The 114,173-nt window shown below is 70.7% G+C and carries 98 protein-coding genes and 5 pseudogenes; 50 read left to right on the top strand and 53 right to left on the bottom strand.

All coding sequences use genetic code 11. The annotated features are described in order from the left end of the window. The first annotated feature begins 282 nt into the window (after positions 1-282). On the top strand, positions 283-2,253 hold the full coding sequence (locus ABZT04_RS10500; protein WP_356055170.1) for a peptidoglycan recognition family protein: 1,971 nt from the start codon (positions 283-285) through the stop codon (positions 2,251-2,253). A 7-nt stretch (positions 2,254-2,260) separates the two neighbouring features. Here the strand turns inward: ABZT04_RS10500 and ABZT04_RS10505 are convergent, their stop codons facing one another. From ABZT04_RS10505 to ABZT04_RS10540, 8 genes and pseudogenes are all read right to left on the bottom strand, one after another. Further along, on the bottom strand, positions 2,261-2,758 hold the full coding sequence (locus ABZT04_RS10505) for a hypothetical protein (protein ID WP_355902664.1): 498 nt from the start codon (positions 2,756-2,758) through the stop codon (positions 2,261-2,263). A 172-nt stretch (positions 2,759-2,930) separates the two neighbouring features. Beyond that, positions 2,931-5,657 (bottom strand): AAA family ATPase, encoded by a 2,727-nt coding sequence (locus tag ABZT04_RS10510; RefSeq protein ID WP_356055171.1) that lies wholly within the window; start codon positions 5,655-5,657, stop codon positions 2,931-2,933. A 234-nt stretch (positions 5,658-5,891) separates the two neighbouring features. Next, a pseudogene (locus tag ABZT04_RS10515) lies at positions 5,892-6,600 on the bottom strand (universal stress protein); the annotation flags it as partial. A 115-nt stretch (positions 6,601-6,715) separates the two neighbouring features. Beyond that, the gene (locus tag ABZT04_RS10520) at positions 6,716-6,958 is read right to left on the bottom strand and encodes a DUF397 domain-containing protein (protein ID WP_019057879.1); all 243 of its coding nucleotides are present in this window, start codon (positions 6,956-6,958) and stop codon (positions 6,716-6,718) included. 82 nt (positions 6,959-7,040) lie between these two features. Beyond that, complete coding sequence (locus tag ABZT04_RS10525) at positions 7,041-8,207, bottom strand: thiolase domain-containing protein (protein ID WP_356055172.1); 1,167 nt, start codon at positions 8,205-8,207, stop codon at positions 7,041-7,043. Beyond that, entirely contained in the window at positions 8,204-9,250 is a 1,047-nt protein-coding gene (locus ABZT04_RS10530; protein ID WP_356055173.1) for a thiolase domain-containing protein, read from the bottom strand. Before ABZT04_RS10530 ends, ABZT04_RS10525 begins: the two co-directional genes overlap by 4 nt. Beyond that, entirely contained in the window at positions 9,250-10,194 is a 945-nt protein-coding gene (locus ABZT04_RS10535) for an OB-fold domain-containing protein (RefSeq protein WP_356055174.1), read from the bottom strand. The genes ABZT04_RS10530 and ABZT04_RS10535 overlap by 1 nt, the downstream gene beginning before the upstream one ends. Positions 10,195-10,217: 23 nt before the next feature. Further along, positions 10,218-11,018, bottom strand: a complete 801-nt coding sequence (locus ABZT04_RS10540) for a crotonase/enoyl-CoA hydratase family protein (RefSeq protein ID WP_356055175.1) — start codon at positions 11,016-11,018, stop codon at positions 10,218-10,220. A gap of 167 nt (positions 11,019-11,185) precedes the next feature. On the opposite strand from ABZT04_RS10540, the gene ABZT04_RS10545 reads away from it, so the two are divergent. Together ABZT04_RS10545 and ABZT04_RS10550 are read left to right on the top strand one after the other, a co-directional pair. After that, entirely contained in the window at positions 11,186-12,805 is a 1,620-nt protein-coding gene (locus ABZT04_RS10545; protein WP_356055176.1) for an acyl-CoA synthetase, read from the top strand. A 1,254-nt stretch (positions 12,806-14,059) separates the two neighbouring features. After that, positions 14,060-15,634, top strand: a complete 1,575-nt coding sequence (locus ABZT04_RS10550; protein WP_356055178.1) for a sulfatase — start codon at positions 14,060-14,062, stop codon at positions 15,632-15,634. On the opposite strand, the gene ABZT04_RS10555 is transcribed toward ABZT04_RS10550, so the two are convergent. Both ABZT04_RS10555 and ABZT04_RS10560 read right to left on the bottom strand, forming a co-directional pair. Further along, entirely contained in the window at positions 15,603-16,466 is an 864-nt protein-coding gene (locus tag ABZT04_RS10555) for an alpha/beta hydrolase (RefSeq protein WP_356055180.1), read from the bottom strand. The genes ABZT04_RS10550 and ABZT04_RS10555 overlap by 32 nt on opposite strands. A gap of 122 nt (positions 16,467-16,588) precedes the next feature. Continuing rightward, positions 16,589-17,374: an amidohydrolase family protein gene (locus tag ABZT04_RS10560; RefSeq protein WP_356055182.1), complete on the bottom strand. Its 786-nt coding sequence runs from the start codon at positions 17,372-17,374 to the stop codon at positions 16,589-16,591. 105 nt (positions 17,375-17,479) lie between these two features. On the opposite strand from ABZT04_RS10560, the gene ABZT04_RS10565 reads away from it, so the two are divergent. After that, positions 17,480-17,872, top strand: coding sequence for a MerR family transcriptional regulator (locus ABZT04_RS10565; RefSeq protein ID WP_356055699.1), 393 nt, complete (start codon positions 17,480-17,482; stop codon positions 17,870-17,872). A gap of 6 nt (positions 17,873-17,878) precedes the next feature. On the opposite strand, the gene ABZT04_RS10570 is transcribed toward ABZT04_RS10565, so the two are convergent. From ABZT04_RS10570 to ABZT04_RS10605, 8 genes and pseudogenes are all read right to left on the bottom strand, one after another. Next, positions 17,879-19,375: an acyl-CoA synthetase gene (locus tag ABZT04_RS10570; protein ID WP_356055184.1), complete on the bottom strand. Its 1,497-nt coding sequence runs from the start codon at positions 19,373-19,375 to the stop codon at positions 17,879-17,881. 92 nt (positions 19,376-19,467) lie between these two features. After that, positions 19,468-21,093: an acyl-CoA synthetase gene (locus ABZT04_RS10575; RefSeq protein WP_356055186.1), complete on the bottom strand. Its 1,626-nt coding sequence runs from the start codon at positions 21,091-21,093 to the stop codon at positions 19,468-19,470. Then, positions 21,090-22,199: a nitronate monooxygenase family protein gene (locus ABZT04_RS10580; RefSeq protein ID WP_356055188.1), complete on the bottom strand. Its 1,110-nt coding sequence runs from the start codon at positions 22,197-22,199 to the stop codon at positions 21,090-21,092. The genes ABZT04_RS10575 and ABZT04_RS10580 overlap by 4 nt, the downstream gene beginning before the upstream one ends. Positions 22,200-22,263: 64 nt before the next feature. Beyond that, a pseudogene (locus ABZT04_RS10585) lies at positions 22,264-22,883 on the bottom strand (class I SAM-dependent methyltransferase). Between the two features lie 60 nt (positions 22,884-22,943). Then, complete coding sequence (locus ABZT04_RS10590) at positions 22,944-23,327, bottom strand: hypothetical protein (protein ID WP_355902696.1); 384 nt, start codon at positions 23,325-23,327, stop codon at positions 22,944-22,946. Between the two features lie 63 nt (positions 23,328-23,390). Further along, the gene (locus ABZT04_RS10595; protein ID WP_356055190.1) at positions 23,391-24,977 is read right to left on the bottom strand and encodes an NAD(P)/FAD-dependent oxidoreductase; all 1,587 of its coding nucleotides are present in this window, start codon (positions 24,975-24,977) and stop codon (positions 23,391-23,393) included. A 54-nt stretch (positions 24,978-25,031) separates the two neighbouring features. Then, the gene (locus tag ABZT04_RS10600) at positions 25,032-27,269 is read right to left on the bottom strand and encodes a serine/threonine-protein kinase (RefSeq protein ID WP_356055192.1); all 2,238 of its coding nucleotides are present in this window, start codon (positions 27,267-27,269) and stop codon (positions 25,032-25,034) included. Continuing rightward, positions 27,221-27,412 (bottom strand): annotated as a pseudogene (locus tag ABZT04_RS10605) (hypothetical protein); the annotation flags it as partial. The gene ABZT04_RS10600 and the pseudogene ABZT04_RS10605, both read right to left, overlap by 49 nt. A 113-nt stretch (positions 27,413-27,525) precedes the next feature. Between ABZT04_RS10605 and ABZT04_RS10610 the strand changes: the two are divergent. Beyond that, positions 27,526-27,747 carry a hypothetical protein gene (locus ABZT04_RS10610; protein WP_356055195.1) on the top strand — a complete coding sequence of 74 codons (222 nt, stop codon included), beginning with the start codon at positions 27,526-27,528 and terminating at the stop codon, positions 27,745-27,747. 100 nt (positions 27,748-27,847) lie between these two features. Here ABZT04_RS10610 and ABZT04_RS10615 read toward each other — a convergent pair whose 3' ends face one another. Together ABZT04_RS10615 and ABZT04_RS10620 are read right to left on the bottom strand one after the other, a co-directional pair. Next, entirely contained in the window at positions 27,848-29,026 is a 1,179-nt protein-coding gene (locus ABZT04_RS10615; RefSeq protein ID WP_356055197.1) for an acyl-CoA dehydrogenase family protein, read from the bottom strand. A gap of 110 nt (positions 29,027-29,136) precedes the next feature. After that, positions 29,137-29,502, bottom strand: a complete 366-nt coding sequence (locus tag ABZT04_RS10620) for a ferredoxin (protein ID WP_356055701.1) — start codon at positions 29,500-29,502, stop codon at positions 29,137-29,139. A 156-nt stretch (positions 29,503-29,658) separates the two neighbouring features. Between ABZT04_RS10620 and ppk2 the strand changes: the two genes are divergently transcribed. After that, positions 29,659-30,462 (top strand): polyphosphate kinase 2, encoded by an 804-nt coding sequence (gene ppk2, locus ABZT04_RS10625; protein WP_356055199.1) that lies wholly within the window; start codon positions 29,659-29,661, stop codon positions 30,460-30,462. Between the two features lie 184 nt (positions 30,463-30,646). Then, positions 30,647-31,102, top strand: coding sequence for an RpiB/LacA/LacB family sugar-phosphate isomerase (locus ABZT04_RS10630; RefSeq protein ID WP_356055201.1), 456 nt, complete (start codon positions 30,647-30,649; stop codon positions 31,100-31,102). A 682-nt stretch (positions 31,103-31,784) separates the two neighbouring features. On the opposite strand, the gene ABZT04_RS10635 is transcribed toward ABZT04_RS10630, so the two are convergent. Continuing rightward, positions 31,785-32,708, bottom strand: coding sequence for a LysR substrate-binding domain-containing protein (locus tag ABZT04_RS10635; protein ID WP_356055202.1), 924 nt, complete (start codon positions 32,706-32,708; stop codon positions 31,785-31,787). Positions 32,709-32,796: 88 nt separating this feature from the next. On the opposite strand from ABZT04_RS10635, the gene ABZT04_RS10640 reads away from it, so the two are divergent. After that, on the top strand, positions 32,797-33,933 hold the full coding sequence (locus ABZT04_RS10640; RefSeq protein WP_356055204.1) for a diaminopropionate ammonia-lyase: 1,137 nt from the start codon (positions 32,797-32,799) through the stop codon (positions 33,931-33,933). 157 nt (positions 33,934-34,090) lie between these two features. Next, positions 34,091-35,020, top strand: a complete 930-nt coding sequence (locus tag ABZT04_RS10645; RefSeq protein ID WP_356055206.1) for an anti-sigma factor RsbA family regulatory protein — start codon at positions 34,091-34,093, stop codon at positions 35,018-35,020. A gap of 11 nt (positions 35,021-35,031) precedes the next feature. Here the strand turns inward: ABZT04_RS10645 and ABZT04_RS10650 are convergent, their stop codons facing one another. From ABZT04_RS10650 to ABZT04_RS10660, 3 genes are all read right to left on the bottom strand, one after another. Continuing rightward, on the bottom strand, positions 35,032-35,463 hold the full coding sequence (locus ABZT04_RS10650) for a hypothetical protein (RefSeq protein WP_356055208.1): 432 nt from the start codon (positions 35,461-35,463) through the stop codon (positions 35,032-35,034). Positions 35,464-35,506: 43 nt separating this feature from the next. Further along, the gene (locus ABZT04_RS10655; RefSeq protein WP_356055703.1) at positions 35,507-36,367 is read right to left on the bottom strand and encodes a SigB/SigF/SigG family RNA polymerase sigma factor; all 861 of its coding nucleotides are present in this window, start codon (positions 36,365-36,367) and stop codon (positions 35,507-35,509) included. A 124-nt stretch (positions 36,368-36,491) separates the two neighbouring features. Continuing rightward, positions 36,492-37,346: a DUF1206 domain-containing protein gene (locus tag ABZT04_RS10660; RefSeq protein WP_356055210.1), complete on the bottom strand. Its 855-nt coding sequence runs from the start codon at positions 37,344-37,346 to the stop codon at positions 36,492-36,494. A gap of 304 nt (positions 37,347-37,650) precedes the next feature. On the opposite strand from ABZT04_RS10660, the gene ABZT04_RS10665 reads away from it, so the two are divergent. Then, positions 37,651-37,941 carry a DUF6355 family natural product biosynthesis protein gene (locus tag ABZT04_RS10665; protein ID WP_356055212.1) on the top strand — a complete coding sequence of 97 codons (291 nt, stop codon included), beginning with the start codon at positions 37,651-37,653 and terminating at the stop codon, positions 37,939-37,941. Between the two features lie 82 nt (positions 37,942-38,023). Here the strand turns inward: ABZT04_RS10665 and ABZT04_RS10670 are convergent, their stop codons facing one another. Further along, positions 38,024-38,959, bottom strand: coding sequence for a L,D-transpeptidase (locus ABZT04_RS10670; RefSeq protein ID WP_356055705.1), 936 nt, complete (start codon positions 38,957-38,959; stop codon positions 38,024-38,026). 313 nt (positions 38,960-39,272) lie between these two features. Here ABZT04_RS10670 and ABZT04_RS10675 point away from each other — a divergent pair, with 313 nt between their 5' ends. The 9 genes from ABZT04_RS10675 (at position 39,273) to ABZT04_RS10715 (ending at position 48,159) form a co-directional block, all read left to right on the top strand. Then, positions 39,273-40,724: an amidase gene (locus tag ABZT04_RS10675; protein ID WP_356055214.1), complete on the top strand. Its 1,452-nt coding sequence runs from the start codon at positions 39,273-39,275 to the stop codon at positions 40,722-40,724. A gap of 449 nt (positions 40,725-41,173) precedes the next feature. Next, positions 41,174-41,641, top strand: coding sequence for a DinB family protein (locus tag ABZT04_RS10680; protein ID WP_356055216.1), 468 nt, complete (start codon positions 41,174-41,176; stop codon positions 41,639-41,641). Beyond that, positions 41,638-42,831: an aminotransferase class I/II-fold pyridoxal phosphate-dependent enzyme gene (locus ABZT04_RS10685; RefSeq protein WP_356055218.1), complete on the top strand. Its 1,194-nt coding sequence runs from the start codon at positions 41,638-41,640 to the stop codon at positions 42,829-42,831. Before ABZT04_RS10680 ends, ABZT04_RS10685 begins: the two co-directional genes overlap by 4 nt. A gap of 43 nt (positions 42,832-42,874) precedes the next feature. Then, positions 42,875-43,441, top strand: a complete 567-nt coding sequence (locus ABZT04_RS10690; protein WP_356055220.1) for a TetR/AcrR family transcriptional regulator — start codon at positions 42,875-42,877, stop codon at positions 43,439-43,441. A gap of 109 nt (positions 43,442-43,550) precedes the next feature. Continuing rightward, the gene (locus tag ABZT04_RS10695) at positions 43,551-45,011 is read left to right on the top strand and encodes a DHA2 family efflux MFS transporter permease subunit (RefSeq protein WP_356055221.1); all 1,461 of its coding nucleotides are present in this window, start codon (positions 43,551-43,553) and stop codon (positions 45,009-45,011) included. 51 nt (positions 45,012-45,062) lie between these two features. After that, positions 45,063-45,503, top strand: coding sequence for an SRPBCC family protein (locus ABZT04_RS10700; protein WP_356055223.1), 441 nt, complete (start codon positions 45,063-45,065; stop codon positions 45,501-45,503). A 44-nt stretch (positions 45,504-45,547) separates the two neighbouring features. Continuing rightward, positions 45,548-46,936, top strand: a complete 1,389-nt coding sequence (locus ABZT04_RS10705) for a carotenoid oxygenase family protein (protein WP_356055225.1) — start codon at positions 45,548-45,550, stop codon at positions 46,934-46,936. A gap of 129 nt (positions 46,937-47,065) precedes the next feature. Beyond that, a complete protein-coding gene (locus ABZT04_RS10710) occupies positions 47,066-47,353 on the top strand; it encodes a hypothetical protein (protein ID WP_356055227.1) in 288 nt (95 codons plus the stop codon). 215 nt (positions 47,354-47,568) lie between these two features. Next, positions 47,569-48,159 (top strand): TetR/AcrR family transcriptional regulator, encoded by a 591-nt coding sequence (locus tag ABZT04_RS10715; RefSeq protein WP_356055229.1) that lies wholly within the window; start codon positions 47,569-47,571, stop codon positions 48,157-48,159. A 25-nt stretch (positions 48,160-48,184) separates the two neighbouring features. Here ABZT04_RS10715 and ABZT04_RS10720 read toward each other — a convergent pair whose 3' ends face one another. Beyond that, positions 48,185-48,760 carry an ABATE domain-containing protein gene (locus ABZT04_RS10720; RefSeq protein ID WP_356055232.1) on the bottom strand — a complete coding sequence of 192 codons (576 nt, stop codon included), beginning with the start codon at positions 48,758-48,760 and terminating at the stop codon, positions 48,185-48,187. 182 nt (positions 48,761-48,942) lie between these two features. Further along, entirely contained in the window at positions 48,943-49,464 is a 522-nt protein-coding gene (locus ABZT04_RS10725; RefSeq protein WP_356055234.1) for an N-acetyltransferase family protein, read from the bottom strand. Between ABZT04_RS10725 and ABZT04_RS10730 the strand changes: the two genes are divergently transcribed. Together ABZT04_RS10730 and ABZT04_RS10735 are read left to right on the top strand one after the other, a co-directional pair. Further along, on the top strand, positions 49,463-50,077 hold the full coding sequence (locus ABZT04_RS10730) for an XRE family transcriptional regulator (protein WP_356055236.1): 615 nt from the start codon (positions 49,463-49,465) through the stop codon (positions 50,075-50,077). The genes ABZT04_RS10725 and ABZT04_RS10730 overlap by 2 nt on opposite strands. Next, on the top strand, positions 50,074-51,240 hold the full coding sequence (locus tag ABZT04_RS10735; RefSeq protein ID WP_356055238.1) for an MFS transporter: 1,167 nt from the start codon (positions 50,074-50,076) through the stop codon (positions 51,238-51,240). The genes ABZT04_RS10730 and ABZT04_RS10735 overlap by 4 nt, the downstream gene beginning before the upstream one ends. 120 nt (positions 51,241-51,360) lie before the next feature. Here ABZT04_RS10735 and ABZT04_RS10740 read toward each other — a convergent pair whose 3' ends face one another. Then, complete coding sequence (locus ABZT04_RS10740) at positions 51,361-52,851, bottom strand: alginate lyase family protein (RefSeq protein WP_356055240.1); 1,491 nt, start codon at positions 52,849-52,851, stop codon at positions 51,361-51,363. Positions 52,852-53,018: 167 nt separating this feature from the next. Here ABZT04_RS10740 and ABZT04_RS10745 point away from each other — a divergent pair, with 167 nt between their 5' ends. Next, entirely contained in the window at positions 53,019-54,572 is a 1,554-nt protein-coding gene (locus tag ABZT04_RS10745) for a sigma-70 family RNA polymerase sigma factor (protein ID WP_356055242.1), read from the top strand. Between the two features lie 67 nt (positions 54,573-54,639). On the opposite strand, the gene ABZT04_RS10750 is transcribed toward ABZT04_RS10745, so the two are convergent. Both ABZT04_RS10750 and ABZT04_RS10755 read right to left on the bottom strand, forming a co-directional pair. After that, positions 54,640-55,011: a hypothetical protein gene (locus tag ABZT04_RS10750; protein WP_356055244.1), complete on the bottom strand. Its 372-nt coding sequence runs from the start codon at positions 55,009-55,011 to the stop codon at positions 54,640-54,642. 24 nt (positions 55,012-55,035) lie between these two features. Next, positions 55,036-55,806 (bottom strand): SDR family oxidoreductase, encoded by a 771-nt coding sequence (locus tag ABZT04_RS10755; protein ID WP_356055246.1) that lies wholly within the window; start codon positions 55,804-55,806, stop codon positions 55,036-55,038. A gap of 120 nt (positions 55,807-55,926) precedes the next feature. Here ABZT04_RS10755 and ABZT04_RS10760 point away from each other — a divergent pair, with 120 nt between their 5' ends. Beyond that, on the top strand, positions 55,927-56,538 hold the full coding sequence (locus ABZT04_RS10760; RefSeq protein WP_356055248.1) for a TetR family transcriptional regulator: 612 nt from the start codon (positions 55,927-55,929) through the stop codon (positions 56,536-56,538). Between the two features lie 52 nt (positions 56,539-56,590). Here ABZT04_RS10760 and ABZT04_RS10765 read toward each other — a convergent pair whose 3' ends face one another. The 4 genes from ABZT04_RS10765 to ABZT04_RS10780 all read right to left on the bottom strand — a co-directional run bounded on the left by ABZT04_RS10765 (position 56,591) and on the right by ABZT04_RS10780 (position 61,263). Further along, entirely contained in the window at positions 56,591-58,729 is a 2,139-nt protein-coding gene (locus tag ABZT04_RS10765) for a SpoIIE family protein phosphatase (protein ID WP_356055250.1), read from the bottom strand. A 378-nt stretch (positions 58,730-59,107) separates the two neighbouring features. After that, positions 59,108-59,788 carry a TetR/AcrR family transcriptional regulator gene (locus ABZT04_RS10770; protein ID WP_356055252.1) on the bottom strand — a complete coding sequence of 227 codons (681 nt, stop codon included), beginning with the start codon at positions 59,786-59,788 and terminating at the stop codon, positions 59,108-59,110. A 582-nt stretch (positions 59,789-60,370) separates the two neighbouring features. Then, entirely contained in the window at positions 60,371-60,832 is a 462-nt protein-coding gene (locus ABZT04_RS10775; RefSeq protein ID WP_356055254.1) for a helix-turn-helix domain-containing protein, read from the bottom strand. A 62-nt stretch (positions 60,833-60,894) separates the two neighbouring features. Further along, positions 60,895-61,263, bottom strand: coding sequence for a hypothetical protein (locus tag ABZT04_RS10780; protein ID WP_356055256.1), 369 nt, complete (start codon positions 61,261-61,263; stop codon positions 60,895-60,897). Positions 61,264-61,431: 168 nt separating this feature from the next. Between ABZT04_RS10780 and ABZT04_RS10785 the strand changes: the two genes are divergently transcribed. Then, complete coding sequence (locus ABZT04_RS10785; RefSeq protein WP_356055258.1) at positions 61,432-62,376, top strand: NADP-dependent oxidoreductase; 945 nt, start codon at positions 61,432-61,434, stop codon at positions 62,374-62,376. Between the two features lie 35 nt (positions 62,377-62,411). Further along, positions 62,412-62,639, top strand: a pseudogene (locus ABZT04_RS10790) (cupin domain-containing protein); the annotation flags it as partial. 410 nt (positions 62,640-63,049) lie between these two features. Here ABZT04_RS10790 and ABZT04_RS10795 read toward each other — a convergent pair. The 7 genes from ABZT04_RS10795 to ABZT04_RS10825 are packed head-to-tail and all read right to left on the bottom strand — an operon-like array spanning position 63,050 to position 70,016. Further along, positions 63,050-63,715, bottom strand: coding sequence for an O-methyltransferase (locus ABZT04_RS10795; protein ID WP_356055260.1), 666 nt, complete (start codon positions 63,713-63,715; stop codon positions 63,050-63,052). Further along, positions 63,715-64,548 carry a hypothetical protein gene (locus ABZT04_RS10800; protein ID WP_356055262.1) on the bottom strand — a complete coding sequence of 278 codons (834 nt, stop codon included), beginning with the start codon at positions 64,546-64,548 and terminating at the stop codon, positions 63,715-63,717. The genes ABZT04_RS10795 and ABZT04_RS10800 overlap by 1 nt, the downstream gene beginning before the upstream one ends. Next, complete coding sequence (locus ABZT04_RS10805) at positions 64,545-66,059, bottom strand: aromatic amino acid ammonia-lyase (protein ID WP_356055264.1); 1,515 nt, start codon at positions 66,057-66,059, stop codon at positions 64,545-64,547. The genes ABZT04_RS10800 and ABZT04_RS10805 overlap by 4 nt, the downstream gene beginning before the upstream one ends. Positions 66,060-66,119: 60 nt before the next feature. Then, positions 66,120-67,355 carry a beta-ketoacyl-[acyl-carrier-protein] synthase family protein gene (locus ABZT04_RS10810; RefSeq protein ID WP_356055266.1) on the bottom strand — a complete coding sequence of 412 codons (1,236 nt, stop codon included), beginning with the start codon at positions 67,353-67,355 and terminating at the stop codon, positions 66,120-66,122. Further along, positions 67,352-67,603 (bottom strand): acyl carrier protein, encoded by a 252-nt coding sequence (locus tag ABZT04_RS10815; protein ID WP_356055268.1) that lies wholly within the window; start codon positions 67,601-67,603, stop codon positions 67,352-67,354. The genes ABZT04_RS10810 and ABZT04_RS10815 overlap by 4 nt, the downstream gene beginning before the upstream one ends. 11 nt (positions 67,604-67,614) lie before the next feature. Beyond that, a complete protein-coding gene (locus tag ABZT04_RS10820; RefSeq protein ID WP_356055270.1) occupies positions 67,615-68,775 on the bottom strand; it encodes an SDR family oxidoreductase in 1,161 nt (386 codons plus the stop codon). Further along, positions 68,769-70,016, bottom strand: a complete 1,248-nt coding sequence (locus ABZT04_RS10825) for a wax ester/triacylglycerol synthase domain-containing protein (protein WP_356055272.1) — start codon at positions 70,014-70,016, stop codon at positions 68,769-68,771. The genes ABZT04_RS10820 and ABZT04_RS10825 overlap by 7 nt, the downstream gene beginning before the upstream one ends. 121 nt (positions 70,017-70,137) lie before the next feature. On the opposite strand from ABZT04_RS10825, the gene ABZT04_RS10830 reads away from it, so the two are divergent. Next, positions 70,138-72,387: an MMPL family transporter gene (locus tag ABZT04_RS10830; protein ID WP_356055274.1), complete on the top strand. Its 2,250-nt coding sequence runs from the start codon at positions 70,138-70,140 to the stop codon at positions 72,385-72,387. Positions 72,388-72,510: 123 nt separating this feature from the next. On the opposite strand, the gene ABZT04_RS10835 is transcribed toward ABZT04_RS10830, so the two are convergent. Further along, positions 72,511-73,197 (bottom strand): haloacid dehalogenase type II, encoded by a 687-nt coding sequence (locus ABZT04_RS10835; RefSeq protein WP_356055276.1) that lies wholly within the window; start codon positions 73,195-73,197, stop codon positions 72,511-72,513. 364 nt (positions 73,198-73,561) lie between these two features. On the opposite strand from ABZT04_RS10835, the gene ABZT04_RS10840 reads away from it, so the two are divergent. From ABZT04_RS10840 to ABZT04_RS10875, 8 genes are all read left to right on the top strand, one after another. Then, the gene (locus ABZT04_RS10840; protein ID WP_356055278.1) at positions 73,562-74,593 is read left to right on the top strand and encodes a zinc-binding dehydrogenase; all 1,032 of its coding nucleotides are present in this window, start codon (positions 73,562-73,564) and stop codon (positions 74,591-74,593) included. Beyond that, complete coding sequence (locus ABZT04_RS10845) at positions 74,553-75,293, top strand: RNA polymerase subunit sigma-70 (protein ID WP_356055280.1); 741 nt, start codon at positions 74,553-74,555, stop codon at positions 75,291-75,293. Before ABZT04_RS10840 ends, ABZT04_RS10845 begins: the two co-directional genes overlap by 41 nt. Before the next feature lie 576 nt (positions 75,294-75,869). Then, positions 75,870-77,714 carry a 1-deoxy-D-xylulose-5-phosphate synthase gene (locus ABZT04_RS10850; RefSeq protein WP_356055283.1) on the top strand — a complete coding sequence of 615 codons (1,845 nt, stop codon included), beginning with the start codon at positions 75,870-75,872 and terminating at the stop codon, positions 77,712-77,714. Then, a complete protein-coding gene (gene ispG / locus ABZT04_RS10855; protein WP_356055285.1) occupies positions 77,711-78,853 on the top strand; it encodes a flavodoxin-dependent (E)-4-hydroxy-3-methylbut-2-enyl-diphosphate synthase in 1,143 nt (380 codons plus the stop codon). Before ABZT04_RS10850 ends, ispG begins: the two co-directional genes overlap by 4 nt. After that, on the top strand, positions 78,850-79,914 hold the full coding sequence (locus tag ABZT04_RS10860; protein WP_356055287.1) for a polyprenyl synthetase family protein: 1,065 nt from the start codon (positions 78,850-78,852) through the stop codon (positions 79,912-79,914). Before ispG ends, ABZT04_RS10860 begins: the two co-directional genes overlap by 4 nt. Further along, the gene (locus ABZT04_RS10865) at positions 79,911-80,870 is read left to right on the top strand and encodes a 4-hydroxy-3-methylbut-2-enyl diphosphate reductase (protein ID WP_356055289.1); all 960 of its coding nucleotides are present in this window, start codon (positions 79,911-79,913) and stop codon (positions 80,868-80,870) included. The genes ABZT04_RS10860 and ABZT04_RS10865 overlap by 4 nt, the downstream gene beginning before the upstream one ends. Positions 80,871-81,428: 558 nt before the next feature. Further along, on the top strand, positions 81,429-82,430 hold the full coding sequence (locus ABZT04_RS10870) for a prenyltransferase/squalene oxidase repeat-containing protein (RefSeq protein WP_356055291.1): 1,002 nt from the start codon (positions 81,429-81,431) through the stop codon (positions 82,428-82,430). Between the two features lie 25 nt (positions 82,431-82,455). Then, positions 82,456-84,231 carry a hypothetical protein gene (locus tag ABZT04_RS10875; protein WP_356055293.1) on the top strand — a complete coding sequence of 592 codons (1,776 nt, stop codon included), beginning with the start codon at positions 82,456-82,458 and terminating at the stop codon, positions 84,229-84,231. Between the two features lie 2,006 nt (positions 84,232-86,237). Here the strand turns inward: ABZT04_RS10875 and ABZT04_RS10880 are convergent. The 3 genes from ABZT04_RS10880 to ABZT04_RS10890 all read right to left on the bottom strand — a co-directional run bounded on the left by ABZT04_RS10880 (position 86,238) and on the right by ABZT04_RS10890 (position 88,299). Further along, positions 86,238-86,402, bottom strand: a complete 165-nt coding sequence (locus ABZT04_RS10880) for a hypothetical protein (protein ID WP_356055295.1) — start codon at positions 86,400-86,402, stop codon at positions 86,238-86,240. Positions 86,403-86,465: 63 nt separating this feature from the next. After that, the gene (locus tag ABZT04_RS10885; RefSeq protein WP_356055297.1) at positions 86,466-88,013 is read right to left on the bottom strand and encodes an AarF/UbiB family protein; all 1,548 of its coding nucleotides are present in this window, start codon (positions 88,011-88,013) and stop codon (positions 86,466-86,468) included. A 43-nt stretch (positions 88,014-88,056) separates the two neighbouring features. Further along, a complete protein-coding gene (locus ABZT04_RS10890; protein WP_356055299.1) occupies positions 88,057-88,299 on the bottom strand; it encodes a hypothetical protein in 243 nt (80 codons plus the stop codon). 2,561 nt (positions 88,300-90,860) lie between these two features. On the opposite strand from ABZT04_RS10890, the gene ABZT04_RS10895 reads away from it, so the two are divergent. From ABZT04_RS10895 to ABZT04_RS10910, 4 genes are all read left to right on the top strand, one after another. Beyond that, positions 90,861-92,201, top strand: a complete 1,341-nt coding sequence (locus ABZT04_RS10895; protein WP_356055300.1) for a hypothetical protein — start codon at positions 90,861-90,863, stop codon at positions 92,199-92,201. 239 nt (positions 92,202-92,440) lie between these two features. Then, a complete protein-coding gene (gene dhaK, locus ABZT04_RS10900) occupies positions 92,441-93,433 on the top strand; it encodes a dihydroxyacetone kinase subunit DhaK (protein WP_356055302.1) in 993 nt (330 codons plus the stop codon). A 46-nt stretch (positions 93,434-93,479) separates the two neighbouring features. Then, the gene (dhaL, locus tag ABZT04_RS10905) at positions 93,480-94,088 is read left to right on the top strand and encodes a dihydroxyacetone kinase subunit DhaL (protein WP_356055304.1); all 609 of its coding nucleotides are present in this window, start codon (positions 93,480-93,482) and stop codon (positions 94,086-94,088) included. Further along, entirely contained in the window at positions 94,081-94,491 is a 411-nt protein-coding gene (locus ABZT04_RS10910; RefSeq protein WP_356055306.1) for a PTS fructose transporter subunit IIA, read from the top strand. The genes dhaL and ABZT04_RS10910 overlap by 8 nt, the downstream gene beginning before the upstream one ends. Positions 94,492-94,923: 432 nt before the next feature. On the opposite strand, the gene ABZT04_RS10915 is transcribed toward ABZT04_RS10910, so the two are convergent. Further along, a complete protein-coding gene (locus ABZT04_RS10915) occupies positions 94,924-95,574 on the bottom strand; it encodes a helix-turn-helix domain-containing protein (RefSeq protein WP_356055308.1) in 651 nt (216 codons plus the stop codon). 181 nt (positions 95,575-95,755) lie between these two features. On the opposite strand from ABZT04_RS10915, the gene ABZT04_RS10920 reads away from it, so the two are divergent. Continuing rightward, positions 95,756-96,517: a glucose 1-dehydrogenase gene (locus ABZT04_RS10920; protein ID WP_356055310.1), complete on the top strand. Its 762-nt coding sequence runs from the start codon at positions 95,756-95,758 to the stop codon at positions 96,515-96,517. A gap of 33 nt (positions 96,518-96,550) precedes the next feature. On the opposite strand, the gene ABZT04_RS10925 is transcribed toward ABZT04_RS10920, so the two are convergent. Then, the gene (locus ABZT04_RS10925) at positions 96,551-97,273 is read right to left on the bottom strand and encodes a glycoside hydrolase family 75 protein (RefSeq protein ID WP_356055312.1); all 723 of its coding nucleotides are present in this window, start codon (positions 97,271-97,273) and stop codon (positions 96,551-96,553) included. A gap of 426 nt (positions 97,274-97,699) precedes the next feature. On the opposite strand from ABZT04_RS10925, the gene ABZT04_RS10930 reads away from it, so the two are divergent. From ABZT04_RS10930 to ABZT04_RS10940, 3 genes and pseudogenes are all read left to right on the top strand, one after another. Next, positions 97,700-98,701 carry a fibronectin type III domain-containing protein gene (locus ABZT04_RS10930; protein ID WP_356055315.1) on the top strand — a complete coding sequence of 334 codons (1,002 nt, stop codon included), beginning with the start codon at positions 97,700-97,702 and terminating at the stop codon, positions 98,699-98,701. Between the two features lie 21 nt (positions 98,702-98,722). Beyond that, positions 98,723-99,689: pseudogene (locus tag ABZT04_RS10935) on the top strand (LysR family transcriptional regulator). Between the two features lie 186 nt (positions 99,690-99,875). After that, positions 99,876-100,445 carry a hypothetical protein gene (locus ABZT04_RS10940; RefSeq protein ID WP_356055317.1) on the top strand — a complete coding sequence of 190 codons (570 nt, stop codon included), beginning with the start codon at positions 99,876-99,878 and terminating at the stop codon, positions 100,443-100,445. Positions 100,446-100,498: 53 nt separating this feature from the next. Here ABZT04_RS10940 and ABZT04_RS10945 read toward each other — a convergent pair whose 3' ends face one another. Beyond that, positions 100,499-101,035 carry a PadR family transcriptional regulator gene (locus ABZT04_RS10945; RefSeq protein WP_356055319.1) on the bottom strand — a complete coding sequence of 179 codons (537 nt, stop codon included), beginning with the start codon at positions 101,033-101,035 and terminating at the stop codon, positions 100,499-100,501. A gap of 22 nt (positions 101,036-101,057) precedes the next feature. Beyond that, a complete protein-coding gene (locus ABZT04_RS10950; RefSeq protein ID WP_356055321.1) occupies positions 101,058-103,073 on the bottom strand; it encodes an NADPH-dependent 2,4-dienoyl-CoA reductase in 2,016 nt (671 codons plus the stop codon). A 196-nt stretch (positions 103,074-103,269) separates the two neighbouring features. Between ABZT04_RS10950 and ABZT04_RS10955 the strand changes: the two genes are divergently transcribed. Then, positions 103,270-103,995, top strand: coding sequence for a hypothetical protein (locus ABZT04_RS10955; protein ID WP_356055323.1), 726 nt, complete (start codon positions 103,270-103,272; stop codon positions 103,993-103,995). On the opposite strand, the gene ABZT04_RS10960 is transcribed toward ABZT04_RS10955, so the two are convergent. Further along, positions 103,985-104,779, bottom strand: coding sequence for a putative protein N(5)-glutamine methyltransferase (locus ABZT04_RS10960; RefSeq protein WP_356055325.1), 795 nt, complete (start codon positions 104,777-104,779; stop codon positions 103,985-103,987). The genes ABZT04_RS10955 and ABZT04_RS10960 overlap by 11 nt on opposite strands. A 245-nt stretch (positions 104,780-105,024) precedes the next feature. Here ABZT04_RS10960 and ABZT04_RS10965 point away from each other — a divergent pair, with 245 nt between their 5' ends. After that, on the top strand, positions 105,025-105,468 hold the full coding sequence (locus tag ABZT04_RS10965; protein WP_356055327.1) for a MarR family winged helix-turn-helix transcriptional regulator: 444 nt from the start codon (positions 105,025-105,027) through the stop codon (positions 105,466-105,468). Between the two features lie 16 nt (positions 105,469-105,484). On the opposite strand, the gene ABZT04_RS10970 is transcribed toward ABZT04_RS10965, so the two are convergent. Together ABZT04_RS10970 and ABZT04_RS10975 are read right to left on the bottom strand one after the other, a co-directional pair. After that, complete coding sequence (locus ABZT04_RS10970) at positions 105,485-106,207, bottom strand: GNAT family N-acetyltransferase (protein WP_356055329.1); 723 nt, start codon at positions 106,205-106,207, stop codon at positions 105,485-105,487. Beyond that, the gene (locus ABZT04_RS10975; RefSeq protein WP_356055331.1) at positions 106,204-107,130 is read right to left on the bottom strand and encodes an NADP-dependent oxidoreductase; all 927 of its coding nucleotides are present in this window, start codon (positions 107,128-107,130) and stop codon (positions 106,204-106,206) included. Before ABZT04_RS10975 ends, ABZT04_RS10970 begins: the two co-directional genes overlap by 4 nt. A gap of 226 nt (positions 107,131-107,356) precedes the next feature. Between ABZT04_RS10975 and ABZT04_RS10980 the strand changes: the two genes are divergently transcribed. From ABZT04_RS10980 to ABZT04_RS10990, 3 genes are all read left to right on the top strand, one after another. Further along, positions 107,357-107,962, top strand: a complete 606-nt coding sequence (locus ABZT04_RS10980) for a sulfite oxidase-like oxidoreductase (protein ID WP_356055333.1) — start codon at positions 107,357-107,359, stop codon at positions 107,960-107,962. Then, positions 107,955-108,710 carry a ferredoxin reductase gene (locus tag ABZT04_RS10985; protein WP_356055335.1) on the top strand — a complete coding sequence of 252 codons (756 nt, stop codon included), beginning with the start codon at positions 107,955-107,957 and terminating at the stop codon, positions 108,708-108,710. Before ABZT04_RS10980 ends, ABZT04_RS10985 begins: the two co-directional genes overlap by 8 nt. Before the next feature lie 110 nt (positions 108,711-108,820). Then, on the top strand, positions 108,821-109,480 hold the full coding sequence (locus ABZT04_RS10990; RefSeq protein ID WP_356055337.1) for a hypothetical protein: 660 nt from the start codon (positions 108,821-108,823) through the stop codon (positions 109,478-109,480). Between the two features lie 456 nt (positions 109,481-109,936). On the opposite strand, the gene ABZT04_RS10995 is transcribed toward ABZT04_RS10990, so the two are convergent. Next, positions 109,937-111,295, bottom strand: a complete 1,359-nt coding sequence (locus tag ABZT04_RS10995; RefSeq protein WP_356055339.1) for an 8-oxoguanine deaminase — start codon at positions 111,293-111,295, stop codon at positions 109,937-109,939. 103 nt (positions 111,296-111,398) lie between these two features. Here ABZT04_RS10995 and ABZT04_RS11000 point away from each other — a divergent pair, with 103 nt between their 5' ends. The 3 genes from ABZT04_RS11000 to ABZT04_RS11010 all read left to right on the top strand — a co-directional run bounded on the left by ABZT04_RS11000 (position 111,399) and on the right by ABZT04_RS11010 (position 114,047). Then, the gene (locus ABZT04_RS11000) at positions 111,399-112,367 is read left to right on the top strand and encodes an acetylxylan esterase (protein WP_356055341.1); all 969 of its coding nucleotides are present in this window, start codon (positions 111,399-111,401) and stop codon (positions 112,365-112,367) included. Positions 112,368-112,377: 10 nt separating this feature from the next. Next, positions 112,378-112,782: a nuclear transport factor 2 family protein gene (locus tag ABZT04_RS11005; protein WP_356055343.1), complete on the top strand. Its 405-nt coding sequence runs from the start codon at positions 112,378-112,380 to the stop codon at positions 112,780-112,782. 98 nt (positions 112,783-112,880) lie between these two features. After that, positions 112,881-114,047 (top strand): serine hydrolase domain-containing protein, encoded by a 1,167-nt coding sequence (locus tag ABZT04_RS11010; protein WP_356055345.1) that lies wholly within the window; start codon positions 112,881-112,883, stop codon positions 114,045-114,047. Positions 114,048-114,173 lie beyond the last annotated feature (126 nt).

Raw genomic sequence — 114,173 nt, forward strand, 5'->3', positions numbered from 1 at the left:
GCCAGTACCGCCGTAAATTTGAGCCTGCGCCCCCGCGTCTGCATCCGATCATTTTGTGTGTCGCGGCCACATGTGGCTCTCCCCTATATGGCTCGCTCATTGGTGTACTCCACTGACGCCCCGCAGGCCCGAAAGCCGCCGCCACGAAACTCCTCGTATCCCCTGTTGACATGGGAAATCGCCCCCCTCTGGGCATGATTGACGGATCGTCGGCCAGCCGGTACCACTGACGCACGCCCGGCCCCGTACGGCTCATCACCCCACCCGTCCCTGGAGGCTGCATTGCGAGGATCCTCGACCGACCCCAACCGCTCTCCCGGACACAGACGCGCGCGAAGATCCGCCGGTGCGCTCGCCACCGCCGCCCTGCTGCTGCCCCTGCTGGGCGCCGCCCCGTCGCAGAGCGCCGGCGATGCCCCCGCCTCCACCCTCCAGCAGGCGTTCACATCCGCGGCCGCCGAGTACCACGTACCGCAGACCGTGCTGCTGGCCGTCTCCTACCTCCAGTCCCGCTGGGACAGCCATGGCGGAGCGCCCAGTGTGTCCGGCGGCTACGGCCCGATGCACCTCACGGACGCCCGCACCGCTCTCGCCACCACGGAGCACCTGAGCGAGGGCACCGAGGACGCCCGCGGCGACAGCGCCCGCCCGGCCCTGCACCCCACCGCGCAGATCCCGGCGAACTCCCAACTCCCCGCCCGTCTGCGCACGTTGACGAAGGCGGCCGAGCTGACCGGTCTTCCGGCGGCCGACCTCCGTACCGACGAGGCGGCGAACGTGGCCGGCGGCGCGGCGCTGCTCGCGGACGCGCAGAAGAGCCTCGGCGAGCCGCTCAGCGCGGACCCGGCCGAGTGGTACGCCGCGATCGCCCGCTTCTCGGGCGCCGACGACACGGCGACCGCGGCCTCCTTCGCCAACGATGTCTACGACGTCATCCACACCGGCGAAGCGCGCACCACGGACTCCGGTGAGCGCGTCGCCCTGGCCGCCCGGCCGGGCCTCGCGCCCGACACGGCGCAACTGCGGGAGGCCGGGCTGCGGACGGTGTCCGCCGACGGCACGGAGTGCCCGAAGAAGGTGTCCTGCGAGTGGATCCCGGCGCCGTACTCCCAGTTCGGGAACAACGACTACGGCAACCACGACCTGGGCGACCGGCCCGCGTCGCAGAGCATCAAGTACATCGTCATCCATGACACGGAGGGCCAGTGGGACGGTGTCCTGAACCTGGTCCAGGACCCCACCTATGTGTCGTGGAACTACACGATCCGCTCCACTGATGGGTTGATCGCCCAGCATGTGAAGGCCAAGGACGTGGCCTGGCACGCGGGCAACTGGTACATCAACGCCAAGTCGATCGGCATCGAGCACGAGGGCTTCCTGGCCGCGCCGGACGCCTGGTACACGGAGGCGATGTACCGCTCGTCGGCGCGCCTGGTGAAGTACCTGACGAGGAAGTACGGCATCCCGCTGGACCGGCAGCACATCCTCGGCCACGACAACGTGCCGGGTCCGACCACCTCCACCATCCCCGGGATGCACACGGACCCGGGTCCGTACTGGGACTGGGCGCACTACTTCACCCTGCTGGGACACCCCTTCCAGCAGACCGCGAAGAAGGGCGCCGGCCTGGTGACCATCCGCCCCGACTACGCCGGCAACCAGCCGGTGTACACGGGCTGCGTCACCGCGGGCCAGCCGTGCGCGGCGCACGGGTCGAGCGAGGTCCGGCTGTACTCCGGGCCCGGTGAGACCTATCCGCTGATCAAGGACATCGGCCTCGGGAAGGCGCCGACCACGGGGGTCAACGACCTGTCGTCGCGGGTGTCCACCGGCCAGCAGTACGCGGTGGCCGACCGCTCCGGCGACTGGACGGCGATCTGGTATCTGGGCCAGGAGGCCTGGTTCAAGAACCCGAAGAAGCACCCCACTGCCGTGAAGGCGGCCGGCCTGGTGGTGACTCCGAAGGCCGGTCTGGACAGCGTCCCGGTGTACGGCCGCGCCTACCCGGAGGCCTCGGCCTACCCGACGGGAGTGCCCGCCCAGGCGGTGTCCCCGCTGCCGTACACCCTGCTCAAGGGCCAGAAGTACGTGGTCGGTGACAAGGTGCCCGGCGAGTACTACTACGCGGTCACCTTCACCACCGACTCGCACAAGGTCGTCGTAGGAAATGATCTCTACTACGAGATCCAGTACGGCCACCGCGTGGAGTTCGTCCGGGCCGCCGATGTGACGCTGACGCGGTCGGGCCGGTAGCCGGGCCTCAGCCCTGCTGGAACAGTTCCGCCGGGAGCGGTTTCAGCAGGGCGTAGAGGTCGTCCGTGATGGGGCGGTCCCAGGCTGCGATGGTGACCAGGACATTGTCGCTGCGGTCGAACTGGACGCAGGAGATCCGGCTCTCCGAGAGCTTGAGGCGGCGCACGATCAGCAGGTTGTCGCCCTGCATCACCGGCATGTCCTCGGTGCCCACGACCGTCACCTCCTCGTCGTTCTCCAGCGCGAGGAGCAGTTGGGCGACCTCGAAGGGGACCTCGTCCTCGGCGATGTCACGGGCCGGGGAGCCCTCCGGCAGATTGCCGATGACCATCGCGGGACCGCGACCGCCGAAGAGGTCGTAGCGCAGGAACACACCCTGGCAACTGCCGTCGGGCGCGGGCAGCAGACCGGCACCGAGGTTGCCGGGCCAGTCGCCCGGGTCCATGGCCAGGACGTCGAATTCGGGCCCGGCGGGGGTGGCGCTGCGGCGGCGGAGGAACGACATGAAGCCATGGTACGGGGTGCCGTCCGGCGGTGGGGCCGTGGTAGGCGCGGGTGCGTGGTCTGGTGCGGGTGTGTGAAAGCTAGGTGCGCAGTTCCCCGCGCCCCTTGGGGGGTTTGGCCCCACGTCGCTTTGATCAGTGCTCTTTCCAGGCCTGGGCGGTCCGTGTGGAGTTCTACGGCTGTCTCGGGGTTGGTGTGTGGAGGCGGCGGGGGCGTAGGCCTGCTGCGGCGAGTTCGGTGCGGGCCGTTTCGGTGAGGCCGTCCGCGCCGCACTGTACGGCCGTGTCGAGGCCGCGGTAGAGATGTTCGGCGGCTTCCTCGGGGCGGCCGGTGCGGCGGAGTTCGGTGCCGAGGGCGACCAGGGCACAGGCGAGTTCGTAGGCGGCCGGGGAGCTTTCCAGGTGGGCGATGGACTCCTCCAGGAGCTTCGCGCGCGCTGAGCCGGAGGTGACCTCGGCGGCGATGCGCAGGGCCTGGCCGATGGCGGACGGGGTGCCGAACTGGCGGGCTCGGGCTACCGCTTCGTGGGCGGTGGCGACGGCGCGCTCGGGGGTGTCGTGGCTCTCGGCGCGGGCGAGGTGGAGCTGCCAGGGGCACCACGCGGGGTTGCGGATTCCGCGCGGGTCCAGGCGGCGGCCGGCGGCGGCCAGTTCTTCGGCCGCGTCCTTGGTGAGGCCGCGCGCCAGCAGCAGTTCGCCGTACACGGTCTGCGCGTCCGGGAAGACGACGGCGGCCGGGAAGGGCGCCGCGAAGGCGTGGTCCTCGGCGAGCCGGGCGGCCTCCGCCACCCGGCCGCGGGCCAGCAGGACCTCGATGAGGATGCCGGTGCCGTACCAGTAGACGGGGGTGCCGGGTCCGACCCGCTCGGCGAGGCGCAGGCCCGCGCGGGCGGAGTCCTCGGCCTCGACGAGCCGGCCGCTCCGGTAGCGGAGGTAGCCGAGGAGCGTGTAGCCGAAGGCCAGGTGTGCGCCGCGCCAGCCCTGTTGCTCGAAGTCGGCGATGCCGGTGGCGAACAGTTCCTCCGCTCGGCCGGGCCGGTCGCAGTACATGTGGGCGAGGGCCACCAGCACCGGCACCTCGAAGCCGCGATCGGCCTCCGCCCAGCCGAGGCCACCATTGAGTGCGCGCTCGGCATGGTGGAGGGCCACATGTGCGGGTTCACCACGGAGTACGGCGTCCCAGCTGCGCAGGCCGATGATGTACCGCTCGGTGAGGTCGCGGCCCTTGAGGCGGTCGGCGAGTTTGGTGAGCCGGCGGGAGCGTGAGGGGTGGTCGGGTTCGTCGGCGCGGAAGGCGTCCCACATGAACTGCTCGGAGAGCATGCGGAGTCTGACCCGGGCGTCGCCGGTGACGCGGATCTCGCGGGCGAGCGTGTCGGAGGCCTCGGCGAGGCGGTCGCTGTGGGCGAGGACCTGGGAGAGGCGGTAGACGATGTTCTGCCGCAGGACCGCGTCGCTGATCGGCTCTTCGAGGGCGGCCCGCAGATGGTTGACGGTGGTCGCCGGTTCGGTGAGCAGGGAGGCGCTGCCCAGTTCGTAGAGGACGGCGGCCCGGTCGTCGAAGGGCGGCGGTTCGCGCAGGGCCCGCGCGAGATAGCTGCGGGCCGTGTCGGGGGCGCCCGCGCGCAGGGTTTCGCCGGCTGCCGCGCGGAGTTGCTGGACGACCCAGTTGTCGCCGTCGGGGTGGGTCTCCATGAGGTGGCGGGCGGCGGCGGAGGGGCCCTGGCCGTCGTTGATGACGCACCAGGCGGCCTGGCCGTGCAGAGCGACCCGGACGCCCGCCGGGATGGCCCGGTAGACGGCGGTGGCGATGAGCGGGTGGACGAATTCGAGGGTGCCCGCGTCGGTCGGTGTGCCGGTGAGGATCCGGGCGCCGCGCAGCGCGTCGGCGGCGTCGGCGGCTTCCTCGTGGCCGAGTCCGGCGACGGCGGCGGCGAGCGCCGGGTGCGTCGTGGTGCCGAGGACCGCGCAGGCCCAGGCGAAGCGGACGGTCGAGGTGCCGAGGCGTTCGAGGCGGGTGACGAGGCCGCTGCCCCTGACCGCGGCGGCGAGGTCGCGCAGCAGGTACGCCCCGGCCCCGGTCGGTGTCAGACCCCGGTCGTGGATCTTGGCGGTGAGTTCGACGGTCTCGAAGGGGTTCCCGGCGGTGACGGCCCAGCACTCGTGGCAGAACGCGTCGTCGGCGTGCTCACCGAGGGTCTCCCGCACCAGGTCGGCGACGGCCATGGCGCTGAGTGGTTCGAGGTCGAGGGGGCGTCCGCCGGCCCTGCCCGGCAGTCCCCTGAACGACTCGGCGTGACCGGGGAGTTCATCGGGCCGATAGGCGACGACGACCAGGAGCGGGAGTTGCTCGGCTCGGGGTGCGAACGCAGCCAGCCAGCCAAGGGATTCGGGGTCGGCCCAGTGCGCGTCGTCGAGGACGAGAACCATCGGGGCCCGCGTCACCGCGAGGTGGGTGAGCACCCAGTCGAGGCCGTCGCGCAGACCCTGCTGGTCGGGCGGGGAGCCTTCGGTGGGGGCGCACAGTCCGAGTGCCGGTCCGACGATGCCGTACCAACTCCCCAGCGCGTTACGGAGATCGGCGTCGGCCGACGCCGCGAACTGTGGTTGCAGCAGTTGGCGGGCGACGTGGAAGGCGACGCGCTGTTCCTGGTCGCCGCCCCGTGCGGACAGCACGGTGCAGCCCCGGGCTGCGGCGCGGCGGCGCACCTCGCCGAGGAGGGTGGTCTTGCCGAGGCCGGCTCGTCCCGCGAAGGCGAGCAGGGCACCGCGAGGCCTGGCCTCCCGCTCCGCTCCGTCCGTGCGCAGCCCGGTGAGCTCGCCCAACACCTCGTCCACAGCGGTGAGTTCACTCTCCCGTTCGAAGAGTGTCCCTCTGCTGCGCGCGCTCCACTGCCCCATCCCAAACCCCCCGCCACGGTGGCGCGCCCGCACGGGAGCGAACGCACACCGTGAGCTACAGGGACCTCAGCGTACGCTTTCCGAGGGTGCCGCGGCCCGCTTGTCGGGGAAGGCGTACCGGCCGGTACTCCTGAGTCGTCGGGGGCGGTGGGGGACGGATGACCTACGGCAACTGCAGTTGCTCTGGCCGTGAGCGACAACCCGCTCAGGGAAGTCGCCCGGTGCGATGCACGGCTCGGTGCGGACGTCCGGGTGGTCCTTGTGGTGCGGGGCGAGGAGGGCCTCGGTGAGGACGCGGGTCTCGTTCTCGACGGCGTCCTGGTCGACGACCGGCGGGACGAGTTCACCGGCGGACGCCCAGGCATGCGGCGGTCTCGGGTAGGCGGCGACGACCTGGAGGCGGGCCCCGCGCAGGGCGGCCTCGGCGAAGGCGAGGGTGGTCTCGTCGGGGCTGTCCACGCGCAGGCCGATGACCACTCGGGTGCCCGGCTCGGCCGGGGCATCGCCGTGCACCTCGCGTCCGGGCCGGGGCACCACGACGACGGGGCAGCCGGCGTCACGCGCGGCGGCCATGCCGTTGGAGCCGAGGAGCAGGCCAGCGAAGCCGCCGCGACCGCGGGAACCGAGCACCAACAACTGTGCGGTGGCGCCCAGTTCGGGCAGTACGGCGGCCGGCGTGCCCTGCAGTCCGAGGTACTCCATGACCGGTCGGTCGGCGCGGTCTTCGAGATACGTACGGACCTGGTCGAGCACCTCGTCCTCGCCCGGGTCCGGCGGCCCGGCGACCTGGACACCAGGCAGTGTCCAGGCGGCGGCGTACTGCCACACATGGACCACGCGCAGCGGCGCCCCGCGGCCACGGGCCGCGTCGAGGGCCCGGTCCAGGGCACGCAGGCTGTCGTTCCGAACCGTCGACCGCCGCGATGAGCGGCAGCGTGCTCATGGGTTGCTCACCTCCGGACGGCGGGGCCTTTCCCCTCTGGGGCCGGCCTGGCTCAGGCGTCGGCTCCAGAAGGGTTCTCAAGGTCGCGTGTCCGGAAAAACGGGCGAAACACCCTTCACGTCAGGTCGAACTCCCCTTCCCGCGCCCCCGACACGAACGCGCCCCATTCCGCGGGCGTGAAGATCAAGGAAGGGCTCTCCGGGCGGCCGCTGTTGCGCATAGCGATGAATCCCTCGACAAAAGCGATCTGGACATCTCCCAGTCCACGGCTGCCTGAGTGCCAATCGGCGTCACTGAGGTCCAGCTCCGGCTTGTCCCAGCCCGCGAGCGGGTGCTGCTGGATGGTGCTCTCGGCCACGTCCGTGCTCCTCCCGATTCGTCGTCCGCGGCCAGCCTAGCGATCGGTTTCTGATGCCAACAGGCCATGTGAGGGGGACCTTTCAGGAGTCGGGCGGTTCGCTGCCCACGAGCCACATCGAGAAGAACTGGGATCCGCCGCCATAGGCGTGTCCAAGAACCCGCCGGGCCCCTTCCACCTGGTGTTCTCCGGCCTGGCCGCGGACCTGGAGGGCGGCCTCCGCGAAGCGGATCATGCCCGAGGCGCCGATCGGATTGGTCGAGAGCACTCCCCCTGACATGTTCACGGGAAGGTCGCCGTCCAGCTCGGTCACCCCCGATTCCGTGAGCTTCCAGCCCTCCCCCTCGTCGGCGAACCCGAGGTTCTCCAGCCACATGGGCTCGTACCACGAGAACGGCACGTACATCTCCACGGCGTCGATGTCCCGGCGCGGATCGGCGATTCCCGCCTGCCGGTACACATCGGCCGCGCAGTCCTTGCCTGCCTGCGGCGACACACAGTCCTTTCCTGCGAACAGTGTGGGTTCGCTACGCATGGCGCCGCCATGCATCCAGGCCGCCGGACGTGGGGCGCGGGCCGCTCCCGCCCGGTCGGTGAGGACCATCGCGCAGGCGCCGTCCGAGGAGGGGCAGGTCTCGGAGTAGCGGATCGGGTCCCACAGCATCGGTGAGGCCTGGACCTTCTCCAGGGTGATGTCGTGCTCGTGGAGATGCGCGTACGGGTTCTTCAGCGCGTTGCGCCGGTCCTTGTACGCCACCAGGGAGCCGACCGTGTCGGGCGCCCCAGTGCGCCGCATGTACGCGCGCACATGGGGGGCGAAGAAGCCGCCCGCGCCGGCGAGGAGCGGCTGCTGGAAGGGGATCGGCAGGGACAGTCCCCACATGGCGTTCGACTCGGACTGCTTCTCGAAGGCGAGGGTGAGGACCGTGCCGTGCGCGCGGGCCGCGACGAGATTGGCGGCGACCAGGGCCGTCGAGCCGCCCACCGAGCCGGCGGTGTGCACCCGGAGCATGGGTTTGCCCACGGCGCCCAGCGCGTCGGCGAGGTACAGCTCGGGCATCATGACGCCTTCGAAGAAGTCGGGCGCCTTGCCGATGACGACGGCGTCGATGTCGGCCCACGTCAACTCGGCGTCGTCCAGGGCCCGTCGGGCCGCCTCGCGGACGAGCCCCGCGATGGACACGTCCCGGCGCGCGGCGACGTGCTTGGTCTGGCCGATGCCTACGACGGCCACGGGCTCCTTGCTCATCGCGGATCCCCTTCGAGTACGGCGACCAGGTTCTGTTGCAGACAGGGGCCGGAGGTGGCGTGGGCGAGGGCTCGGTCGGACTCACCCCGGTGGATGCGGGCGGCGGCCTCGCCGATGCGGATCAGGCCGGCGGCCATGACCGGGTTCGCGGCGAGGGCGCCGCCGGACGGGTTGACGCGTACGTCTTCCCCGAGGCGCAGCGCCTTGCGCAGGACGACCTCCTGCGCGGTGAACGGTGCGTGCAACTCGGCGGTGTCGACGGGCCGTTCGAAGGCACCCGCCTTCTCGGCGGCCAGCCGCGCGGACGGTGAGTCGGTCAACTCGCGTACGCCGAGGCTGTGCGCCTCGATGCGGTGGTCGATCCCCCTGATCCAGGCGGGCCGTTCGCACAGTTCGCGGGCCCGGTCCCCGGCCGCGAGGATCACGGCGGCGGCCCCGTCGCCGATCGGCGGGCAGTCGCCGGTGCGCAGCGGGCGTACGGCGTAGTCGCCCTGCGGGACCGAACCACGTACCTGTGCATGGGAGTTGGCGCTCGCGTCGGTGCGGCTGCGGGCCGCCACGGCGGCGAGCGCGGGTTCGTCGGTGTCGCCCGCGTCGATGAGCGCCTGCGCCTGGAGGGCGGCCAGCGCCACGGAGTCCGGCCACAGGGGGGCGACGTAGTAGGGGTCGAGCTGTCGGGTGAGGACGTCGCGTACGGAGCCGGGGGACGACTTGCCGTACGAGTAGACGAGCGCGGTGTCGGCGTCGCCGGTGAGGAGTTTGGTCCATGCCTCGTAGAGCGCCCAGGCGCCGTCCATCTCGACGTGCGACTCGGAGATCGGCGGCCAGGCGCCGACGCCGTCGAGGGCGAGGGTGAAGGAGAAGGCGCGGCCGGCGAGGTAGTCGCTGGAGCCGGAGCAGGTGAAGTCGATGTCGGCGGTCTTGAGGCCGGTCTGTTCGAGGACGCCGTGCAACACCGGCATCAGCATCTCCACCTCGGAGAGCTCCTCGGTGGTGCGCCGGTGGTCGGTCTGCGCGAAGGCGACGACGGCGATCTCACGCATCACAGCAGCTCCTTGTAGGCGTCGTAGTCCGCGTCGGGCTCACCGGTCGGCCGGTAGTGGTCGGGATAGCGGCCGCCCTCGGTCCACACTGCCTCGACGCGCAGCCCCATGCGCACCTGGTCGTACGGGATGCCGCCGATGCGTCCGTGCAGTGCGAGGTCGGCTCCGTCGAGGGCGATGTGCGCGTAGACGTACGGCACCTCGATGTCGAGGTTCTTCGCCTTGATGTTGACGATGCAGAACGTGGTGACGGTGCCGCGCGGACCCACTTCGACATGTTCCGCTGTGGCGACACCACATGTGGGACACGCACCCCTCGGGGGGACGTACACCTTGCGGCAGGAGGGGCAGCGTTCGCCGACGGTGCGCTGTTCGGACAGCGCGTGGATGTAGTCGGTCTGGGCACGGCCGGGCGAGTAGACGTAGTCGAGGCGCGCGGGGGCGACGATGCCGGTGACCATGTTCTCGAACCCACCGGTGTGGTCGGCGAGTTGGCGCGTCTCATCACCCTCGTACGGTTCGAAGCAGGCGATGTCCGTGATGGCTCCGGCGCGTTCCCCGGCCCAGCGGACGCGGACGCGCATGCCGGTGCGGACGGCGTCGGGGCCGGGGGCGTCGAGGGCGTGCAGGAGGGCGGTGTCGGCGCCGTCGAGGCGGACCAGGACCCAGGCGAAGGGGGTGTCGAGGGGCTGGCCGCGGCGGGGTTCGTGGTTCCAGGCCCAGGTGGTGACCGTGCCGACGGTGGCGACCTCGACGAGATCGCGGATCTCCTCGGCGGTGACGGGGTCGTACTCGACGGGCGGCACGAGGACGCGGCCGTCGCCGGTCCGCACCCCGAGGACGACCCGTTCACGCAGCCCGGTGAGGAAGGCGCTCTGGACGGGGCCGAGGGAGCGGGTGAAGGGGAATGCGAGGGTCAGGGGAGCTTTGAGGACTTCGGGCATGAGGGGCTGCCTCCTTGCGAGGGTCAGGCTCGCTTGTAGACGGGCGGTCGCTTCTCGGCGAAGGCACGGGCCCCCTCCTTCGCGTCGGCGGTGTCGAAGATCGGCCAGCCGCGCTTGAGTTCGGAGGCGAGACCGTCGGTCTCGGTCAGCTCGGCGGTCTCGTACACCGACGCCTTGACCGCCTCGACGGCCAACGGCCCGCAGGCGTTGACGAGTTCGGCGATCTCCAGGGCCTTGTCTAGGGCCGTGCCGTCGGGCACGACATGTCCGACCAGGCCGATGTCCGCCGCTTCCCGTGCGCCGTACGGGCGGCCGGTGAGCAGCATCTCCAGGGCATGGGTGCGCGGAATCTGCCGCTGGAGGCGGACAGTTGAGCCGCCGATCGGGAAGAGGCCGCGCTTGACCTCGAACAGGCCGAAGGTCGCGGACTCCCCCGCGACGCGGATGTCGGTGCCCTGGAGGATCTCGGTGCCGCCGGCTACGCAGTAGCCCTCGACGGCGGCAATCACCGGTTTGCGGGGGCGGTGATGGCGCAGCATCGCCTTCCAGTGCAGGTCGGGGTCGGCCTTGAGCCGGTCGCGGTACTGCTGGCCCTCCATGCCCTTGCCCGCGAGGGCCTTGAGGTCCATGCCCGCGCAGAACGCGCCGCCCGCGCCGGTCAGCACGATCGAGCGGATCGCGTCGTCCGCATCGGCCTCGATCCAGCCGTCGTACAGGCCGACCAGCATCGGCAGTGAGAGCGCGTTCTTCGCCTCGGGCCTGTTGAGCGTGAGCACCAGTGTGGCGCCTTCGCGCCGCACGGTCAGGTGTTCCGTACCGCCCATCGCCGTCCTCCCGTCGCCGTACCGCCTCCGGAACGAGAACAGGTTGCAGGAGGTGCCCTGCCAGTACAAGAGGTTTCTGACACTCAGTCAGATTTCTTCTGCGCGGACCCTTCACAGTTGTCGCGCCCTTTGCTCTGATGACCGGCGAACCGACGTCAGGAGGAGTGGTGGAGTACAACATTGCCGACCTGTTCGAGTCGGTCGTCGACGTGGTCCCCGACCGCGAGGCGCTCGTGTACATCGACCACCCGGGCACGGGCGCGGAACGCCGCCTGGCCTACGCGGAGTTGGACGCGGCCGCAAACCGTGTCGCCCATCACCTGATCGACAGCGGGATACGTCCGGGTGAGCACCTGGGGCTCCATCTCTACAACGGCATTGAGTACTTGCAGACGGTGCTGGGCTGTCTCAAGGCGCGGGTCGTACCGGTCAACGTCAACTACCGGTACGTGGAAGAGGAGTTGGTGTACCTCTACCGGGACGCCGATCTCGTGGCGCTGGTCTTCGACACGGAGTTCACCGAGCGGGTGGCGGCCGCGCTGCCGCGGACGGAGAAGCTTCGGCACCTGGTGCGGGTGGGGGCACCGGCACCAGCCGCGCCGGAGGTACCGGCCGTGTCCTTCACGGACGCGGAGGCGGCCGGGTCGCCCGAGCGCGGGTTCCCGGCCCGTTCTGGCGACGACCAGTTCATCATCTACACCGGCGGCACGACCGGGATGCCCAAGGGTGTGATGTGGCGCCAGGAGGACCTGTTCTTCTCGGGGCTCGGCGGCGGCGCGCCGACCGGTGAACCCGTCAAGAAACCCGAGGAGTTGGCCGAGCGGGTCGCGGCCGGCGGGGCGGGCATCACGTTCTTCCCCACGCCCCCACTGATGCACGGCACCTCCACCCTGACCGCGTTCATCGGCTTCAACTTCGGCCAACGCATCGTGATCCACCGGAAGTTCGTGCCCGAGGAGGTGCTGCGGACCGTCGAGAAGGAGAAGGTCACCAGCATGTCCCTGGTCGGCGACGCGATGCTGCGTCCGCTGATCGACGCCCTCAACGGGCCGATGAAGGGCACGGATTGCTCGTCGATGTTCAGTGTCTCGTCCTCCGGCGCGATCATGTCGGAGACGGTGCGCCGGCAGTTCCAGGAGCTGCTCCCGAACACGATGCTGCTGAACAACTACGGTTCGTCCGAGTCCGGCTTCAACGGCACGGCGACAGCCGACTCGGGGGCCGGGCAGTCCTTCCGTATCCGGGTCAACTCCCGTACCCAGGTGGTTGATCCGGCCACCAACGAGCCGGTCGCCGTCGGCGAGATCGGCCGGGTCGCCCAGTGCGGCCACGTGCCGCTCGGCTACTACAACGACCCGCGGAAAACCGCCGAGACCTTCTTCGAGAAGGACGGCAGGCGGTGGGTGCTGCTCGGCGACATGGCGACCGTGGACGAGGAGGGCGTCGTCACGGTCCTCGGGCGTGGCTCTCAGTGCATCAACACCGGTGGCGAGAAGGTGTATCCGGAGGAGGTCGAGCAGGCGCTCAAGTCGCATCCGGATGTCTACGACGCGCTGGTGGCCGGGGTGCCGGACGCGAAGTGGGGCAACCATGTGGCCGCCGTCGTACAACTGCGCGCGGGCGCGGTACGACCGTCGCTGGACGACATCCAGACACACTGCCGCACCCACCTGGCCGGTTACAAGATCCCGCGCCAACTGGTGATTTCGGAGTCCATCCAGCGGTCGCCGAGCGGCAAGGCGGACTACCGGTGGGCGCGGGAGGTGGCCGTCGCGGCGGACGCGTGAGCCGGTGCCGACCCCCGGTTGAACTGGCGGTAGCGTGCGCCCGTACTGGTGGTGACGGATCCGGTGGCCCGGGCCGGGTCCGCCATGCCATCACCGGGCTCAGCACGGAAGGACGTTCGGGTGCCGCTCTTCACTCGCTCTCACCCATCGCCGGACCAGAAGGCCACCGGGGAGACCGACCCGACAGCGACGACGGAGGCCGCCGCACCACCCGAACCACAGGAGCCACCTGAGCGACACGAGTTGGCGGGCGCGACCGAGTCCACGGATTCGGGCGATGCGAGCGGCTTGAGTGAGGCGACAGCTTCGGACGGGGCGGTTGAGTCGGAAGGGGCGGCCGGCTCGGAAGAAGTAGCTGGGTCGGGCGAGACGGCTGCTTCTGTCGAGGCGATCGACTCGGGGGTATCGGCGACGGCCGCCGAGTCCGCAGCAACCGCAGCGTCTGACGAGCCAACGGAGTCGGCTCAGCCTGGCGACTCCGTTGGACCAGCGGCGCCTGCGGAGCCCACAGCAGCCGCAGCGTGTGGCGAACCTGCAGAGTCCACTCAGCCCGATGACCCTGCGGTGCCAACTCAGCCCGACGACCTCGCTGAATCAGCCGAGCCCGCAGAGCCCGCAGCACCTGCCGCGTCCGACAAGCCCACAGAATCCACCCAGCCCGACGGCCCTGCGGTGCCAACTCAACCCGGCGACCTCGCTGAACCAACCACGCCTACCGAGCCCGCAGCACCCGCCGCGTCCGACAAGCCCACAGAATCCACTCAGCCCGACGACCTCGCCGTGCCGACTCAACCCGGCGACCCCGCTGCACCAACCACGCCTACCAAGCCCGCAACGTCGAGCGAACCCTCGCAATCCTCTCGGTCCGACAACCCCGCACAGTCGACCCAGCCCGACGCCCCCACCGAAGCGGCCGCGCCCGCGAAATCCGCAGCATTCGGCCCACCCGCAGAGTCCGGTCACCCCGACGAGCTCACTGAATCGGCCGCGCCCGCGCACTCTGCCGAGCGCGCACGGCCCGACCAGCCCGACAACCCCGCCGAATCAGCCACGCCCGCGAAATCCGCAGCACCCGCAGCATCCACCGAACCCACGGAATCCCCCCAGCCCGACGAGCCCACTCAATCGGCCACGCCCCAGGAATCCGCCGAACCCGCCGCCCAACTCCCAACCCGAACCGGTTGGTTCGGCTGGCGTAGGCGCTATCCCCGGACCGCACGCGCCGTAGGCGTAGGTACGAGTGTCCTGGCCGGCGTGCTGCTGCTCGTCGCGCTCGTCGTGCCCGATCGGCTTGATCGGATGACGTTCCAGTCGTTCATCCGGCTTCCGGTGGAGCTGATCATCCTCGCGGTCGTGCTGCTCGCGCTGCCGTCGCGGGCGCGGCGGATCGCCGCTGTCGTGCTGGGCGCGTTCGTCGGGCTGACCACCGTGCTGAAGTGCATGGACATGGGCTTCTACCAGACCCTGGCCCGCCCCTTCGACCTGGTTTTCGACTGGGTCCTGCTGAGCGACGCGGCGGACTGGATGAAGGACTCGTTCGGGCACTCGGGCGAGGTGCTCGCGATCATCGGGGTGATCGTCCTGCTGATCGTCGTACTCGTGGCGAGCGCGCTCGCGATGGTGCGGCTGGCGGACATGATGGCGAGGCACCGCCCCATGGCCGTACGCACCACACTGGTGCTCGGTGTTGTGTGGATCATGTGCTTCACCCTGAGTGTGCAGGTCGGCGGAGTCACGCTCGCCACCAAGGGCTACAGCCAGTTCCTCAGCAATCGTGTGAAGTACGTCCGCGAGGGTCTGGGGGACGCCGATGTCTTCAAGAAGCAGCTCACCGTCGACGCCTTCGCCAAGACGCCGTCCAACCAACTGCTGACCGGACTGCGCGGCAAGGACGTGCTGTTCACCTTCATCGAGAGCTACGGCCGGGTCGCGCTCGACGATCCGACGATGGCACCGGAGATGGACAAGACGCTCGCCGCGGGCGACGCCAGGCTCAAGGCGGCCGGCTTCGCCTCGCGCAGCGCCTGGCTCAGGTCGCCCGTGACGGGCGCCGGAAGCTGGCTCGCCCACTCGACGTTCCTGTCCGGCCTGTGGATCAAGAACCAGCAGCGCTACCGCACCGTGACCACCAGCACCCGCGCGACTCTGACCAGCTACTTCCAGAAGACCGGCGCCTGGCGCACGGTCGGCATCGTCCCCGGCGTGCGCAAGTCCTGGCCCGAGGGCAAGTACTTCGGCCTCGACAACATCTACGACTCCACACACCTCGGCTACAACGGTCCGTACTTCAGTTGGACGCCGGTGCCGGACCAGTTCAGCCTGCAGTCCTTCGAACGGCTGGAGTACGGCAAGAAGAACCGCGACCCGATCATGGCAGAGATCATCCTCGCCTCCAGCCACAACCCCTGGTCCCCCATCGCCCACACCATCCCCTGGAACGACCTCGGGGACGGCACGATCTTCAACGAGATCAAGAAGGAGGGCACCAACCCGACGGAGGTCTGGAAGAGCGCGAAGCGCGTGCGCACCGAGTACCGCAAGGCCATCCAGTACTCCGTGGACAGCCTGACCCAGTGGATGCAGCGCTACGGCAACAAGAACACCGTCCTCGTCTTCCTCGGCGACCACCAGCCGGTCCCGACGGTCACCGGCGGCACCAGTGACAGGGACGTGCCGATCACCATCGTCGCCCACGACCCGAAGGTGCTGGACCGTATCTCCAACTGGGGCTGGACGGACGGGATCAAGCCCGCCGACAACGCGCCGGTGCTGGGCATGGACAAGTTCCGTGACCGCTTCATGACGGCGTTCGGGAGCCAGGCGAAGTGACGTCGAGGAACGCGGTGACGCGGCGCACGAACCACTCCGGGTCATCCAGCCACGGATAGTGACCGGCCCCCGGCTGGACCGCCGCCTCCGCGTTCCGGAAAACGGCTGCGGCACGGCGGACGAGGTCGGGCCGGGGGCCGCCGTCGAGTTCACCCGCGAGCAGCAGGACGGGTGCAGGCAGGCCGGCGAGGGCGGCCCGGGTGGCGGGCGGGTCGAAGGCGCCCTCGGCGAAGTACAAGTCGGCGGCCTCGTCGGCGCTCTGCTCGTCGCCGAGTGCGGCGTGTTCCTCGGCGGGGGCGTCCCACCGGCCGTAGAAGAAGGGCTCGAAGACCGGGTCGAAGTCCCCGGTGCCCGCGAGCCACGCCTCGAACGCCGGGTACGCGGCCTCGAACCACGGCTCGTCCTCGCGCAGCCGCGCGGCGGCGAGCCGGTCCTCGGCCGTGGCCGGCATGTCCAACGCCCATGGGGTGGCGGTGATGAGCGCCAGCCGTGCCACATGTTCGGGGTACCGGGCCGCGTACAGCATCGCGAGACTGCCACCCGCCGAGTGCGCGAGCAGATCCATATGGTCCAACCCCATGTGGGCGCGCCATACTTCCACGTCGTCGACCAGCCGGTCGCAGCGGTACGACGCCGGGTCGGCCGGCGCCGCGGAGTCGCCTGTGCCTCGCAGATCGAGCAGGATCAACCGGCGATGCGCGGCCAGCCCGCCCAGATCACCGAGATAGGCAGAGGCCCGCATGGGCCCTCCGGGCAGCACGAGCAACGGCTCGCCCACGCCCTGTACGTGGTAGGCGAGTTCGGTGCCGTCGGTGGCGGTGAAGGTCGGCATGCGGCTGATCCTCACCGTCATCCGTTGCCGATCGCAAGGCGGTTGATCGGGCCGAGTCGAAGATCCGAAGATCTGGAGGCAGACTCCTGCGCCTTCGAGCATCACCGGCCTACCGTCCCGCGTCACCCCAGACCCAGCAGCTCCGCCAGATTCCCGCCCAGTACCCGGTCACGGACCTCCCCCGGACGCGTGACGCGTTCCACCGTCGTACGTGCCACGACCGGGTCTCCGTAGGGCGCGTCCGAGCCGAAAAGGGTGCGGGTGGGGAGTTCATGGATGGCCAGGCGGATGGCGAAGACGATGGTGGCCGTGGAGAGTTCGAGGTGGAGGTTGGGAACGGCGCGGGCCAGTTCGATCGCCACCATCCAGTGGGCTCCGCCCAGTTGGCTGATCACGAGCGGTACCTTCGGGTAATGGGCCGCCAGTTCGGCGAGCGTGCGCAGGTCCGCCGCGGTCGTGGGCGCGGAGCCATGGACGACTACCGGAAGTCCGGCGTGGTCGTCGGCCGCCCGGAGCGCGGGTTCCACGAGGGCTGCCTGGTTCGGGGGCGGGGTGAGTTCACCGATGCCGTACAGTCCGCGACCGATCACCTCCCGCTCCACCCGCGCCGCGGTCTCGGCGTCGGAGTGGCCGAGAGGGACGGAGCCGAAGCCGAGGAAGCGGTCGGGGTGGGCGGCGAGGGCCTCGTCCAACTCCCCCATCGCCAGGGCGAATCCGTCGTCACCGGAAGCGCCGCCCAACGCCCTTTCCAGCACACCCATTTCGTACTGGAGCGAGTCGAGATCGGTGGCCCGTTCCGGGTGCGCGCGGGTGGGGAACAGGACCGTGCGGTCGACACCCGCCTCGTCGAGCGCCAACAGGTGGGCGTCCAACGGACCGTGGACATGGCTGTGGGCGTCGAGAATCACGTGCGCCTCCCTGAGTGTCCGGACGCCCGGCGGAATGCGGGCGGCGGAGGCCAGTGTTGAGCCCTGACATCGTTGGAAGGTCAAGTGGGAGAGGAGCGCGTGCCCGTGCTGATCGGGGAGCTGGCCGAGCGGACGGGAACCAGCGAGCGATTGCTGCGCTATTACGAACAGGCGGGACTGCTGCGGCCCGAGCGACTCCCCAACGGCTACCGGGAGTACGCCGATTCGGACACCGCCGCCGTACTCCGCATCCGCGCGCTCCTCGCGGCCGGACTGCCCACCCGGGTCATCCGGCAGGTACTGCCCTGCACCACGGACGAGGCCGCCGTGCGACCCTGTCCGGGCGTACTCGACGCGCTGCGCGACCAGTTGGGCGCCCTGGACCGGAGGGCTGTCGAACTGGACGCGGCCCGCGCGGCGTTGCGGGACACCATCGCGGGAGCGGAGGCCCATAAGACTGTGGCTCCAGCCCCGGCCCCCGCCCCGACTCGTGGGTGACGACGCTCAGCCGCCGAACCGCTCCCGCAACTCCCGCTTCAGGATCTTCCCGCTGGCGTTGCGCGGCAGTTCCTCCACGAACACGACGCGCTTCGGTGCCTTGAAGTGGGCGAGCTTCTCCCGTGCGTGGTCGATGAGTTGGGTCTCGGTGACCTGGCCGCGCGGGACGACGACCGCGGTGACGGCCTCGATCCAGCGGTCGTCGGGGAGGCCGATGACGGCGACCTCGGCGACTCCCTCGTGGGTGTAGAGCGCGTCCTCGACCTGGCGTGAAGCGACCAGTACGCCACCGGAGTTGATGACGTCCTTCACCCGGTCGACGACGGTGTAGAAGCCTTGGGCGTCCCGCACCGCGAGGTCGCCGGAGTGGAACCAGCCGTCGCGGAAGGCGGCGGCGGTCTCCTCGGGCTTGTCCCAGTAGCCCTCGCACAACTGCGGTGAACGGTAGACGACTTCACCCTGTGTACCGTCGGGCACGTCCTTGCCGTCCTCGTCGACCACACGCGCGTCCACGAACAGGACGGGTCGGCCACAGGAGTCCATCCGCCCCTTGTGCTCGTCGGGGCCCAGGACGGTGGCCAGGGGTCCGATCTCGCTCTGCCCGAAGCAGTTGTAGAAGGCCAGCTTGGGGAGCCGCTCGCGCAGCCGCTCCAGGACCGGCACCGGCATGATCGACGCCCCGTAGTACGCCTTGCGCAGGCCGCTGAGGTCGCGGGTGGCGAAGTCGGGCCGGTTCGCCAGACCGATCCACACCGTGGGCGGGGCGAACAGGCTGTCCACGCGTCCGGCCTCGATCAGGTCGAAGAGCCGGTCACCGTCGGGCGCGTCGAGGATGATGTTGGTGGCGCCCACCGCCAGGTACGGCAGCAGGAACACATGCGTCTGCGCCGAGTGGTACAGCGGCAGCGAGTGCACCGGGCGGTCCCCGGCGCTCAGATCCAGGGCGGTGATCGCGCTCAAGTACTCGTGCACCAGGGCCCGGTGGGTCATCATCGCGCCCTTGGGCAGGGCGGTCGTGCCCGAGGTGTAGAGCAACTGCACCAGGTCCTCGGTGCGCGGCTCGGGACCGTCGTAGGGCGGCGCGGACGCCAGCCGCTCCAGCAGCGAGCCGGCCGCGTCCCGCAGCGGCAACGTCCGTACACCCTCGGGAAGCCGGGGCGCGAGGTCGGGGTCGGTGAGCACGAGCGCGCTGCCGGACTGGCCGACGATGTACGCGAGGTCGTCGCCGGTGAGGTTCTGGTTGACCGGCACGTGCACCAGGCCCGCGCGGGCGCAGGCGAGGAAGCCGATCAGGTAGGCGTCCGAGTTGTGGCCGTAGGAACCGACCCGGTCGCCCGGGGCGAGGTCCTGGTCGAGGAGCACGCTCGCCGCGCGGGAGACGGCGTCGTCGAGTTCCTGGTACGTCCAGGAGCGCTCGCCGTAATTCACCGCCACGCGTGCGGGAGTGCGTCGGGCGCTGCGTCGCAGTACCCCGTCAACCGTGCTGCCGTGTCCGGGCGTCATGACACATGATCCTCGGGCCGGCGCCCGGGCGGGTCAAGCCGAGTGGTCGAGGTGGACCCGGCCCACATGTGCCGGGCCCACACAGGCCGCCCTCACATAGGCCGGACACGCCCCTCCCAGTACGGGTCCCGCAGCCGGCGCTTGTACAGCTTGCCGTTGGGGTCGCGGGGCATCTCGGTGATGAAGTCGATGCTCTTGGGCCGCTTGTAGCCGGCGAGTTGCTCGGCGCAGTGGTCGAGGAGGGCGGCGGCGAGGTCCGGCCCGGGTTCGTGCCCGGGGGACGGTTCGACGACGGCCTTGACCTCCTCGCCCCAGTCGTCGTGCGGAATGCCGAAGGCCGCGGCGTCTGCGACCGCCGGGTGCGCGAGGAGCGCGGACTCGATCTCGGCCGGGTAGATGTTGACCCCGCCCGAGATGATCATGTCGATCTTGCGGTCGCGGAGGAAGAGGTAGCCGTCCTCGTCGAGGTAGCCGAGGTCGCCGACGGTGAAGAAGTCGCCGATGCGGTTCTTCTTCGTCTTGGCCTCGTCCTTGTGGTAGGCGAAGCCGCCGGTGCTCATCTTCATGTAGACCGTGCCGAGTTCACCGGGCGGGAGCCGGTTGCCGTCGTCGTCGAAGATCGCGAGTTCGCTGATGGGCCAGGCCTTGCCGACCGTGCCGGGCTTCTTCAGCCAGTCCTCGGCGGTCGCGAAGGCACCACCGCCCTCGCTGGCCGCGTAGTACTCCTCCACACAGTGGCCCCACCAGTCGATCATCGCCCGCTTGACATGGTCGGGGCACGGGGCGGCGCCGTGGATGGCGTGCCGCATGGACGAGACGTCGTAGCGCGCCCGTACGTCCTCGGGGAGGGCGAGGAGGCGGTGGAACTGGGTCGGGACCATATGGGTGTGCGTGCACTTCTCGCGGTCGATGAGGCGGAGCATCTCCTCCGGGGTCCACTTGTCCATCAGGACCAGGCGGTGCCCGATGTGCAGGCTCGCGCCGGCGAATTGGAGGACAGCCGTGTGGTAGAGCGGCGAGCAGACCAGATGCACGTTGTCGTCGAACGGCTTGATGCCGAAGATGCCGAGGAAACCGCCGAGGTAGGCAGACTCGGGGGGCTTGCCCGGCAGCGGGCGGCGGATGCCGCGGGGGCGTCCGGTGGTGCCGGAGGTGTAGTTCATGACCCAGCCGAGCGTGCGGTCGGTGGGCGCCGACTCCGGTTGCCCGTCGAGGAGTTCGGCGTACGGCCGGAAGCCCTCGACGGTGCCGACCGCGTACCGGTGGGTGGCGGGGAGCCCGGCCTCGTCGGCGGCCTGGCGGGCGGGTTCGGCGAACCGCTCGTGCGCGATGAGCACCTTGGCGCCGGAGTCGGCCACGATCCAGGCGATCTCGGAGGCGACGAAGTGGTGGTTGACGGGGACGAGGTAGAACCCGGCCTGGGTGGCGGCCAGATGGGCCGTGAAGAACTCGACGCCGTTGGGCAGGACGACCGCGAAGGCGTCGCCGCGCTCCAGTCCGGCCGCGCGGAGTCCGTGCACGAGTTGGTTGGTGGCGGCGTGCAGACGCCCGGCCGTCCACACCTCGCCGTCGGGCGCGACGAGGACCTCGCGGTCGGGGTCCTGTGCGGCCTGGGCCCAGAAACCGGCGGGGGGTGTGCTCCCGCCCTGTGTGGCCCCGCCCTGTGTGGCGCCACGCTGTGTGGCCCCGCCCTGTGGGTTCTCCCCCTGTGTGCTCACTGCCCGCTCCTTCCGGCGATGCGGTTGACGCGGTCGACGGCGTGCTCGAAGCCGCGGGTGAGGTCGTCGAAGACGGCCTGGACACTGCGTTCGCTGTTCATCCGGCCGACGATCTGGCCGACCGGGGTGCCGAGCAGGGGTTCGACCTCGTACTTCTGGATACGTGAGACCGCCTCGGCGACCAGCAGCCCCTGCAGCGGCATCGGAAGGGTGCCGGGGCCGCTCGCGTCGTCCCAGGCGTCGGTCCACTCGGTGCGCAGTTGACGGGCCGGCTTCCCGGTCAGGGCGCGGGACCGGACGGTGTCGCCGGAGCCCGCGGCGAGCAGCTTCTCGACCAGCTTGGGCGAGGTGAGCTCGGCTTCTGTGGTGGTCAGCCATATGGAGCCCAGCCACACACCCTGGGCGCCGAGGCTCAGCGCCGCGGCCACCTGCTGTCCGCTGCCGATGCCGCCCGCCGCCAGCACCGGCAGGGGGTCGACGGCCTCGACGACCTCGGGGGTGAGCACCATGGAGGCGATCTCGCCGGTGTGTCCGCCCGCCTCGTAGCCCTGCGCCACGACGATGTCGATGCCGCCGTCCGCGTGCTTGCGCGCGTGCCGGGCGCTGCCCGCGAGCGCGGCGACGAGTACGCCCTGGTCATGGGCGCGGGCGACGACGTCGGCGGGCGGGGAGCCGAGGGCGTTGGCGAGCAGCTTGATCGGATAGTCGAAGGCGACGTCGAGCTGGGTGCGGGCGACCTGTTCCATCCACCCGGTGATGCGCCAGCCGGACGCCTCGCCCTCGGCGAGTTCGGGCACGCCGTACTTCGCGAGGGTCTCGGTGACGAACTGCCGGTGCCCTTCCGGGATCATCGCCTCGACCTCGGCCTCGGTGACCCCTTCCACCTTCTTCGCCGGCATGACGACGTCCAGGCCGTACGGCATCCCCCCGACGTGCGCCTCCAGCCAGTCGAGGTCGCGCTTTAGGTCGTCGGGGGCGGTGTAGCGGACCGCGCCGAGCACTCCGAAACCGCCGGCCCGGCTGATGGCCGCGGCGACGGCGGGGAACGGCGTGAAGCCGAAGATGGCGTGCTCGACTCCCAGTTTCTTGCTCAACTCCGTCTGCATGGGCGCAGAATGCCGCAGTCCTCCGGACGACGGAAGGCCTTTTCTGATGCTCCGTCAGATTTTCTCAGCGCCGGGCCCGCTGAGCCGTGAGCACGGGCTGGAAGAAGCCGCTGCTCTCCGGCTCGTGCCAACCGACGTCCGAGAAGCCCGCGTCGAGCACGGCATCGGTCAACTGGCCCCGCGTCAGGGCCCAGTAGGCGCTCCGCCGGACCCGTACCGCCCAGCCGTCGCCGTCCGGCACGAGCTGGAAGTGCTCCAGGTCGTAGCGCTCGCCGTCCTAGTGCCAGTGCCACAACTGGAAGGTGATCACCCGGCCTTCGGTGGTCGTCGACACCTGGGGCGGCGCCGACGCGGGGCGGGCGGCGCGGATCGTGTCGTAGTCCCGGACGCTCAGGACGAGGAGTCCGTCCTCGCGCAGGACCCGGCGCATGCCGACCAGAGCGGCGCGTACGTCGTCCGAGGTGAGCAGATGCGGCAGCGAGTTGTCGGCACAGACCACGACGTCGAAGGCGGCGGTCCGGAACAGCAGCGCCCGCATGTCCGCCGCCGTCACCGGGCGACCGCGGCCGGGCTCAGGTCGCTGCCGACCACATCGTGTCCGGCCCCCGCCAGCCCGATGGCCTGGGTGCCGATGCCGCAGGAGGAGTCCAGCACCCACTGCGGCCCCGCACCCAGCCGGAACATCAGGTGGTAGTCGGCAGCGAGCGCGTCGTAGCAGTCCCGGACCGAGGACACGACCCCCGCTTAGCGGTTCCCAAGTCGTACGTGCAGTTCCCGCTCCTGGTCGCCGGAGGTGGTGGCGAGGTCGTGCACGGTGAACAGGGAGTCCAGGGTCGTACGGAACCGTTCGACGGCCCAGTAGCCGCCCTGGACATCCGCGTCCACGGATGCCGCGAGACGGGGCGGGCCACCGGCGCCTTCCTCGTGGGCGTCGGCGACGTCGAAGGTGCCGAGCCAGACCGTGGGGCGGGTGTCGTGGTGGTCCCGGGGCACGTCGTCGGCGCACCGGTCGGATTCGAAGCACGCACACAGCGTGTCGAACACGATCCGGGCGTCCTCCTTGCTGCACCCGCTGATCTCCACCGAGACGGATTCCGGGTGCCCTGGCACCAGATGCACGCTGTCCATGGCGATCGCTCCTCTCGTCCACTCCAAGAAAAGCACCACTTCCCCGGCAGGGCACCAGGGCGGTCAGTCCTCGTCGCCCTCCAGCACGGCCATGGCCGCGTTGTGCCCCGGTACCCCGCTCACTCCCCCGCCGCGTACCGCGCCCGCCCCGCACAGCAGGACGTTCGCGTGCCGGGTCTCGACGCCCCAGCGGCCGGCGCCGTCCTGGGCGTACGGCCAGGTCAGCTCGCGGTGGAAGATGTTGCCGCCGGGCAGCCGCAGGTCGCGCTCCAGGTCGAGCGGGGTCTTCGCCTCGATGCAGGGCCGTCCGTCCGCGTCGGTGGCCAGGCAGTCCGCGAGCGGCTCGGCGAGGTGGGCGTCGAGCTGGGCGAGGGTGGCCTTCAGGAGTTCGTCGCGAACGGCGTCGTTGTCCCGTTCGAACAGGCGGGCCGGGGTGTGCAGGCCGAAGAGGGTGAGGGTCTGGTAGCCGTCCTCTACGAGGTCCCTGCCGAGGATGCTCGGGTCGGTGAGGGAGTGGCAGTAGATCTCGGAGGGCGGTGCGGCGGGCAGGGAACCCGCCGCGGCCTGGGCGTGCGCGGCGGCCAGTTGGTCGTAGCCCTCGGCGATGTGGAAGGTGCCCGCGAAGGCCTCGCGCGGGTCGACCGAGGTGTCGCGGAGTCGGGGCAGCCGCTTGAGCAGCATGTTGACCTTGAGCTGGGCGCCCTCGGCAGGGGCGGGCGACTCGTCGCCGGTGAGTGCGGCCAGTTGCTGGGGCGAGGCGCCGACGAGGACGTGCCGGGCGGCCACGACGCCTTCGCCGTCGGCCGTGCGGTAGGTGATCTCGGCGGCCCGTCCGTCCGTGTCGATACGGACGGCCTCGTGCCCGGTGGCGAGTACGGCGCCGGCCTCGCGCGCTGTGGTGGCCAGGGCGTCGGTGAGGGCGCCCATGCCGCCGACCGGGACGTCCCAGGCGCCGGTGCCGCCGCCGATGACGTGGTAGAGGAAGCAGCGGTTCTGGGCGAGCGTGGGGTCGTGGGCGTCGGCGAAGGTGCCGATGAGGGCGTCGGTGAGGACGACGCCCCGGACCAGGTCGTCGGTGAAGTTCTCCTCGATCGCGACGCCGATCGGCTCCTCGAAGAGCATCCGCCAGGCGTCCTCGTCGTCCACGCGCCGACGCAGCTCCTCCCGGGTGGGCAGCGGCTCGGTGAGCGTGGGGAAGACCCGCTGTGCGAGGCGGCCGGTCATGCCGTAGAGCCGCTGCCAGGCCGCGTACTCGCGGTCGCCGCCGGTCAGCCGGGCGAAGGCGTCGCGGGTGCGGCGCTCGCCGCCGCCGACGAGGAGGCCGGTGGCGCGGCCGTCGCGTTCGGTGGGGGTGTACGACGAGATGGTGCGCCCGCGGATGCGGAAGTCGAGGCCGAGGTCCCGCACGATCTTCTTGGGCAGCAGGCTGACCAGGTACGAGTACCGGGACAGCCGGGCGTCGACCCCGGCGAACGGGCGGGTCGACACGGCGGCGCCGCCGGTGTTGTCGAGGCGTTCCAGGACGAGCACGGAGCGCCCGGCGCGGGCCAGGTAGGCGGCGGCGACCAGGCCGTTGTGGCCACCGCCGACGATGACGGCGTCGTACGCCCGGTGTCCCTCGTGCGTCCGTTGTCCCTCGTGTGCAGGCATGGTTCTTCGTAACACGAGGTGATCTAGGTCGGCCAGAGGTGGACCGCGTCCGCGTCAGTGGCCGCCGGACGCCCCCTGCTGCCGTAGCACCGCCACCCGGCGGTACAGCTCGACCGCCTCGGCGCCGCGGCCGAGCTGTTCCAGGCAGTGGGCCTCGTCGTTGCGGCTGGCGAGGGTGTCGGGGTGGTCCGGGCCGAGGACGCGCTCGCGGGCGGCGGCCACCCGGCGGTACTCGGTGAGGGCGTCGGCCCAGCGGCCGAGCCAGCCGAGACCGACGGCGACCTCGCGGCGGCTGACCAGGGTGTCGGTGTGGTCGGCGCCCAGCACGCGCTCGCGGATGGCGCACACGTCACGGGACTCGGCGAGGGCCTCCTCCCAGCGGCCGAGGCGACCGAGGTTGACGCCGAGGCCGTGGCGGGCGCGGAGGGTCTCGGGATGGGCGGGGCCGTGGACGCGGGTGCGGTCGTCGATGAGGTCGCGGTACAGCTTGAGGGCGTCGGCGCTGCGGCCCAGGCGGCCGAGGCTGATGCCGATCTCGTAGCGGGCGGCGAGGGTGTCGGCGTGGTCGGGGCCGAGCGCCCGGGCACGGGCCTCGGCGACCTCGCCGTAGGTCTGCAGAGCCTCGGGCCAGCGGCCCAACTGGCCGAGCGCGTACGCCACTTCGTAACGGGTGACCAAGGTATCGGGATGGCCGGGGCCCAGTACGCGGGCGCGGGCGGCGGCGACCTCGCGGGCCATGCGGTACGAGTCCTCCATGCGGCCGAGGCGGCTGAGGTTGAAGGCGAGGTTGTGGCGGCAGCGCAGGGTGTCCGGGTGGTCGGGGCCCATGGTGCGTTCGCGGGCGGCGAGTACGGACGTGTACACCTGGTGTGCGTCGAAGTGGCGGCCCAACTGGCCCAGGACGTACGCCATTTCCTGCCGGGCGGCGAGCGTGTCGGAGTGGTCGGCGCCGAGGGCCCGCTGCCTGGCGCGGGCGACGTGCGTGTACTCGCGCAGGGCGTCGGCCGGGCGTCCGGTGCGGCTGAGGGTGAACCCGAGTTCGTAGCGGCTGGCGAGGGTGTCGGGGTGGTCCGGGCCGAGGAGGTGGGTGCGTTCGGCGGCGACCGCGCGGTGCACCTCGCCGGCCTCCGCCCAGCGGCCGAGCCGGCCCAGGCTCAGGCCCGCGTTGTGGCGTCCGGCAAGGGAGTTGAGGAGCTCCGGGGCGGGTGCGGACGGTGACGCCGGTGCCGGTTCCTCGGCGTGGCCGGTGGCCGGGCGGGCGATCCATTCGCCGGTGAGACCGGCTCCGGCGTCCGGCGGAGTGGTGCGCAGTCCGGCGCCGGTCGCCTTGTGCCCGGTGGTCATGCCGCGCGTCCAGGACGGCAGGCGTGCTTCGCGTGACACCGGTTCGGACGGGCTGAGTTGGGGCTGCGGGGTCACAACTGTCGGCACGTACACGGGTGTCGTACGGCCCATGGTGATCCGGCGTCCCAACTCCCGGGCGTCGTGCGGACGTTGTTCCGGGAGCTTGGCCAGCAGGTCGAGGATGGCCTTCTCCAGGTACTCGGGCAGTTCGGCCCGCTGGGCGCGCGGCGGGCGGGGCGGGGTGTCGCGGTGGCCGATGAGGATGGCCCAGGCGTCGCCGAGGTCGAACGGCGGTGCCCCGGTGGAGAGTTCGTACAGCACGCAGCCGAAGGAGTAGAGGTCGCTGCGCTGGTCGACCTCGTCGCCGCTGATCTGTTCCGGCGACATGTAGTGCGGGGTGCCCATCGCGATTCCGGTGCCGGTCAGCCGGGAGGTGAAGCCGATGTCTGCGCCGAGGCGGGCGATGCCGAAGTCGCAGATCTTCACCGTGCCGTCGGTCAGCCGCATGATGTTCGCGGGCTTCAAGTCCCGGTGCACGATGCCCTGTTGATGGGTGTAGGCGAGGGCGGAGGCGACCTGTTCGGCGATGTCGACGACGTCGGGGACGGGCAGCGGGCGCTGCTGGTTGTCCTCCAGGAGCTGGCCGAGGTTGCGGCCGTCGAGCAGCTCCATCACGAGGTACAGGACACCGTCGGACTCGCCGAAGTCGTGGACCACGGTCACCCCGCGGTGCTGGAGCCCGGCGGCGACCCGGGCCTCACGCCGGAACCGCTCCCGCAGCACACGGGTGAACGACTGGTCGTGGTGCGGGCCCAGCGGCTTGAGGCACTTCACGGCGACATGGCGCCCCAGCGACTCGTCCCGCGCCCGCCACACCTCGCCCATGCCGCCGCGCCCGATCAGATCGAGCAGCCGGTAGCGGCCGTGGATGAGCCTGCTGTCCCCCATCGCCCGCGATCGCCCCCGTCGGTGTTCGTCCCGCCCTCCCCTGGCTCGTCCAGTATGGCGAGCGATCGTCCGACTTTGTACGGGGGTGGGCGAGAGCCGGGGCGGAGCCGTGACATGGCGCGGAGATCGTGCCGGGGTGGGAGCGTCGGCGGACCGACCGGATCGGACCGTGTCCGCGAAGCCGGTGAGGGTGTGGCTGTATTCAAGAGCGGCGTCCACGCCGAACTTCGCGGCGCGTTCCTCGGCGGAGTACCGCGTGACATCGCTGCAGGGCAGCTTGTGCACCACGATCAGCTCGCCGCGCCCGTCGAGCGCCTCGTGGTCGAACAAGTACACATCGGAATACGACGTCGAATGGCGCGTCGCCGAAGGCGCTGAGGTCGCGCATGTCGCCCAGGACGGTGCGCAGTTCGAGTCCGTCGCACTCGGCCACCGTCTGGTCCTGGCCGAGCTGGGGGTGAGTTGTCGAATACGGTGACCCACGCCCCCGCGGCGGCGAGGATCGGACCCTGCTGCCACACCGCGCCCGACGGCAAGCCACCCATCAGCCGCGTCAACAACCCTGCGGGTCAATACACCTAGCGCCGCACCCTCGGCATCCCCAGCCCGATCCACGAGATGATCTCCCGCTGGATCTCGTTGTTGCCGCCGCCGAAGGTGAAGATCACGGCGGAACGGTAGCCGCGTTCCAGTTCGCCGTGCAGGACGGCGCCCGCTGAGCCCTCCTTCAGGGCGCCGGCCGCCGCGACGATCTCCATGAGCCAGGCGTAGGCGTCGCGGCGGGCCTCGGAGCCGTAGACCTTGACGGCGGAGGCGTCCTGCGGGGCGAGGGTGCCTTCCTGGACGGCGTTCACCATCTGCCAGTTGAGGAGTTTCATCGCGTCGAGCCGCGCGTGGGTGCGGGCGAGGAGGCGGCGGACCCAGGGGAGGTCGACGACGCGGCGGCCGTCGGCGAGCTTGGTCTCCATGGCCCAGTGCTGGACGTCGTGCAGGGCGCGGATCGCCATCGTGCCGTGGGCGGCGAGGGTGACGCGTTCGTGGTTGAGCTGGTTGGTGATCAGGCGCCAGCCCTGGTTCTCGTTCCCGACGCGGCGGGAGACGGGGACGCGGATGTTCTCGTAGTAGCTCGCGGTGGTGTCGTGCGAGGCGAGGGTGTTGATCACCGTGCAGGAGTAGCCCGGGTCGGTGGTCGGCACCAGGAGCATGGTGATGCCCTTGTGCGGCGGGGCCTCGGGGTCGGTGCGGACGGCGAGCCAGACCCAGTCGGCGGTGTCGCCGTTGGTGGTCCAGATCTTCTGCCCGTCGACGACGTACTCGTCGCCGTCGCGTACGGCCCGCGTCTTCAGCGCCGCGAGGTCCGTGCCGGCCTCGGGCTCGCTGTAGCCGATCGCGAAGTCGATCTCGCCGGAGAGGATCTTCGGGAGGAAGTACGCCTTCTGCTCGTCGGTGCCGAACTGCATGATCGTCGGGCCGACGGTATTGAGGGCCATCAGCGGCAGCGGTACGCCGGCCTGCGCGGCCTCGTCGAAGAAGATGAACTGCTCCATCGGCGTCAGCCCGCGCCCGCCGTACTCCTGCGGCCAGCCGACCCCGAGCCAGCCGTCCGTGCCGAGCCGGCGGATCGTTTCGCGGTAGAAGCGTTTCTGGGCGGCGGGGTCGGCGTAGCGGGAGTAGGCGTGGTCGGGTACCAACTCGGAGAAATAGGCGCGCAGTTCGGTGCGCAGTCGCTGCTGCTCGGGCGTGTATTCGAGATGCACGGCGCCTCCTGGCTCCCCAAGGCCGGTCCTGACGGCGCACACCGTAGAACGTGTTCCAGAAATTGGGAATGGCGAGGCGGCGATACCGGCGAAGAAGGCGTCTGCGCCGGTCAGTTCAGCGTGGCCATGAACTCCGTGCAGGCCCGCGCGCAGTCCCGGCAGGCCTCCGCGTCCGCCTCCGCGCCCGGCTGCGCGTCGAGGACCTGGGCGTACTCCAGGCAGACGAGCAGGCACCACTTGGCCTGGAGGCGAAGGGCGGACTCGTCCTGGAGGTTCTGTTCGGCCAGCATCCGGCAGGTCGCGTCGCACACCTCCGCGCACAGCAGCGCCTTGCGTCGTACGACTGCCTCGTGGTCGGTCGCGTCCGGATCCGAGCGGCTGACGCGCAGCACACAGGCCCGCGCACACTCGGTGCAGGCCTGCGCGCAGGCGAATCGGTCCTCCAGAAACCGGACGAGCTCCTGTTGGGTCGTCATCGCTGTCACACGGTCCGGGTTGCCGCTGCGGGCCGCCGCAAACGCGGCACGGCGGGCGTACGAGGTGCGCGGGCACCTGGCGATCAGTACGGTGCTGTCGAGGTGTTCGACCTTGGACACGAGCGAGAGCGCACGTCATCGAGGGGTTGAGGCAGCATGGCCGGCAAGAAGGCGGCAAAGCTGCCGCGCACCAAGTACGAGGCCGAACTGCTCCGTCTGCAGACGGAGTTGGTGAAACTCCAGGAGTGGGTGCGGGCCGAGGGCACCCGGCTGGTCATCGTCTTCGAGGGCCGGGACGCGGCGGGCAAGGGCGGCACGATCAAGCGGGTCGCGGAGCACCTCAACCCACGCGTCGCCCGCATCGCGGCGCTGCCGAAGCCGACCGACCGGCAGCGCACCCAGTGGTACTTCCAGCGGTACGTCGAGCATCTGCCGGCCGCCGGGGAGATCGTGCTGTTCGACCGCTCCTGGTACAACCGGGCCGGGGTCGAGCGGGTGATGGGCTTCTGCTCCGAGGAGGAGTACCAACTGTTCCTGCGCCAGTGCCCCATCTTCGAGCGGATGCTCGTGGAGGACGGGATCGTGCTGCGCAAGTACTGGTTCTCGGTGAGCGACGCGGTGCAGCAGGACCGGTTCCGGCGCCGGCTGGAGGATCCGCTGCGGCGCTGGAAGCTCTCGCCGATGGACCTGGAGTCCATCACCCACTGGGAAGACTACTCGCGGGCCAAGGACGAGATGCTGGTGCACACCGATGTCTCGGAGGCCCCGTGGTACGTCGTCGAGAGCGACGACAAGCGCCGGGCCCGGCTGAACATGATCGCCCATCTGCTCGGCTCGCTCCCCTACCGCGAGGTGGCACCGCCGGTCCTCGAACTCCCGCCCCGCCCGCCGTCCACCGGTTACGAGCGTCCGCCGCGCGACCTGCAGACCTACGTCCCGGACCACGCGGCGAGTCTCTGAGCCGGGCCCCATGACCACTCACGGCCCCGGCCGCGCCCCGGGGTGGCGGCGCCTCAACGTGCTCGACGTCGTCAACTGACCGTGCCTCGGCGGTCGTCGACCGGGGTGCCATTCGGGCCTGGCCCTCACCGGCCCCCTCAGCGGGACCCGCTCCACCCGCACGCCTGGAGTAACCTCCCGAAGCATGCGGATCTCTGTTTCCTCGGACATGGACGAACCCGTGGCGCGCTCGCTCGTCGCGGAGCTGCGCGAGCGCGGTCACGAGGTGGTGGCGCACGGGGCGCTGCGGACCGGGGAGGACCCGCAGTGGGCGGTCTGTTCGGAGGTGGCCGCTCGTGAGGTCGCCGAGGGGACGTCGGAGCAGGCGGTCGTGTGCTGCTGGACCGGTACGGGCGCGTCGATCGCCGCGAACAAGGTGCCGGGGGTACGGGCGGCCCTGTGCACGGACGCTTACACGGCGGACGGCGCGCGTCGCTGGAACGACGCCAACGTGCTGGCCCTCAGCCTGCGGCTGACCTCCGAGCCGCTGCTGAAGGAGATCCTCGACGCCTGGTTCGCCGCGGCGGCCAGCGAGGACGCCGAGGACCGCGGGAACGTGGCCCGCATCGGACACCTGGATCTGAACAGGGCTTCCTCGTAGGTGATATGACGGGTTGTCAGGACCGGGAGTCGGACGGGTTCGCGTCGCCGATCTCCACGTCGAGCGTGGCCCGGGTGTTCGGCGGCAGGGTCGTGCGCGCGGTGTAGCCGGTGCCGGAGCGGTGTGCCGAGACCGATACCGGACGCCGAGCAGTTGGCGGGGGTGACGTTCGCCGGGGCGGAGGTCCAGGCGTGGGAGAAGGTCATGTTGGGCTTCAGGGCGGGGTCCCATGCCTCGGTGACGATGGTGGCCCCGAGTCCGTCCCGCCACCGCGGTGATCCTGAGGCGGGTGGTGAAGGTTCCGTCGGTCATCACGGGCCCGGTCGGGGCGCAGATCGGGTCGGCCTGCCACTCGTCCTCGACCGAGGTGGCCAGCAGGGTGGCCGGGGACCACGCGGACGGTTCGTGGCCCCCGGTGCGGACCGTGCGGGGCTTGAGGGCGGGTCCCGCGTACGGCACGGAGGTCGAGGCCGTGGACGCCCGCTTCCCCGAATCCCACACGGTGCCTGGGGCAGGAGGTCGGCGAGCAGCCCGGTCGGCACGGTGTTCCGACCGCCGGAGGCGGCGGTGCCGTAGCTCTCGGCGGCGAAGGCCGGGGAGCCGGTCAGGACGACAGCGGTGGCACCGACGATCTGCAGCAGTCTTCTTCGCGACAGGTCCCCGGACATGCGACACCCCTCAACTAGTGGCCCGTGCCGGGCGAGGGCGAGGGCTGTGCGGCGACCGCCTGTCGGAGCGCGTCGCGGCAGGCCCGGATGGCGGGGTGGTGGCCGCGTCCGCCGCGTACGACGGTGAACAGTGCGCGGGCGCGATGACCGTCGGGGAGTTCGCGCAGCGCGACGGCGGGCGGCCGGCCGCTCCACGCGAGGTCCGGCAACAGTGCGGCGGCATGGCCCAGTTCGGCCAGTCGCAGATGCAGGACCATGTCGGCGGACTCGAACCGTACGTCGGGTTCGAAGCCCGCGGTGCGGCACAGGGCCGTGGCCCAGTGCCGGGCCGGGGTGCCCACGGGTTCCATGATCCAGGGGTGGTCGGCCAGCGCCCGGAGTTCCTCGGTCGGCCCGGCGCCGGTGGATCTCGGGGTGGCCAGGCGCAGGGGGTCGTCACAGAGAGGTTCGTGTTCGAGTTCGGCGGGGCGGGGATGCGGGTCGCCCGGGTACTCCTCGGTGAGGACGAGGTCGTAGTCGCGGGCCAGGAGCGCGGGCAGGGCGTCGCTGGGTTCAGCCTGCGTGACGTGGACCCGCAGGTGGGGGTGGGCGTCGCGGAGCAGCGTCAGCGCGCTCGGTACGAGGGCGAGGGCCGCGGTCTGGAAGGACGCGATGCGCAGGGTGCCGGTGAGGTCCGTGAGCGAGGTGGCGATGTCCGCCTCGGCCTCCTCCAATCGCCTGAGTACGGCCTCGGTGTGGGCGACGAGGATCTCCGCCTGCGGGGTGAGCCGCACGCGACGCCCGACGGGCACCAGAAGGCGGACGCCGACCTCGGATTCGAGCTGCGAGAGCTGCTGGGACACGGAAGAAGGGCTGTACGAGAGGGCCGCGGCGACGGCGGCCAGTGTTCCGCGGTGCTTGAGTTCGCGCAGGAGGCGCAGCCGGTGCAGGTCGAACACGACGTGCCTCCATTGGTCGGTATTCCTGATGGATACCCGTCGAAAACATTCGCTGGACCGATCATATGTTTGGCCGCACGCTGATCATGTGTCCACGACCTCTCTCCTCTCCGGCAGCTCCGTCCCGCGCGGTCTGCCGTGGTACGTCCGCTCCGCCGCCAGAACCTGGACCTGCGCCCCGCCCCCGGCCGACGTACGGGACTTCCACGCCGGCCTGCCCGGCTACGCGCCCACCGCACTCACCGAACTCCCCTCGCTCGCCTCCGAACTCGAAGTCGGGCGCGTGTTTGTCAAGGACGAGTCCTCGCGGCTGGGACTGCCCGCGTTCAAGGCGCTGGGAGCGTCCTGGGCGATCCACCGGATTCTGGAGCGGCGGACGGCGGACGACGACCCGGTGCTGCTGATCACCGCCACGGACGGCAACCATGGCCGGGCCGTGGCCCGTATGGCGCGGCTGTTCGGACAGCGGGCCCAGGTCTTCGTGCCGCGAGGCGTCCATCCGGCGGCCGTGACCGCCATCGAGCACGAGGGCGCGGACGTCGTACTGGTTCCCGGCCCCTACGACGAGGCCGTGCGCCGCGCGGCCGGGGCGGCGCGGCGCGGGTCGGACTCGGTGCTCGTCCAGGACACCGCGTGGACGGGGTACGAGCGGATTCCCGGCTGGATCGTGGAGGGCTACTCGACGTTGTTCGCCGAGATCGACGAGCAGTTGGGGGCCCTGGATGCCGAGGCTCCCGGTCTGGTGGTCGTCCCGGCGGGCGTGGGCTCGCTCGCGCAGGCGGCCGTGGCCCACTACCGCGGTCGTCGGAACGGTGCCGCTCCGGCCGCCCTGATGTCGGTCGAGCCGGAGACCGCGGCCTGTGTCCTGGCCAGCCTCGGCCGCCGGGAACCGGTCAGCGTGCCGACCGGCGCCACCACCATGGCCGGTCTCAACTGCGGCACGGTCTCCAGCCTGGCCTGGCCCTTCCTGCGCGAGGGGCTGGACGCCGCCGTCGCGGTCACGGACGCCGACAGCGCGGGTGCCGCACGCGACCTCGCCGCCGCCGGTGTCTCCTCGGGCCCCTGCGGTGCGGCCTCCCTGGCGGGCGCCCGCGCGGCGCTGACCGGAGACGGCGCCGACGTACGCCGTGCAGCCCTGGGCGTCGGCCCCGCCTCGGTCCTGGTCCTGCTCAGCACCGAGGGCACCGCGGCCAACCCCCACGCGGAGGAGCGACTAGGAGGTTGATCAACTCGGAGGCCGTGGGCTTCTGTTCCTCCTGACTTCCCGCCACCCCGTCGCACTACCCCCGTAGACTGCCCCTGCGGTGACCCGCCGACCGTCCTGTCGCCGCGCTCGCGGACCTTTCCTGGCCCGGCCCGACAAGGATCGAGGTGGCGGCACGATGAGTACGGCCACCCGAGGTGAACCGTTCGCGCATCCCGCGCTGTTCTACCGGGGCGAGGAGCAGTACACGGCCGGTACGGTGCCGTTCCTGCGGGCGGGGCTGACCGCCGGGGAGGCCGTCGCGGTGGCCGTTCCCGGCCCCCGGCTCGAACTGATCAGGGACGGGCTCGGATCGGGCGCCGCCGAGGTGCGGTTCCTCGACATGACCGAGGTCGGCCGCAACCCGGGGCGAATCATCCCTCGTGTGCTGCGGGACTTCGCCGACGCTCATTCCGGCCGCCGGGTACGGATCATCGGGGAACCGATCTGGCCCGGCCGCACCGCCGTCGAGTACCCGGCGTGCGTCCAGCACGAGGCGCTGATCAACACCGCGTTCGGGGGCCGCGAGGTGACGATCCTCTGCCCGTACGACGCGGACGGCCTGGCGCCCGAGGTGCTCGCCGACGCCCGCGCCACCCATCCGGTCGTCATCGTCGGAGACCGCCAACTGCCCAGCGGGACCTACGATCCGCAGCGGGTGCTCGCCCGCTACAACGAGCCGCTCCGCTGCCCGCCGGGCGCCGCGCACTTCGCCTTCGACGCGGACACGCTCCCCAAGACCCGCTACTTCGCGGTCCAGGAGGCCGAGCGGCTGGGCCTGGCGGGCGTACGACTGCAGGATCTGACGCTGGCCGTCGCGGAGTTGACCACCAACAGTGTGTTGCACGGAGGCGGATCGGGGACGCTGCGGATCTGGGCCGAGGGCGAGCAGATCCTCTGCGAGGTCCAGGACCACGGCCGGTTGACGGATCCACTGGCCGGCCGTCGCCCGGCCACCCGCGAGCAGCCCGGCGGACGCGGTCTCCTGCTGGTGCACTACGTCGCCGATCTCGTGCGCGTCCATACGGCTCCGGAGGGCACGACCATCCGCTTCCACCTGGCCCGTTGACGTAGTTGCGGCTACTTCGGCCTGCCCAGGGACCAGCCCGACACATCCGTGAGGCGGCCGCGCCACAGGGGCATGACCGCGGATCCGCCCCCTGGGGCGACGCCGGTGGCATCCCGCAGATGGATCCACTGCGGCAGCCGTTGCGGTGCGGACCGCCCCTGCTTCTCCACGACCACCTCGTCCACCTGTTCCGGGAACCGCTCCAGCAGTTTCGCCCCGGGGCCCTCGACACCGTGCAGGCTGTGTGCCCAGTCGGTGGTCCACGCCTCGTGGGAGATCAGGTCGCCGTGGAGGAAGGCGCCCCCGACGGTGAGCGTGATGGGCAGGGCGGCCTCTGCGTCCTGGCCGATCAGCCGTACCAGTAGCTGCAGTTGGACGTCCGGCACCGGCTCCGTGACGACCGGTGCGGACGGTTGGTGCAGTGGATCGTGGTCGGCGCTCATCCCTGGTGGTCCTTTCGGTGCGGTCCTCCGGTGCGGGTGGGGATCACGTGGGCAGGAGGCCGGTGCGCAGCTTCGCGAGGGTGCGGTTGAGCAGGCGGGAGATGTGCATCTGCGAGAGGTTCAGCGCGCGGCCGATCTCCGCCTGGGTCAGCTCCTGGCCGAAGCGCATCTCGATGATGGTCCGCTCCCGCTCGTCGAGCTGTTGCAGCAGGGGGCCGAGCGTGTGGAGGTCCTCGAACAGTTCCATGGCCGGGTCGGCATCGCCCATGGTGTCCGCGTACTTCGGCGCGCCGTCGGCCTCGTCGTCGCCGGCCGGGGTGTCGATGGAGCCGGCGACATAGCCGTTGGCGGCGACGAGGCCCTCGATGACCTCGTCCTCGGTGAGGTTCAAGTGGGCGGCGAGTTCCTTGACGGTCGGGGTGCGGCCCAGCTCGGTGGCGAGGGTCTCCTTGCTCCTGGCGAGGTCGACGCGGAGTTCCTGGAGGCGCCGGGGAACGTGGACGGCCCAGGTGGTGTCGCGGAAGAAGCGCTTGATCTCGCCGAGGATGTAGGGGATCGCGAACGAGGTGAACTCGACCTCGCGCGTCAGGTCGAACCGGTCGATGGCCTTGATCAGGCCGATCGTGCCGACCTGGATGACGTCCTCCATGTCACCGCTGCCCCGGTTGCGGAAACGACGCGCGGCGAAGGTCACCAGGGACAGGTTCATCTCGATCAGGGTGTTCCGCGCGTACTGGTACTCCCGCGTGCCCTCCTCCAGGACCTGGAGCCGGTCCAGGAAGAGCCGGGACAGCGTCCGCGCGTCCTGGGGGGCCACCTTGGACCCGTCCTCGATCCACGGGAGGTCGTCCACGACCTCCGGGGCCGCCGTGGGGGCGGGAGCGGTTGCTTCGAGGGCGTTCACGGAGGGAGCCACGATGCCGCCTTAGCTGGAGTGGTGAACAGGGTCGAACGTCGCGTGCCCCTTCTGGTCGAATGCATGTCCGTCCGGACCACATCAATCCAACTGAGTTGTGCCGCGCGTCAGTTCACAGGCGGCGCCAGCGTGCCGACGCGAAGGAGAAACCGCCGAAGAGGACCAGCCCGAGAGCCACCGCGACCAGCAGCCACGGACCGGCCGGAGTGTGCGCGAAGGTGCGCAGCGTGGCATCCATTCCCTTGGCCTGGTGGGGGTCGAAGCGGATGGCCGCCACCAGCACGAACACTCCCACCCCGGCGAACACGACACCGCGCGCCGCACCGCCGCCCACGCCGAGACCGGTGACGACCTGCCGCACCCGGCGGCCCATCCGCTCCGTCTCCAGCTTGCGCAGGAAGCGCCGCATCACCGCCCGTACCGCGATCACCACCCCGACACCGATCAAGACACAGCCGGCCAGACCCACCAGCACCTGTCCGGCCGGGAGCTTCAGCGCCGAGGCGGTCCAGTCCTGCGACTTCGCGTCGCTGCCGGAGGAACCACCGGTCCCGGCGGCGAAGGATGCCGTACCCCAGCAGACGAAGCCGTAGAACACGGCCCGGCCGCCATCGAGCAACCGGGACCCGACCTTGCGCCGGGGCCCGTTGTCCAACACCGCCCCGGCGGCCCGCCAGATCGCCATACAGCCGAAGCCGACGACCAGCAGCCACAGCATCACCCGCCCGAAGGGCTGCGCCGCGACCTGCTGCAACGCCCCCTGCCGGTCCGCCTCCCGGCCACCGTCGCCGAAGGCGATCTGGAGCGCGAGGACGCCGACGATGACGTACACGACACCACGTGCGACAAAGCCGACACGTCCGGTGACGGCCAGCGCCTTCTTTCCCTCGGCCTCTGTGGGCGTACGGCTCCGGTCGGTGGAACTCGCGTTCCCCAGGCCCCACTTGTGCGTATGCGACGACGTCATGATGCCTTTCCTCACAACACTGGACGGGCCGAAGGCCGGACGCACGGTTCGCGTCCCGTACTGCCGCGTGCCCCGAGTGGGCGTTTCGATGTGCGGCGGCGGCCCGGAGGCGGAATCGGAGTGCGGTCCCGCCGCGAAACGCCGAACCATCCGATTGCCGTAGCGACAAATCGATTCGCCGGGTGAATGCCGGGGCGTTCGACCGACTACGCGGATCGGCACGGAGATTCTGGGGCGCGTGTCCAACTGATCCGCAGGCACCGGCCCTTCGGGGCCGCGCCTGCCCTGGCCAAGGAGTTTCCCCTTGCGTGTTCGTCGCCTGGTGACCAGCGCCCTCGGTTCCGCCGCACTCGTGCTCACCTCGCTCGGCGCGGTGGCCGCCGCGAGCCCCCTGACCGCCAACGAACCGTGCGGCTTCTACGAGACCGGCTCCGACGCCTTCTACCGGCACTGCACCTCCGACGGCTCGCGGGTCGTCATCAAGGTGGAGGTCGCCCGGGCGCCGGACTACGAGACCTGTGTCGGCCCCGGCCGGACCTGGCTCGGGTCCGCGCGCAAGATCCAGGGCGCCCACTACACCGGGCGCACCTGCTGACACTCGGTCCGAACCGCGCATACGACGGCGGCGGTACCGGTCAACACCCTCGCGTGCCGACCGGTACCGCCGCCGCGGTGCGTCACAGTGCCGCGGTCGTCCCCTCGCCGGAGGCGCTGCCCGCGAGCCACTGGTTCCAGTCGAGGTTGAAGTCGGCGTAGCCGTTGTCTGCCGGGGCCTTGCCGCGGGGCGAGCCGGTGATGGTGATGGGGTCGCCCTGCTTGACCTGGCCGTAGAACCACTTGGCGTCCGACAGCGAGAGGTGGACGCAGCCGTGCGAGCCGCGGGCGCTGCCGCTGCCCGGGTTCGGGTCGCCGGTCGAGTAGTGCACGTAGGTGCCGGACTGGGTGAGGTGGATGTCCCAGGGCAGCGTCAGGTCGTAGTAGTTGGGGCTGCCCTTGTCACAACTGATGCCGACACTGCAGGAGGTCATGTGGACCTTCTCCTGCTTGTCGATGACGGCCATCGTGCCGTCCCACGTCGGGTACTGGGCGCTGCCCGCGTTGATCGACAGGGTGCGTACGGCCGCGCCGTTCTTGGTCACCTTCATGGTGTGGCCGGTCACCGAGACGTCGGCGCGCACATCGTCGCCGATCTTGAAGGTGTGGGTGTAGTTGTGCACGCCGTAGCGTCCGTTGCCGTTGCTGACGCCCGTCATGTCGGCGTCGATCTTCACCGTCGTGCCGGAGGGCCAGTACGTCTTCGGGCGCCAGTCGGCGCGCCGGTCGCCCATCCAGTGCCAGGCTCCGGCCACCGACGTCGAGGCGCTCACCTTCATGTGCTTCTCGACGGTGGCCCGCGCCTTGGACGCCACCGGGTTCGTGAAGATCACCGAGATCGGCATGGCCACGCCGACCGTGGTGCCCGTCTGCGGGGTGATCGTGTCCAGCAGCATCGGTGGCCCGGCAGGCTTCGTCGGCGACGGCGAGGCGCTCGCGCTCGACGTGGCCGAAGCCTTCGCGTCGGCGCTCGCCTTGTCGCTGCCGCCCCCGCCGCAGGCACTCGCGCCCACCAGCATCACACCCGTGACGAGTGCGATCCCTATGCTGCCCTTGCGCCGTCCCACGACGTGCCCCACTCTCTCTCGCTCTTCGGTCCTGACGGACCCGGCACCATGTCAGACAACAACGGACCGGGTGTCAGTTGCGTCCGCCGTGTAAAACGTGTCTCAAGATTCGTCCCTGGCTGCTGTACCCCGGCCGGTCCACGGCAGTCAGGGTGTGCCGGGCGCGGTTTTGGAACCGGGCCGCCGATGCCGTCACGAAGACCTCAACCCCGTTGCGCGAAGCGGCATTTCGTGGCCCTGACCGGTGGCCGTTACGTTCGCGCTCATGGAGTGGAACTTTCGGACAGCCGAAGATTTGACGGCCGCCCTGCGTGCCGGTGACGTGACCTCGGCGGAACTGACCGACGAGGCGATCACCCGTATCGAGCGGGACGACAAGGACATCAACGCGATCTGTGTGCCGGACTTCGACCGCGCACGGGCCGCCGCACACGCAGCCGACAAGGCGCGCGCCCGCGGCGAGGACCGGCCGCTGCTCGGGATCCCGGTGACGGTCAAGGAGTCGTACATCATCGCCGGGCTGCCCACGACCTGGGGCATGCCGCAGCACCGGGACCATGTGCCGACCGAGGACGCGGTACAGGTGTCGCGGCTCAAGGCCGCGGGCGCGGTGGTGCTGGGCAAGACCAATGTGCCGTTGGGGCTGCAGGACATCCAGACCTTCAACGAGATCTACGGCACCACCAACAACCCGTGGGACCACGACCGCACGTCGGGAGGATCCTCCGGCGGATCGGCGGCGGCCCTGGCGTCCGGCTTCTGCGCGCTGTCGATCGGCTCCGACCTCGCCGGTTCGCTGCGCACACCCGCGCACTTCTGCGGTGTCTACGCACACAAGCCGACCCTCGGGCTGGCGGCGAGCCGCGGCATGGTCCCGCCGCTCGCGCCGGTCTTGCCGACCGACCTCGAACTCGCCGTCGTCGGTCCGATGGCACGCACCGCCCGCGACCTCACGCTCCTGCTCGACGTCATGGCCGGACCGGACCCGCTGACGCACGGTGTGGCGTACGACCTGAGGCTGCCGCCCGCGCGCCATGAGCGGCTCGGTGACTTCCGGGTCCTGGTCCTCGACGACCATCCGGTCATTCCGACCGGGTCCGCCGTACGGGCGGGCGTGAACCGGGTGGCCGACGCGCTGGCCGAGGGCGGTGCCCGCGTCGAACGACACAGCCCGCTGCTGCCCGACCTGACCGAGGCCGCGCTGCTCTACGCGCGGTTGCTGTTCTCGGGCACGGCCGCGCGTTTTCCCATCGAGTCGTACGAAGAGGTACGGACCCGCGCCGCCGAACTGGGCGCGGACGACCGGAGTCTCGACGCGGAGCTGCTGCGCGCCGTGGTGTTGAGTCACCGCGACTGGATCGGGGCGAACAACTCTCGCGAGGTCCACCGCCACGGCTGGCGGCAGCTCTTCGCCGAGTTCGACGTCGTGGTATGTCCCATCACGCCCACCCCCGCGTTCCCGCACGACCACAACCCCGACCCGAGGCAACGCCGGCTCGACATCGACGGCGTCGAATACCCCTACTTCGACCAGCTCGTCTGGGCCGGCGTGGCCACCATGCCCGGCCTCCCCGCCACCGCCGTACCGACGGGCCGCTCCCCCGAAGGCCTGCCGGTTGGCGTACAACTCATCGGCCCGATGTTCGAGGACCGCACCCCGCTGCGGCTGGCCGAACTGCTCGAACAGAGGATGGGCGGCTTCCAGCGACCGCAGTAGGACGTACGAGCGGCAGCCCAAGGCTCGGCAGGCTTGGTCCCTGTGGTGGAACGCCAGGAGCGCGCGGGGGCGTGTGCCTCCGTAGGGACCGGTCTTGTCCCGGAACGTGGTGGGGTGCGGGTAGCGGCTGCCGCCCAGGTGCGTCCGGTAGAAATCGATGAAGAGGATGGCAGACCAGGGCATGACGAAGCGGCGCCCTGGCGCTCGGCGAGAAAGTCACCTGCCAATAGGGTGAGCAAGCCGGACGGTGAGGCGGCCCTGCACCCGATGCAATCCGGTGAAGTCGCGGGATCCCGCATTCTCACTCGATGAGAGCACCGCATTGACAGGTGACGCACGATTGAGTCACTCTCGATTCGTCACCACATAAGTCGGTGACGCTACGGCCGTCCCATGGAGGCCGTGCCGGACAAGGTCCGCATCACCTCCCTGCCGATGAGGAACCCACCTTGCAAGATCAGAACGAGTATCTGTACTTCTTGCGCCGCGCCTTCGACGGGATGCTCGACGTCCTGGAGGACCTGGGCGACGAACTGGGCAACACCCGCCCACCGTTGACCGGGGCCAACTCCGTGTACGCGATCACGTACCACTGCGCGGCGGTCGCCGACTACTGGACCGGGCACATCATCGCGGGGCGTGAGGTCGACCGTGACCGTGCTTCGGAGTTCACGGCCACGGGCCAGGGGCGGCAGTTGCGCCGGCAGGTTGATGCGCTGTTCGTGCAGTTGGCGGCCGACCTCGACTCCGTGACGCCGACGGCACCGCCGCTCAACACACCGCCCCCCGACTTCGAAGGGCCCGACCGCGAACTGAGCGTGCGGGGCGTCCAGTTGCACGTGCTGGAGGAACTCGCCCAGCACCACGGCCAGATACAGATCACCCGCGATCTGCTCCAGCAGGGAGCCTCCTCATGACCACCACCGTGACCCGGCCGATGCCCGGCTTCGACGACCTGGACCGCGACTGGCTACGGGCTCGTCGCAGCGTGAAGTGGCATCGCCCGGGACCGCGGGTACTGCCGGCCTGGGTGGCGGACATGGACTTCCCCGTCTCCGCCGCCGTCACCGCCGCGCTGCGCGACGCCGTCGACCGCCGCGATCTGGGCTATCCGGACTGGCCGGACGGCAGCCCGCTGCGTACCGCCTTCGCGCGGCGGATGGCCGACCGCTACGGGTGGGCGGCACCGGCGGACCGGGTGCGCGAGCAGACCGACCTGATCCAGTGCCTCCAACTCGTCCTGCACCTGGCGACGAGTCCGGGGGACGCTGTCGCCGTACAGACCCCCAACTACCCTCCGTTCCTCGCCACGTTGGCGACCATGGGACGCCGGACGGTGCCCGTCCCCATGCATGACACCGACGCGGGTTGGCACATGGACCTCGCCGCGCTGGACGCGACGGTGGCACGGGAGCACTGCAAGGTGCTCGTGCTGGTGAACCCGCACAACCCGACGGGCCGCGTCCTGACCCGTGGGGAACTGGAGGAGATCGCCGCCATCGCGCGCCGGCACGACCTGCTGGTCATCAGCGACGAGATCCACGCCGAGCTGACCTACGCCCCGCACCGGCACATTCCCTTCGCCGGCCTCTCCCCCGACGCCGCGAGCCGGACCGTCACACTGACGTCCGCCACCAAGGCGTTCAACCTCGCCGCCATCCGCTGCGCGATCACCCACTACGGCCCGGACCGGCTCCTCGCCCTCCGTGACGCACAACCGCCGGATCTGTACGGCACGGTGTCGCCGCTCGGAGTCGTCGCGACCCTGGCCGCGTGGAACGACGGCGACGCCTGGCAACGCGAGCTGCTGACCGTCCTGGACCGCAACCGCCGGCGGGTCCACGAGGTGCTGCACGCACAACTCCCCCGGGTACGCCATCACTTGCCCGAGGCCACCTACCTGGCCTGGATCGACACCCGGCTGCTGGGGCTCGACGAACCGCCGGTGGAACGGGTGTTGAGGGCCGGCGACGTCCTGCTGGACGGCGGCAGCCCGTTCGGCCCGGACGCGGACGGGTTCCTGCGTCTGAACTTCGCCACCTCCCACGCCGTCCTGGAGGACATCCTGACCGGCCTCACCAAGGCACTCGGCCAGACACCCAGCTGAGCGGTGGCTTGACACCCAAAAGTGTGAGTGGTTGAGTACTCACATGAAGAGCGAACGTCCCCGCCAGTTGTCCACCGCCGAGGAGCGCCGCGAGACGGTGCTGCGTACCGCGATCGGCGCTTTCGCCGCCCGGGGCTACTGGGGCACCACGACGACCGAGGTGGCGAAGGCGGCGGGGATCTCGCAGGCGTACGTGTACCGCTTGTTCCCGAACAAGGAACTGCTGTTCACGGCGGTGGTCGAGCACTGTTTCGTACAGGTGAGGGCCAGCCTGGAGGAGGGTGCGGCCGGCGCCGAGGGCAGTTCGGCGGAGGTGGTCCTGTCGGCCATGGGTGCGGCGTACGCCAAGCTGATCAGCGACAACGATCTGATGCTGATCCAGCTTCACGCGCAGGCGGCGGCGGTGTCCGAGCCGGCGGTGCGGGAGGCGGTCCGGCAGGGGTATGCCCGGCTGGTGGAGTATGTGCGCGGCGCTTCGGGCGGATCGGAGGCGCAGGTGCAGGAGTTTTTCTCGCGGGGCATGCTGTGCCATCTCATCGTCTCCATGGGCGCGTTCGAGGTGGACGCCCCGTGGACCCGGACACTGTCGGCCGGCATCCGGCACTACTGACATCCGGAGCGGTCGGCAGGATCGCGCAACGGGTCTCACGGGTGGGGCGCACAGCCCCGCCTTTCTTTGGGCATCATTAGTGAGTGGTTGACCACACATGGAGTGCGCAGTGAAATCCACCGACACTGACACCGGTACCGGCCGCGGCCCCGGAGCCGCGCTCGCGGCACTGGCCGCCGCGCAGTTCACCGTCATGCTGGCCACCTCGATCGTGAACGTGGCCCTCCCCCAGATCCGCGACGGCGTCGGGCTGTCCGACAGCGGCATCACCTGGGTGGTCAACGCCTACGGTCTCGCCTTCGGGGCGCTGCTGCTGGCGGGCGGCCGGGCGGCGGACCTGCTGGGCCGCCGCCGGATCCTGCTGGCCGGACTCGCGCTGTTCGGGGTCTCCTCACTCGCCGCAGGGCTTGCCACCTCGTCCACCGTGCTGATCGCGGCCCGCGCGGTCCAGGGAGTCGGCGCCGCGGCGATCGCCGCGGCCGCGCTGGCCCTGGTGATGGGACTCTTCCCGCCCGGCCCGGGCCGGGGCCGCGCCCTCGGTGTGTGGGGGGCGGTGTCCGGCGCGGGAGGCGCGGCCGGAGTCCTCCTCGGCGGTGTCCTGACCCAGGCGTGGGGCTGGCAGTGGATCTTCTACGCCGTCGCCCTCGGCACGTTCGGGGTGCTGGCCGCCGTCGCGGTGAGCGTGCCGCGCACACCGGTCACCGGCAGCGGACGGTTCGACGTGCTCGGCACCGCCACCGTCACCCTGGCGCTCACCGCACTGGTGTGGGGTCTGACCTCGGCCCGCCGCTCGGGCTGGACGGACACCGCGGTCCTCGGAGCCTTCGCCGCCACCGCCGTACTGCTGACCGCGTTCGTCCTGGTCGAGCGGCGTCACCCGAACCCGCTGCTGCCGCCCCGCCTGTTCCGCACCGGACGGGTCAGCGCCGGCAACGTGCTGATGGCGCTGCTGGGTTCGGTGTGGATCGCCCTGTTCTACTTCCTGCCCCTCTATCAGCAACAGGTCCTCGGTCTCAGCCCGTTGGTCACCGGGCTTGGCCAACTCCCCCTCGCCTTCGCCAACATGCTCGGCTCCACTCTGGCACCGCGGATCTCCCGCCGAATCGGCTCCACCGCGACCGTCACCGGCGCGCTGCTGGCGGAGGCCGCCGGACTGCTGTGGCTGTCCCGAATCAGCGCCCAGGGAAGCTACTTCGCCGATGTCCTCGGTCCGACCGTCCTGATCGGCCTGGGCCTGAGCATCGCCTTCGTCCAACTGACCGCGCTGTCCGTCGAGGGCGTCCCGCAGCAGGACGCCGGGCTGGCCGGTGGCCTCGTCAACACCACCCGGCAGGTCGGCGGCGCGATCGGACTCGCCGTACTGGCCACCCTCGCGGGCACCGCCACCGCCCGTGCGGCCGCCGACCAGCCGCACCTGGAAGCCCTCACAGCCGGCTACCGCACCGCCTTCGCCCTCTCCGCCGCCGTCCTGGTGGCCGCCGCGGCCCTCGCCCTGCTGCTCACCCGCCGCCGCACAGACCGGCCGACCGGTACCGAGCCCCGGCCCACCGTCGCACAGCCCTCGGCCTGAGACAGCGCTACGGCCGCACCGACCACACATCAACCGAGAGGAAGACCAACCGTGTTCACCATCGACGAGTCCGCCCCCGTCATCGTCCGACTGTCCACCGTGATCGACGCCCCGCTGGAGCGGGTCTGGGCCCTGCACACCGACATCGACGCCTGGGCCGACTGGAACCCGGACATCGACGAGGCCAAGCTCGACGGCCCGTTGCTGCCCGGCGCCTCCTTCCGCTGGAAGACCCACGGCCTGGACATCACCTCCACCGTCCGCGAGATCGTCCCCGGCGAGCGCCTGGTCTGGGGCGGGCCCGCGAACGGCATCGAGGGCGTCCATGTGTGGACCTTCGAGCCGACCGGCGACCAAGTCACCGTCCACACCGAGGAGTCCTGGAGCGGCGCCCCCGTCGAGGCCGCCACCGCCGAGCTCGGCCAGGCCCTGAACGCCTCCCTGACCGAGTGGCTCGGTGCCCTCAAGTCCCGGGCCGAACAGACCGCTTGATCTGCACTACCGCCAACTCCCCATCCAGAAAACGAGGTTCCGTCATGACCAACACGACCCCCACCACACCCACGGCTCCCACCGACAAGCCCTTCCTGATCGGCCACTACACCCCCGCCGTGGACGAGATCACCGCCACCGACCTGACCGTCGAGGGCAGCCTGCCCCCCGAGCTGACCGGACGCCTGATCCGCAACGGCCACAACCCCAAGCCCGGGGTCACCCCGACCCACTGGTTCAAGGGCAGCGGCATGGTCCACGGCATCCGACTGCGCGAGGGTCGCGCCGAGTGGTACCGCAATCGCTGGGTCCACACTCCCGCCCTGGAGGGAGCGCCGTACATCACCGACAAGGGCGTCGACCTCACCGCCAGCACCGCCGGCACCCACGTCATCGAACACGCCGGCCGCCTCCTCGCCCTGTGCGAGGCCAACTTCCCCTTCGAGCTCACCCCCGAACTCGACACGGTCGGCGCCTACGACTTCGACGGCAAGCTGCGCAGCGCGATGACGGCGCACCCGAAGTCCGATCCGGTCACCGGGGAGTTGCACTTCTTCGGCTCGTCCCCGTTCCCGCCGTACCTGATGTACTACGTGGCCGACGCCAAGGGCCACATCACCCACACCGCCGAGACACCCGGGGCGACCGCCTCCCTCAAGCACGACTTCGCCCTCACCCGCAACCACGTGGTCTTCGTCGAGGGCACGGTCACCTTCGACCCGAACGAGCACTCCGGCATCCCCTACGGCTGGAACGACGCCCAGCCCGCCCGGATCGGCGTCATGCCCCGCGGTCCCCAAGGCGCCGACAAGATCCGCTGGTTCCCCATCGAACCCGGCAACATGCTGCACGCCGGCAACGCCTACGAGGACGCCCAGGGCCGTATCGTCCTGGAGGGCCCGACCGTCGACCGCGAGGGCTTCCAGCTCTCCTGGAACTGGTGGGTCGGCGCCCCCGGTCGCGGCAGCGAGCCCAACACCCGCTCGTACAACCGCCGTTGGGTGATCGACCTGACCGCGGGCCGCGTCGACGAACAGGTCATCGACGACCTCGCCGTCGAATTCCCCACCCTCAACGAGGAGTTCCTCGGCACGGAGAACCGCTACCAGTACGCCATCTCCTTCCCCGACCAGGAGGGCTACGGCGGGTACGGCATCGTCAAGTACGACCGCAACACCGGTACCCGCCACATCCACCAGGCCGGCGACGCCCGCCTGCCCAGCGAGGCCGTGTTCGTGCCGGCCGCCGGCGCCACCCGCGAGGACGACGGTTACCTGCTCACCGTCATCTCCGACCTCAAACAGAACGCCTCCCAACTCCTGGTCCTGGACGCCTCCGGCCTCGACCGCGTCGCCACCGTCCACCTCCCGCGCCGCGTCACCGGCGGTATCCACGGCTCCTGGATCCCCGACGCCGACGGGTCCGACAGCTGAACCGCCGTCGCCGGGCCGGGGGGCTTCGCACTCCCCGGCCCGGCCCGGACCACCCACCAAGTCACCGACCCGGGTTCCTGAACCGGCGACCAACCCAAGCCACAGCTCTCCCAGGAAGGGAAACCCCCGATGCCGGTCGACACCGCGCTCCTCACCCTCCACGTCCTCGCGGGCCTGGTCGGTTGGACCACGCTCGTCGCCCTCGGCGAATCGCTGACCGGCAAGGACCTCCGCAAGATGGCCAAGGCGGCCCGCAAGGCCGACGTCGATGTCACGCTCGATCCGGCCGCCAGGATCCACCGCCCCCGCCTCTGGTCCTCCGTGCTCACCCGCACCGGCGTGGGCGCCGCCGTCCTCACCGACTTGGTCGTCAAACCCGGCCTGATCCCCGCGCTGGCCCCCTCGCCGCGCACCTGACCGCCGTACAACACCAAGCGCTGCCCACCACACCGGACAGTCCTCTCGTCCCGTGACGATCACCGACCACCCCGCCCGGAGACCCCGCTCCGGGGAGGGGAACCGCGCGTCCCGAACCCCCCTTCGGAAACGCGCCGAGCCCCGCCCGCGCTCCCTGCGGGCGGGGCTCCTCCCCCCCAGCGACCACCTGAACGGCACGGAGAGAGCAGGCAGCCATGACCACCGCGCGGACCATCCGGCAGCGCGTCCACGACGACTTCGTACGGGAGATCCGCGACACCGCGCGCCGCCGGCTCGCCCAGCACGGACTCCAGGCACTCTCCCTGCGCGCCGTGGCCCGGGAGATCGGCGTCACCTCGTCGGCGCTCTACCGCTACTTCCCCGGCCGCGAAGCCCTCCTGAACGCCCTGGTCGACGACGCCCACCACGACGCGGCGGACTTCGTCGAGCAGCGGGTCGCCGACTGTGGCCCCGCCACCGCGGCCGTCCGATGGCGCAGGGCCTGCCACGCGCTACGGGCCTGGGCGCACGCCCACCCCCATGAGTTCGCGCTGCTCCACGCCCCCGCGCCGAGGCCCGAGACACCCGCCCCCGGCTCGTCACGGATCCCACTCCTCCTGGCGGACATCCTCGTAGGGCAGGGTGACGGGGACGGCGTGCCGCGCATGCTCACCGGATGGGCCCAACTCGTCGGCGCCATCACCCTCGAAACCAGCGGGCATCTACGCGACTACGACGACACCTGCTTCAGCCACTCCGTCGACCTCATGGCGGCGCTGCTGCTGGCCGGACCGGATCCGCGGTGAGCAGTAGAGGGGAAGGGGGCGGCTCTCACGCTCCGGGCTCGGTCACGGCCTGCTGCTTCTTGCGCCTCCGGTAGCTGGCGGCCTTGTTCCTGTTCCCGCACTCCGCCATCCCGCACCACCGCCTCGCCCCGGAGCGGGAAAGGTCCACGAAGAGCCGCGTGCAATCGGCGTTCGCGCACTCCCTCATCCGCGGGAACTGGTCCGAACTCAGCAGGTCGACCGCGTCACGGGCAATGGCCCCGAGGACCTCGTCGGTACCGCCGGTCCGGGTCAGTCGGCCGGTCTCGTCGAGTTGATGCCTGGGCAGCGGAAGCCGGGCCGCTTCGTTCACCTCGGCAAGCGCATCCCGGGTGCCGGCATCCGGAGCGTCGGCCGGCGGCCAGGCGCCGACGAGGGTGTAGACGGCCTCACGCAACCGGCGGACCCGCTCCAGCCCTCGGGCGTCCTGCGGACCGGGGTCGTCCACGAGGTCTGCCTCGCGGACCCAGAGCCGCAGGTCCTCCGGAGAGTCGAGTAGTTCGGTGCGGAGGGTGCGCCGCCACAACCGGGTGCCCGCAAGGTCGAGACACAGACGACCACTCACAAAGACGAACTCAGCCACGTACCCATACTGACAGGTGACGCTTCCCGCGTCGATATCGGACTTCGGGCGAAGTCATCGCACGCAGAGACACTGGACCGCTTTGGCTCCACCTCGAAAAACCCGTTCCTCGTCGCCCCCTTGACCGGTGTCGAAGTCGACAGAAAAGGACGGGCCGGCCTCGCGCCCGACGCCCGCGCGACTCAGGTCAACGGCAACCGCATGATCGTAAGGTCGAGCCAACGGCCGAACTTGGTGCCCGCCTCCGGCACCGTGCCGACGTGGTGGAACCCGAACCGTTCGTGCAGCCGGATGGATCCGGTGTTCCCCGCTTCGATGTCGGCGATCACGGCATGGTGGCCCGCGTCCCGCGACGAGTCGATGAGGGCGGCCAACAGCGCGGAGCCGATGCCGAGCCCGTGCCGGCCCTCGCGGACGTACACGGAGTCCTCCACCGTGTGCCGGAAGCCGTCCAGATCCCGCCACGGCGCATAGACCGCGAACCCGGCCACCTCCCCGCCTTCCACCTCGGCCACGAACGCCGAACCGCGCTCCACGTGGGCGCGCAGCCAAGCGACTCCCTCCCGCTCGGACTGCGGAGTCCGTGTCCACAGCGCCGTCGAGTGTTCTATCGCGTGGTTGCGGATGGCGCGCACAGCCTCCGCGTCACCGGGGTGCGCGGGGCGTACTGTCACCACGGCACCTCTCTCGTATAGTGGATTCATGTCCAACATAGTAGATACCGTGGTGCGGCAGATCGCCGACCGTGTCCGCGCCGAGCGGGAACGCCGCCGGTGGACGCTGGCCCAGCTCGCGGACGCCTCCGGCGTCTCCCCGGCCATGATCAGCAGGATCGAGCGTGGCGAGAGCAGCCCCACCGCCGTCGTCCTGGGCAAGCTGTCCGCCGCCTTCCAGCTCAGCGTCTCCTCCCTGCTCGCCCTTGCCGAAGGAGCGGCTGAAGGAACGGCCGAAGGAGCGCAGGACGACGCGAGCACCTTCGCGGGCGTGCGCCGCCTGGCCGAGGCGGTCGAGTGGCGCGACCCCGACACCGGCTACCGGCGCCGCCAGATCACCGGCGCCCGGTTCCCCGTGGAGATCGCCGAGATCCACTTGCCCGCCGGAGCCCAAGTGCCTTATCCGGCAGCGGCGTTCGCCTTCGTACGACAGGCCGTCTGGGTCCTCGACGGGCATCTGACCTTCCACGACGGCGACACGGTCCATGAACTCGACGCGGGCGACAGCGTCGAACTCGGCGATCCCAGCCCACGTGTGTTCGCCAACACCACTGACACGGACTGCCGTTACGCCGTCATCCTCACCCGCGCCGCACACCCGTGACCCGTCCCCTCCCCCGAGGCGGCACAGTGCTCCTGGCCGCCATAGCCGGAACGGCGATAGCGAACAACTACGCCGTCCAGCCCGCGCTCGCCGCTGTCGCGGCCGACCTGGACGCCCCGCTCCCGCTGATCGACCTCGTGCCGACCGCGGCGCTCACCGGCTGCATGACCGGCTTCGCCCTGCTGCTCCCGCTCGCCGATCACCTCGCCCCGAACCGTCTGGTCACGGCCCAACTGACCGCTCTGGCCGCCGGTCTCGCCCTCGCCGCAGCCGCGCCCGACGCGGGCGTGCTCCTGGCCGCCTATCTGGTCATCGGTGCCGCCGCCAGTGTCGCGGCCCAGGCCGGCAGCATCGCCGGCCGCCATGCCGCACCGGGGCGCGGCGGACGGGGAGTCGCCACCGTGGCCGCCGGTCTGTCGGCCGGCATCCTGCTCAGCCGTCTGGCGGGCGGCGCGCTCACCGAACTCCTCGGCTGGCGGCGGATGCTCCTCGTCTTCGCCGCCCTCGCCCTGCTGGGCGCGCTCGCCGCCGCCGCGTTCCTGCCCCGGCAGCGCCCGCACTCCGGGCGCGGCTACCGCGCCACCCTCGCCGCACTGCCCCCGCTGCTGCGCCACCACCCGCGACTGCGCCGCGCGGTGGCCACCGGGGGGCTGTGGTACTTCGCCTTCAACGTCACCTGGGTCGCCCTCGTTCTCGCCCTGGCCCGTCCGCCCCACTCCCTCGCCCCGGCCGCAATCGGCCTGTACAGCCTTGCCGGACTCCTCGGCTTCGCCGTACTCCCCCTCACCGGCCGTCTCTCCGACCGGTACGGCTCCCGCGCCGTGATCACCGTCGCCATGCTGACCGCGGCGTCCGGCACCGCCCTGCTCGCCACCGGCCTGAACACCCCGCCGGTCACCGCCCTCGGACTCGCCCTCTTCGACGCCGGCTGCTTCGCCGCCCAGGCCGCGAACCAGAGCCGTGTCATCGCCCTCGACCCGCACCGCTCAGGCAGCCTCAGCAGCGTCTATCTCGTGTGCTACTTCGCGATCGGCGCCGTCGGCACAGCCCTCGCCGCACCTCTGCTCAACGCCCTCGGCTGGCAGCGCACCGCCCTGACGGCTCTGACCGCACTACTGATCGCCGCCGCCCTCGGCCGCACGGGCGGCCGGGGGACTCGCTGAGCGGCACGCCGGTGTCGGAGGCGGATCCGGAGACGACCACCGTCACCTCCGTCACCGTACGGCGGGGCTTCCTCCACCCGGAGCGCGCCTTCCGTCCCGCCCCACAACAGCCGGTCCCGGTCAGCCGTTGTCCCGCGCGTTTCTGCGGCGCAGGGCGATGAGGCCGCCCGCGATGGCCAGTACACCGGTGGCGGCCACCGCCGCGACCCCGCCCGCGCCCGAAGCGGCCAGGTCCTGCCCGCTGCCACCCTGCGCCCTGGTGTCCTCGGCGCCCGCCGGGGTGGGTTCCTGGGTGGCCGTCGTCTTTCCTCCGGCACCGGTCGCCGTGCTCTGCGCAGGGGTCGGCGAGGCGGCGGAGACGATCACCTTCGGCCGGGTGAACGCCAGGGTGCCGAAGCCGAGTTGGTCGTAGCCGCCGCCTTCGCCGTAGTTGCCGCCGCCGCCCTCGGGGCGCACCTTCTCGGCGAACGCGGTGACGTACGGGGCGTCGAGACCGCGACGGTTGACGTAGTGGTTGTAGATCGACTCCCAGATCGGGCGGAGGTCTCCGCGGGAGGCCGTCGACGGGGCGGCCAGGGTCTGCGAGCCGCCCCAGATGCCCGGCGCGCCGTACTTCCAGGTCCAGGAGGTGTAGGGCACGTCCTGGCCCAGGTTCCACTTGGCGACGTACTCGAAGCCCTTCAGGAGACGGTTGTCGTCGTAGCCGTACAGGTCGATGCCCTGGTTCCAGGCCATCTCGGCGATGGCGCCGGCCAGGCCGACGCCCAGGGTGGCGTGTCCCTGGTCGCGGCCGACCTCCACCCACTGTCCGAGTCCGCCCGGGTGGATGTGCGTGATGAGGTTCTTGACGGAGCCGTTGCCCTTGCCGGTCTTGAAGTAGGTGACGGCCTCGTCGACCTTGCCCTGGTCGTCGCAGAGGATGCCGGTGGCCAGCACGCAGGCGATGCTCAACAGGTCCCAGCTACCCCAGTAGTTGGTGAGGTAGGCGCCATTGTGATGGGCGAGGAAGTCGCTGCTCTCCTTGTAGAAGACGTCGACCAACATCTTCTGGAAACGGGCGAGTTCGAAGCCCGGGTAACCGCGCATGATCTCGGCGGCGTTGGCGAACTGGTAGCCGTGCAGGCCCGCCGCGATGAACCGGTCGGCGTTGCCGTCGACCGAAGTGAGCACGGCGGACCAGGCGTTGAGGATGTCGCGGGCGGCGTCGGCGTGGGCGCTCTCGCCGGTGACCTTCCAGCGCAGGGCGTTCTGGTAGGCGGCATGGACGTCGTGGTACAGCGTGCCGACGTTCGTGCCGTCGCCGCCGCGCACCACCTTCGCCAACGGGTTGGGCTTCCAGGTGCTCTGCGCATGGGAGTTGGCCGCCAGCACCGCGTAACCCGCCTTGTACGGCGCCCTGTCCGCCTTCACCGCTGCCGCCATCCGCTCGAAGTCGGCCTGGGTGTGCAGCATTCCGGGATGCGCGAAGCCGCCGCTCGCCGCGGCGGGGGCGGCCCCCACGGTGGCCGTCGCGGTACCGGCCACCGCGGCCGCGGCACCCATCCTCAGCACGCCGCGCCTGCTCATCGTCGGTCGGCTGTTGTCCTGGCTCACTGGCACTCGCACTCGCACGGGTGGCTCCTGGCTCCTGTCGATTCCGGTCGTACGGAGTGGGAGACGTGCGAGCGGACCGCTCATAACAAAAAACCGCCCCATGGAAGGGAACCGTTTTCTACACCCGGGACCACTCCTGGCACACTGTCCACTCTCGACACGTCGACGGAACAAGGGTGGGACGGGTGCGCACGCAGGACGTGCAGGAACGGCCGGACGTCACCGTCGTCGTGGCGGCGCGGGCCGGTGACCCACAGGCTTCGGAGCGGCTCGTACGGGAGTGTCTCCCGCTGGTCTACAACATCGTCGGTCGCGCTCTGGACGGGCACAGCGACGTCGACGACGTGGTCCAGGAGACGATGCTGCGCGTGCTGGACGGACTGCACGGGCTGGAGCGACCGGACCGTTTCCGGTCCTGGCTGATCGCCATCACGGTGCGCCAGATCCGTGACCGGTGGCGCAGCGGACGGACCCGGCCGATCGCGGATCCGCTGGAGGACACCCCCCAAGAGGCCGATCCCCAGGCCGACTTCGCGGATCTCGCGATCCTGCGGCTGGCGCTGTCGGGGCAGCGGCGCGAGGCGGTGGAGGCGACCCGATGGCTGGAGAGCGAGGAGCGCGAGGTGCTCGCGCTGTGGTGGATGGAGGCCGCCGGTGAGCTGACCCGGGGTGAGCTGGCGGCGGCCTGCGACCTCACTCCGCAGCATGCCGCGGTCCGGGTCCAACGGGTCAAGGAACGGCTGGAGACGGCGCGCGCCGTGGTACGGGCCGTGACCGCCTCCCCGCGCTGCGCGGAGCTGACCACCGCGCTCACCTCCTGGGACGGGCGGCCGTCCGCACTGTGGCGCAAGCGGCTGGCCCGCCACGTCCGCGACTGCCCGCAGTGCCTGTTCAGCGCGTCCGATCTGGTGCCTGCGGAGGGCCTGTTGGCCGGTCTCGCATTGGTCCCCTTGCCGATCGGGCTGGCCGGACTGGTGCTGGGCAAGGTCTTCGCGGCGGGCTCGGCGGCAGGAGGAACGGCGGCCGCGAGTACAGGTGTCCAGGCGACGGGCGGTGCTGGGCGGGTGGCGCGCCTGCTCGGCAAGTTGGCCGCCAAGCCGGTGCTGGCGACGACGACCGCCGGCGCCGTGGCCCTCACGGCCGCGGGGGTGGTCTGGTACGCCACCTCGTCGCCGCACCAGCCGACACGACACCCTGCCGCCGGGGCCGCGCCCGCGCCCGCGGTCTCTTCCCACTCGCCGACTCCGAGCGCTTCCCCGTCACCGAGCCCGACCCCGAAGCCGTCTCCGACTGGCGCCGCGAGGCTTTCGGGCCGACACGCGCTACGGTCCGTCGATGACCCCGGTGACTACGTGGCCCTGTCCGGCGGCGTGGGAGTGCTCGCTCCGGTCGGTGCCAACAGCGCCACGTCCACCAGGGAGACGGCCACGCTGACGTTCGTGCCCGGTCTCGCCGACCCCGACTGCTACTCGCTCCGCGACGCCGAGGGCAGGTATGTACGGCACTACGCCTTCCGTATCCGGCTGGCCGCGAACGACGGATCCGCCATCTTCCAGAAGGACGCCACCTTCTGCACCCGCCCCGGCTCCACCCCAGGGTCGGTCGCCCTGGAGTCGTACAACTATCCCGGCCGCTATCTCCGCCACCGCGACAACCGTCAACTCTGGCTCGACGCCGCCGAGAACACGGCCGCGTACCGGGCCAGTCGCTCCTTCGTGGTCACCGCGCCGTGGGTCTGAGGGGGCGCAGGAAATAGGGATGCGGGGCCGGACCGCTCCGGCCCCGCGGTCGAACCCGGCGTACCCGTCAGGCCCGCCTGGTGCGGCGTTTTCCGCTCCCCTGGAGCAGACCGGTGCCCGCACCCAGCGAGACCAGCCCCATGCCGATCGCCATGCCGATCCCCGTGGCCCCGTCCAGGGCGAAGGGAGCGATCGCGGCCACGGTGAGGTTGAACAGGAACAGGAACCACAGCACCGGGCGCGAGCCGAGGAACGACTTCAGAGGTTCGCGCCGGAAGAGGGCGACTCCCGCGACGAGGGAGAGAATGCCCGCGCCGATGGTGGCCGCGGTCCTCTGCGTGCCGTCGAGGTCGCCGAGCACGGCGCCCGGTGCCAGCGTCGCGGAGAGCCCGGCCAGGAACAGAACGGTCAGGACCGTCCAGGAGAGCAGGGATTTCATGGGGATCCTCTTTCTCTGGACGGCTCAGCCGCGTAGGTGCATGCCGCCGCAGATCGACCAGACCTGGCCGTTGATCCACTCGCCGTCGTCGGAGAAGAGGAAGGCCGCGATGCCGGCGACGTCGGAGGTCTTGCCGAGGCGCGGGCTGAGGGCGGCGGCGATGGCCTGGGCCTGCATCTCCTTGTTCGCCTGCCGGATCTGGGTCTCGCCCATGACCAGGCCGGGGGCGAGTCCGTTACAGCGGATGCCCTCCTTGCCCCAGCGGGTGGCGATGTGCCGGGTCAGGGCGTTCACCCCGGCCTTGGACGCCGAGTACGCGGGCCGCACCCGCGCACCGCTCCAGCCCGCGCCGGAGGAGGTGTTGACGACCGCGCCGCCACCCGCTTCCAGGATGTGCGGGATCGCCGCGCGCGCGGCGAGGGCGTAACCGATCAGGTTCACGCCCAGCGTGCGCTCCCACACCCCCAGGTCCATCTCCAGGAGGTCGAGGTCGCGGCCGAGGTTGGCGTCGGAGACATCGGCGCCGACGTTGAACAGGCCGTCGATACCGCCGAGTTCGGACGCCGCCCGGTCTATCAGCGCCTGGATGGAGCCCTCGTCGGAGAGGTCGAAGGCGACCGGAACCGCCACGCCGCCCTTCTCCGTCGCGCGCTTGGCGGTGGCCTCCGCGCCCGCGATGTTGATGTCACCGACGACGACCGAGGCGCCCTCCTCGATCAGCCGCTCCACGCCGGCCGCCCCGATGCCGGTGGCTCCGCCCGCGACCACGATGCGCTTGCCCTGCAGTCCCCTCATGATCCACTCCTTCTCGTGAAGCACGTACACATGGATGGAACTGAGTCTCATCTACGGGGCACTGCTTCGCAAGTGCTCACGTGGTTCGCTTCTGGGTATGCGTGTGGGTACGATTGCCGGATGAGTGAGAACACGGCGATCACGGGGTTGACCAGCACGCGGGACATCGCGCGGGCCGCCGTACGGGCCCGGCTCGCCGAGGTGGCGTTCGAACTGTTCCGGCGCGAGGGCTTCGACCGCGTCACCGTCAACGAGGTGTCCGCGGCCGCCGGGGTCTCGCGCAGCACCTTCCTGCGCTATTTCGCCACCAAGGAGGAGGCGATCCTCAGCGCCTTCGACGCGCAGGACGCGCTGGCCTCCCAGGCTTTGCTGGACTGCCCCGTCGACCAGGACGACTGGACCGCCCTGCGGCACGCGATGTCGACCACCCTCGAACCCTTCCGCCGCGCCCAGCAGGAGTTCCTTCCGCTGGCCCGCCTCGTCGACTCCACCCCCGCGCTGTCCGCCGGCCGCCGGGAGAAGCAGGTCGCCTGGCGCGACGCACTGGCCCGGGCCCTGGCCGAACGGGCGGGCGGCTCCACGGCCGAGGCACCCCCGCTGCACGCCCTGGTCCGCGCCGCCGCCGCGGTCGAGTGCATGAACATCGCGGTCTCCCAGTGGACCAGGTCGGACGGCCGCGCGGACCTCGACGATCTACTGGACGCGGCGTTCGCGGCACTGCGCGAGGAGTGAACGCGCCGGTTCGCACCGGATGCCACAGCGATCGGGCCCTGGTTCCTCTTCCTCAGGCGGGCGGGATGTCCTGCTCGGCCCAGATGCACTTGCCCTCGGCGAGATAGCGGGCGCCCCAGCGCCGACAGAGCTCGGACACCAGGTACAGGCCCCGGCCGTCTTCGTCGGTGTACTCCGCACGGCGGATGCGCGGAGTGCTGAGGCTGCCGTCGTAGACCTCGCAGATGAGTGACCGGCTGCGGAGCAGGCGGAGACGTATGGGCCCCTTCGCGTGCCGGACGACGTTGCCGACGAGTTCGCTGACCAGCAGTTCGGTGGACATGGTCAGCTCCTCCAGTCCCCAGACGGCCAGTTGGTCGCGCACATGCTGCCGAGCCTGGCCGGCTGCCTGCGGCGCGTCCGGCAGGTCGAACGAGGCGACCTCGTCGGGAGCGGTGCAGCGGGTGAGGGCGATGAGCAGCGCCGCGTCGTCGGTGGTGCGCTCGCCGTCGGGCACCAGAACGGAGACGACGCGGTCGCAGAGGCCGTCGAGAAAGCGGGCTGCTTCGGACCCGTGTCCGGGAAGACCGGGGCCTTGCCCGGCCATTTCCTCACCGAGGGTGTGTCGGAGCACGGTCTGCCCCTGGTCCATGTCACGGGCGGCCGTTTCGACGAGACCGTCGGTGAAGAAAACGAGTACGTGCTCGCCCGGCAGGCTCAGTTCGTAGGTGGTGAACGGTGGCACCGCCACGCCCAGCGGTGGATCGGGATCGAGGGGAGGCTGCTCGACCGTGCCGTCGGGACGTACGACGACAGGCGCGGGGTGACCGGCCGAGCAGATGGTGCAGGTCTGGGCGACCGGGTCGAAGACGGCGTACAGGCAGGTGACGAAGAAGCCCTCGCTCAGGTCGACGACAAGCTCGTTGAGGCGGCCGAACAGCTCCGCCGCGGGCATCTCCAGTTCGGCGAGGGTACGGACCGCCGTGCGCAACCGCCCCATGGTGGCGGCTTCCTCGATGCCGTGCCCCATCACGTCACCGATGACCATCGCGACCCGGTCGGCGGACAGCGGGATCACGTCGTACCAGTCGCCACCGACCTCTTCGTCCACCCCCACCGGCAGATAGCGGGCGGCTGCCTGTACGGCGGGCAGATCGGGCAGCGTCTTGGGCAGCAGCGCGCGCTGGAGCCCCTGCGCACGGGCGTGCTCGACGTCGTACAGCCGTGCCCGCTCCAGCGCCTGGGCGACCACTCCGCTGCTGGCGGCCATCAGGGCACGCTCGTCGTCGTTGAAGACATGTGGCTGCCGGTAGGTGACGACGCAGATGCCGATGACCCGCCCGGAGGTGGTGAGGGGGAGGAACGCCCAGGCCTTCATGGGCGACATGTCGAGGTAGGCCTTGTACTCCGGGTTCAGGTCGGTGAACCCGGCACCGGACTCGATGAAAAGCGGGGTGCGCGTACGGAGCGCCCGAGCGATGTCGGGAAGGTCCTGTACCTCTACCGATGCGACACTCCGCAGGTAGTCCTGTGGATACCCGACCTCACCGACCACCTGGAGTCGGCCGCCCTCAAGCACCTCGATCCCCATCCCGTCGGCGTGGAAGGCGGGAAGGAGGTGCTCCGCGACGGTTCGTACGATGTCCTTCGACGTGACGGCCTCGGACAGCCCGGCGGTCAGCCGGTCCATCCGGGCGGTCCACATCGCCACCGGCGGCTCGGCGGCGCCGGTCTCGGGGTCCCTCTCCTCCAGGTCGACCACATCGGTGAAGGAGAGGGCCGACCCACCGGCCCGGGAGGGCACGCACCGCACCAGCAGGAGAGGGCGATCAGCCGACCATTGCCCGGTGAAGGCGGCCGGCGTGCCGTCGGCGAACGCCCGGCGGCACCGATCCTCCAAACCGGGCACGCCACCCGCGGGTGAGTCCCACAGCGGACTGCCGAACCATTCCCTGCCGGGGCCCAACAACCGCTCGGCTTCCTCGTTGAGATAGGTGATCCGCCAGCCGTCGTCCACGGTCAGGAACGGCTCGCGCAGAGTACGCAGCGTGTCATGGGCCCTGTCCGGCGCCGCGTCGGACCCTTCCGCGTCGGCTCCTTCGAGAAATCCGGTCAGCCATGCCGCGGTACTGCCGAGAAACGACCGCTGTTCCGTGCCGGGCGCGATGGGCGTAAGCAAGGTGAGTGCGCCGATCGGTCCATCGGCACTCATCAAGGGCATCGACGCCGAGCCGGAGACCTGGCCCGGCGTGCTCTCCGCTCCAACCCAGACGTATCGGCCTTCACGTACCGCACGTGCCGGTGCGGCGTCCCCGTCCTCCGCAAGGTCTCGCCACGCTGCGGCGGCCTGCGATGTGAGCCCTTCGGACACGACCAGGCGCAGCCGTCCGGCGCCGGGAGCACGTTCGTGCACCAGCTCGCCGACGCCTTCGAGCCTCGCCCTCACCGACTTCAGGGTCAGGAGCAGCCTCTGCGGTCCAGGCAACGTCGTCTCCATCAGCTTCACTGCCGTCAACGTTAGTCCCGGACAATCGCCGTGGCATGTGCTCCTACCGCGCCTGTTTCCCGAGCACCGCTTCGGCTTCCCCGGTCAGGTGAGCGCTGCCGGAGAGGCATTCTCCCTCTTGGCGAGGTAAGCGCGCATGCGGTCCTCGATGTCGTCGAACTGACGACCGGGAGCAGCGAATCCCCGGAAAAGGGTTTCGCAATACTGCTGAGCGAGGAAGTCCGCATTCCACTCGCCCTCGGGTTTCACCCACTGGTAGGTGTGGTTGTGCAGGTTGAGGAACTGCAAGGTGGCCAGTCTCGGCTCGATCCTGCGGAAGGAACCGTCCTCCATCGCCTGGAGGAGCAGCCCCTGGACGATGTCCTCGAACTCCCGGCGCTGACGCAGCAACCGGCGCAGGTTCTCCCCGTCCAGGCTCCGGTAGTCGTGCTCGTACACCCAGACGTGGTCGAGGCGGGCCATGATGTTCTCCACCAGCGTCTGCGACACCATACGAAGGCGCAGCACGGGATCCTCGTCCACGGCCGTGATCCGCAGGGCGCTGGCCAGCAGTGGCCCCATCACCCGGTCCTGGATCTCGACGAGCAGATTCCCTTTCGAGCCGATGTAGTAGTACAGCGCGCCCTTGGCCAGTCCGACAGCGGTACCCACCTCGGCGATGCCGGTCGCGGCGTAGCCCTTCCGGGCAAACAGGGCGGCGGCCCTGTCGATGATGTCCTGACGCCTGGTCTCGTAGTCCGGCCCATGTCCTGGTGGTCTCGCCATAGTGCCTCACCCTAAGGGCTGTCCCGTATTTGGAGCGGCCCCCTCGTGGAGCAGGAGCCGAAGGAAGCGCCAGCTTGATCATCTCGTATCGAATCCGGCGGACCACGACGGGTGACGTGGGCAGGGAGGCGACGGGCTCTATCATTCGTCCCCAAGAGACGGGCAGTCGCAGAGAGGGCCACAGGGATGGCGGCAGTACGCATGGCGGCATCAGTGCTGGTCACGTGGACCACGTTGATCGTGCTCCTGCTCGCGCCGTCGGCCCTACCCGAGCAATGGCAGTACTACATCTACTCGCCAGCGAGCGTGGGATTGTGGATGCTGACCATGCTCGTCGCACCCGTAGTGGTCTGCACTGTTAAGTGGCCGTGGATCAAGTCGGGCAGCAGGTGAACCCCGTCCTGCTCTGAACAGGGGAGTTCACCTCGAACCTCCTGGTCAGCGCCGGGACGATCGACATGGCGTCCAGTCTCTTCCTGCCGCCAGACGACACCGCTTCATATACGGGACAACCCTTAGGCGGTGCCGAGGCTGAGATCGACAACAGGAAGAGCGTTACGATCGACGGTGATCACTGAGTCGTCACGTCAGCCGGCGTGCGAACTGCGCCGGTGTCGCCTGGTACTGCTTCTTGAAAGCGCGGATGAAGTGGCTGCTGTCGGTGAAGTGCCAGCGCGCGGCGGCCTCGGAGACGGTGAGCCCTGATCCGGGGGCGGTGAGCGCCTCGGCCGCTTCTTCCGGGCGTCGGCGGCGGATGTAGGCGCTGAACGACTCGTCCAGACTCGCGAAGGCCCGCTGCAGTGTGCGGACGGAGACGTGCAGGTGCGCGGCGATCGTGGCCGGTGACAACTCGGCGTCGGTGAGCCGGGCATCGGCCAGGTCCTTGGCGGCTTGTGCCAGCGCCGGGGTGAAGGCGGGTTCACGGTCGTCGAAGTGGTCGAGGATCAGACCCTTGGCCAGTTCGATCAGGGCGTTGCGGGAGGCGTGCGCGCCCGCCGGGCCGAGGCCGCTCAGGGTCCGCTGCACCATGCTGGTGTGTGCCATGAGCATCTGTGCGGCGGGCGAGGCGGCCTGGCCGGTGCGCGGTTTCCCGGCGACCAGGGACCTTAGGGCGTCGCCGGGAAAGATGAAGATGCGGGTTCGTGCGGGTCCCGCAGGGCCACCCCGCCGCGCAGCCCGACGTACAACCTGATCTCGTCGTGCTCGTGCGGCCCGACCGCCCGGGTGCTCACGGGTGAGGACGCCCAGAGCTCGTTGACGGCGGTGTCGTCCAGGGCCACCGAGCGCATCGTCCCCCGAAAGCCGTCGACCGTGGAAGCACTGAATTCCGGCAGGGGATACCGGTCCCCCATGCGGTCGTTCCAGGTGTCGATGAACGGCTCCCACGTTCCGCGACCGCTGCCGGTGGAATCGGCGTCGACGGTGAACGTGCCGACCGTGTCGCCCGGGCCGAGGAAACGCGGACTGCTCTTCATGTGTCCTCCGCCGCGATGCCCCCGACGACCCCGATGAAGATGTCGCCGGAATCCCGTCCAGTGTCGCGAACGTACACCCTTTCCACGCACGCCCGTTCCTACGCTTGGCAGCGCTTCCACCCCACAACGATCGCGACCGAGACCTCTCGGGCGAAAGCGAGAACAACCATGAAGGCAGTGCGTTTCCACCAGTACGGCGACCCCGACGTCCTGCGCTACGAGGACGTGGAGCAGCCGGTTCCTGGCAGCGGGCAGGTGCGGGTCCGTGTCGCGGCGACGTCGTTCAACCCGGTCGACGCCAACATCCGCGCCGGTTTCATGCGGGGGCCCATCCCTGTGACGTTGCCGCACACACCCGGCATCGACGTCGCCGGCACGGTCGACGCGCTCGGCGAGGACGTGACCGGCATTCAGATCGGTGACCAGGTCGTCGGCTTCCTGCCGATGGCGGAGGCCGGCGCCGCCGCGGAGTACGTTCTGGCACCGGCGGAGGTCCTGACACCGGCGCCCAAGAGCGTCGCGCTGTCCGACGCGGCCGCGCTGCCGCTGGTCGGCCTGACCGCGTGGCAGGCGCTGTTCGAGCACGCCAAGCTGACCGCCGGGCAGCGCGTGCTGATCAACGGCGCGGGCGGAGCGGTCGGAGACTTCGCCGTGCAGTTGGCGAAGCAGGCCGACGCCTACGTGATCGCCACGGCCGGCCCGCGCAGCAGCGGGCGCGCCACGGCGGCGGGCGCGAACGAGGTCGTCGACCACACGGCCGCCGATGTCGTCGCGGCGGTGGGCGAGCCGGTCGACGTCGTGCTCAACCTCGCGCCCGTGGAACCGGCCCAACTGGCCGCGCTCCTGGGCCTGATCCGCCCCGGCGGTGTCCTGGTGAACACCACGGTGTGGATGCCCGCGCCCGCCGACGAGGAGCGCGGCGTACGCGGCATCGACCTGTTCGTCCGCAGCGACGCGGAGCAACTGTCGCACCTGGTGGAACTGGTCGACCGCGGCGAACTGCGTGTCGAGGTCGCCCGGCGGGTGCCGCTGGCCGAGCTGCCCGCCCTGCACGCCGACGCCGCAGCGGGCGCACTGCCCAGCGGCAAGGTCGTCGTCGCCCCCGGCGCCTGACCCCCACCCGACCGACCCCCTCGGAGACGACCACGATGGTCCCCGACGACGATTCGTCCCGCCCGCTGACGGTGGCGGACCCCGATGACCCCGGCACGACGTACATCTCGCTGGTGGGCAACACGTACGCCCTGCTGCTCCTCGAAGGCGAGATCGAGTTCACCTTCCGCGGCGAGAAGCACACCGTGCGGGCCGGATCCACGATCAACATCCCGGCCAACGCACCGCACAACTTCCGCAACACATCGGGGGCGCCGGCCCGGATACTGTGCATGTGCGCCCCCGCCGGCCAGGACGAGTACTTCCTGCGCGTCGGCGATGTCGTAGCGGGCAAGGACGCGCCGCCCCCGCAGCTCTCGCAGGACGAACTCGCGGAACGCCGCCGCCACGCGGCCGAGTTGGCCCCGACCTACCGAAGCGAGTTCCTCCAGCCCGCAGGGCGGTCGAGCCCGGCACCGATCTGCCGAGGTCCTCAGAACGTCTTCCGCCGATATACCGGGCCCCGGCACATCGGGGAAGGACCGCGACGACCTCCCCAGGCACGAGCGGTCCTTCCCCGGGTACACACCGCCCGACTACCCGGACAGCCACCGCTCACGCGCATCACCGGCGGCACTGCCGTATCAGACGATCCGGCCGAGCGGCTGTCGAACGTCTGCCGGGGCCCGTGCGATCACGGGAGTTTGCGGGCCAAGGTCAGCCCGTCGGCGATCGGGAGCAGCACCGCCTCCACGCGCGGGTCCTCGCGGACCAGGTCGTTGAAGTCGCGGATGGCCGCGGCGTTGCCGGTCGCGGCGGGGTTCGCCGCTTCGCCGCCGTACAGGACGTTGTCGGCGAGCAGGAGGCCGCCGGGGCGGACGCGGGGGAGGAGTTGGTCCCAGTAGTCCGCGTAACCCGGCTTGTCGGCGTCAAGGAAGACGAGGTCGAGGACGGGGTCCTGCGGGAGTTGGCGAAGGGTTTCGCTCGCGGGGCCCAGGCGCAGGTCGATGCGGTCGGAGACGCCTGCCGCCTGCCACGCCTCGCGGGCGACGGCCGTCCACTCCGGCGAGAGGTCGCAGGTCGTGATCCGGCCGCCGTCGGCGGGCAGACCGTAGGCGAAGGCAAGGGTGGAGTATCCGGTGAAGGTGCCGACCTCGACGATGCGGCGGGCTCCGGTCACCCGGGTGAGGAGGGTGAGGAAGACGGCCTGTTCGTGCGGGATCTGCATCTCGGCCGGGCCGCCCAGCTGCCGGGTCACCTCGATCAGCTTCCGCTGTACGGCGTCGGGGGGCGAGGTCTGCGCGAGGAGGTAGTCGTAGAGCGGGGGTGTCATCACGACGTTCTTCAGGTCGGTGTCCATTACAGCGGTACCGGGCTCTCTTCTCGGGCGATGGTGGTGGTGAGCGAGTGGGCCAGTTCCTCCAAGTGGCCTACAACCGTTGCCTCGTCGAGCGGAAGCTGCGGCCCGCCGCCGTCCAGCCCGTGGGTCGCGAGGTCGGCCAGCATCCACTCGGTCCTGCGCAGCAGTTGTACGGCGAAGCCGGACCGGCACACCGGCCCCCGTTCGACGCGGAAGAAGGCGTCGTACCGCGAGATCTCGTCCGGTGTGGGCCCACGGCCGGACGGCCTGCCGGCCGTGCGCAGCAGTGATGCTCCATGCGGTACGAGCCGTTCGGCCATGGCGCGGTGGACGCGGTGGCCGGTGTGCACCGCGTCCATGAGCCGGCCGAGGACGCGGGGAGGGTGCGCACTCCGTACCCGGGCCAGCAGTCCCGGCAGGGGGGCGTGGTCGGCCGCCCACTCACCGCTGAAGGCGGGGTCGCAGTTCCTCATGTCGGCGCGCACGGTTGCCTCGTAGCGCTCCGCCGAACAACTGCCGGTGTAGACGAACAGCGCGGAGGAAAGGTCGTACAGCCTCGCCGCCTCCTCCACCGCCGACGGTCCGTGGGCGGAGGTGGGTGCCGTGAGCGGGATCAGCGCGTCCGCGGTCAACCTCCAGACCATGAAGGCGACTTGGTGGCCCAGGATCCATCGCCGACGGGTGCGCGCGTCCGCGCCGCTCGGGACGGGCAGGGCCGCCGGAGATTCCCTCGGGGGGCGGCAGCGCTCCCCCGCCATCCCGCTGCCGGGCTCGGGCAGCCACAGGACATCCGCCCACGGCTCGGCGCGACAACCCGCGCAGCCGCCCGTCATACGGCCGCCTCACACGCCAGCGTGTCCAGGAGCTCCGCCGCCCGTCGTACGTCGGCGTCGAGCGGCCGGTCCGGGTCGACCGCCGGGACCACCTCCGCGAGCCGGTCGAGGAGGTCGGCGCAGGCCGGTGCGGTGGGCCGGCGGGCGCCGACGTGGGCGGCCTGGCGCAGGGCGACCGCCAGTGAGCCGTGCAGCAGGCTCAGCAACTCGGCCTGGTCCAGGGCGTTCAGGGCCGCCTGGGTGCCGAAGGGGACGACGTCCTGGTTGTGGCCGTTGGTCGGCAGACTCTGGATCGATGCCGGAGTCGCTGTGCGCCGCATCTGGGCGACGATCGCGGTGGCCGCCAACTGCACGCCCTGTACCGCGTGTTGGCGTCCTGGCTCGCGGGCGAGCATCGGCGGCAGGCCCCCGTTGCGGTGCGGGTCGACGAGCAGGTCGAGTTGGCGTTCGGCGAGGTTGCCGGTCTGTACGGCGGCCAGGGTGAGCAGGTCGGCCACGAAGGCGACGGGCTGGCCGAAGAAGTTGCCGCCGTGGGCGATCTCGCCCGACTCGGGGAAACACAGCGGGTTGTCGCTCACCCCGCCCAGGTCGTCGCCGATGACCTCCCCGGCGTGGCGCAGGCTCGATCCGACGGCGCCGAGGAGTTGGGGGGTGGAGCGGATGCTGTACGGCTCCTGGAGCGGGCGCAGTCCGGTGGGGACCGTCCCCGTCAACAGGTCACGCAGGAGCGCGCCCGCCCGCACGGCGTCGGGGTGGCCGAAAGCGTCGAGCAGGGCCGGCGACGCGAAGCCGGGCGCGCAGCCGAGCAGGTCGGCGAGAAGTGCCGTGAGCCGGAGGGCAGTTGTGTGCGCCCGTCGTAGCCGACTCACGGCGAGCGCGGCGGCGGCCACGGTGAGCGAGGTGCCGTTGACCAGCGCCAGGGCGTCGCGGCCGTCCAGGACGAGCGGACGCAACCCGGTCCGCTCCAGCGCCTGCGCGGCCGGCATCGCCGTCGTACCGACATAGGCGCGGCCCCTGCCCCGAAGTGCCTGGACGGCATGGGCGAGCGGGATGAGGTCGCCGCTCGCGCCGACCGAACCGAGCCGGGGTACGGCCGGGGCGAAGTCGGTGCGCAGTGCGGCGGCCAGGGCGTCCAGCACCTCCGGGGCGACGGCCGAGTACCCGCGCGTCAGCGAGGCGAGCCGGACCATGAGCGCCGCGCGCACCACGGACACCGGCAGGTCCGCTCCCTGCCCGCAGCCCAGGTGGCCGAGCGCGTTGTCGCACTGCTCGGCGGCGTCGTCGCGGCCGTTGTATCCGACGAGCGGCCCGAAGCCGGTGCTGGCGCCGTAGACCACGGTGCCGGCGTCGAGCCGTCCGGTGAGGAACGCGCGGCAGGCCGCCGTCCGTTCGCGCGCCTCGGGGGTGACGCGGATCTCCATGGGGGCGGCGGCCCGCTCGATGTCCTGAAGGGTGAGCGCGGCCGGGAGCGTCAAATCGGCGGTGGGGAGCGTCTGTTCAGGCAGCAGCATGGCGGTGATGGCCCGTCGGTCGTGGGAGGGGGAGGCGAACCGCTGGGTGGCGTCCCGGTGTCAGGTCTCGGTGGTGAACACGGCTACCGCGTTCTGCCCGCCGAAGCCGAAGGAGTTGCTGACCGCCGCCCGCATGCGGGCCGGGCGCGGCTCCTTGCGTACGACGTCCAGGTCGAGGTCGGGGTCCGGGGTGTCGAGGTTGGCGGTGGGCGGGATGGTCCGGTGCTGGAGGGCCAGTACGGTCACGGCCGCCTCGATGCCGCCGGCCGCGCCGAGGGCGTGGCCGAGGACGCTCTTGTTGGCGGTGACGGGCGGGGGCGTGCCGAACACCGCCCGCAGGGCGCGGAATTCGGCCGCGTCGTTCAGCGGGGTCGACGTGCCGTGCGCGTTGACGTGGTCCACGTCGGCGGGGGTGAGTCCGGCGTCGTGCAGCGCCGCGCGCATCGCCTCGGCGGCGCCCCGGCCCTCGGGGTGCGGGGCCGCGACGTCGTGGGCGTCGGTCGAGGCGCCGTAACCGGCAAGCAGCGCACGGGACTTGGCACCCCGGGCCGCCGCGTGGGCGGCCCGCTCCAGGACCAGGATTCCGGCGCCCTCCCCGAGGACGAAGCCGTCCCGGTCCCGGTCGAACGGGCGGGAGGCACCGGCCGGGTCATGCGTACGGGTGGACAGTGCGCGCATCTGCTGGAAACAGGCGACGGCCGTCGGAGTCGTACCGGATTCGGCCCCGCCGGTGATGACGAGATCGCAGGAGCCGCTCCGGAGCAGGTCACGGGCGATACCGAGGGCGGTCGTGCCGGAGGCGCAGGCGGTGGCGACGGAGAGGCTCGGGCCGCGGGCGCCGAGGTCGAGGGCGATCTCGGCGGGGACCATGTTGGGGACGCTCCGGACGACGGTGAGCGGTGAGATGTGGTCGGCCCGGTCCGCGTTGAGCCGGCCGAACTCCCGCGGGTAGCGCTCCAAGCTGTTGCCTCCGACGCCGAGGACGACGGCTACCCGGGTCGGGTCCCAGTCTCCGGCGGTGAGTCCCGCGTCGGCGACCGCTTCACGAGCCGCGAGGAGGGCGAACTGAACAGGGCGGTCCAGTCGCCAGGCGAGCGCGCGGCCGAGCAGTCGGCTCGGCTCGGAACCGTGGACCCGGCAGGTGAAGTCGACGTCGAGACTGGCCAGTTCGGCCAGCCGGGGGTCGGTGGTGGCCGTCGGCCGGCCGTCCAGCAGGCCCTGCCAGGTCGCTTCCACGCCGATGCCCGCCGGGGTGACCAGACCCAGCCCGGTGACGACGATGTCGTCGTGCTTCACGCGGCCGGCCCCGTAGCGGCCGTCGCCGACGCCGCGTCGAGCAGGGCCGCGGCCTCGGCGAGGGTGGAGCGGAGGCCGATTCCCTCGATCAGGAATCCGAGGCGCTCCTGGACGACGACGCCCAGTTCGAGGAGGGCGAGGGAGTCGAAGCCGAGGTCGTCGAAGGTGAGGGCGGGATCCAGTTCCTCGCGGAGTTGTCCGAGTTCTTCGGCGAGGATGTCGGCGAGTTGCTCATAGGTGGCGGACAAGGCGGACTCCTTCACGCGGAGGCGGTGGCAGGGTCGGGTCGACGGGCGGGCAGCGCCCCGCGGAAGGCCGCCGCGAGGTAGCGGATGTCCGGCGCGGGCGGGTCGGGGACGCACCCCTTGAGCGCGCCCAGCAGTGCGGTCCGGTCGTAGCGGCGGCGTACGTACGTATAGGCGTGGACTCCGCCCATCGCCCGGAGCAGCGCGGACTCCCCCGGGCCGAGTGAGCGGAGGGTCGCGCGCGGATCGATGCGCGGCTCCAGCCAGGGACACAGCTCGCGCATGACGGCCAGGCAGTCCCGCACCGGTGTGTCGCGCGGATGCGTCAGATGGAACGTCTCGACGAGCCGGTCCGGGGCCGGGTCGGGTGCACGCAGTGCCAGGCGTACCGCCGCCTCCGCCGCGTACTCGACCTGCACGAGATTCAGCCCCGCGCCCTCGTGGCCTGGGATCGGGACGGTCAGCGGGTCGTCACTGTCGATGCCGGTGCCGGGAAAGAGCCGGGAGCGGTCGAGCCGGGCCAGCAGCGCCAGGCGGGCGCCCGCCTCGGCCAGGGGGTGCCGGGGTGCCCCGGAAGGGAGGGGCCGGTCGGTGGTGAGGACCGCGGGGCGCAGCACCGTCACGGGATGCCGGTGCTCGCGCGCCCAGGCGTGGACCACCTGCTCGGCGGCGTGCTTGGACTCCTCGTAAGGGGTCAAGAAGCCCTGGCTGTCGTCGAGTTCGTCCTCCCGTACGGTTCCCTCCAGCCGTCCGCCGGCCACGTAGGCGCTGCTGACGACCACGACCCGAGGAAGCGGTCCTGGGGAGGCCGCGGCAAGGTCGAGGACCCTGCGAGTGCCTTCCACGTTGACCTCTGCCAGGTCGTCCAGGGACGTGGCGAGGTCGAGGGTGGCGGCGCTGTGCCAGACGGCGTCCGCCTGCCGGGCCAGTTCGCGGTGGCGGTCCGGGGTGAGGCCGAGCAGCGGCTCGGCGAGATCGGCCCGCTCCAGGCGCACACGCGTGCGCAGGTCGTCGGGGACGGGTTCCCCGGTGGCGGCGAGGGCCCGCTCCAGCCGCTGCCAGCCGGCCTCGCCGTCGCGCCGGACGAGCGCGGTCACCTCGCCGGGGTGCCGCAGAAGTCGTACCAGTAGGTGGGAGCCGAGGAATCCGGTGGCACCGGTCAGTACGGTCAGCACGAACAGGCGTCCTCAAGTTCGGTGAGCGCCCGCTGCCACAGCTCGGGCAGGAGTGCCGGGTCCGGGTCGGCGCGGTCGGAGATGAAGACGACCGTGGCCTCGGGGCCGTAGCTGGAGAGGCCCACCATCAGGGGGTGGTCGAGGAGCAGGGCCGGGAGGCCGATGGATGCGGTCACGGGGTCGCCGTCGAAGGTCATTCCGCCGGGGACGCGGATGTTGGTGACGGTCAGGGCGGTACGGCGGGGCCCGAAGAAGTACCGGATGAGCGCGGCACCGGTGCGGGGCAGCACCCGCAGTCCGGCGCGGGTGGCGGCGCGCCGCTCGGGGGTCGTACGGGCCGTGCGGACCAGGGACTCCAGGCGTCGGCGGGGGTCAGGCTCCCCGCAGGGCAGGGGGACACGGAGCATGGCCATGTGGTTGCCGAGGGTGGTCTGTTCCCACCCGGCGGGGCGGGTGTCGAGGGGCATGAAGGCGTGCAGGGGGCGGGCCGACGGGGGCCAGTCGCCGGGGCTCCAGGCGCGCAGGGCACCGGCTGTGGCGGCGAGGTAGACCTGGTTCAGGGTGGCCCCGGCCGCTTTGCCGAGCGTGCGCAACCGCTCCACCTCGACATGGGTGCGATGCAGGGTCCGGTGTTCGTCCGGAGCACGGGAGGCCGGGGTCCAGTGAGCCGTGCGCCGCGCCGCCGCCGGGATATCGGCGCCGAGCATGGCCACCAACTCCCTTGCTTTCAAGGGTGGTTCGGCGTCGGCGGGAACGGTGAGCGGCAGGGCCCGGTCTCCCGGCCCGAACAGGGCGCCGACCGCTGTGGCGCCGCCCATGCCGTCCTGGAGTGCGTGGTGGACCCGATAGCAGAGCGCGTACGCATCGGGGGCCCACCCGTGGACCAGCCACACACCCCAGTCCCGGGCGTCGTCGGGGAAGGGGAGCCGGAGCAGTTCGCGTGTCATGCGACCGACAGGGTCCGGGCCGGGCGGGAGCAGCAGTTCGTGGACGTGAGCCCGTGGCTCGAACCGGTCGCCCGCCTCCCACGCCGGCCGTCCGCGCCGCTCGGTGATGCGGTACGCCCAGACCGGGACGCGCGGCGCGGTCTCGGCGACATGGTGCCGGACGCGTTCGACGGAGGGCGGGGCGCCGTGGAAGAGCAGCAGGTAACCCTGATACTCCGCCTGGTTCCTGGCCTCCCGCGCGACCTTGTGCAGGAAGCGGTCGACGGGCGTGGGGGCGAGAGGTTCCAGCGGCATGAAGGGCGCGTCTTTCTCATGTCAGCGTGTCAGCGGACGACGCGGACTCTAACACACAGTGTTCGATGAATTACTCTCCGCTACCATCGAATGTCTGCCCGTACGGAGTTGGGAGTGCCGAGTGAAATCGCCGTCGACGCAGGAACCCGACAGGAACCGAACGCGACGGCGGTGCATCACACCGAAACTCCCCCGCCTCTCCTCCCCTTGGCGGGTTCTGGGCGCCGCCGCTCTGTTCGCCGTCCTCTGCACGGTTCTCGCCGCCGGTTCCTTCGACCGGCTCGGGCAGAGCGGTTACACCCCGGGAGACACCGAGGCGGAGCGTGCCGAGCAGGCGGTGTCCAGCCAATTCGCCGTCCCCGTAGGCGACTTGGTATTCCTGGTCAGGACTCCGGGGAGGGTGGACGACCCCACCGCGCTACGAGCCGGGACCGCGCTCGCCGAACGCGTAGCCCGTTCGGCGGGCGTACGCCGAACGGTCTCGTACTGGACCTCGGGCGACCCCGCGCTACGGTCGCGGGACGGCCGATCAGCGCTGATCGTGGCCGAGTTGCGGGGCGACGAGTCCGCCCATGTACGGGCGGCGGCCCGTGTCGTACCCGAACTCACCGGCGATCAGGGCCCGTTGGAGGTATCGGCCACCGGTCCGGCCTGGGCCCAGCACGAGGTGGTGGAACAGAGCCGACACGACCTGATGCGCGCCGAACTCATCGCCGCCCCCCTGGTGTTGCTGGTCCTCACCGCCGCCTACGGCTCCCTCGCCGCGACGCTCCTGCCGATGGTCATCGGTCTGCTCTCGGTGGTCGGGGCACTGGCCGTCCTGCGCGTGCTGAGCCATTTCACCGAGGTCTCGGCGTTCGCCGCCAACATCACCACCGCCCTGGGCTTCGGACTGGCCGTGGACTACGGCCTGTTCCTGGTGGCGCGCTACCGGGAGAGCACCGCACGCGGACTGCCGGCGCCCGAGGCGGTCACCGAGGCGTTCCGTACCGCAGGCCGTACGGTGCTGTTCTCCGCCACCATCGTCGTCTGCGCGCTCGGCGCGCTGCTGCTCCTGCCGCTGCCCTTCCTCACCTCGCTGGCCTGGGCCGGGATCGCGGTCGTGATGCTCTCCGCAGTGGTGGCGCTGTGCGTGGTCCCGGCTCTGCTCACCGTCCTCGGACCGCACCTGGACCGGGGAGACGTATGGCGGTGGCTGCGGCGGAACAAGGGGGTGGCGTCGGCGGAGAGTCCCGGCTGGCGGCGCCTGGGGAGCGCGGTGGCGCGCAGACCCGCGCTGTTCGGCGGGGTGTGCTGCCTGCTGCTGGCCGCCCTCGCGGTGCCGTTCGCGGGTGCCCGGTTCGCTCTCGTGGACGTACGGAGCCTGCCCGCTTCGGCATCCTCACACGCGACCGCCGACCTCATCCACGCGGACTTCGCGACCCCGCCCGACCGCGCGCTGACGATCGTGATGACCGCCCGACCCGGTAGGCCAGGAGGCTCGGCGGGACCGGAGACCATCCCCTACGCTCGCCGGCTCTCCACCCTCCCCGGTGTCACCGACGTACGGACGTCCTCCGGCACCTACCGCCACGGGCGACGCCTCGCCGGGCCGACCCCGGCGTCGGCCGCGTACGACGGACGCGACGCCACCCTGCTCACCCTCGCCGCACCCCAGGCCCCCGGCAGCGAAGCAGCCGGGCAACTGATCGACGCCGTAAGGGAATTGCCCGCGCCGGGGCCCACCCTGGTCGGCGGACAGGCTCCCCTGGCCGCGGACACCACACACGCGTTGGCGAACGCACTCCCCCGCGCCGGGCTGGTCATGCTGCTCACCACGTTCCTGCTGCTCCTGATCTTCACCAGGTCGCTGCTGCTGCCGGTCAAGGCGATCCTGGTGGGACTGCTGAGCCTGACCGCGGGATTCGGCGCACTGGTGCTGGTCTTCCAGGACCGCCACGCCACCTGGCTGGTGGGCGACTTCACCCCGACGGGCGCGCTGGATACGAGCATGCCTCCGCTGCTGTTCTGCATCGCCTTCGGGCTCTCCGTCGACTACGAACTCCTGCTGCTGTCCCGGGTGAAGGAGCACTACACGGCGCACGGCGACAACCGCGCGGCCGTCGTCTTCGGCGTCGCCCACACCGGCCGTCTGGTCACCGCGTCGGCACTCGTCGTCGCGATCAGCATGGGCGCACTCGTCTCCTCCGGCATCACGTCACTGAAGCTCCTCGGCTTCGGCCTGGCGCTCACCGTGCTGGTGGACGCGACCGTGGTCCGCGGCATCCTGGTACCCGCCGCGATGTGCCTGGCCGGCCGCGCCAACTGGTGGATGCCACGCCCTGGAGGGGCAGCCGACGAGCCGAACGCACCGAGCATGAGCGCGAGTTGAGACCTTACGACAGTACGGCGTCTCACCCGGCCGGGATTGCCAGAGACGAGGTTCACAGAGGGAGTACAGCGCCTGCCATGCGGCTGATCAACGACCGCGCCACCGACGGATTCCTGCAGGTGGTCATGGGTCGGCAACCAGCGTCTTCACAAGGCCGTTCAGATCCTGCGCGTTGAAACTGGGCGGGGTCATGGTGCGCGGGTACACGGAGACTCCGCGCCGCAGCCACGCCCCGTCCAGCCCGGCTCTCCGCGCCCCGTCGATGTCCCAGGGATGCACGGCGACCAGCATCGCCTGCTCGGGCCGGACACCGACACGCTCGACGGCGTAGGAGTAGGCGGCCGGCGCCGGTTTCCAACAGCGCGGACCGCGTACGTCCGACAGGGCCTCGAAGCGGTCCAGCACTCCTGCCGTGTCCAGGAGTCGCTCGGTCTGGGCGACGCTGCCGTTGGTCATCGCCGTCAGCCGGTACCCTGCATCGCTCAACTCCCGCACGCCGTCCGGCACATCGGGGTGCACGTCCAGATGGAGGAAGCCGTCCAGAATGTGCTGGGCCGCGGCTTCTTTGTCTCCCGTCCACCCCTCCAGTCCGGACAGCAGCGTCCGTAGTCCGTCGTGTGCGATGGAGGTGAAGTCCGCGTATGCGCCGGCGGCGGTCAGGGCGAATCCGTCCCGCAGTACCCCGGCGAACCAGGTCGGCAGCAGATGCCCGGGGGCACCGATGTCCTCGAAGCGACCGCGCAGCGGTGTGAGGTCACTGAGCGTCTCGTTGACGTCGAAGACGAGAACCTGGTGCCGGCCGGTGGGCATGCTCTCCTCCTGTCCTTCGGGCGCCCGTACGGCGATGCCGGATCCGAGGCCCGTCAGGCTGCGAGTACCCGCCCTGTGCGCAGTCGCTCCAGCGGGCTGGTCCTCTCTGCGTGCCGCACGGCATCGGCGCCCTCATCCCCGCGGCATACATGTCCATCGCGGCCGCGAACCTCTTCACCCGCAACATCTACAAGGACTTCATCAGGCCGGACACGACGCCGGCCCAGTGGAAGCTGCCCCGTGCGATCAGAGAGCCATCGATTCCTTTTGGTGGTGGCCGGGATCTACATGGTGAGGGGCGCGGCCCGCACGACGGGCCGGTCGGTCTCTCTCCTGTACGCCGAGAAAGAAAGGCTGATCGCCGATGAGCATTCCCGCGACCATGCGCGCGCTGCAGCAGACTTCCCTCAACGGCCCGAGAGACATGCGCCTGATCACCGACGCGCCGGTGCCGAGCCCCGGCCAGGGCGAGGTCTTGATCCACGTCACCGCCGCCGGGGTCAACTTCGCCGACATCTCGAAGGCCCACGGCACGTTCCTGAACGGCCCGCAGCCTCCGTACCTGGCGGGTTTCGAGGCCGCCGGTGAGGTCGTCGCGGTAGGCGAGGCAGTGACCGGCCCGCAGCCGGGGGCCCGCGTCGTCGGCGTCGGAAGCGGGGCGTTCGCCGAGTACATGGTCCTGCCCGCGGCTGCGGCGGTGCCGGTGCCTTCGGGCTGGACGGAACAACAGGCGCTGTGCCTGGCCGTGAACTGGCCCACCGCGCTTGCCGCGCTCAAGCCTCTGGGCGGCGTCACTGCCGGGCACGTGGTGCTGATCCACGCCGCGGCGGGCGGGACCGGCCAGGCTGCGGTCAGAATGGCCAAGCACTACGGTGCGACGGTCATCGCCACCGCCTCGCCCGCCAAGCACGAGACAGTGCGGGCGCTGGGAGCCGACCACGTCCTGGACTCTCGCGGCGGCGACCTCGCCGTCGAGGTGGCAGAGCTCACCGGGGGTTCCGGCGTCGATGTGGTTCTGGAGTCCGCAGGCGGCGCCAGCTTCGCTGCCAGCCTGGCCGCGGCCAAGCGGGTCACCGGCCGTGTCGTCGTCTACGGCGTGGCCGACGGCGAAGCCCTGATCACCAACTGGGAGCTGGTGTACAAGCACCAGGTCCACATCATCGGCCTGAATATCGGCGTGTTGATCCAGGCCGCACCGCAGATCTTCGGCGAGCTGATGGGTGAGCTGTCCGCGCTGATCGCGGCCGGCGTGCTCGCCCCAAGCCTGCCCACCGTGTACGAACTGGCCGACGGTCCTGGCTCTACAAGATCGCCACCAACGTCTGCCTCAGGGCGTTGCGACCGCGCCGGTCCGGGTGCTGCCCTCAGGTCTGGCAGGCCCGTACGACGGGCCTGATCGTCCGCCGAGTCCCGCCTCGCCGGGCGAAGTCGCGTGGCTGGAACCGCTGCCGGACGCATGGATCGCCCCGCCCGCCGACGATCCCGCTGCGGTGGTGGTCGACCGCGAGTCGCTGCGGCTGGCGCTCCTCGCCAGCCTGCAGCACCTGCCCGCCCGCCAACGCGCGATCCTCATTCTGCGCGAGGTGCTGGCGTTCTCCACGGCCGAGACCGCAGAGATCCTCGGCACCACCACGGCGGCGGTCAAGAGCGGTCTGCAGCGCGCCCGCGCCCGGCTGGACGAACTGGAGCCGGAGACCGAGGAACTGCTCGAACCGACCGACCAACGGGCACGCGCGCTTCTCGACGCCTACGTCGCGGCCTTCGAACGCTCCGACGCCGGCCTGCTGGAACAGGTGCTGCGCACGGATGCCACGCTGGAGGCGACGCCGTTCCGCGATTGGCAGGCCGGCCGGACGATGTGCATCCAGGTGCTCGACACGTATGTGTTGGGAGCGCCGGGCGACTGGCGGATGATCGCCACCACGGCCAACGGGCAACCCGCCGCCGTCGTGTATCACCGAGATGCGGACGGCGCGCTCCAAGCCGATGGCGTCGTGGTGCTGGCCCCCACCGCCACCGGCGTCTCCCACGTGATCAAGTTCCACGATCCCGTACTCGTCGCGGTGTTCGGCTTCCCGGACGTGGTCGCGCACTGACCCACCAACGGATACAGCCAGAACCGGCCTGCTCGAACCACCGGCGTTTCGCATCGGCGTCGCCAAGTTCTCGCAACTGATCGGCCGGATTGGTACGGCGTACGAGAATCTCACCTGCATCCCGCGGCTCCACGCCTGGCAGGCGGAAATCACCGTGGTATCCGGATGTTCAGCGCATCGGCATGTGAAGCCGCATACCGGCCTGGGTCTGTGACATCTGTGACCCGCCCGTACCAAGGAGTGCGCAGGGCAGCGGGACTGCAGCCTGCTGGAACCGCAGCGGCGCCGGCCCCGCGATCACCCCGGCCGCACCACGCGCACCAGGGGCCCCACTGCATCCGGCCCGCGTGCCGCGCCCGTGCGGGTACCCAGGCCACCCGTCCAGGTTTCACAAGTTCACTAAGTTGCGGGTTGTGCGACCTGTCCGCGGCTTCCAGCCCTGGCCCGGCAGTCCCGGGTGCTGCTGAACTGGACTTTCCGCTACCGGGAGTTGACCCACAGTGACCGGGCGGCGGCCTGTCGCGTCATGCCTGTGCCGTACTGCCCGCCGCTCCATCAGGCAGAAGGACCAATCAAATGGCGCATTCATCGACCCCACCAGTCCAGGCAGTCTCCCAGCCCCTGCCTGATCCGGCGCAACTGCGTAAGCTTTCCGAACCGGAGCTCGACCAACTCGCGGCAGAGTTACGGTCGTTCCTGATCGAGAATGTGTGTGCGACAGGCGGGCATCTGGGCCCGAACCTGGGCGCGGTGGAACTGACCCTCGCCCTGCACCGGGTGTTCGACTCGCCCCGGGACAGCCTGATCTTCGACACCGGCCATCAGGCGTATGTGCACAAGCTTCTGACCGGCCGTGCCGAGCGATTCGCCTCGCTGCGGCAGGCCGGCGGCCTGTCGGGGTATCCCTCCAGGGCCGAGTCCGTCCACGACCTGGTGGAGAACTCGCACGCCTCCACCGCCCTGTCCTACGCCGACGGCCTGGCCAAGGCCCGGCAGTTGTCCGGTGAGCGGGAGCGGTCGGTGGTCGCGGTCATCGGCGACGGCGCGCTGACCGGCGGGATGGCATGGGAGGCGCTCAACAACCTCGGCGCCGCTCAGGACCGGCCGGTGATCGTGGTGCTCAACGACAACGGCCGCTCCTACGAGCCGACCGTCGGCGCCCTGGCCCGCCACCTGGACCGCCTGAAAAGCGGCGACAACAAGGGCGGGCTTCGGAGCGTGTTCGCCGAGTTCGGCTTCACCTGCTTCGGGCCCGTCGACGGGCACAGCACCGGAGCGGTCGAGGGAGTGCTGCGGCGGGCCCGAGCCCTCGGCCGCCCCGCGCTGGTGCATGTGGTGACCGTCAAGGGCAGGGGGTTCGTCCCGGCCGAGGACGACGAGGCGGACTGCCTGCACGCCGTAGGCACCGTGGACCCGGTCACCGGACGCCCCTCGAATCCCAACCTGCCGTCGTGGACGGAGGTGTTCGGCCGGACACTGGCCGAACTCGCCGCCGAGCGGTCCGAGTTGGTGGCCATCACGGCGGCCATGCTGCGACCCACCGGCCTGCGCCCGATGCAACAACGCTTCCCCGAGCGGGTCTTCGACGTCGGCATCGCCGAGCAGCACGCCGTGACCTCGGCCGCCGGGCTGGCCATGGGCGGCCTGCACCCGGTCGTCGCGATCTACGCCACCTTCCTGAACCGGGCCTTCGACCAAGTGCTGATGGACGTCGCCCTGCACCGGCTGCCGGTCACCCTCGTCCTCGACCGGGCCGGCATCACCGGCCCCGACGGGCCCTCCCACCACGGCATGTGGGACCTGTCGCTGCTGTCGACGGTGCCGGGTATGCGGGTGGCCGCCCCGCGCGATGCGGTACGGCTGGAGGAGCTGCTGGGTGAGGCCGTCGCCTACGACCAGGGGCCCACCGCGCTCCGCATCCCGAAGGCCACCGCCTCGCGGGACATCACGGCGCTGGCGCGGATGGACGGGATCGACATCCTGCACCGCAGTCCGCGGCGGCCGCTGGAAGTACTGCTGGTCGGGGTCGGCCCGCTGGCCGGCGCGGCCCTGGACGCCGCGGCGCTGCTGGAGGAACAGGGCATCGGGGTCACGGTCGCCGATCCCCGGTGGGTGCTGCCCATCAGCCCCGCGTTGGCGGCGTTGGCGGCCCGTCACCGGCTGGCGGTGAGCGTCGAGGACGGCGTGGTCACCGGCGGGATCGGCTGGGCACTGGCCCAGGCATGCCAGGCCCAGGCGGTCAGCACACCGGTACTGCCGCTGGGGCTGCCCCGCTCGTTCATCACCCACGGCCCGCGCACAAGCCTGCTGGCCGAGGCCGGACTCGACGCCACCGGCATCGCCCGCACCGCCCACGACGCCCTCTCCGTACGGCCGTTGGCCACCGGCATCCCCTTCTCAGGCCGGGAGGCAGGGCGATGAGCGCCACTGACCTCGGACTCCCCGCGGTTTCCGTCCCGCCGGTATCGATACACCGTCGGGCCACCCGTCAGGTGCGTGTCGGATCGGTGCCGGTCGGCGGCGACGCCCCGGTCTCCGTGCAGACCATGACCACCACCAACACCGCCGACGTGGATGCCACGTTGCAGCAGATCGCCCAGGTCACCGCGGCGGGCTGCGACATCGTCCGGGTCGCCGTTCCCTCCCAGGACGACGCCGACGCCCTGCCCGCGATCACCGCCAAGTCACCGATCCCGGTCATCGCCGACATCCACTTCCAGCCCCGCTACGTCTTCGCGGCCATCGACGCCGGCTGCGCGGGCGTCCGCGTCAATCCCGGCAACATCAAGAAGTTCGACGACAAGGTCGGCGAGATCGCCAAAGCCGCCGGTGCCGCCGGAGTGCCGATCCGCATCGGCGTCAACGCCGGATCCCTCGACCCCCGTCTGCTGGCCAAGCACGGCTCCGCATCGCCCGAGGCACTCGTCGAATCCGCCCTGTGGGAAGCCTCCCTCTTCGAGGAACACGGCTTCAGCGATGTGAAGATCGCCGTCAAACACCACGACCCGCTCACCATGATCGCCGCGAACCGGCTGCTCGCGAGCCGCTGCGACTATCCCCTGCACCTGGGCGTGACCGAAGCCGGCCCCGCCTTCCAGGGCGCCATCAAGTCGGCCGTCGCCTTCGGGATCCTGCTGGCCGAGGGCATCGGCGACACCATCCGCGTCTCGCTCTCCACCGACCCGGTCGAACAGGTCAAGGCCGGCTGCCACATCCTGTCCAGCCTCGGCCTGCGCCCCCGCAAACTGGAGATCGTCTCCTGTCCCGGCTGCGGCCGCCTCCAAGTCGACATCCATAAACTCGCCAACCAGGTCGAGGCCGCCTTCGACGGCTTCCCCCACCCCCTGCGCATCGCCGTCATGGGCTGCGTCGTCAACGGCCCCGGCGAATCCCGCGAAGCCGACCTCGGCGTCTCCTGCGGCAACGGCAAGGGCCAGATCTTCGTCCGCGGCCAGGTCGTACGCACCGTTCCCGAATCCCGCGTGGTCGAGACCCTCCTCGACGAAGCCCTGCGCCTGACGAACGAAGCACCCACCGAGCCGGCAGGTGATACACCATGACCGCCGCCTCCCTGAACACCGAACCCATCAACCTCGCGCACGCGCAGAGCCGGATCGACCAGGAGCTGCACAGCTTCCTCGACGCCAAGACACGCACGGCCGAGGACCGGTCCCTGCCCCTGGACGTGCCCACGGCGCTGCGGGACTTCCTTGACGCGGGCGGTAAGCGGCTGCGCCCACTGCTCTGCGTACTGGGCTGGCATGCCGCCGGAGGCCACGGCGACGACCAGGCCGTGATCCAGACGGCGGCGGCCCTGGAGATGTTCCACGCCTTCGCTCTGATCCACGACGACATCATGGACAACAGCGCCACCCGCCGCGGCCGGCCCACCGTCCACCGCACGCTCGCCACCCGGCACGGCCACGACCGTCTTGGCACCAGCGCGGCCATCCTGATCGGCGACATGGCCCTGGCCTGGTCGGACGAACTCCTGCACAGCGCCGGCCACCCGCCCCACCGCCTCACCGGACTGCGCCGGGTCATCGACGTCATGCGCCAAGAGGTCATCTACGGCCAGTACCTGGACCTCATGACACCTCTCGGGCCGATCACCGACGACGAAGCGGCCCTGCAAGTGATCCGGTTCAAAACCGCCAAATACACCGTGGAACGCCCCCTGCACTGCGGGGCGGTTCTGGCCGACGCCGAGGCGGACCTGCGCGCCGCGCTGTCGTGCTACGCACTCCCCCTCGGCGAGGCCTTCCAGCTCCGCGACGACATCCTCGGCGTCTACGGCCGCCCCGACGACACCGGCAAACCCGTCCTGGACGACCTGCGCGAGGGCAAGCACACCGTCCTCCTCGCCCTCGCCGCCCAGCGCGCCGACGCCACCCAGCGCAAGCTCCTCGACACCCTGGTCGGCACCCCGGACCTGGACCACGACGGCGCCGCGCGCATCCGCACCGTCCTGGACGCCACCGGTGCCCGCGCCACCGTCGAGGACATGATCGCCACCCGGCGCGCGCAAGCCCTCACCGCCCTCGACACCGTCCCGTACCCGCAACCGGCCGCCGCCGCACTGCGGCACATCGCCGCCCGAGCCGTGGAGCGCACCTCATGAACCCCCGCAAACGCGTACTGCTCGCCGCTCCCCGCGGCTGCTGCGCCGGGGTCGACCGCGCCATCGCCACGGTCGAGAAGGCCCTGGAAGTACACGGTCCCCCGATCTACGTACGCCACGAGATCGTCCACAACACCCACGTCATCCAGACCCTGGAGGCCAAGGGGGCCGTGTTCGTGGAAGAGACCGAACAGGTACCGGAGAACAGCGTCGTCATCTTCTCCGCCCACGGTGTCGCCCCGCAGGTCCACGCCGAGGCCACCCGCCGCCGCCTCACCGTCATCGATGCGACCTGCCCCCTGGTCACCAAGGTCCACAAGGAAGCCATCCGCTTCGCACGTGAGGGCTACGACATCGTCCTGATCGGCCATGAGGGTCACGAGGAAGTGGTCGGAACCCTGGGCGAGGCCCCGGACCACATCACGCTCGTCGACGGCCCCGCGGACGTGGCGAACGTAGAGGTCCGCGACGCGTCCAAGGTGGTCTGGCTCTCCCAGACCACCCTGTCGGTCGACGAGACGATGAAAACCGTCGACGCCCTCGCGAGGAGGTTCCCTCAACTCCTTTCCCCGCCGAGCGACGACATCTGCTACGCCACCCAGAACCGCCAGGAGGCCGTCCAGCGCATAGCGGCCGAGGCTGACCTGGTCATCGTCGTCGGCTCCAAGAACTCCTCCAACTCCCTCCGCCTGGTCGAGGTCGCCCTCAGCGCGGGTGCCCACGACGCGCACTTGGTCGACTGCGCCGACGAGATCGACGAGACCTGGCTGCAAGGAGTTCGCACGATCGGTGTCACCTCCGGAGCATCCGTCCCCGAAATCCTCGTCGACGGCGTCCTCGGCCGGCTGTCGCCCCACGGCTTCGCCGACATCGAGATCATCCAATCCGCCCAAGAACACCAGCACTTCGCCCTGCCCCGCGAGCTGACACGGCGAACGGGAGGTTCCCATGAGTGAGAGCTCCGCATTCCAGGAGACGGGATTTCATCCAGAGCCTTCTCGACCGTGCCGGTGTGCTTGCCTCCGGGAGATGGGGCCTGCATGAACCTGCCAACGAATGTTTCGAACCCGCACAGTGCCTTTCCGGCCCCCGGCTTCGACCTAAGCGCCGCCCGTGATCGGGCTCTTGAGTATCTGGCTCATCGTGTCGGGCCCGACGGTGCGCTTCATGAAATGTGCGGGAGCAGGTGCCTGGAGTCGGCCTTGATGCTGACGTTGCTGCGGCAGCAGGGCGTCCTTCCTCAAGCGCAGGCGCAACTGACCGCGTACTTGCATGCGGAGCCCCGGCGTAGCCCTCTCGACGGTCTCGTAGGGCGGGCGGCTACAGGGAGAACGCCGTCGGCGGCCGAGATTAGGGCGTTCCTGGCGTCATTTGACCACCCGACCGGCGCCCGCAAGCGGCTTCTGCTCCGATCAGTTCTCAGGTCTCTTGGCTGTGAGGTCCCGCCTGTCGGCCCGGTACCTGACTATCGCGGTCATGCGACGTGGACATCCCTGGTTCTCTGTGCGATCGGAATGGTCGAAACGGCAGGCTCGGCGGAGGGCGACGCCAGGCGCGAGTATCTGACCGGCGTCCTGGCGGACCGGAATGGGCAGGTGTTCGAAGGAAACGTGCTGGCCCACCTGGTCGCGTTGCATGCCCTCCGTCAGGCTGATCCAGGAAACCCGGTGATCGAGGACGGGATCGCCGCCCTGGAAGCGATACGAGTCCCGGGCGGAGGGATGCCCTTCATCACGGGGCAGGAGATTTTCGTGACGGCTCTGGCGGCGCTGTGTCTGGCCCGCGCCGGAGCCGAGGACGGCCTGTTGGAACGGATGGGTGATTTCCTGTCCAGTGCCCAGCACCCGGACGGCGGATGGGGCTACACCGCGCTTGCCTCTCAGAGTGACGTCGACGACACCTCCCGCTGTCTGGAAGCCCTCCGCGTGATCAGTGTTTCCCAGTACCGGGAAACACTGGACATGGGCGAGCGCTACCTGCTGGCCATGGCCGGCGCCGACGGTTCTTTCCCGACCTACGTCAAGGGGCGCGAGGCGGACGTCGACATGACCGCAGGCGCGATCCTCGCGCTCGGTCCACGCTTGGGCCAGCGTCTGACGGCCTCGGCCGGCTTCATCGCCTCCCGGCAGCATCGGGACGGGACTTTCCCAGTTTCCTGGACCCTCAGCACGGCGAGCGTGGCCAACCGGGCCATCGACGCGCTGGAAGCCTCCGGGCTGCACAGTCACAGCGTCAAGCAGGCGGTCCGGTCGCTGGCGCAGTCGCAAAACCCCGACGGCGGTTTCGGCCAGCGCCCGGGGATGACCAGCGATGTCCTCTCGACCGCCCAGGCCGCCCGGGCTCTCGCCGGACGCGCCGCGGGGCGGGTGGTGCCCGACGCCCTGCACTACCTGTCGGAACGCCAGAACAGCGACGGCTCCTTCACCTCGGTGCCCGACCAGGTCGGTCCGCGGCCGATCCCCTTCGACTTCCCAGTCCTGGCAACCATCCACGCTCTGAACGCCCTCAACCACTGACCGCACACACTGCCCGGAGGACAACATGTCATGGGACTACCGGCCCGCAGAGCTGCGGGCACGCGAGATCGTCGGGGCCGCGTGCCCGCAACCGCCGCCTCGCCCGCAGACGATGGCGTGGCCGGGCGGTCAGCGACCGCAAGGACTCGCCTTGGACCGGTGCTACGAGTTCGTCCGCGAATGCGGAAGTAAGAGGATCACTGGCCGGCGGCTCGAGGCGCTCACGGTCCTGTGGGGCTGCCTGCGCGAGCTCGCCCTGGCCCCGCAGAGCGCGGTCAAGGCGGGTGACGACGTCGAGATCGGCGGCGTCTCGGTGAACGCGATGCTGACCTGGCTGCTGCCCGGTGCTTGCGGATCGCCCCACGCATCCTCCGGCCGCCCCCCGCTTGTGGACACCTACATGGTCGTGGACACCTGCCTTGCCCTGGCCACGCGCCCGCCTAAGCAGCCTCTGGAGGTAGCCGCCAGGCTGCACGCCCTGTGGTTCAAGATCCACTGCGCCATGGCCGACTGCGCCGTCCTGACCGAAGCCGATTACCTGATGGTGGGGAGGGTTGCCGCCGTGCTGAACCCCAGCCTCGGCGGTCTGGCTGCCAGCTACCTTCCCGAGGCTGGCATCGACGAGATCATCCGTGACCGGGTGGACGTCCTCGTCGCCAACATCGCACACATCGGCTTCACCATGCTCAAAGGCGACGAGGCCGTACGCGTACTCGTGATGCGGTACCTCATGGGCAACGCGGTCAGCGGGGTCACCGACCGGGGACGGGCCGAGGTGACACGGTACGGTAACGCTCTGGAGGATGCGCTGGCCAAACCCTCCTACGAGCACAATGACCACGTCAGCCGTGGCACCTATGACCACAGCGTGGCGCGAGTCATGGGCGACTGGGGCGATCGCACGGACATCAGCGCGGAGATCGCCCGGTGGGGGCAGGTGACACGCGACGCGGTGAACCGCCTGCCCGTCGAATTCACCAAGGACCAGGCGTCGAGCAACAACATCGTGATCTTCGCCGTCCGAGACGCTGTGATGGCCGTGCAGTCCCAGCCTGCCTGGGGGCGCGAACCCAGCCATGGCATCGGGATCCCGTTCTCGATCTCGATAAGTCACATCGGCTGCACGGTCGAGAAGGTGTGGGCGCTCGCCGAACAATTCGCCTACTACGTCGGCATTGAGAAGGCCAGAGACGCCGTCAAGGGCGACTGGGGGGGTGTGGAACCGCTTCCAGAACCACCGCCCGCGACCAGGGACATCCTCACTGCGGGGTGGCCGGAACCGGTGAAAGCCGAGTACTCACGGGTACACGCTCAAACCCAGCGGATCCGCTCGGGTACGTTCTGTCGAAACCATGAAGCCGGCGCCATCACCAACGGCCCGGCGACCTTCAGCCAGGGTCCCAACTATCAAGCATTCATGTGGGACCGAGCATTCGATGGTTTCTGGCCCCAAGGCGAGATGCACGGGACCGGCGAACTCGGCGGCCCGCTGCACATCCTCGAGCAACCCGGATTCTGGATCGACGCCGAAATAGGCATCTGCGCCTTCGAGGTCTACAACGGCCACCGCCGCAAATGGGAAGACAAGGGAGGCGGAGTCCTGGCCCACCTGGTGGGCCCGATGGCAGGGCGCGCCACATGGGTCTTCGATCGGACCATGGACCTGCGGCGATCCCAGGCAACCAGCTACGAGACCGACACCGTGCGCCCATCCGGATGCACCGTCGACGCCACCTTCTGGTACTGGAGCCTGAGCTTCCCCGGCACACCGACCTGGAACAACCTCACAGGCCAGACATAGCGCGTCAGGCGCGTACTCGACACGACCCGACGCCTTGATCGGAACAGCACCCGGAGCTGCGGAACGGCGCGCGACTGAGCGCGCCGTTTCGACCATCGGTCGGCGATAGTAGCGACAAGTGAGGCAGCAAGGAGCCATCACATAAATGGTCCTCGATGCAACATCCGGCGCCAACAACGTTGTTGCAGGTCGCCACGGTTCAGCAGTCGTTTCCTTCCTCTTGACGCGTGAAAAGCACTCCTGAAACGAACTCGACGTGACAACCGACGCCCACAAGCCCGTTGAAGCGAATTTAGCCAACTGTGCGCGAGAGAGAGCCGGCTCGGCCGCCCTCGAAAAGGGAACAGTGCAAACCAATTACTATGCAGTTTCCTCGGCCTGTCCGGTGGTTTGCAGCTCTTCGAGGGCGCGGTCGACTACCTGCTTGAAGGGCAGGTCGTTCTTGGGCAGAGCCAGCGCCATCGCGACCTGTTCTCCGATCGCTGGCAGGCACCAAGGGTCGGCTCGCCTGGCCGAGGCCCGCAGTACTGCGGCTGCGGGGTGTTGAGGCGGTGCAGGCAGCGTTCGGCACTGGTGCCCGCGACCACTGCGACGGTCCGCCTCTTGAGGTCGGAGACACCGGCGATGCCGGACTCCATCTTCGCCAGCACACTCAGACCCGTGATGAACACGGTCTCGGAGAAAGCGAGTTGGCTCTCGCGGCCGACAGCGGAACTGATGAGTCCTGCCTCAAGATCCGCTGCTTCCTACTGCACCTGCGTGAACCGGTAGCCCGCAGTCACCGGAACCTATGTCACCAGCAGCGACCCCAGACCCACCTCCTGCGCAACGGCGTCCGTAACGCACCCCGCGATGTCGATGCTGCGCCGACCAGCAGCGCGGCCCCGGTGACGTGGGAGAACGGCATTCGCGGACTCCCGATACGGGATAGCCACACGAAGCGACGCTTCCATCTCCATCGCAACATAAGCCATAAATACCCTGTCGCTTAAACTTTATGGACATAGAGGTGCACGTGAGGCACAACGGCGCAGTCGGTGCGCTCTGGTCGCCGTCAGTGCTGCGGCCGCCGAACGCGGCCTGGGAAGGGGCACTTCGCCAACCCGCGGTCGGCGGGGCCGGAATCAACGGGAGGGTGTCGAGCCGGGACAACAGGCCTCCCCGCCGCAAACGCCGGCGAAAGCCCTGCACTCCGCCCATGTGTCATGCGGGCCCAGGACGTCGCCCACCGCGAAATCGCCGGCATTCACGCTGGGCCAGTCGTCGGATTAGCCCGATCAGCATGTCGCTGTCCGCCGGAGCCTTCACCCGCAGGCGAGAGCGCCAGGGGCGGTGGCCCGCGTCATCGCGCCATGCCCGGCGGAGCAGACCGCCCCGTCGCGCTGGACGTTCGTGGGCAGTGGGCCGGGCTGGGACGGTGGGCCTGGCGGTGTGCACGGCGAGCATCCGGTGGCCGTCGGGCAGGGAAGCGGGGATGTAGCGCCCTGCGGAGAGCGGGGGGTGGGCGTATCCGACGTACTGCAGGGAGTCGGGCAAGGGAGAGCCGGTGGGGGGTTCGGTGGGCTGGAAGGGGGCCAGGGTGTGTCGGTGGGTTGGGGGGCCGTGGCTCCTTCGGAGGGTGTGCTGGGCGAAGCCGTGGGAGAGCTGGGGGTGGTAGGCGGTGATGGGCAGGGGCCCCGCGGCGGTGAGCTGGGGGAGTTGGGCGCACGGGAGGGGGACGGCAGTGGGGTGGGGCTGGACGTCGCTGTGCCGGGCGGGGATGTGTGGGGGTGGCGGGTGGGACTGTTGCTGGCTGTCACGGTGACGACGGCCGCGGGGCTCGGTGCGGGAGGTGGGTAGCCGGTGTCCGGGTTGGAGGGTGGCATGTGGAGGTTCACGGTGACGTGCGGGGCGGCGATGGAGGCCCATGCCGTCAGGCCGGCGAGGAGGGTGAACAGGATTGAGGTCAGCGCTGCGCGCATGCGTCATCCGCCCCTTTGGCGTGCCGTTCAGGACTGGGGCCCTGCTTATTTCAGCGATGACAGGAAGATGCCCAGGGAGGTGTAGAACTGCAGGACCGCGTGGAGGGTGTCACGGATGAAGTGGGCTGTGGCGCGGGGGGCGACCGCGATGGTGTACAGCACGATCGACAGGATCAGCCAGAAAAAGGGCCCGCGGCGTGGGTAGATCATGCTGGTGCCTTCTGCTGAGGTGGCCGGACACCGGGTCGGGGGCGGCGGGTGGCGTCGCGGCCGTCATGGTTTTCGTCGCGTTCTGCGCCTGCCCCAGCCGAAGGCCACGCCCGCTGCGGCGGCCGGCACGATGCCGCTGCGGCCCGCGTTGCGGTGGCGCCAGCCGGCTTTGATGGGGTCTCCCAGATTGGTGCGTGCCTGGAGGGTGAGCTGTCCGACGGAGAGGTCGGTGAGAAATGCCTGCAGTTGGGCGGGGCTCTGGGTCGCGACGCTCAGCAGATGCAGAGCTGCCTGGGCGCCTTGTTCCTCGGTGAAGGTGTCCAGCAGCAGGTCCCGCATGATGTCTTTGAGTGTCGTGCGCAGGGCCGTGGAGAGTTTCAGCTTGGGGTAGAGGTAGCGCACCGAGCCCTCGATATTCGCCACGGACTTTCCCACGACCGAGACCAGGGGGGTGATCTGGACGCCGCGGCGGGAGGAATAGCGCAGCATTGACATCAGGGCCACGCCGAGGTTCAGTTCGGCCAGCGTGGCATCGCTCCAGTACGGGACGATGCGCGTGAGGTCCCCGACGAAGGCGGACAGATTGCTCCACGGTGTCGGAGTGCCGAGGTTGACCCATTGTCTGGCCATGCTGGTTCCATCGTTGTGTGCCATGGCCAGGAAGGTGCCCAGGAGGGCGGTACTGGTGGAGCGGTCGAGTTTTCCGACCATGCCCCAGTCGATAAGGTGTGCTTTGCCGTCCGGGCTGACGATGATATTGCCCGGGTGTGGGTCGGCATGGAACTTCCGTTCCAGGAAATAGCAGCGGAACATGAATTGGATCAGCTGGTAGGAGATCTCTTTCCGCTGTTTTTTGCTGAGTTCGTCAGGCTTTACCCGGTTGATCGGGTTGCCCTCTGCGAAGGTCTGCACCAGAACCCGGGGAGTGGCGGTGATGACCTTGGGAACGCGGATGCGTGTGAAGTCTCTGGCGGCTTTTCTTGCGTCTTTCATGTTGCGGGCCTCGCGCGTGAAGTCCAGTTCGGCCTCCATTACGGTGAACAGGACTTCCAGCATGGCGCGGATGTCGACCACCTCGTTGAAGTGGGGCGCCGCCTTCGTCATGAGCCGGGTGACGGTCCTCAGGACGGACATGTCGCCCAGGACCGCTTCAGTGGCGTTCGGCCGCTGCACCTTGATGACGCAGGTTCGGCCATCGGCGTGGACCGCCTTGTACGCCTGGGCGAGGGAGGCCGCCCCCAGGGGTTGGCCGGTGCTGATCTCGGTGAAGTGCGCCCGCCAGTTCGGCCCCAGGTCTTGCTTGAGAACGGGCTCGAAGGTGCTGAACGGCTCAACGCTGGCGCGGTCGTTGAGGTTTTCCAGTTCGTCCCGGATGTGTTGCGGGACGAAATCGGGCCGGGTGGCGAGGATCTGGCCGACCTTCACATACAACGGACCGAGTTCCTCAAGCGTGCGGCGGAAGTTCTGTGCCCTGTGCAGCTTGAGATCCTCCGGTTCCCCGCCGCCTGGCCGGGAGTGTCGGGAGCTCAGGGTGTTCAGGGAGAGGCTGGCTTCGGCGGCGAGGGACCGGGAGATGATGCGGACGGTGCGTCGGGTACGCCCCTGGGGCATGGGTGCTCCTCGCTGGGCGCGCGGCGTTCAGCAGGGGCCTTCGTCAGGCGCTGAGCGAAGTGTGCTTGCGGTCCTGGGACACGACGCTGGTGAGGGTGGAGACCTGCTGGGTGAGCTGGCCGAGCTGGTCGGCGAGGGCGTTGATCTGCCGCTGGTTCTTCTTCGCCCGTTTCTTGCTCTTCGATTTCTTCTTGGTGCCCAGGCCCTTGCGGACCGCCCGGAACGTGTCCTTGTCCATGCGTTCGGCATTGCGGACCAGCCTGTCGAGGTAGTTCTTCCTCGCCATGACGGGACTCCTTTCCTTTGTAGCTCTTGCTTGGTGGGTATCACGTCCGTCGTGTTGCCCCGGGACACCCGGGCGGGTTCGGCGGGGGACTCGGGATTCCCGCCCGACCCCTTTCCACCTCTTACTGTTTGCTCACCTTTTGGGCATGGTGTGCCGACAAAACGGTCGGCGCCGGCTGCCAGGGGATTATCAGTGCGGGAAACGGACGGAAGAAAGTTGTGCGGTGTGCGTTCCGAACGTTCGGCGGTCTCGATATGGAACTGGTGCCGCCGCTGAGTACTTCGACGTTCGCCCGAACTTAGGTGGCCTGTCAAGGGAACCGCACTGACTGGGTGAAGCGAACCTTCCGGCTACGCTCGCGGCGCGCTCCGGTTCGTGCGCAGGGGCGTACGGGGCACGCGAGTTCATTTCCTCTCCCCCTCGCGCCGTCCGCTTGCGCTACTTCGCGCCCGATGGGGCAAGTCGTCCGGATTGACGTTTCTTCCTTGGGGCAGTCGTCTTTCGGTATCGGACGTTTGCCTCTGGAAAAAGTGGTGCGGCGTATGTCTGCAGTAGAAAACTCCCGTGCCGAAACACCTGCCGTTTCACGGAAGAGGGCAGGAGGCGGCGCCACCCGGGCGGTGAAACCACGGTGTGGGCATATCGCCAGGGGACGGCCTATCGACGGCGGCCGGCTGATCGCCGGGCTGCCTGAGCAGCGCTGCCGGTTCCCTGGGGACGTGGCTGCCTGCAGACCCGCACTGCCTGCCGGGCGGCCCGGGTGGCACCGGGCTGACCCTGGCGGGCTTGGCGCCCACCGGAATCCCGCACAGCGGCGCCGCCCGGGGCGTGTTGTGCCGTCTACGGACAACTGTCCGGGGGTCGGTACCGCCGGCCCCGGGCCTGCCTGACGACGAAGCACAGGACTCCTGATGACCGGTGAGAAAGGTGGGGCGATGGACGAGGCGATCGCGGTGGTGGGTGCGGGGGTGTCGTTGTCCCGGCGGGGTGGAGTCACATCACGCGCTGGGGGCGGCTGCCGGCCGAGGGCCGGGGGACGGCGCGTGAGGTGCCCGCCGACCGGTGGACCAAAGACGAGCCGGCGGTTCCGCCGCAGCCGGTGGCGGATCGGATGCCCTACGGCAGCTTCCTGGACGGTGACCTCTAGGCCTACGAGCCGGAATTCCTCGGCGTCAACCAGCAGGAGGCTCCGTGGGTGGACCCCTGGCACCGGCTGCTGTGGGAGGTGGCCTGGGAAGCCCGGCGGCCACACCATGATCGAGCCGGAGGAAAGCATCGCCGCGCTGGAGAAGATCCTGTGCCACGACCGGACCCGCACCGGCTACAGGCCCCTGAACGCCGCCGCCCAGTGGCTCGCGTCGTACCCCGACACCGCCGCCCTCACCTACTCCACCGGAGGTGAGGGCGCGCCCCCAACCGCCTCCCACGACCTGCTGGTCGCACTGCGCGACTCCCCCGCAGATGCCCGCTGCTGGGCCTGGACTCCCTGCGCGCCCGCCTCCCACGGGACCTGCACGTCGCCTTCCCCCACACCGCGCCGCGGACCAACCCCACCCCCGCCGCACTGGCCCGCCATCTTCGCGGCCGGCTCACCGACCAGCGCCTGCTCCCCACCTGAAGACCAAAGCCCTTCACGTACCAGGGTGAAAAGAACCGACATGGCACCACCGCGCCGCCTGATCAACCCGCTGGTCATCCTCGCGGCTCTGCGGGGCCTCGAGCCCCGCCTGACCCAGCCGATGCACCAGGCCGCCCACCCGGCACCTGACCGCCGACTTACCACGGCCCGCCGATCACACCAGCCGGCCCGAACCCAGCGGACCGGGCGGCACCTGGCTGCTGCTCACCCCCGCCCGCTCCACCACCACCGACCGACCTGCCCGCTCAACTCGGCCGGGAACTGGAACGCCTGGGCGAGCGCTGCACGATCATCGGCGGCGGCGCCCTCATCCGCCGCTTCACCGGCGCCACTCACGTCGTCGCCATCCTCCCCGCTCCCCACCCCGGACAGAACGCCCCCGACCCGCACACCATGCGCTGGCTGACCCGAATCACGCGACGCCTACCCCAACCTCCCGCCTACCCGCCCCACTTGTTCATCCTGTCCCCCTACCCGTCACACCCTGAAACAGCCACCACCGGCATGCTCCACAACCTCGCCAGTCGCGGGCCTGAAACCATCGCGCGGCACCTGTTCGATGCCTCCACCTGACCACCGAGCACCTGAACGCGGCCCCATCACCGCCAGCCACCGCCGGGCTGCCTCACGGCTCGATGAACCGCACTCACAGCTCGCTCGATGGACCACACGCCCCTGCCCGCCCGGCCCCACAACCCACCCGCCCACCATCCTTGACCGGCCGCCGCGGACGCCTCGCCGACGCAGGCAGCCCGTCATCAGAAACGGAACACCTGCCTGAGGCACGCCACAACCGCCGAGCCGCCGCCCGCGCCGCCCGCGGTCGGCGTGCTCGCCATGGCCCGAAAGGCGCCGCACCGACGAAGGCGTGGCCCAAGAGACCGGCTAGGACGCCCAGTGCTCGCGCGTCCGGGAGGCTGTCATGCCGCGCACACCCAACACCCAGCTCACGCTCCTCCTGGAGGCAGCCGGCTGGAGCCCTGCCCCGTTCACCGCCGCGCTCAGGGATGTCGCCGCGGAGCAGGGGCTGACGCTGAACGTGCACCTCACCACGGTGCGGCGCTGGCTGGAGGGCGCCCAACCCAGACCCCCGCTTCCCGCCCTGATCCTGGAATGCCTCTCCCGACGCCTGGGCAGGTGCCTCACGGCTCACGAGGCCGGCCTCACCCGAGCCCCGGCCCAGCTCGTGGACCCCGCCTGGGAGGCCGACCCCCTGCGCAAACTCCTCCACCTCACCCACGCCGAACTCGACCCGCACCGCCGCGCCCTGCTCGGCGCGGGCGTCCTCACCGCCACCGCGCTCGCCCTGCCGCCCCACGGCGAGGGCCCGGCCGCATCCGGCGGACAGAAGTACCCGGGCCGTCGCACCGTTGCCGACGACGTGGGCCAGTTACAGGCCATGGCCCAGGTGTTCGCCACCTCGGCCGACCAGCACGGCGGCCGGCACGTGCGCGCCGGCCTGGCCGCCTATCTCGCTCACGAGGTCATCCCCCTCCTGCACCGCCCGCCCCCTACCCGAGTGCACCAGGGCCTACGGTCCGCCACCGCCCGGCTCGCCCTCCTGCTCGGTTCGATGTGCGCCGACAGCGGCCACCACGCCCCGGCCCGGCACTACCACCAGATCGCCGCCCGTCTCGCCGCCGATGCCGACGATCCCACCATTCTCGCGATCGCGCTGCGCACCATCGCCACCCACGCACACGGCCTCGGCGATCACACCCCCGCCGTGCTGAACCTCGCCGAACGCGCCGACCAGTACGCCCGCCACGCCCCGCCCGCTGTCCGCGCCTACACCCACATCCAGCTTGCCGTCCTGAACGCCCACCACAACCGGCACGCCGCCATGGCCGCGCTTGCCCGCGCCGAACGCCTCCACGCCCAGGCCGACGCCGAACCGGGCCCCTTCAGCAGCTACCCGGCCGGCGCCCTGCACTTCCAACGCGCGCAGGTACTTGCCACCCTCAGGGAGCCCACCAACGCCCTCACCGCGTTAACCACCTCGCTGCGCCTACGCACCGAGACCGAGCGCCTGCCCGCCGCGCTCACCCGCGCCCGCCTGGCCGAAACCCACCTACGGCTCGGCCACCTTGAACCCGCCCTCGCCCACTGGGCAGCCTTCCTCGACGCCTATCCCACCCTGCACTCCGCCCGCGCCGGCCAGCGCGTGACCGCGGCGGTCCAGTACCTGCGCCCCCACCAGCGCCGGGCCGACGTCGCCGACCTCCTCGAGCGCATCACACAGGTGGTCGGCCCGCTCCGGTGATCGGGGCCGTCCGGCCGCACGGCACAGTCAGCGGCACAACCCGAAGCAGCCCGCACGCCCATGAACGTCCGAGCCCGTGACCTTCACTCCCACAAGGTCGATACTTTCCACAGAGGCCCTATCACCGACCCACGCGCGCGATTACCACGACCGCCAAGATCCATATCTGACGAAACCTACTCCGACCGCCGAATACCCAGGTCAGAGAGACGTCTGCCAGCCCTGCCAGGAGGCACCCCTTGAAGATGTTGATCAATGTCGCGGAGACCGTGGTCACGGACGCACTGCGAGGTATGGCGGCCGCCCACCCCGAGTTGACCGTGGACGTCGAGAACCGGGTGATCGTACGGCGGGACGCCCCCGTGGCCGGGCAGGTGGCGCTTGTTTCCGGTGGGGGGTCGGGGCATGAGCCGTTGCACGGTGGGTTTGTCGGGCCGGGGATGTTGTCGGCGGCCTGTCCTGGGGAGGTGTTCACGTCGCCGGTGCCCGATCAGATGGTGCGGGCCGCGGCCGCCGTGGACAGCGGGGCCGGAGTGCTGTTCATCGTGAAGAACTACACCGGCGACGTGCTCAACTTCGACATGGCGGCGGAACTGGCCGAGGACGAGGGCATCCAGACGGCCAAGGTGCTCGTCAATGACGATGTCGCCGTCACCGACAGCCTCTACACCGCGGGGCGGCGCGGGACAGGTGCCACCCTTTTCGTGGAGAAGATCGCCGGTGCCGCCGCGGCCGAGGGGCAGCCGTTGGACCGGGTGGCGGCCGTCGCCCGGCAGGTCAACGAGAACTCGCGCAGCTTCGGCGTCGCGACCAGCGCCTGCACCACTCCCGCCAAGGGCAGCCCGACCTTCGATCTGCCGCCGGGCGAGCTGGAGTTGGGCGTCGGTATCCACGGCGAGCCGGGCCGGGAGCGGCGGCCGATGATGACCTCCGGTGAGATCGCCGACTTCGCCGTCCACGCGATCCTGGAGGACATGCCGCCGCGCAACCCGGTCCTGGTCCTGGTGAACGGCATGGGCGCGACCCCCCTCCTTGAGCTGTACGGCTTCAACGCCGAGGTGCAGCGTGTCCTCGCCGAGCGCGGGGTCGCCGTCGCCCGCACACTGGTCGGCAACTACGTGACGTCCCTCGACATGGCGGGGGCCTCGGTCACCCTGTGCCAGATCGACGAGGAGTTGCTACGACTGTGGGACGCGCCGGTGAGGACGCCGGGACTGCGCTGGGGCGTGTGACACACCGGCGCGATCGGTCAACTCACCCACCACGCAAGGAGATCCAGTGCTCGACGCCGACTTCTTCCGCCGTTGGATGACGGCGACCGCCGCCTCCGTCGCCCGCGAGGCGGACCGGCTCACCGACCTCGACTCACCCATCGGCGACGCCGACCACGGCGCGAACCTGCAACGCGGGTTCACCGCCGTGGCGGCCGCCCTGGAGAAAGAGGCGCCGAACACTCCGGGCGCCGTCCTCACACTCGCCGGACGACAGCTCATCTCCACGGTCGGCGGCGCGTCGGGGCCGCTCTACGGCACGCTGCTGCGCCGAACCGGCAAGGCACTCGGGGACGCCGCCGAGGTGAGTGAGGCGGAGTTCGCCGAGGCGCTGCGCGTGGGAGTCGACGCGGTCATGACCCTCGGCGGCGCCGCACCCGGCGACAAGACCATGATCGACGCCCTCGTCCCGGCGGTCGACGCGCTCCCGGACGGTTTCGCCGCGGCGCGGGCCGCCGCCGAGGAGGGCGCCGTGGCCACCACGCCCTTGCAGGCCCGCAAGGGGCGGGCGAGCTATCTCGGGGAGCGGAGCATCGGGCACCAGGATCCGGGCGCCACGTCCTCCTCGTTGCTGATCGCCGCGCTCCACGAAGCAGCGGAGGCCCACGGTGAGTGACCAGACGCTCGTCGGGATCGTGCTGGTGTCGCACAGCGCTCAAGTCGCCGCCTCGGTCGCCGAGTTGGCGCGCGGCCTCGCGGGCGCCGGCACGGCGGTGCCGCTCGCTCCGGCCGGAGGCACCGAGAGCGGCGGGCTCGGCACCAGTGCCGAACTCATCGCCGCGGCGGCCGCGTCCGTCGACCGCGGCGCCGGAGTCGCCGTCCTCACCGACCTGGGCAGCGCCGTACTCACTGTGAAAGCCCTCCTCGCCGAAGGCGACGAACTCCCGGCCGGCACCCGCCTGTTGGACGCCCCGTTCGTCGAGGGCGCGGTGGCCGCGGTCGTCACGGCGTCGACGGGGGCGGACCTGGACGCGGTGGAGGCGGCGGCCACGGAGGCGTACACCTATCGGAAGGTGTGAGACGCGCACACGGGTGGCTGTGACGCGGTATGTATCTGGCACGTAGCGAAAGACACACACGTGCGCCGGACGCAGCAACCCGGCCGCCGCTGGCACGGCGCCTACAGCGGCGGCGGCAGACCAACGGCTCCCAGCGGTGCGCATATGGCCGGAGCCACGCCTGACCGGCTCCGGCACAGCGCGTACGAGGGAAGCCAGCGCGCGCAGCGGAAGCCTGAGCCCGCCTCCCTCCGGCACAGCGCGTACAGCAGAAACGCAGCCCCGCTCCGGCACGGACCGCAGCCCGACCACCCCACAACTCAGCGCGCACGGCGTAAGCCGTCGCCAAAGTCGGTCGCCTCCGCCAGAGCACACCCAGCCGAACACGCTCGCCCCGGCGCCCCACATGGCCCGCCCACTGAGTCGGCTGGATGGAACCCGCCCCACCCCTGCCTACGAAATCCCCTCCGCCGCAATGGCCAGCGCCGACCGCATCGTCTCCGCCACCTCGGCCTCCCCCGTCGTCTCCCGCGTAACCGCATCCGTCGCCCCGTCCGCCCCCACCCCACTCGCACGCCAAGCGAACCGCTCCACCGCCGCACGCAGCGCAGCGTTCAGCATCGCCGCCTGGATCATGGGGCGCAGGTCGTCGGCGGGCAGGCCGGCTCGGGTGGCCAGGGCTCGGGCGAACGCCGGTTCCGCCTCGTCGTAGGTCTGGAGCCAGATCGCGCGCAGGCCCGGTTCCGTGCGGGTGAGGCGTACGAGGGCGGTGCCGGTGGCGCCGTCAGGGCCCGTGGCGGTAAGGAGGCCGGGGGTGAAGAGTTCCTCCAGGGGGCGGCCGGGCTGCCACTCCCGCAGCCGGGCGGCGATGACGTCGATTCCGGCCGAGAACAGGGGGCGTACGCAGCTCTCCTTGCTCGGGAAGTAGCGCCACACGGTGCGTGCGGAGACGCCGACCGCCTGGCCGATCTGCTCACCGGTGGTCGCCGCCACGCCCTGGGAGACGAACAGTTCCACCGCGGCGCGGGCGATCTCGAGTCGGATCTCGGCCTTGCGCGCCTCGGTGAGAGGTGGTCGTCCGGTGCGTCCGCTGGGTGCGGTCATCAGTTCCCCTCCGGCTGCCGTCGTGACCTCCCGGGATTCTCCACCATGGCCCACCTACCAATTTATGTCACTCGCAGACATTAAGTCGTAGGGTGAGGGCACAACGGGGCGCGAAGCCCTGCGCGACCAATGCGCACGACGAACTCGCACAATGAACTTGCACGACGAACAGGAGCACCTCATGGCCAGTGGACTCGACGGACGCAGCGTCATCGTCACCGGAGCGGGTTCGGGCATCGGGCGGGCCGCCGCTCTGGCCTTCGCGGCGGAAGGTGCGAAGGTCGTGGTGGCCGACCTCAATGCCGACGGTGCCCAGACGGTCGTCAAGGAGATCGAAGAGGCTGGCGGCACCGCCATCGCGGTCACGGGTGACCTGAGCGAGCAGGCGGTCGTCGACGAGGTGACCGCGACCGCCGTGGAGCGCTTCGGCGGAGTGGACGTGCTGGTGAACAACGCCGGGATCATGGACCGCATGTCGGCGCTCGCGGACGTGGACGACGCGGAGTGGGAGCGGGTCATCCGGGTCAATCTGACCGCTCCCTTCCTGCTCGCCCGGGCCGTGCTGCCGCACATGCTGGCGGCGGGCCGGGGCGCGATCGTGAACACCGCCTCCGAGGCGGGCTTCCGCGGCAGCGCGGCGGGTGCCGCCTACACGGCTTCCAAGCACGGGGTGGTGGGCCTGACCAAGTCCCTCGCCGTGATGTACCGCAAGCAGGGCATCCGTGCGAACGCCATCGCTCCGGGCGGCACGCTGACCGGCATCGTCGTGGAGGCCGACCCGGCCGCCCTCGGTCCGGCGGCGCTCGGCCCGCACTTCGTGAACCTGGGCCGCGTGGCGCAGCCCGAGGAGCAGGCCGCCGCGATCGTGTTCCTCGCCTCGGACGCGGCGAGGAACATCAACGGCGCGATCCTGCCGGTCGACGACGGCTGGTCGGCGGTCTGACGCCCGCGCCCGGAGGGCTCGGCGGGCGCGGCCCTACGGCACCGGCCGCCCGACCCCGCCCCGCACGAACAGCCGCGCCAGCCGCTGCCCCGTCGCCACGGCGGCCGCGTGGTCCTCGATGGGCTTGACCCGGGCGTCCTTGAACACGATGTAGGTGACTCCGGTGTCCGTGCCCCCGCCGCGCGGATCGGCACGGATACCGAGGCCCTTGGCCGTCGCGTACGACGCCTCGCCGATGATGTCGTGCGGACCGACGTCTCCTACGACGGCGTACTGCACCCGGTCCCGGTAGACGACGGCGGCGACCGAGCCACCGTCGATGCGGTGGTCCCGGTAGTTCCAGAGGGCGCTCGCGGCCGGAACCACGATGTAGGGGAGCCGCTCGGCGTTCAGATAGCGGCCGTCGGACTGCTGGTAGGCCGTCATGGACGAGAAGAGCGGGTCGGTGCGCGCGTTGCAGAGGGTGCCGGCCTGTCCGTCACAGTCGATGTCCAGGTCGGCCTTCCAGTAGACGGCTTCCTTGGTGCCGCAGACCGGGATCGTCGCGGGTTCCCCGTCGTCACTGCGGTACCGGCCTCGCGAGACGGGAGCGCAGTCGCGCACCCTGGCCAGCAGGTCGGCCGCCGCGACATCCCCCTCGCGCAGCGCCACCGTCCCCGCCTGGGGACGGACGAACGCGACGGGTGCGGCGGGAAGCACGATCGGGGCGATCAGAGCGGCGCCGGCCGCGGCCAGCGTCAGCGACTGGACACGCACGATGGGGACCCTCTCCTGGGGATCTGACGGACACTCAGCCCACCCTGGTACCGGTCCGCTCACGCGGCCACCGCTGAGGGGCCGGACGGTGCACACCCGGAACGACAGCGCCCACCCGGAACTCCCGACAGAGACCGAATCCCTGAGCCCGCATCACTTCCGACGGGGGCCGGGCGCCCGAGCCCGTGTCGGCTCCGGCCGCCCGGCCGCCCGCGCCGGCGCGGGCTCAGCGACGACAGCGGTCCGCGCCACCGGCATGAACTACCCACTCTCAGGGGTGAGTTCAGCCGTGAGGGCTTCAGCATACGTAACCCTCGTGAGCGGACGGCACCGACGCCCCTCTTGATACGGCCGCCCCACTCGCGCCATATTGGTCCGGACCTTTTCCGTCGTGTGATGCCCGTGCAATGCCGGGGAGGCAGAATCGTGCGACGCGTCGGCGCCCTCGCTCCCGCTCGCACCGTTCTGGTCTGCGCCGCCCTCCTGCTGCTCACCTCCTGCGGCACCGGCGACGACGGAGACGGCCGCGCGCCCGGCGCCCCGGCCGGGGTCACCGCGGCGGCGGGGAGCGCAACCAGCGTGCACGTCATGTGGGACGCGGTGACGGCGGACCCACGCGTCGGCTCGTACGAGATATATCGGGGCACCACGAAGGTGAAGGAAGTGCCGGGTTCCGAGCACATGGTGGATGTCACCAGGCTCCGGCCCGCAACCATGTATGCCTTCACCGTGCGGGCCCGGGACACCGACGGCCGCCTGGGGCCGCGCAGTCGTGAGGTCAGGGCCCGGACACCCGTCGCCGTCGCGGCTGACCACTCGGCGCCCACCCGCCCGCGCGCGCCGCAGGGCCGGGCCATCGGCAGCCGGGCGGTCCAGTTGTCCTGGGGCGCCTCGACGGACGACCGCAGCGTGGTGTCGTACGACATCTACCAGGGCGGGACGAAGATCCACAGTGTGGGCGGCGCACAGACGGCCACCGTGGTCATGGGGCTGCGGCCCAGTACGCGCTACTCGTTCATCGTGCGGGCGCGGGACGCCGCCGACAACCTCTCGCCGGCGAGCACGGCGGTCCCGCTGACCACCGCGCCGGGCAGCGACGACGGACAGGGCACCGCGCCCACGGACTTCCGCGCGGCCACTCACCGGGGCGGCGACGGGGCGTACTACATCGACCTGTCCTGGGTGCCGCCGCGCACGGACGGGGTGGTCACGGAGTACCAGATCCACCTCGACGGACAGGCGGCCACCTCACTGGTCTGGGGCGGGAGCGCGCCGCGCGACCGGGCGACGTACAGCTTCTACGCGGGCGGGAAGGCCGGGGTCAGCCATCGGGTACGGCTCAGAGCACGGCTGCCGGACGGCACCTGGGGCGGATTCTCGGCGGAGCGGACCGTGACGACGGGCGGGACCGCGACTCGGCAGCCATAGGCAATCCCTAGGGGGAGCGTCATGATCCATCGGGATTCCCATGACGGTGCGCCGCTCGATCTCTCGCTCCTCCGCACGTTTCTCGGCGCGTGCGCCGGGCCGGTTCGTTCACCGCGGCGGGGCGGCTGCTCGGGTTGTCGCAGCCGACGGTGACGACTCAAATCCGTTCGCTGGAGGAGCAGTTGGGACGGGAGCTGTTCGAGCGGCGCTCGCGCGGTGTCGTGCCGACCTCGGTGGCGGACCAGTTGACCGCGCAGGTCGCGGCCCCCTTGGACGCGCTGGCCGCGGTGGTGGCGGGCCCGGCCGAGCTGCGGTGCACCCGGGTGCTGCCCGCGCTGGCACCGCTGACCGAGGAGGGCGTACGGCTGCGGGTCGGCCCGGGGGGACGGACGACCTCCTCGACGGGCTGCGGGCCGGCCGCTTCGACCTGGTGATCGCCACCGCTCGGCCGCGCGGGCGGACGCTGACCTGGGAGCCGTTGGCGGACGAGGAGTTCGCGCTGGTCGCCTCGCCCGCGTGGGTGGAGCGCATCGGGAGCCGGCGGGTCGCGGCCCATGGCCTGTCTGACCATTCCCGTCGTCGCCCGGAGGGCGGCCGCGCGGCGCCGCGAGGCAGACGGGAATGGTCAGACAGGCCCTAGGGGCCCGCCGCCCTGCACGGGGTGCCCCTGGTGTCGTACGCGGAGGATCTGCCGATCGCCCGGCGCTACTGGCGGCACGTCTTCGGTAGCCGGCTCGGCGGACAGGCCGCGAACACCGTGCCCGATCTACGCGGGGTGCTGGCGGCGGTCGTGGCCGGTGCCGGGATCACCGTGCTCCCCCGCTATCTGTGCCTGGACGAACTGGCGTCCGGCGCGCTGGTGCCGCTGCTGGTGCCCGAGGACCCGCCGATCAACACCACATATCTCACCCGGCGTCCCGGCGCGCCGGACAACCCGCACGTCACGCTCGTACGGGAGCGGCTGCTGCGGGCGGCGCCGACCTGGTGAGTCCGGCCCGCGACCCCGCCGGCGCGTCGCCCCTGAGCCGGACGAAGGAATCCGTCACCTGCCCGGTCGCCGTCCGCATGCGGGACGGGCCGGTGGCGCGTTGGCTTCCTTGGAGGCAGCACGGCCGTTTCCCGACCCCGGCGGCGCAAGGATGTTCCGCCAACCGTGCCGCCGGAGGGCAGTCCCATGCGCACTTGTCAGCTACTCCTCCGCTCCGGCCTGACCGTGACGGTGGCCGCCGCTCTGCCGCTCGCCCTGACCGCCGTCCCCGCCGACGCGGCCTCGGGGATCTCCGTGACCACCACGGGGACCACGGTCTCGGTCACGACCAGTGCGTGCTCCCAGAACCGCACCACCGGCGTCTGGGGCACCGGCTCGCTGCTCACCAGCAGTCAGGCGAGCTTCGCCGAGGGCCGGAAGGCGACCCTGTCGGGGACGACCGTCAGCCAGTCCACCGCCTGGACCAGCGTCACTCCTGGCACCTACACCGTCATCGTCATGTGCCAGAACTCCACCTCACCCGCGGGCACCCAGACCGTGATCGTCTCCGCCTCCGCGACCCCCAGACCATCCGCGACACCCAGAGCCACCGCCACCGCCACGGCCTCGCCCTCGCGCGGTGTCATGGGCGGACTCGGCGGAGCCACCAAGGACTACGGCCCGCTCACCCTGGGGATCGGCGGTGCTCTGGTGGGTGCCGGTGCCATCGCGGCGGCCTGGTTCCTGCGCCGCCGCTCGAAGCCGTACCGCCTCTGACCGTGCACACCTCTGAGGGGCCGCCCGTGATCGGGCGGCCCCTCACACATGTCCTACGGCAACTCGGCGAACTCCTCGATCGCGTGCGTGAGCCACTGCGTCCAGAAGGTCTCCAGGTCGATGCCCGCGCGCAGCACGAGATGCCGGAGCCGGTCCTGGGGGCTGTCCCGGTCGGGCGGGAAGTCGCGCTTCTCGATCTCCTCGTACTCGGCCAACTGCCGCTGATGCAGGTCGAGATGACGGCGCAGGTCGGCCTCGACGCCGTCGGTGCCGACTACCGCGGCCGCACGCAGCCGCAGCAGCATCGTGTCGCGCAGCGGCTTAGGGTCCTGGGCGGAGGCCGTCCAGCGGGCCAGTTCGGCTCGGCCCGCGGGGAGGACCTCGTAGCTCTTCTTCTGGCCGCGGGCCGGCTGCTCGGACGCGAGGGCCCGGATCTGGCCCTCGGCCTCCAGTTTTCCCAGCTCGCGATAGATCTGCTGGTGCGTCGCAGACCAGAAGTAACCGATCGACCGGTCGAAGCGCCGGGTCAGTTCCAGACCCGAGGACGGCTTCTCCAGAAGGGCGGTGAGGATCGCGTGCGGGAGTGACATGGAGTCATCCTAGGGACGGCCGTCAGAGGGCGGCCGCGACCTCGGTGCCCTGCTTGATCGCCCGTTTGGCGTCCAGTTCGGCGGCCACGTCGGCACCGCCGATCAGGTGCACGCTACGCCCGGCGGCGGTCAACTCGTCGTACAGGTCGCGGCGCGGGTCCTGGCCTGTACACAGGACGACCGTGTCGACCTCCAGGACGGTGCTCGCGCCGTCGACGGTGACGTGCAGTCCGGCGTCGTCGATCAGGTCGTACTGGACGCCCGGGACCATGGTGACGCCCCGGTGCTTGAGTTCGGTGCGGTGGATCCAGCCGGTGGTCTTGCCGAGTCCGGCGCCGACCTTGGTCGCCTTCCGCTGGAGGAGGTGGACGCTGCGGGGCGTGGCGGGGCGCTCGGGTGCGGCGAGGCCGCCGGGGGCCGCGTAGTCCATGTCGACGCCCCAGGCGCGGAAGTACGCCGCCGGGTCCTCGCTCGCCTTGTCGCCGCCGTCGGTGAGGAACTCGGCGACGTCGAAGCCGATGCCGCCCGCGCCGAGGATCGCGACGCGGTCGCCGACGGGGACGCGGTCGCGCAGGACGTCGAGGTAGCCGACGACGCTGGGGTGGTCGACGCCGGGGATGTCGGGGGTGCGCGGGGTGACGCCGGTGGCGACGACCACCTCGTCGTAGTCGCCCAAGTCGCCTGCCGTCACAGGGGTGTTGAGGCGTACGTCCACCTCGTGCTCGGCGAGCCGGGTGCGGAAGTAGCGCAGCGTCTCGTCGAACTCCTGCTTGCCGGGGACCTGTCGGGCGACATTGAGCTGTCCGCCGATCTCGGCGGCCGCGTCATACAGGGTGACCTGGTGGCCGCGTTCGGCCGCGCTCACCGCGCAGGCGAGTCCGGCCGGGCCCGCGCCGACGACCGCAACGCGTTTGGTCAACCGCGTGGGGGCGAGGACGAGTTCGGTCTCGTGGCAGGCGCGCGGGTTGACCAGGCAGGAGGTGATCTTGCCGCTGAAGGTGTGGTCGAGGCAGGCCTGGTTGCAGCCGATGCAGGTGTTGATGGCGTCGGAGCGGTCGGCCGCGGCCTTGGCGACGAAGTCGGGGTCGGCGAGCATCGGGCGGGCCATCGAGACCATGTCGGCGTGCCCGTCGGCGAGCAACTGCTCCGCCAGTTCGGGGGTGTTGATGCGGTTGGTGGTGACGAGCGGGACCGAGACCGCGCCCATCAGTTTCTTGGTGACCCAGGTGTACGCCCCGCGCGGCACCGAGGTCGCGATGGTCGGGATGCGGGCCTCGTGCCAGCCGATGCCGGTGTTGATGATGGTCGCCCCGGCGGCCTCAACTGCCTTGGCGAGACTGATGACTTCCCCGAGGGTGGAGCCGCCCGGGACGAGGTCCAGCATCGACAGCCGGTAGACGATGATGAAGTCCTCGCCGACCGCCTCGCGCACCCGGCGCACGATCTCGACGGGGAAGCGCATCCGGTTCTCGTAGGAGCCGCCCCAGCGGTCGTCGCGGTGGTTGGTCTGCGCGGCGATGAACTCGTTGATGAGGTAGCCCTCGGAGCCCATGATCTCGACCCCGTCGTACCCGGCCTGCCGGGCGAGGCGGGCCGCGCGGGCGTAGTCCTCGATGGTCTGCTCGACCTCGGCGTCGGTGAGCGCGCGCGGCGGGAAGGGGCTGATCGGCGCCTGGAGGGGGCTCGGCGCGACCAGGTCCCGGTGGTACGCATAGCGGCCGAAGTGCAGGATCTGCATCGCGATCCGGCCGCCCTCGCGGTGCACGGCGGCGGTGATGGCGGTGTGCTGCGCGGCCTCGGCGTCGGTGGTCAGCTTGGCGCCGCCCTCGTAGGGCCGGCCGGCCTCGTTCGGTGCGATGCCTCCGGTGACGATCAGGCCGACACCGCCACGCGCGCGTGCCGCGTAGAACTCCGCCATGCGCTCGAAACCGCGCTCGGCCTCTTCCAGGCCCACGTGCATGGAGCCCATGAGGACGCGGTTGGGCAGCGTGGTGAAGCCCAGGTCGAGCGGGTTCAGCAGGTGCGGGTAACGGCTCATGGGCCCCTCCGTGCGCGGTGTCGTGCCTCTGTTGTAGAGGACGGGACACGGTTTATGCAACTAGTTGCACAATCGAGGGTGAACCCGCGGACCCGGGATTCACAGGGATCCATTACCTGTTCTTTATCGCCGGCCCCGGAGAATCACAGGTAGGCGTGCCGGTGGGATGCCGGGCGCGGAGCCTAGGGAGCGAGCCGTGACGCACGATCCTGAACACGAAGTCGGCGACAACTCCGCGATACCGCCGATGCCCGACCACGCACCCGAGATGGAGGTGCTCACGGGCCCCGGCGGCGCGGAGCGCGATCACGGTCTCGACCGGCTGTGGCGGCAGCGGTCCAGGCGCTCCCGGGCGGTGATCGCCGCGGCCACCGTGGGTGTGCTGGCGCTCGGCGGGACCGTCGCCTATGCGGCCACCTCGGGGAGTTCGGGCGGCGACGCCGTGCCCGCTGCCGCCGCGTCCCCGTCCGGATCGCCCTCACCCGGTGGTCCCGGCGGCCGGCACGGGGGCGGTATGTGGTTCGGGTTCGGTGTCGGCGGCAAGGCCGTGCACGGCGAGGCCACGGTGAAGGACAACGCCACCGGCAAGTGGGTCGTACGGATCTGGCAGCGCGGCACGGTCACGAAGGTGGACGGCGACCAGGTCACCGTCAGGAGCGACGACGGCACCTCGTGGACCTGGACCGTGGGCTCCGGCGCCACCGCCCAGGACTCCGCCGCCCTCAAGAAGGGCGACACCGCCTCCCTGATCGGCACCCGCTCCGACAGCGGCACCCGGACCGCCGACCGGGCCTTCACGGGCACCTTCGACCGCAAGGACCCGGGCGACCGGCCGAGCGGGTTCCCGGGCGGCGGCCACGGCCCCTGGGACCGCGGCCCGAGCCCTTCACCCAGCCCGTCCGGCAGCGGTGCTACGACCTGACCGGCCCGTCCGTCCTGACACCGATCACGACGTTCGCGTACGACTCCTCGTCCTCGGCCACACGTGTCCGGAGCCCGGCGCTGGTAAACGCCTCGACGGCTGAGGGCAGTTGACGCTCGCTCGTCTCGACGAGGAGGCAGCCACCGGGGGCCAGCCAGTCGGGCGCCCCGGTGGCGACGCGCCGGAGTATGTCGAGGCCGTCCGTGCCACCGTCGAGGGCGACCAGTGGTTCGTGCTCGCGGGCCTCGGCCGGCAGCAGCGGGACCTCGTCGGTGGGGACGTAGGGCACATTGGCCGCGAGGATGTCGACGCGGCCGCGCAACTCGCCCGGCAGCGCGGCGAACAGGTCGCCCGTGTGGACGTGCCCGCCGAAGGCGGCGACATTGCGGCGGGCGCAGTGCGTGGCGGCGGGGTCGATGTCGGCGGCGTGCAGTTCGACCCGGCCGAGGGCGGCGGCCAGGGCGGCGCCGACCGCGCCGGAACCGCAGCACAGGTCCACGACGACGGCGGCGTCCGGGGCGTGCGCGAGGGCCTGTTCGACGAGGAACTCGGTACGGCGCCGGGGCACGAACACACCGGGTTCCACGGCGATGCGCAGTCCGCGGAACTCGGCCCAGCCGACGACGAGTTCGAGGGGAAGTCCGTCCACCCGGCGGTCCACCATGGCGGCGAGTTCGTCCGGGGTGCGGGCGGCGGAGAGGATCAGTCGCGCCTCGTCCTCGGCGAAGACACAGCCCGCGGCGCGGAGCGCGGCGACGACGGAGGTGGGGGAATGAGGGGGCATGAAAGCCGAGAGCCTTTCGGGAGCTTGCCGAAGGGTGCTCTCGCGGTCACCTGCTACCGGTGATCCGAGCTGTCCTGAGGTGAGAGCACCCGGCCTGACACAGCGGTAATGGGTCTCACCTCCCAGGTGTGAGGGGCCGGGACCGTCCGCGACCGATGGGAAACAGTACCCGAATCCCGGGCCGCGAGAGGCCGTCCCCCTCCATCGAGTTGTACTGTGCAACCAGGAGACCGAGGGAGGTTCCGGTGCGAGCGGACCGGGCCGTGGAGACCATCCAGCACGAGATGACGACCTTCGCCCGCCGCGCCCGCGCCTCGGCGGGGCGCCTGCACCCCGAGCTGTCCCTGGTGTCGTACACCCTGCTCGGACATCTGGAGGAGCGCGACGGCTGCCGGGCCACCGACCTCGCCGCGCACTACGCCCTCGACAAGTCCACGGTCAGCCGTCAGGTCGCCGCCCTGCTGCGCGCCGGTCTCGTCGAGCGCCGCCTCGATCCCGAGGACCACCGCGTCCAGGTGCTGCACCTCACCGACGCCGGCCGGCGGATCCTCGCCCAGGTCACCGAGAACCGCCAGGCCGCCTTCCGGGAGCGGCTGGCGGGCTGGCCGGAGGAGGACCTGGCGCGGTTCGCCGGTTACCTGGAGCGCTATAACGCGTGGTCGGGCGAGGACCCTGCCGAAGAGGGCTGAAGGGGGAAATCCGGTCCTACGACACCCCGACGGCCTGTGTCTGGGTCAGGTGCTCCGGCGCTCGCGCCGCGAGGAACGCGGTACGGAGTCGGAGGCGAAAGCCGAGGGACTCGTACAGCCGTATCGCGTTGGTGTTGGTCGCGCCGGTGTGCAGGAAGGGTGTCTCGCCGCGTTCACGGATGCCGTGGGCCACGGCACGGATCAGGCGGCCGGCGAGACCCTCGCCACGGGCGGAGGGATCGGTGCAGACGGCGCTGACCTCGGTCCAGCCGGGCGGGTGGAGCCGTTCGCCGGCCATGGCGACAAGCACGCCGTTTCGGCGGATGCCCAGGTAGGTGCCGAGTTCGACGGTGCGGGGCAGAAACGGGCCGGGCTTGGTCCGTTCCACCAGGTCGAGCATCTCGGGCACGTCGGCCGGGCCGAGACGGACCGCCTCCGGATCCGGTGCGGCGGACATCCCCTCGTCGACCATCTGCACACCGTCCAGGTGGAAGGTGACCTCCCAGTCGTCCGGGACCCGGCCCCGGAAGCCGAGCAGCGGGATCTCGCTACCGGGCCCGGAGAGCGCGGCCACATCCGCCCAGTCATCCGCGTCGGGCTCGTCGGGCAGCGCCACCCATGGGGTCACGTCGACCGGGTAGCGCAGGACCCGCCCGCGCTGCTCGGCGAAGTGCGCGTGCGGGCCGGTGAGAGCGGCCCGGGCGGGGTTGTCGAGGACGTGGTTGTCGACGGGGCTCATACGGCGACCTCGATCACGATCTTGCCGCGGGCGTGGCCGTCCTCGACCGTGCGCAGGGCCTCGCCCGCCTGGTCGAGCGGGAAGGTCTGGGTCACATGGGGGTCCAGTCGGCCGCCCACCACGAGTTGGGCGACGGCGTCGAGGACGGTGGTGTTGCGGGCGCGCTCGACGCGGCTGCCGCCGAGCTTCTCGACCACGGGTGCGGGGGCTCCGGCGGTGATCAGCTTCGTGGGGTCGGTGAGCAGGGTCGCGGCGTCGGCGAGCACCTCGCCGCCGACGAGGTCGTAGACGCCGTCGATGCCGTCCGGGGCGACCGCCCGTACCCGCGCGGCCAGATCCGGTCCGGAGGGGACGTGGACCGCGCCCAGCGATTCCACGAAGTCCTTCTTGCCCTCGCTCGCCACGCCCACGGCGCGCAGTCCGAAGGCGCGGGCGATCTGGACCGCCGCAGAGCCGACCCCGCCGCCCGCGCCGGTGATCAGCACCGTCGCGCCGACCGGCCGGTCGAGCTGGCGGACACCGTCGTACGCGGTCGCCGCGGCGACCGGCAGCGTGGCCGCGTCCCGGAAGGACAGTTCGGCGGGCTTGTGCGCGGTGACCGTCGCGGCCAGCAGGGCGTACTCGGCGTAGCCGCCCGCCACCGTGTTGCCGAACACCTCGTCGCCGACGGCGAATCCGTCGACTCCGTCGCCGAGTTCCGCCACGACCCCGGCGGCCTCGTTGCCGAAGACCTCGGGGAAGGCGGGTGCGTCCGTCTCACCGGGCCGTCGGAAGCCGTTGCGCAGCTTCCAGTCGACGGGGTTCACCCCGGCCGCGCGCACCGCGACGAGGATCTCACCGGGACCGGGACGGGGCCGGTCCACCTCTACGAGCGCCTCGGTCTCGGGTCCCCCGTAACGCGTGAAGACGTACGCCTTCGGCATCTGCTTCCTCACTCTCCTTCGCCGTCACCTCTCAGGCCGCACTGAAGCCCAAGGTCGACCAGCGGTCGGCTATTCCCCGGAGCGGTGAGAGTTCATACGGCCGCAATGATCGTCGGTGCCCCTCGGACCTGGGCATATCTCGTGGACTCGTACCGTTGAGGCGAGAACCCACTGATCGCGCCCACCCGGCGGACCCGCGCCGCGACGGCCTGGAGGCTCCACCCGTATGCACGTCACCCGAGGTTTCACCGGACGCCCCCGCGTCCCCGACGCCGGCCTGCCGCCCGGTCAGTACGACGCGGGCGACGACTGGCCCGTCCTGTCCGCCGAGGTCACCCCCGACCTGGCCCCGGCCGACTGGACCTTCCGCATCGACGGACTGGTGGCCGAGCCGCACACCTGGAACTGGTCACAGGCGCACGAACTGCCGACGTCCGCCTACGAGGGCGACATCCACTGTGTGACGAGCTGGTCGAAGTTCGGGGTCCGGTTCGGAGGCGTATCGCTGGACGCGTTCTTCAATGTGGTCCGGCCCCATGTGTCCGCCACACATGTGGTCGCGTACTCGCACACCGGGTACACCACGAACCTCCCGCTCTCCGATCTGACCGGCGGGCGGGCCTGGATCGCGTGGGAGTACGACGGCGAGCCGCTGTCCGCCGAGCACGGTGGGCCCGCCCGGCTGCTGGTGCCGCACCTGTACTTCTGGAAGAGCGCCAAGTGGATCGCGGGTCTGCGGCTCCTCGACCACGACGAGGCGGGCTTCTGGGAGCAGAACGGCTATCACGCCCGGGGAAACCCCTGGGAGGAACAGCGGTACTCCGGTGACTGAGACCTTCGCGCCCGCCACCCGGTTCGCGGTGCCGGGGCGTATTGCCGTGAGTGACCAGACCGCCTCCGTGTGGCAGACCGCCACGCTCACCGAGATCCGCCGGGAGACCCCGCACGCCTCGACGTTCCGGTTCGCGGTGCCCAGTTGGGCGGGCCATCTGCCCGGCCAGCATCTGATGCTGCGGCTGCGGGCCGAGGACGGCTATGTGGCGCAGCGCCACTACTCGATCGCCTCTCCCCCGGACGACTCCGGGTATGTGGAGCTGACCCTGGACCATGTCGAGGGCGGCGAGGTGTCGGGCTGGTTCCACACGGTGGCCGAGCCCGGTGACGAGGTCGAGGTGCGCGGTCCGCTGAGCGGCTTCTTCGCCTGGCCCGGCGACCGGCCCGCGCTGCTGCTGGGCGCCGGCTCCGGGGTCGTACCGCTGATGTCGATGCTCCGGCAGCACCGGGCGCGGAACCTGTCGGTGCCGCTGCGGCTGGTGGTGTCGGCGCGCAGTCCCGAGGAATTGATCTACGCGCGGGAGTACGGCGCCGAGACCACGGCCGTGTTCACGCGCAGCGCGCCGGAGGGGGTACCAGTGGGACGTATGGCCCCCGCACATGTGGCGCCGCTCCTGGCCGAGCAGCCTGCCGGTGGGTGGGAGGCCTATGTGTGTGGCTCCAACGGTTTCGCCGAGCATGCCTCGCGGCTGCTGGTCGAGGCGGGCCAGCCCGTGGATCGCATCCGCATCGAACGCTTCGGCTGAGACGTGAGCCCGGTGAGACGCGGTCCCGACTGAGGCTCGCTCCGGTTGAGGGAAATGCCTCGGACGGGGTACGAGTTCTGTGTGGACGCTCGCATGCGTGCGCGGAGTCGATGCGGCGGCGGACCGGCCTCACGGGGCTTCCGGCCCACCGGTTCCTCGGCTCCGGTGACGGCGAGGAGATCGACATGCGGACTCGGGTACGGGGTGGAAGCCGGCGGAACAATCCGCTGCGGCGCCGGTCGGACGTCGTGGAGGCGTGGACGGCACTGGCCGTCACGGTCCTGCTGTTCGTCATCGCGCCCCTGGCCGGTGCCGGCGCGGGCCTCTGGGCCCACGACCAGGCCCGGACCATCGCCGCGGCCCAGCGGGCCGACCGCCATCGCGTGCCCGCACAGGTGATCGGAAACCCGCCCTCGGGGCTGACGTCGGTGGAAGGCACCCGCGCGCAGACCTTCCCGGTCGAAGTGCGCTGGACCGACCCGGGCAAGGGGCCGCGCACGACCACGGCCGAGGTCCCGGTGGGCACGGTGCGCGGTGCCGTGGTGGACGTATGGCTCGACACCAAAGGGCACGGTGTCGCCCCGCCCGCGGGTGAAGTGGCCGTCTGGCAGCACACGTTGACGATCGGCGTGTGGACGGCGGGCGGTGTGGTCACCCTCGCCCTCCTCGTGTCCGCGGTGACCCGACGGGTCGCGCTGCGACACCGGTTGGCCGAGTGGGAACGGGACTGGGCCCTCACGGAGCCGGAGTGGACGCGGCGGCGGGCGTGAAGCGCCGGTGCTCACTTTCGCGCCCCAACACCCCGCCACCACAGGGGACTTGAACGAACCGCACTCGGGAGTCCCCGGCCGATGGCACCACGGCCGTGCATCCGCCGCCGCGAACCCCGCGTCACCGGCCCGGGTTGCCACGGGGCCGCCAACGCCGCCACGCCGATCCGCGCCGCTCACACCCCCACCCGGAAGCCACGCCGATCCGCGCCCCTCACACGCCCCGGCCGATGGCACCACGGCCGTGCATCCGCCGCCGCGAACACCGCGTCACCGACCCGGGCCTGCCGCGAACACCGCCACACCGATCGGCGCCTTCGCACCCCCACCTGGAACACCGCCACGCCGATCCGTGTCCGTCACACGCCCCGCCCCGAACACCAACTCACCGATCCGCCCCCATCACGCCCCACCCCCGAAACCGTGTGCGCGACCCCGTCACCCCCGTCACCCCCGTCAAAGCACCCGCTGCATCTCCCGAGCAACCCGTCCATGGTCCCGCAGCACATCCCCCAGCGCCGAGAGCATCGGCTCTCCCCGCTCGACGAGGATCCGCCCGGCGACCACCGTCGTCCACGCCCGCGCCGGACCGCAGCGCAGCCACGCCTCGACGGGATCGCTGAGTGCCCCGGCCAGCGCGACCTCGTGCAGGTCCCAGACGACCAGGTCGGCACACGCGCCGGGCCGCAGGTGTCCCAGTTCGTCGGCGCGGCCCAGGCACCGTGCCGAGCCTCGGGTCGCGATGTCGAGGGCGTCGCGTGCCGTCATCGCGCCGGGTCCGCCCCGGTAGCGGCCGAGCAGCAGGGCGCCACGGGTCTCCATCCACAAGGAGGCGTGGTCGGTGGAGGCGGAGCCGTCGCAGCCGATGCCGACGGGCAGGCCGAGTTCACGCATCTCCTTGACCCTGGCCGTGCCGCCCCCGATCAACATGTTGGAGCTGGGGCAGTGCGCCACACCGACGCCCGCCTCCGCTAGCCGGCGCAGCTCGTCGTCGTTCGGATAGATGCAGTGCGCGACCCAGGTACGGTCGCTCATCCACCCGGTGTCCTCGAAGTACTCGACGGGCCGGCAGCCGTAGGTCTCCAGACAGTAGGTGTCCTCGTCCCGGTCCTCGGCGAGGTGCGTGTGCAGCCGTACGTCGTGGCGTTCGGCGAGTTCCGCGGTCGCCGTCATGACGTCCTTGGTGACCGAGAACGGCGAGCAGGGTGCCAGCGCGACCCGGATCAGGGCGCCCGGCTCCGGGTCGTGGTGGGCCTTGATCAGCCGCTCGCTGTCGGCGAGCACCTCGTCGGTGGTCTGGGTGACGCTCCTCGGCGGCAGTCCCCCGTCCTCGACGGAGCGGGTCATCGAACCGCGCGTCGCATGGAGGCGGAAGCCGATGTCGCGGGCGGCGCGGATCTCCGCGTCCACCAGGTAGGGGCGCGGGTGCACATAGAGGTGGTCGGAGGATGTGGTGCAGCCGCCCATGAGGAGTTCCGCCATACCGACGTACGCCGATACGTATGCGGCCTCCTCGTCGAGCCTCGCCCACAACGGGTAGAGCGTGGTCAGCCAGTCGAAGAGGGTGCCGTTGACGGCGGGCGCGTAGGAGCGGGTGAGGTTCTGGTAGATGTGGTGGTGCGTGTTGATCAGGCCGGGGGTGACGAGCCGTCCGGCCGCGGAGACGGTCGTGGTGGCCTCGGGTTCGGTCCCTCCCGCGCCGACGGCGCTGACCCGACCACCCGTGACGGCCACCCAGCCGCCGGGGATCTCCCGCTCACCGTCCACGACGAGCAGTTCCGCGTCCTTGACCAGCAGATCCACGGCAGACGACATGCGGCCATGGTAGGCGCGGGGCACCGCAAAAGCCTGGCGAGTCCTCCGATGTCACACGTACGGTGTGATCATCCGCACTCACACTTCACAAAGGCGGTCATCAATGGCCCTGTTCGACCTTCCGCTCGACGAACTCCGCGCGTACCGCAGCGAGTCCGTCGAGCCCGACGACTTCGACGCCTTCTGGTCCAAGACCCTCCAGGAGACGCGCGAGCACGATCTGGACGCCCGCTTCGAACCGGTCGACACGGGACTGTCCACGGTCGAGGTGTACGACGTGACGTTCGCCGGGTTCGGCGGCCACCCGGTGAAGGGCTGGCTGCGGTTGCCGGCCGGTGCCGACCAACCGCTGCCGCTGGTCGTGGAGTTCGTCGGCTACGGCGGAGGGCGGGGTCTCCCGCACGAGAACCTGCTGTGGGCGTCGACGGGCCGCGCCCACTTCGTCATGGACACGCGCGGGCAGGGCAGCGCGTGGGGCGGTGGCGGCGGCACCCCGGACCCGGTGGGCGGCGCGCCCGCGTACCCCGGCTTCATGACCCGGGGCATCGACGCCCCCGAGAACTACTACTACCGCCGGGTGTTCACGGACGGGGTGCGCGCCGTCGAGGCGGCCCGTTCGCACCCGCTGGTGGATCCGGCCCGCACGGTGGCGATCGGCGCGAGCCAGGGCGGCGGCATCACGATCGCCGTGGGCGGGCTGCTCGGCGACCTGGCCGGGATCGCGCCGGACGTGCCGTTCCTGTGCGACTACCCGCGCGCCGCGACCCTCACGGACCGCCACCCGTATCGCGAGATCGGCAGCTATCTCAAGACCCATCGCGGCCGCGCCGAGGACGTCCTGCGGACGCTCTCGTACTTCGACGCCGTCCACTTCGCGTCCCGGGGCCGCGCGCCCGCCCTCTTCTCGACGGCCCTGGAGGATCAGACCTGCCCGCCCTCCACGGTGTTCGCCGTGTTCAACGCCTGGGCGCACGACGACAAGAAGATCGAGGTCTACGACTTCAACGACCATGAGGGCGGCGGCCCTTACCAGGAGGCGACCAAGCTGGACTGGCTGCGGTCGTACGTCTGAGGGGTGTCGTATGGACACGGGTGAGGCCGCCGAGCGGTTTGTGCGGGTGTGGGCGCGGGGCTGGGCGGCGCACGACGTGGAGGCGCTGCTGGAGCTGTACGCCGAGGACTGCGTCCACCGCTCGATGCCGTTCCGTGAACCGCACCGTGGGCGGGCCGAGTTGGCCGCGTATCTGCGCTGGTCGTTCGCCGCGGAGCGAGTGGTCGACGTCCGGTTCTCGGCGCCGGTCGTCGGCCAACACCGGGTGGCGGTAGCGGAGTTCAGGGTGCTGTCCGAGGAGGGCGGTGAGCCGTCCACGCTCGCCGGCTGTGTCTTCGTGCGCTTCGACGAGGCGGGGCTGGCCGTGGAGACCCGCGACTACTGGCACACGGAACCGGGTCACCGGGAGCCCTCGGGCACGCTGTTCCTCGACTGAACGTACGACACCTTCCACCCAGTCCGACCAGTCGGTATGTTCAGTGGGCCCGGGTCGCAGCGTCGCGGTCCGGGCCCAGGGCGGACCACGGAGGCACCATGTCCGAGCACCAGCCAGCCATCGACGGCCACTACGACCCGCGCTTCACGGCGGTCCGCACGGCGTTCGAGGAGAACTTCCGGGACCGGGACGAACTGGGCGCCGCAGTGACCGTCACACTGGACGGCGAGACCGTGGTCGACCTGTGGGGCGGCTGGGCCGACGCGGCCCGGACCCGCCCCTGGGAGCGGGACACACTGGTCAACGTCTGGTCCACCACCAAAGGCCCGGTGGCCCTGTGCGCCCACATCCTCGCCGACCGGGGCCTGCTCGACCTCGATGCCCCGGTGGCCGCGTACTGGCCGGAGTTCGCCGCCGCCGGCAAGGAGAACGTGCTCGTACGACACCTGCTGTCACACCGCGCCGGACTGGCCGGACTGCGCGAGCCGCACTCCCTCGCGCAGCTCTACGACTGGGAGTTGACGACTCGGCGACTCGCAGCCATGGAGCCCTGGTGGGAGCCCGGGACGCGGTCCGGGTACCACGCGCTCACCTACGGCTTCCTCGTGGGCGAAGTGGTGCGCCGCGTCTCGGGGTTGCTGCCGGGGGCCTTCCTGGAGCGGGAGGTCACCGGCCCGCTCGGGATCGACTTCACGATCGGGCTGCCGGAGAAGGACGCCGACCGGGCGGCCGAGCTGGTGCATCCGCCGGCCGTGTCGAGCACTGAACAGGCCGCGATCTTCAGCCAGTTGGCGCCCGCCGCCATCGCCGCGCTGACCAACCCGCTCGCGGGCGCGGCCGAGGCCAACACTCCCGAATGGCGCGCCGCGGAGATCCCGGCCGCGAACGGCCACGGCACCGCACGCGCGATCGCCGCGCTCTACGGCGTGTTCGCCGGACGGGGCTCCTACGACGGCCACCGTGTCCTCTCCCCCGAGGCGGCCGAGCGGGTGCGCGAGGGCCAGGGAAGCTGCCGCGACCTGGTACTCGGGCCGGGCCTCGCGCACGAGACGGAGGTCGCGCTGGGCCTGTGGCTCAGTGGCCCGAACGGCTCGTACGGTCCCGACCCGAGGGCTTTCGGACACGACGGCTTCGGCGGCTCCTGCGGTCTGGCCGACCCGGACGCCGGTGTGTCGCTGGGCTATGTGATGAACCGGATGGGGCCTCATATCGCCGACGACCCACGGAAGATGGCGCTGATCGACGCCCTGTACGGCGCCCTGTGAGGAGTGATCGGCGCGGGCCGGTTTCGGCCTAACTGCCCTGCCGCTCTTCCCTGGTGGTTTAGACCAATGCTAGATCTGGTCGCGCAACGAGCCCGCACGGCTACGTTTCGTCACCGTTCTGCCCTC

Source organism: Streptomyces sp. NPDC005492 (genome assembly GCF_040605995.1).
GTDB lineage: Bacteria > Actinomycetota > Actinomycetes > Streptomycetales > Streptomycetaceae > Streptomyces.

What these genes read in the sequence shown, in the direction of transcription:
- ABZT04_RS10895 (WP_356055300.1), top strand. Translation starts at nt 90,861, where the DNA reads ATGCCGCGCACACCCAACACCCAGCTCACGCTCCTCCTGGAGGCAGCC.
- ABZT04_RS10525 (WP_356055172.1), bottom strand. Translation starts at nt 8,207, where the DNA reads ATGAGCAAGGAGCCCGTGGCCGTCGTAGGCATCGGCCAGACCAAGCAC.
- ABZT04_RS10885 (WP_356055297.1), bottom strand. Translation starts at nt 88,013, where the DNA reads ATGCCCCAGGGGCGTACCCGACGCACCGTCCGCATCATCTCCCGGTCC.
- ABZT04_RS10795 (WP_356055260.1), bottom strand. Translation starts at nt 63,715, where the DNA reads ATGGACACCGACCTGAAGAACGTCGTGATGACACCCCCGCTCTACGAC.
- ABZT04_RS10870 (WP_356055291.1), top strand. Translation starts at nt 81,429, where the DNA reads ATGGTCGAAACGGCAGGCTCGGCGGAGGGCGACGCCAGGCGCGAGTAT.
- ABZT04_RS10580 (WP_356055188.1), bottom strand. Translation starts at nt 22,199, where the DNA reads ATGCAGACGGAGTTGAGCAAGAAACTGGGAGTCGAGCACGCCATCTTC.
- ABZT04_RS10505 (WP_355902664.1), bottom strand. Translation starts at nt 2,758, where the DNA reads ATGTCGTTCCTCCGCCGCCGCAGCGCCACCCCCGCCGGGCCCGAATTC.
- ABZT04_RS10760 (WP_356055248.1), top strand. Translation starts at nt 55,927, where the DNA reads ATGAGTGAGAACACGGCGATCACGGGGTTGACCAGCACGCGGGACATC.
- ABZT04_RS10915 (WP_356055308.1), bottom strand. Translation starts at nt 95,574, where the DNA reads ATGACCGCACCCAGCGGACGCACCGGACGACCACCTCTCACCGAGGCG.
- ABZT04_RS10780 (WP_356055256.1), bottom strand. Translation starts at nt 61,263, where the DNA reads ATGAAGAGCAGTCCGCGTTTCCTCGGCCCGGGCGACACGGTCGGCACG.
- ABZT04_RS10555 (WP_356055180.1), bottom strand. Translation starts at nt 16,466, where the DNA reads ATGCCGACCTTCACCGCCACCGACGGCACCGAACTCGCCTACCACGTA.
- ABZT04_RS11000 (WP_356055341.1), top strand. Translation starts at nt 111,399, where the DNA reads ATGGCCCTGTTCGACCTTCCGCTCGACGAACTCCGCGCGTACCGCAGC.
- ABZT04_RS10975 (WP_356055331.1), bottom strand. Translation starts at nt 107,130, where the DNA reads ATGCCGAAGGCGTACGTCTTCACGCGTTACGGGGGACCCGAGACCGAG.
- ABZT04_RS10805 (WP_356055264.1), bottom strand. Translation starts at nt 66,059, where the DNA reads ATGCTGCTGCCTGAACAGACGCTCCCCACCGCCGATTTGACGCTCCCG.
- ABZT04_RS10715 (WP_356055229.1), top strand. Translation starts at nt 47,569, where the DNA reads ATGACCACCGCGCGGACCATCCGGCAGCGCGTCCACGACGACTTCGTA.
- ABZT04_RS10590 (WP_355902696.1), bottom strand. Translation starts at nt 23,327, where the DNA reads ATGGACAGCGTGCATCTGGTGCCAGGGCACCCGGAATCCGTCTCGGTG.
- ABZT04_RS10825 (WP_356055272.1), bottom strand. Translation starts at nt 70,016, where the DNA reads ATGCCGCTGGAACCTCTCGCCCCCACGCCCGTCGACCGCTTCCTGCAC.
- ABZT04_RS10690 (WP_356055220.1), top strand. Translation starts at nt 42,875, where the DNA reads ATGAAGAGCGAACGTCCCCGCCAGTTGTCCACCGCCGAGGAGCGCCGC.
- ispG (WP_356055285.1), top strand. Translation starts at nt 77,711, where the DNA reads ATGAGCGCCACTGACCTCGGACTCCCCGCGGTTTCCGTCCCGCCGGTA.
- ABZT04_RS10770 (WP_356055252.1), bottom strand. Translation starts at nt 59,788, where the DNA reads ATGGCGAGACCACCAGGACATGGGCCGGACTACGAGACCAGGCGTCAG.
- ppk2 (WP_356055199.1), top strand. Translation starts at nt 29,659, where the DNA reads ATGGCCGGCAAGAAGGCGGCAAAGCTGCCGCGCACCAAGTACGAGGCC.
- ABZT04_RS10865 (WP_356055289.1), top strand. Translation starts at nt 79,911, where the DNA reads ATGAACCCCCGCAAACGCGTACTGCTCGCCGCTCCCCGCGGCTGCTGC.
- ABZT04_RS10840 (WP_356055278.1), top strand. Translation starts at nt 73,562, where the DNA reads ATGAGCATTCCCGCGACCATGCGCGCGCTGCAGCAGACTTCCCTCAAC.
- ABZT04_RS10860 (WP_356055287.1), top strand. Translation starts at nt 78,850, where the DNA reads ATGACCGCCGCCTCCCTGAACACCGAACCCATCAACCTCGCGCACGCG.
- ABZT04_RS10940 (WP_356055317.1), top strand. Translation starts at nt 99,876, where the DNA reads ATGCGCACTTGTCAGCTACTCCTCCGCTCCGGCCTGACCGTGACGGTG.
- ABZT04_RS10775 (WP_356055254.1), bottom strand. Translation starts at nt 60,832, where the DNA reads ATGGCACACACCAGCATGGTGCAGCGGACCCTGAGCGGCCTCGGCCCG.
- ABZT04_RS10670 (WP_356055705.1), bottom strand. Translation starts at nt 38,959, where the DNA reads ATGCTGGTGGGCGCGAGTGCCTGCGGCGGGGGCGGCAGCGACAAGGCG.
- ABZT04_RS10980 (WP_356055333.1), top strand. Translation starts at nt 107,357, where the DNA reads ATGCACGTCACCCGAGGTTTCACCGGACGCCCCCGCGTCCCCGACGCC.
- ABZT04_RS10645 (WP_356055206.1), top strand. Translation starts at nt 34,091, where the DNA reads ATGAGTACGGCCACCCGAGGTGAACCGTTCGCGCATCCCGCGCTGTTC.
- ABZT04_RS10890 (WP_356055299.1), bottom strand. Translation starts at nt 88,299, where the DNA reads ATGGCGAGGAAGAACTACCTCGACAGGCTGGTCCGCAATGCCGAACGC.
- ABZT04_RS10535 (WP_356055174.1), bottom strand. Translation starts at nt 10,194, where the DNA reads ATGCCCGAAGTCCTCAAAGCTCCCCTGACCCTCGCATTCCCCTTCACC.
- ABZT04_RS10710 (WP_356055227.1), top strand. Translation starts at nt 47,066, where the DNA reads ATGCCGGTCGACACCGCGCTCCTCACCCTCCACGTCCTCGCGGGCCTG.
- ABZT04_RS10920 (WP_356055310.1), top strand. Translation starts at nt 95,756, where the DNA reads ATGGCCAGTGGACTCGACGGACGCAGCGTCATCGTCACCGGAGCGGGT.
- ABZT04_RS10950 (WP_356055321.1), bottom strand. Translation starts at nt 103,073, where the DNA reads ATGAGCCGTTACCCGCACCTGCTGAACCCGCTCGACCTGGGCTTCACC.
- ABZT04_RS10755 (WP_356055246.1), bottom strand. Translation starts at nt 55,806, where the DNA reads ATGAGGGGACTGCAGGGCAAGCGCATCGTGGTCGCGGGCGGAGCCACC.
- ABZT04_RS10620 (WP_356055701.1), bottom strand. Translation starts at nt 29,502, where the DNA reads ATGACGACCCAACAGGAGCTCGTCCGGTTTCTGGAGGACCGATTCGCC.
- ABZT04_RS10970 (WP_356055329.1), bottom strand. Translation starts at nt 106,207, where the DNA reads ATGAGCCCCGTCGACAACCACGTCCTCGACAACCCCGCCCGGGCCGCT.
- ABZT04_RS10765 (WP_356055250.1), bottom strand. Translation starts at nt 58,729, where the DNA reads ATGAGTGCCGATGGACCGATCGGCGCACTCACCTTGCTTACGCCCATC.
- ABZT04_RS11005 (WP_356055343.1), top strand. Translation starts at nt 112,378, where the DNA reads ATGGACACGGGTGAGGCCGCCGAGCGGTTTGTGCGGGTGTGGGCGCGG.
- ABZT04_RS10995 (WP_356055339.1), bottom strand. Translation starts at nt 111,295, where the DNA reads ATGTCGTCTGCCGTGGATCTGCTGGTCAAGGACGCGGAACTGCTCGTC.
- ABZT04_RS10875 (WP_356055293.1), top strand. Translation starts at nt 82,456, where the DNA reads ATGTCATGGGACTACCGGCCCGCAGAGCTGCGGGCACGCGAGATCGTC.
- ABZT04_RS11010 (WP_356055345.1), top strand. Translation starts at nt 112,881, where the DNA reads ATGTCCGAGCACCAGCCAGCCATCGACGGCCACTACGACCCGCGCTTC.
- ABZT04_RS10675 (WP_356055214.1), top strand. Translation starts at nt 39,273, where the DNA reads ATGGAGTGGAACTTTCGGACAGCCGAAGATTTGACGGCCGCCCTGCGT.
- ABZT04_RS10730 (WP_356055236.1), top strand. Translation starts at nt 49,463, where the DNA reads ATGTCCAACATAGTAGATACCGTGGTGCGGCAGATCGCCGACCGTGTC.
- ABZT04_RS10750 (WP_356055244.1), bottom strand. Translation starts at nt 55,011, where the DNA reads ATGAAATCCCTGCTCTCCTGGACGGTCCTGACCGTTCTGTTCCTGGCC.
- ABZT04_RS10835 (WP_356055276.1), bottom strand. Translation starts at nt 73,197, where the DNA reads ATGCCCACCGGCCGGCACCAGGTTCTCGTCTTCGACGTCAACGAGACG.
- ABZT04_RS10880 (WP_356055295.1), bottom strand. Translation starts at nt 86,402, where the DNA reads ATGATCTACCCACGCCGCGGGCCCTTTTTCTGGCTGATCCTGTCGATC.
- ABZT04_RS10725 (WP_356055234.1), bottom strand. Translation starts at nt 49,464, where the DNA reads ATGAATCCACTATACGAGAGAGGTGCCGTGGTGACAGTACGCCCCGCG.
- ABZT04_RS10990 (WP_356055337.1), top strand. Translation starts at nt 108,821, where the DNA reads ATGCGGCGGCGGACCGGCCTCACGGGGCTTCCGGCCCACCGGTTCCTC.
- ABZT04_RS10850 (WP_356055283.1), top strand. Translation starts at nt 75,870, where the DNA reads ATGGCGCATTCATCGACCCCACCAGTCCAGGCAGTCTCCCAGCCCCTG.
- ABZT04_RS10595 (WP_356055190.1), bottom strand. Translation starts at nt 24,977, where the DNA reads ATGCCTGCACACGAGGGACAACGGACGCACGAGGGACACCGGGCGTAC.
- ABZT04_RS10800 (WP_356055262.1), bottom strand. Translation starts at nt 64,548, where the DNA reads ATGACGGGCGGCTGCGCGGGTTGTCGCGCCGAGCCGTGGGCGGATGTC.
- ABZT04_RS10660 (WP_356055210.1), bottom strand. Translation starts at nt 37,346, where the DNA reads ATGACGTCGTCGCATACGCACAAGTGGGGCCTGGGGAACGCGAGTTCC.
- ABZT04_RS10705 (WP_356055225.1), top strand. Translation starts at nt 45,548, where the DNA reads ATGACCAACACGACCCCCACCACACCCACGGCTCCCACCGACAAGCCC.
- ABZT04_RS10960 (WP_356055325.1), bottom strand. Translation starts at nt 104,779, where the DNA reads ATGCCCCCTCATTCCCCCACCTCCGTCGTCGCCGCGCTCCGCGCCGCG.
- ABZT04_RS10945 (WP_356055319.1), bottom strand. Translation starts at nt 101,035, where the DNA reads ATGTCACTCCCGCACGCGATCCTCACCGCCCTTCTGGAGAAGCCGTCC.
- ABZT04_RS10530 (WP_356055173.1), bottom strand. Translation starts at nt 9,250, where the DNA reads ATGCGTGAGATCGCCGTCGTCGCCTTCGCGCAGACCGACCACCGGCGC.
- ABZT04_RS10785 (WP_356055258.1), top strand. Translation starts at nt 61,432, where the DNA reads ATGAAGGCAGTGCGTTTCCACCAGTACGGCGACCCCGACGTCCTGCGC.
- ABZT04_RS10540 (WP_356055175.1), bottom strand. Translation starts at nt 11,018, where the DNA reads ATGGGCGGTACGGAACACCTGACCGTGCGGCGCGAAGGCGCCACACTG.
- ABZT04_RS10510 (WP_356055171.1), bottom strand. Translation starts at nt 5,657, where the DNA reads ATGGGGCAGTGGAGCGCGCGCAGCAGAGGGACACTCTTCGAACGGGAG.
- ABZT04_RS10600 (WP_356055192.1), bottom strand. Translation starts at nt 27,269, where the DNA reads ATGGGGGACAGCAGGCTCATCCACGGCCGCTACCGGCTGCTCGATCTG.
- ABZT04_RS10630 (WP_356055201.1), top strand. Translation starts at nt 30,647, where the DNA reads ATGCGGATCTCTGTTTCCTCGGACATGGACGAACCCGTGGCGCGCTCG.
- ABZT04_RS10685 (WP_356055218.1), top strand. Translation starts at nt 41,638, where the DNA reads ATGACCACCACCGTGACCCGGCCGATGCCCGGCTTCGACGACCTGGAC.
- ABZT04_RS10570 (WP_356055184.1), bottom strand. Translation starts at nt 19,375, where the DNA reads ATGACGCCCGGACACGGCAGCACGGTTGACGGGGTACTGCGACGCAGC.
- ABZT04_RS10650 (WP_356055208.1), bottom strand. Translation starts at nt 35,463, where the DNA reads ATGAGCGCCGACCACGATCCACTGCACCAACCGTCCGCACCGGTCGTC.